This is a genomic window from Streptomyces gamaensis, assembly GCF_042656465.1.
Taxonomy (GTDB): Bacteria; Actinomycetota; Actinomycetes; order Streptomycetales; family Streptomycetaceae; genus Streptomyces; species Streptomyces gamaensis.
In genome coordinates this window covers 55,738-156,339 of record NZ_JBHSPB010000017.1, presented here as the reverse complement: position 1 = coordinate 156,339, position 100,602 = coordinate 55,738, and the positions used below count along the sequence as shown (strand labels likewise).

91 protein-coding genes, 2 pseudogenes and 1 riboswitch (1 of these 94 only partly in view) are annotated in these 100,602 nt (G+C 72.7%); of the genes and pseudogenes, 45 read left to right on the top strand and 48 right to left on the bottom strand.

What is annotated here, in order from left to right; genetic code table 11:
- Both ACFP1Z_RS25245 and ACFP1Z_RS25240 read left to right on the top strand, forming a co-directional pair.
- Nucleotides 1–194: pseudogene (locus tag ACFP1Z_RS25245) on the top strand (ABC transporter ATP-binding protein); the annotation flags it as partial.
- Between the two features lie 157 nt (nt 195–351).
- On the top strand, nt 352–1,602 hold the full coding sequence (locus ACFP1Z_RS25240; RefSeq protein ID WP_390319716.1) for a serine hydrolase domain-containing protein: 1,251 nt from the start codon (nt 352–354) through the stop codon (nt 1,600–1,602).
- A 51-nt stretch (nt 1,603–1,653) separates the two neighbouring features.
- On the opposite strand, the gene ACFP1Z_RS25235 is transcribed toward ACFP1Z_RS25240, so the two are convergent.
- Complete coding sequence (locus ACFP1Z_RS25235) at nt 1,654–3,279, bottom strand: phospholipase D-like domain-containing protein (RefSeq protein WP_390319715.1); 1,626 nt, start codon at nt 3,277–3,279, stop codon at nt 1,654–1,656.
- Nucleotides 3,280–3,674: 395 nt separating this feature from the next.
- Between ACFP1Z_RS25235 and ACFP1Z_RS25230 the strand changes: the two genes are divergently transcribed.
- Nucleotides 3,675–4,715, top strand: coding sequence for a tetratricopeptide repeat protein (locus ACFP1Z_RS25230; protein WP_390319714.1), 1,041 nt, complete (start codon nt 3,675–3,677; stop codon nt 4,713–4,715).
- 32 nt (nt 4,716–4,747) lie between these two features.
- On the opposite strand, the gene ACFP1Z_RS25225 is transcribed toward ACFP1Z_RS25230, so the two are convergent.
- Nucleotides 4,748–6,328, bottom strand: a complete 1,581-nt coding sequence (locus ACFP1Z_RS25225; RefSeq protein ID WP_390319712.1) for an alpha/beta hydrolase — start codon at nt 6,326–6,328, stop codon at nt 4,748–4,750.
- A 225-nt stretch (nt 6,329–6,553) separates the two neighbouring features.
- Nucleotides 6,554–6,991, bottom strand: coding sequence for a cupin domain-containing protein (locus ACFP1Z_RS25220; RefSeq protein WP_390319710.1), 438 nt, complete (start codon nt 6,989–6,991; stop codon nt 6,554–6,556).
- A 272-nt stretch (nt 6,992–7,263) separates the two neighbouring features.
- Between ACFP1Z_RS25220 and ACFP1Z_RS25215 the strand changes: the two genes are divergently transcribed.
- Together ACFP1Z_RS25215 and ACFP1Z_RS25210 are read left to right on the top strand one after the other, a co-directional pair.
- Nucleotides 7,264–9,522: a PIG-L family deacetylase gene (locus ACFP1Z_RS25215; protein ID WP_390319709.1), complete on the top strand. Its 2,259-nt coding sequence runs from the start codon at nt 7,264–7,266 to the stop codon at nt 9,520–9,522.
- A gap of 163 nt (nt 9,523–9,685) precedes the next feature.
- A complete protein-coding gene (locus tag ACFP1Z_RS25210; protein WP_390319707.1) occupies nt 9,686–11,926 on the top strand; it encodes a PIG-L family deacetylase in 2,241 nt (746 codons plus the stop codon).
- Between the two features lie 70 nt (nt 11,927–11,996).
- Here ACFP1Z_RS25210 and ACFP1Z_RS25205 read toward each other — a convergent pair whose 3' ends face one another.
- The 7 genes from ACFP1Z_RS25205 to ACFP1Z_RS25175 all read right to left on the bottom strand — a co-directional run bounded on the left by ACFP1Z_RS25205 (nt 11,997) and on the right by ACFP1Z_RS25175 (nt 25,690).
- Complete coding sequence (locus tag ACFP1Z_RS25205) at nt 11,997–12,767, bottom strand: thioesterase II family protein (RefSeq protein ID WP_390319705.1); 771 nt, start codon at nt 12,765–12,767, stop codon at nt 11,997–11,999.
- A complete protein-coding gene (locus tag ACFP1Z_RS25200) occupies nt 12,764–14,257 on the bottom strand; it encodes a beta-ketoacyl synthase N-terminal-like domain-containing protein (protein ID WP_390319703.1) in 1,494 nt (497 codons plus the stop codon). The genes ACFP1Z_RS25205 and ACFP1Z_RS25200 overlap by 4 nt, the downstream gene beginning before the upstream one ends.
- Nucleotides 14,211–15,548 carry a beta-ketoacyl [acyl carrier protein] synthase domain-containing protein gene (locus ACFP1Z_RS25195; RefSeq protein WP_390319701.1) on the bottom strand — a complete coding sequence of 446 codons (1,338 nt, stop codon included), beginning with the start codon at nt 15,546–15,548 and terminating at the stop codon, nt 14,211–14,213. The genes ACFP1Z_RS25200 and ACFP1Z_RS25195 overlap by 47 nt, the downstream gene beginning before the upstream one ends.
- An 81-nt stretch (nt 15,549–15,629) precedes the next feature.
- Entirely contained in the window at nt 15,630–17,273 is a 1,644-nt protein-coding gene (locus ACFP1Z_RS25190) for a GMC oxidoreductase (RefSeq protein ID WP_390319698.1), read from the bottom strand.
- A gap of 216 nt (nt 17,274–17,489) precedes the next feature.
- Complete coding sequence (locus tag ACFP1Z_RS25185) at nt 17,490–20,279, bottom strand: AAA family ATPase (protein WP_390319695.1); 2,790 nt, start codon at nt 20,277–20,279, stop codon at nt 17,490–17,492.
- Nucleotides 20,227–22,893, bottom strand: coding sequence for an AAA family ATPase (locus ACFP1Z_RS25180; protein WP_390319693.1), 2,667 nt, complete (start codon nt 22,891–22,893; stop codon nt 20,227–20,229). The genes ACFP1Z_RS25185 and ACFP1Z_RS25180 overlap by 53 nt, the downstream gene beginning before the upstream one ends.
- A 13-nt stretch (nt 22,894–22,906) precedes the next feature.
- Entirely contained in the window at nt 22,907–25,690 is a 2,784-nt protein-coding gene (locus tag ACFP1Z_RS25175; RefSeq protein WP_390319691.1) for a helix-turn-helix transcriptional regulator, read from the bottom strand.
- Between the two features lie 455 nt (nt 25,691–26,145).
- On the opposite strand from ACFP1Z_RS25175, the gene ACFP1Z_RS25170 reads away from it, so the two are divergent.
- Nucleotides 26,146–26,325: a hypothetical protein gene (locus ACFP1Z_RS25170; RefSeq protein WP_390319689.1), complete on the top strand. Its 180-nt coding sequence runs from the start codon at nt 26,146–26,148 to the stop codon at nt 26,323–26,325.
- A gap of 52 nt (nt 26,326–26,377) precedes the next feature.
- Here the strand turns inward: ACFP1Z_RS25170 and ACFP1Z_RS25165 are convergent, their stop codons facing one another.
- Entirely contained in the window at nt 26,378–26,773 is a 396-nt protein-coding gene (locus ACFP1Z_RS25165) for a rodlin (protein ID WP_390319688.1), read from the bottom strand.
- Nucleotides 26,774–26,905: 132 nt separating this feature from the next.
- On the bottom strand, nt 26,906–28,138 hold the full coding sequence (locus tag ACFP1Z_RS25160; RefSeq protein ID WP_390319686.1) for an acyl-CoA dehydrogenase family protein: 1,233 nt from the start codon (nt 28,136–28,138) through the stop codon (nt 26,906–26,908).
- A 150-nt stretch (nt 28,139–28,288) separates the two neighbouring features.
- On the opposite strand from ACFP1Z_RS25160, the gene ACFP1Z_RS25155 reads away from it, so the two are divergent.
- Nucleotides 28,289–28,936 carry a TetR/AcrR family transcriptional regulator gene (locus ACFP1Z_RS25155; RefSeq protein ID WP_390319685.1) on the top strand — a complete coding sequence of 216 codons (648 nt, stop codon included), beginning with the start codon at nt 28,289–28,291 and terminating at the stop codon, nt 28,934–28,936.
- A gap of 101 nt (nt 28,937–29,037) precedes the next feature.
- Here ACFP1Z_RS25155 and def read toward each other — a convergent pair whose 3' ends face one another.
- Complete coding sequence (gene def / locus ACFP1Z_RS25150) at nt 29,038–29,628, bottom strand: peptide deformylase (protein WP_390319682.1); 591 nt, start codon at nt 29,626–29,628, stop codon at nt 29,038–29,040.
- Nucleotides 29,629–29,795: 167 nt separating this feature from the next.
- Here def and ACFP1Z_RS25145 point away from each other — a divergent pair, with 167 nt between their 5' ends.
- The 5 genes from ACFP1Z_RS25145 (at nt 29,796) to ACFP1Z_RS25125 (ending at nt 34,299) form a co-directional block, all read left to right on the top strand.
- On the top strand, nt 29,796–31,034 hold the full coding sequence (locus ACFP1Z_RS25145) for a MurT ligase domain-containing protein (protein ID WP_390319680.1): 1,239 nt from the start codon (nt 29,796–29,798) through the stop codon (nt 31,032–31,034).
- Nucleotides 31,035–31,063: 29 nt separating this feature from the next.
- Nucleotides 31,064–31,801: a type 1 glutamine amidotransferase gene (locus tag ACFP1Z_RS25140; protein ID WP_390319679.1), complete on the top strand. Its 738-nt coding sequence runs from the start codon at nt 31,064–31,066 to the stop codon at nt 31,799–31,801.
- Between the two features lie 115 nt (nt 31,802–31,916).
- Nucleotides 31,917–32,942, top strand: coding sequence for a 6-phosphofructokinase (locus tag ACFP1Z_RS25135; protein ID WP_390319678.1), 1,026 nt, complete (start codon nt 31,917–31,919; stop codon nt 32,940–32,942).
- A gap of 106 nt (nt 32,943–33,048) precedes the next feature.
- The gene (locus ACFP1Z_RS25130) at nt 33,049–34,011 is read left to right on the top strand and encodes a cytochrome c oxidase assembly protein (RefSeq protein ID WP_390319676.1); all 963 of its coding nucleotides are present in this window, start codon (nt 33,049–33,051) and stop codon (nt 34,009–34,011) included.
- 120 nt (nt 34,012–34,131) lie between these two features.
- Nucleotides 34,132–34,299: a hypothetical protein gene (locus ACFP1Z_RS25125; RefSeq protein ID WP_390319674.1), complete on the top strand. Its 168-nt coding sequence runs from the start codon at nt 34,132–34,134 to the stop codon at nt 34,297–34,299.
- Nucleotides 34,300–34,329: 30 nt separating this feature from the next.
- Here ACFP1Z_RS25125 and ACFP1Z_RS25120 read toward each other — a convergent pair whose 3' ends face one another.
- Nucleotides 34,330–34,734, bottom strand: a complete 405-nt coding sequence (locus ACFP1Z_RS25120) for an SSI family serine proteinase inhibitor (RefSeq protein ID WP_390319672.1) — start codon at nt 34,732–34,734, stop codon at nt 34,330–34,332.
- Between the two features lie 135 nt (nt 34,735–34,869).
- Nucleotides 34,870–35,733, bottom strand: a complete 864-nt coding sequence (locus tag ACFP1Z_RS25115) for a hypothetical protein (RefSeq protein WP_390319670.1) — start codon at nt 35,731–35,733, stop codon at nt 34,870–34,872.
- A 147-nt stretch (nt 35,734–35,880) separates the two neighbouring features.
- Between ACFP1Z_RS25115 and ACFP1Z_RS25110 the strand changes: the two genes are divergently transcribed.
- Nucleotides 35,881–36,279, top strand: a complete 399-nt coding sequence (locus tag ACFP1Z_RS25110; RefSeq protein WP_390319669.1) for an ACT domain-containing protein — start codon at nt 35,881–35,883, stop codon at nt 36,277–36,279.
- Between the two features lie 58 nt (nt 36,280–36,337).
- Here the strand turns inward: ACFP1Z_RS25110 and ACFP1Z_RS25105 are convergent, their stop codons facing one another.
- Nucleotides 36,338–36,799, bottom strand: coding sequence for a spore-associated protein A (locus tag ACFP1Z_RS25105; RefSeq protein ID WP_390319668.1), 462 nt, complete (start codon nt 36,797–36,799; stop codon nt 36,338–36,340).
- A 289-nt stretch (nt 36,800–37,088) separates the two neighbouring features.
- Between ACFP1Z_RS25105 and ACFP1Z_RS25100 the strand changes: the two genes are divergently transcribed.
- Nucleotides 37,089–37,712 carry a hypothetical protein gene (locus ACFP1Z_RS25100; RefSeq protein ID WP_390319667.1) on the top strand — a complete coding sequence of 208 codons (624 nt, stop codon included), beginning with the start codon at nt 37,089–37,091 and terminating at the stop codon, nt 37,710–37,712.
- 67 nt (nt 37,713–37,779) lie between these two features.
- Here the strand turns inward: ACFP1Z_RS25100 and ACFP1Z_RS25095 are convergent, their stop codons facing one another.
- Nucleotides 37,780–38,586 (bottom strand): hypothetical protein, encoded by an 807-nt coding sequence (locus ACFP1Z_RS25095; protein ID WP_390319666.1) that lies wholly within the window; start codon nt 38,584–38,586, stop codon nt 37,780–37,782.
- A gap of 287 nt (nt 38,587–38,873) precedes the next feature.
- Between ACFP1Z_RS25095 and ACFP1Z_RS25090 the strand changes: the two genes are divergently transcribed.
- A complete protein-coding gene (locus ACFP1Z_RS25090; protein ID WP_390319665.1) occupies nt 38,874–39,224 on the top strand; it encodes a hypothetical protein in 351 nt (116 codons plus the stop codon).
- Nucleotides 39,225–39,302: 78 nt separating this feature from the next.
- Here the strand turns inward: ACFP1Z_RS25090 and ACFP1Z_RS25085 are convergent, their stop codons facing one another.
- The 8 genes from ACFP1Z_RS25085 to ACFP1Z_RS25050 form a co-directional block, all read right to left on the bottom strand.
- Nucleotides 39,303–40,901 (bottom strand): alpha/beta hydrolase, encoded by a 1,599-nt coding sequence (locus ACFP1Z_RS25085; protein ID WP_390319663.1) that lies wholly within the window; start codon nt 40,899–40,901, stop codon nt 39,303–39,305.
- A 174-nt stretch (nt 40,902–41,075) separates the two neighbouring features.
- The gene (locus ACFP1Z_RS25080; protein ID WP_390319662.1) at nt 41,076–41,900 is read right to left on the bottom strand and encodes an urease accessory protein UreD; all 825 of its coding nucleotides are present in this window, start codon (nt 41,898–41,900) and stop codon (nt 41,076–41,078) included.
- Nucleotides 41,897–42,595, bottom strand: a complete 699-nt coding sequence (ureG, locus tag ACFP1Z_RS25075) for an urease accessory protein UreG (RefSeq protein ID WP_390319661.1) — start codon at nt 42,593–42,595, stop codon at nt 41,897–41,899. Before ureG ends, ACFP1Z_RS25080 begins: the two co-directional genes overlap by 4 nt.
- A gap of 46 nt (nt 42,596–42,641) precedes the next feature.
- Nucleotides 42,642–43,406 (bottom strand): urease accessory protein UreF, encoded by a 765-nt coding sequence (locus ACFP1Z_RS25070; RefSeq protein WP_390319660.1) that lies wholly within the window; start codon nt 43,404–43,406, stop codon nt 42,642–42,644.
- Nucleotides 43,406–45,127, bottom strand: a complete 1,722-nt coding sequence (locus tag ACFP1Z_RS25065; RefSeq protein ID WP_390319659.1) for an urease subunit alpha — start codon at nt 45,125–45,127, stop codon at nt 43,406–43,408. Before ACFP1Z_RS25065 ends, ACFP1Z_RS25070 begins: the two co-directional genes overlap by 1 nt.
- Nucleotides 45,120–45,431 carry an urease subunit beta gene (locus ACFP1Z_RS25060; RefSeq protein WP_390319658.1) on the bottom strand — a complete coding sequence of 104 codons (312 nt, stop codon included), beginning with the start codon at nt 45,429–45,431 and terminating at the stop codon, nt 45,120–45,122. The genes ACFP1Z_RS25065 and ACFP1Z_RS25060 overlap by 8 nt, the downstream gene beginning before the upstream one ends.
- A 13-nt stretch (nt 45,432–45,444) precedes the next feature.
- Nucleotides 45,445–45,747, bottom strand: coding sequence for an urease subunit gamma (locus ACFP1Z_RS25055; RefSeq protein WP_390319657.1), 303 nt, complete (start codon nt 45,745–45,747; stop codon nt 45,445–45,447).
- Between the two features lie 193 nt (nt 45,748–45,940).
- Nucleotides 45,941–46,237 (bottom strand): type II toxin-antitoxin system Phd/YefM family antitoxin, encoded by a 297-nt coding sequence (locus tag ACFP1Z_RS25050; protein WP_390319656.1) that lies wholly within the window; start codon nt 46,235–46,237, stop codon nt 45,941–45,943.
- A 90-nt stretch (nt 46,238–46,327) separates the two neighbouring features.
- Here ACFP1Z_RS25050 and ACFP1Z_RS25045 point away from each other — a divergent pair, with 90 nt between their 5' ends.
- The 3 genes from ACFP1Z_RS25045 (at nt 46,328) to ACFP1Z_RS25035 (ending at nt 48,223) form a co-directional block, all read left to right on the top strand.
- A complete protein-coding gene (locus ACFP1Z_RS25045; RefSeq protein WP_390319655.1) occupies nt 46,328–46,960 on the top strand; it encodes an ATP-dependent Clp protease proteolytic subunit in 633 nt (210 codons plus the stop codon).
- A 2-nt stretch (nt 46,961–46,962) separates the two neighbouring features.
- A complete protein-coding gene (locus tag ACFP1Z_RS25040; protein ID WP_390319721.1) occupies nt 46,963–47,280 on the top strand; it encodes a hypothetical protein in 318 nt (105 codons plus the stop codon).
- A 297-nt stretch (nt 47,281–47,577) separates the two neighbouring features.
- A riboswitch (cyclic di-AMP (ydaO/yuaA leader) is annotated at nt 47,578–47,746 on the top strand.
- Nucleotides 47,747–47,749: 3 nt separating this feature from the next.
- Entirely contained in the window at nt 47,750–48,223 is a 474-nt protein-coding gene (locus ACFP1Z_RS25035) for a C40 family peptidase (protein WP_390319654.1), read from the top strand.
- A gap of 94 nt (nt 48,224–48,317) precedes the next feature.
- Here the strand turns inward: ACFP1Z_RS25035 and ACFP1Z_RS25030 are convergent, their stop codons facing one another.
- On the bottom strand, nt 48,318–48,773 hold the full coding sequence (locus ACFP1Z_RS25030; RefSeq protein WP_390319653.1) for an ATP-binding protein: 456 nt from the start codon (nt 48,771–48,773) through the stop codon (nt 48,318–48,320).
- 240 nt (nt 48,774–49,013) lie between these two features.
- Between ACFP1Z_RS25030 and ACFP1Z_RS25025 the strand changes: the two genes are divergently transcribed.
- A complete protein-coding gene (locus ACFP1Z_RS25025; protein ID WP_390319652.1) occupies nt 49,014–49,883 on the top strand; it encodes a helix-turn-helix domain-containing protein in 870 nt (289 codons plus the stop codon).
- A gap of 9 nt (nt 49,884–49,892) precedes the next feature.
- Nucleotides 49,893–50,180, top strand: a complete 288-nt coding sequence (locus ACFP1Z_RS25020) for a DUF397 domain-containing protein (protein WP_390319651.1) — start codon at nt 49,893–49,895, stop codon at nt 50,178–50,180.
- Here the strand turns inward: ACFP1Z_RS25020 and ACFP1Z_RS25015 are convergent.
- Complete coding sequence (locus tag ACFP1Z_RS25015) at nt 50,092–51,285, bottom strand: 8-amino-7-oxononanoate synthase (RefSeq protein WP_390319650.1); 1,194 nt, start codon at nt 51,283–51,285, stop codon at nt 50,092–50,094. The two genes, ACFP1Z_RS25020 and ACFP1Z_RS25015, sit on opposite strands and share 89 nt — an antisense overlap.
- A gap of 173 nt (nt 51,286–51,458) precedes the next feature.
- Here ACFP1Z_RS25015 and bioB point away from each other — a divergent pair, with 173 nt between their 5' ends.
- The 9 genes from bioB (at nt 51,459) to ACFP1Z_RS24970 (ending at nt 61,622) form a co-directional block, all read left to right on the top strand.
- On the top strand, nt 51,459–52,610 hold the full coding sequence (bioB, locus tag ACFP1Z_RS25010; RefSeq protein WP_390319649.1) for a biotin synthase BioB: 1,152 nt from the start codon (nt 51,459–51,461) through the stop codon (nt 52,608–52,610).
- Nucleotides 52,603–53,907 carry an adenosylmethionine--8-amino-7-oxononanoate transaminase gene (locus ACFP1Z_RS25005; RefSeq protein ID WP_390319648.1) on the top strand — a complete coding sequence of 435 codons (1,305 nt, stop codon included), beginning with the start codon at nt 52,603–52,605 and terminating at the stop codon, nt 53,905–53,907. The genes bioB and ACFP1Z_RS25005 overlap by 8 nt, the downstream gene beginning before the upstream one ends.
- A 68-nt stretch (nt 53,908–53,975) precedes the next feature.
- Nucleotides 53,976–54,692 (top strand): dethiobiotin synthase, encoded by a 717-nt coding sequence (bioD, locus tag ACFP1Z_RS25000; RefSeq protein WP_390319647.1) that lies wholly within the window; start codon nt 53,976–53,978, stop codon nt 54,690–54,692.
- 236 nt (nt 54,693–54,928) lie between these two features.
- Complete coding sequence (locus ACFP1Z_RS24995; protein ID WP_390319646.1) at nt 54,929–55,630, top strand: class I SAM-dependent methyltransferase; 702 nt, start codon at nt 54,929–54,931, stop codon at nt 55,628–55,630.
- Between the two features lie 236 nt (nt 55,631–55,866).
- A complete protein-coding gene (locus tag ACFP1Z_RS24990) occupies nt 55,867–57,216 on the top strand; it encodes a hemolysin family protein (protein WP_390319645.1) in 1,350 nt (449 codons plus the stop codon).
- Nucleotides 57,213–58,229, top strand: a complete 1,017-nt coding sequence (locus ACFP1Z_RS24985; RefSeq protein ID WP_390319643.1) for a hemolysin family protein — start codon at nt 57,213–57,215, stop codon at nt 58,227–58,229. The genes ACFP1Z_RS24990 and ACFP1Z_RS24985 overlap by 4 nt, the downstream gene beginning before the upstream one ends.
- A 117-nt stretch (nt 58,230–58,346) precedes the next feature.
- Complete coding sequence (gene purB / locus ACFP1Z_RS24980; protein ID WP_390319642.1) at nt 58,347–59,789, top strand: adenylosuccinate lyase; 1,443 nt, start codon at nt 58,347–58,349, stop codon at nt 59,787–59,789.
- A 1-nt stretch (nt 59,790) separates the two neighbouring features.
- Nucleotides 59,791–60,330, top strand: a complete 540-nt coding sequence (mug, locus tag ACFP1Z_RS24975; RefSeq protein WP_390319641.1) for a G/U mismatch-specific DNA glycosylase — start codon at nt 59,791–59,793, stop codon at nt 60,328–60,330.
- Between the two features lie 101 nt (nt 60,331–60,431).
- Nucleotides 60,432–61,622 (top strand): ROK family protein, encoded by a 1,191-nt coding sequence (locus tag ACFP1Z_RS24970; RefSeq protein WP_390319640.1) that lies wholly within the window; start codon nt 60,432–60,434, stop codon nt 61,620–61,622.
- Between the two features lie 18 nt (nt 61,623–61,640).
- On the opposite strand, the gene ACFP1Z_RS24965 is transcribed toward ACFP1Z_RS24970, so the two are convergent.
- Nucleotides 61,641–62,390 carry a GntR family transcriptional regulator gene (locus ACFP1Z_RS24965; RefSeq protein WP_390319639.1) on the bottom strand — a complete coding sequence of 250 codons (750 nt, stop codon included), beginning with the start codon at nt 62,388–62,390 and terminating at the stop codon, nt 61,641–61,643.
- 167 nt (nt 62,391–62,557) lie between these two features.
- On the opposite strand from ACFP1Z_RS24965, the gene ACFP1Z_RS24960 reads away from it, so the two are divergent.
- Complete coding sequence (locus ACFP1Z_RS24960; protein ID WP_390319638.1) at nt 62,558–63,313, top strand: SDR family oxidoreductase; 756 nt, start codon at nt 62,558–62,560, stop codon at nt 63,311–63,313.
- Between the two features lie 10 nt (nt 63,314–63,323).
- On the opposite strand, the gene ACFP1Z_RS24955 is transcribed toward ACFP1Z_RS24960, so the two are convergent.
- Nucleotides 63,324–64,253, bottom strand: coding sequence for an RNA polymerase sigma-70 factor (locus ACFP1Z_RS24955; RefSeq protein ID WP_390319637.1), 930 nt, complete (start codon nt 64,251–64,253; stop codon nt 63,324–63,326).
- Between the two features lie 162 nt (nt 64,254–64,415).
- Here ACFP1Z_RS24955 and ACFP1Z_RS24950 point away from each other — a divergent pair, with 162 nt between their 5' ends.
- The 4 genes from ACFP1Z_RS24950 to ACFP1Z_RS24935 all read left to right on the top strand — a co-directional run bounded on the left by ACFP1Z_RS24950 (nt 64,416) and on the right by ACFP1Z_RS24935 (nt 70,037).
- Nucleotides 64,416–65,264 (top strand): alpha/beta fold hydrolase, encoded by an 849-nt coding sequence (locus tag ACFP1Z_RS24950; protein WP_390319636.1) that lies wholly within the window; start codon nt 64,416–64,418, stop codon nt 65,262–65,264.
- A 114-nt stretch (nt 65,265–65,378) separates the two neighbouring features.
- Nucleotides 65,379–66,788, top strand: coding sequence for a dihydrolipoyl dehydrogenase family protein (locus ACFP1Z_RS24945; protein WP_390319634.1), 1,410 nt, complete (start codon nt 65,379–65,381; stop codon nt 66,786–66,788).
- A 147-nt stretch (nt 66,789–66,935) separates the two neighbouring features.
- On the top strand, nt 66,936–68,276 hold the full coding sequence (locus ACFP1Z_RS24940; RefSeq protein WP_390319633.1) for a GNAT family N-acetyltransferase: 1,341 nt from the start codon (nt 66,936–66,938) through the stop codon (nt 68,274–68,276).
- Nucleotides 68,277–68,351: 75 nt separating this feature from the next.
- Complete coding sequence (locus ACFP1Z_RS24935; protein WP_390319632.1) at nt 68,352–70,037, top strand: DUF885 domain-containing protein; 1,686 nt, start codon at nt 68,352–68,354, stop codon at nt 70,035–70,037.
- A gap of 52 nt (nt 70,038–70,089) precedes the next feature.
- Here ACFP1Z_RS24935 and ACFP1Z_RS24930 read toward each other — a convergent pair whose 3' ends face one another.
- The 3 genes from ACFP1Z_RS24930 to ACFP1Z_RS24920 all read right to left on the bottom strand — a co-directional run bounded on the left by ACFP1Z_RS24930 (nt 70,090) and on the right by ACFP1Z_RS24920 (nt 75,103).
- On the bottom strand, nt 70,090–73,161 hold the full coding sequence (locus ACFP1Z_RS24930) for an AAA family ATPase (protein WP_390319630.1): 3,072 nt from the start codon (nt 73,159–73,161) through the stop codon (nt 70,090–70,092).
- Nucleotides 73,158–74,318 (bottom strand): exonuclease SbcCD subunit D, encoded by a 1,161-nt coding sequence (locus ACFP1Z_RS24925; RefSeq protein WP_390319629.1) that lies wholly within the window; start codon nt 74,316–74,318, stop codon nt 73,158–73,160. Before ACFP1Z_RS24925 ends, ACFP1Z_RS24930 begins: the two co-directional genes overlap by 4 nt.
- A gap of 176 nt (nt 74,319–74,494) precedes the next feature.
- Nucleotides 74,495–75,103 carry a LuxR C-terminal-related transcriptional regulator gene (locus ACFP1Z_RS24920; protein WP_390319627.1) on the bottom strand — a complete coding sequence of 203 codons (609 nt, stop codon included), beginning with the start codon at nt 75,101–75,103 and terminating at the stop codon, nt 74,495–74,497.
- A gap of 499 nt (nt 75,104–75,602) precedes the next feature.
- On the opposite strand from ACFP1Z_RS24920, the gene ACFP1Z_RS24915 reads away from it, so the two are divergent.
- Nucleotides 75,603–76,496 (top strand): polysaccharide deacetylase family protein, encoded by an 894-nt coding sequence (locus tag ACFP1Z_RS24915; RefSeq protein ID WP_390319625.1) that lies wholly within the window; start codon nt 75,603–75,605, stop codon nt 76,494–76,496.
- Nucleotides 76,497–76,522: 26 nt separating this feature from the next.
- Here the strand turns inward: ACFP1Z_RS24915 and ACFP1Z_RS24910 are convergent, their stop codons facing one another.
- Complete coding sequence (locus ACFP1Z_RS24910; protein WP_390319623.1) at nt 76,523–77,143, bottom strand: YigZ family protein; 621 nt, start codon at nt 77,141–77,143, stop codon at nt 76,523–76,525.
- A gap of 74 nt (nt 77,144–77,217) precedes the next feature.
- On the opposite strand from ACFP1Z_RS24910, the gene ACFP1Z_RS24905 reads away from it, so the two are divergent.
- The gene (locus tag ACFP1Z_RS24905) at nt 77,218–77,649 is read left to right on the top strand and encodes a CoA-binding protein (protein WP_390319621.1); all 432 of its coding nucleotides are present in this window, start codon (nt 77,218–77,220) and stop codon (nt 77,647–77,649) included.
- Nucleotides 77,646–78,197: a gamma carbonic anhydrase family protein gene (locus ACFP1Z_RS24900; protein WP_390319619.1), complete on the top strand. Its 552-nt coding sequence runs from the start codon at nt 77,646–77,648 to the stop codon at nt 78,195–78,197. The genes ACFP1Z_RS24905 and ACFP1Z_RS24900 overlap by 4 nt, the downstream gene beginning before the upstream one ends.
- A gap of 141 nt (nt 78,198–78,338) precedes the next feature.
- Here the strand turns inward: ACFP1Z_RS24900 and ACFP1Z_RS24895 are convergent, their stop codons facing one another.
- From ACFP1Z_RS24895 to ACFP1Z_RS24880, 4 genes are all read right to left on the bottom strand, one after another.
- Nucleotides 78,339–78,998 (bottom strand): DedA family protein, encoded by a 660-nt coding sequence (locus ACFP1Z_RS24895; RefSeq protein ID WP_390319617.1) that lies wholly within the window; start codon nt 78,996–78,998, stop codon nt 78,339–78,341.
- 163 nt (nt 78,999–79,161) lie between these two features.
- Complete coding sequence (locus tag ACFP1Z_RS24890; protein ID WP_390319616.1) at nt 79,162–79,620, bottom strand: type II toxin-antitoxin system VapC family toxin; 459 nt, start codon at nt 79,618–79,620, stop codon at nt 79,162–79,164.
- Nucleotides 79,617–79,820 (bottom strand): hypothetical protein, encoded by a 204-nt coding sequence (locus tag ACFP1Z_RS24885; protein ID WP_390319615.1) that lies wholly within the window; start codon nt 79,818–79,820, stop codon nt 79,617–79,619. Before ACFP1Z_RS24885 ends, ACFP1Z_RS24890 begins: the two co-directional genes overlap by 4 nt.
- Nucleotides 79,821–80,084: 264 nt before the next feature.
- Nucleotides 80,085–80,537, bottom strand: a complete 453-nt coding sequence (locus ACFP1Z_RS24880) for a DUF4442 domain-containing protein (RefSeq protein ID WP_390319614.1) — start codon at nt 80,535–80,537, stop codon at nt 80,085–80,087.
- 343 nt (nt 80,538–80,880) lie between these two features.
- On the opposite strand from ACFP1Z_RS24880, the gene ACFP1Z_RS24875 reads away from it, so the two are divergent.
- On the top strand, nt 80,881–81,762 hold the full coding sequence (locus ACFP1Z_RS24875; protein WP_390319612.1) for a DUF8017 domain-containing protein: 882 nt from the start codon (nt 80,881–80,883) through the stop codon (nt 81,760–81,762).
- A 651-nt stretch (nt 81,763–82,413) separates the two neighbouring features.
- On the opposite strand, the gene ACFP1Z_RS24870 is transcribed toward ACFP1Z_RS24875, so the two are convergent.
- Complete coding sequence (locus ACFP1Z_RS24870) at nt 82,414–82,665, bottom strand: YrhB domain-containing protein (protein ID WP_390319610.1); 252 nt, start codon at nt 82,663–82,665, stop codon at nt 82,414–82,416.
- A complete protein-coding gene (locus ACFP1Z_RS24865; protein ID WP_390319609.1) occupies nt 82,665–86,186 on the bottom strand; it encodes a toxin glutamine deamidase domain-containing protein in 3,522 nt (1,173 codons plus the stop codon). Before ACFP1Z_RS24865 ends, ACFP1Z_RS24870 begins: the two co-directional genes overlap by 1 nt.
- A gap of 499 nt (nt 86,187–86,685) precedes the next feature.
- Here ACFP1Z_RS24865 and ACFP1Z_RS24860 point away from each other — a divergent pair, with 499 nt between their 5' ends.
- Together ACFP1Z_RS24860 and ACFP1Z_RS24855 are read left to right on the top strand one after the other, a co-directional pair.
- Nucleotides 86,686–87,177: a hypothetical protein gene (locus tag ACFP1Z_RS24860; protein WP_390319608.1), complete on the top strand. Its 492-nt coding sequence runs from the start codon at nt 86,686–86,688 to the stop codon at nt 87,175–87,177.
- Between the two features lie 32 nt (nt 87,178–87,209).
- Nucleotides 87,210–88,793 (top strand): S1 family peptidase, encoded by a 1,584-nt coding sequence (locus ACFP1Z_RS24855; protein WP_390319607.1) that lies wholly within the window; start codon nt 87,210–87,212, stop codon nt 88,791–88,793.
- Nucleotides 88,794–88,841: 48 nt separating this feature from the next.
- Here the strand turns inward: ACFP1Z_RS24855 and ACFP1Z_RS24850 are convergent, their stop codons facing one another.
- Nucleotides 88,842–89,066, bottom strand: coding sequence for a DUF397 domain-containing protein (locus ACFP1Z_RS24850; RefSeq protein WP_390319605.1), 225 nt, complete (start codon nt 89,064–89,066; stop codon nt 88,842–88,844).
- Nucleotides 89,036–89,845 (bottom strand): helix-turn-helix domain-containing protein, encoded by an 810-nt coding sequence (locus ACFP1Z_RS24845; protein ID WP_390319604.1) that lies wholly within the window; start codon nt 89,843–89,845, stop codon nt 89,036–89,038. The genes ACFP1Z_RS24850 and ACFP1Z_RS24845 overlap by 31 nt, the downstream gene beginning before the upstream one ends.
- A 238-nt stretch (nt 89,846–90,083) precedes the next feature.
- Here ACFP1Z_RS24845 and ACFP1Z_RS24840 point away from each other — a divergent pair, with 238 nt between their 5' ends.
- Nucleotides 90,084–90,623, top strand: coding sequence for an NUDIX hydrolase (locus ACFP1Z_RS24840; RefSeq protein WP_390319602.1), 540 nt, complete (start codon nt 90,084–90,086; stop codon nt 90,621–90,623).
- Nucleotides 90,624–90,666: 43 nt separating this feature from the next.
- Here the strand turns inward: ACFP1Z_RS24840 and ACFP1Z_RS24835 are convergent, their stop codons facing one another.
- From ACFP1Z_RS24835 to ACFP1Z_RS24825, 3 genes and pseudogenes are all read right to left on the bottom strand, one after another.
- Nucleotides 90,667–91,512 carry a spermidine synthase gene (locus ACFP1Z_RS24835; RefSeq protein WP_390319600.1) on the bottom strand — a complete coding sequence of 282 codons (846 nt, stop codon included), beginning with the start codon at nt 91,510–91,512 and terminating at the stop codon, nt 90,667–90,669.
- Between the two features lie 30 nt (nt 91,513–91,542).
- Nucleotides 91,543–92,034: pseudogene (locus tag ACFP1Z_RS24830) on the bottom strand (GTP-binding protein); the annotation flags it as partial.
- A gap of 98 nt (nt 92,035–92,132) precedes the next feature.
- Complete coding sequence (locus ACFP1Z_RS24825; protein WP_390319599.1) at nt 92,133–92,282, bottom strand: hypothetical protein; 150 nt, start codon at nt 92,280–92,282, stop codon at nt 92,133–92,135.
- Nucleotides 92,283–92,436: 154 nt separating this feature from the next.
- Here ACFP1Z_RS24825 and ACFP1Z_RS24820 point away from each other — a divergent pair, with 154 nt between their 5' ends.
- From ACFP1Z_RS24820 to ACFP1Z_RS24805, 4 genes are all read left to right on the top strand, one after another.
- Nucleotides 92,437–93,183: a TVP38/TMEM64 family protein gene (locus ACFP1Z_RS24820; RefSeq protein WP_390319598.1), complete on the top strand. Its 747-nt coding sequence runs from the start codon at nt 92,437–92,439 to the stop codon at nt 93,181–93,183.
- 189 nt (nt 93,184–93,372) lie between these two features.
- On the top strand, nt 93,373–93,693 hold the full coding sequence (locus ACFP1Z_RS24815) for a nuclear transport factor 2-like protein (RefSeq protein ID WP_390319596.1): 321 nt from the start codon (nt 93,373–93,375) through the stop codon (nt 93,691–93,693).
- Between the two features lie 127 nt (nt 93,694–93,820).
- Nucleotides 93,821–94,093, top strand: a complete 273-nt coding sequence (locus ACFP1Z_RS24810; RefSeq protein WP_390319594.1) for a hypothetical protein — start codon at nt 93,821–93,823, stop codon at nt 94,091–94,093.
- 134 nt (nt 94,094–94,227) lie between these two features.
- Nucleotides 94,228–94,845, top strand: coding sequence for a hypothetical protein (locus ACFP1Z_RS24805; RefSeq protein ID WP_390319592.1), 618 nt, complete (start codon nt 94,228–94,230; stop codon nt 94,843–94,845).
- A 34-nt stretch (nt 94,846–94,879) separates the two neighbouring features.
- Here the strand turns inward: ACFP1Z_RS24805 and meaB are convergent, their stop codons facing one another.
- From meaB to ACFP1Z_RS24785, 4 genes are all read right to left on the bottom strand, one after another.
- Entirely contained in the window at nt 94,880–95,869 is a 990-nt protein-coding gene (gene meaB / locus ACFP1Z_RS24800) for a methylmalonyl Co-A mutase-associated GTPase MeaB (RefSeq protein ID WP_390319591.1), read from the bottom strand.
- A gap of 13 nt (nt 95,870–95,882) precedes the next feature.
- A complete protein-coding gene (gene scpA, locus ACFP1Z_RS24795) occupies nt 95,883–98,108 on the bottom strand; it encodes a methylmalonyl-CoA mutase (protein WP_390319589.1) in 2,226 nt (741 codons plus the stop codon).
- Nucleotides 98,108–99,994, bottom strand: coding sequence for a methylmalonyl-CoA mutase family protein (locus ACFP1Z_RS24790; RefSeq protein WP_390319587.1), 1,887 nt, complete (start codon nt 99,992–99,994; stop codon nt 98,108–98,110). Before ACFP1Z_RS24790 ends, scpA begins: the two co-directional genes overlap by 1 nt.
- A gap of 108 nt (nt 99,995–100,102) precedes the next feature.
- A protein-coding gene (locus ACFP1Z_RS24785; protein ID WP_390319586.1) for a CinY protein crosses the window boundary here: on the bottom strand, nt 100,103–100,602 show its 3' end. Its footprint extends 517 nt past the window's final position; 500 of the gene's 1,017 nt are visible here — the last part of the coding sequence; its start codon lies beyond the right edge, outside the window — the gene reads right to left on this strand; its stop codon occupies nt 100,103–100,105.

Genomic DNA, 100,602 nt, shown 5'->3' with positions numbered 1-100,602 from the left:
CGACGCACCTGATCGCGATGCGGGACGGACGCGTCGTGGCGGAGGGCGCGCCCGGGGACATCGTGACGGCCGAACTCGTCGAGGACGTCTTCCAGTTGAAGTGCCGCGTCATCGACGACCCGGAGACCGGCACACCACTCGTGGTACCGATGGCACGCGAGAGAACGGGCCGGGAGGCGGCTGTGGCCCGCTGACCAGCCACTCACGTGCCCGGGCCGCCGGCCGGTGCCGCGCTGGTCCGGGGGCGCCGACGGTGGCCGATTTCCGTCCCTCGCTGCCGGGTCCGCTCAACTGTCGCGCACTGGACGGAGTCTCCCCGCGTGTACATGTCCGTTCAACGGAGGGGGAACCATGCAGACACGCACCGCCGGCAGAGCCGTCCTCACCACGCTGACCACGGCCGCCGTCACCGCCGCGGTCACCGCGGCGACGCTCACGGTGCCCGCCGCGGCCGCCACCGGCGGCGGGGACGGCCGCCACGCCGCGACCCGCGCCGCGATGGAGGCCCAGGTCACAGCGGGCGCGGTCGGCGTCCTGGGGCAGGCCCGGGACGGGGACGGGAGCTGGAACGCCTCGGCGGGCGTCGCGGACCTGCGCACCCACCGTCCGCGCATCGCCCAGGACCACTTCCGCGTCGGCAGCATCAGCAAGGCGTTCACCTCGGTCGTCCTGCTCCAGCTGGAGGCCGAGGGCAAGGTGGGCCTGGACGACAGCGTCGAGCGCTGGCTGCCCGGTGTGGTCCACGGCAACGGCCACGACGGCAGCGCCGTGACCATCCGTCAACTCCTCAACCACACCAGCGGAATCTTCAACTACACCGAGGACGAGGGCTTCATCTCCCTCCTCAGCAAGGACTTCCCGGAGCACCGCTTCGACTCCTTCACGCCCGAGGAGCTCGTGGCGACCGCCATGAAGCACGCCCCGTCCTTCAAGCCGGGGACGGACTGGCACTACTCCAACACCAACTACATCCTCGCCGGAATGATCGTCGAGAAGGTATCCGGCAACTCCTACGCCGACGAGATCGAGCGGCGGATCACCGGCCCGCTGCACCTGCGCCACACCAGCCTGCCGGGCACGGACCCGACCGTACCGGGCCCGCACGGCCGGGCCTACAGCAAGCTCACCGACCCGGCCCCGGACGCGAAGATCCACGACGTCACCGAGCTCAACCCCTCGTGGGGCGGCGCGGCCGGCGAGATCATCTCCACGACCGGCGATCTCAACACGTTCTACAGCGCGTTGCTGGGCGGCAAACTGCTCCCCGAGCGGCAGCAGAAGGAGCTGCTGACCACGGTTTCGACCGGCAAGCAGATCCCGGGCGGGCGGTACGGGCTGGGCGTGATGGCCGCCACGCTCCCGTGCGGCACCACGATCTGGATGCACGGCGGCGGTATCCACGGCTCGATGTCGATGGCCAGTGGCACGGCCGACGGCCGGCACACGGCGTCCTTCAACTTCAACGATGACTGGGCCGGTGACAGCACTCCCCTGCTGCTGGCCGAGTACTGCGGTACGGACCGGCCCGCGCCCCGCAGCGGCGTGGCGGCCTCTCCCTCGGACGTCACGGCGACCCTGAAGGCGCTCGCGGCACTGCGCTGAACCGTCGGTGCCCCCGTGGCCGTCCACGGGGGCACCGGATCAACGGGGCGCTCAGCCCTGGCAGATGCCGCGCTCGTAGTCGAACGTGGCCGTGGCCTTCGAGGTGTTCCACTGCGGGGCGAGCAGCTTGGCGTCCAGCTGGCGGGCCGCGTCGGGGCTCTCGACGATGTAGCCGAAGTCCTGCAGCCAGGCCGGGTAGAGGTTCTTGGAGCCGATGTAGAAGGCGGAGCCGTCCACCGAGACGAGCTTGTGGTGCTGTGCGTAGGGCTTGCCGTCGGCCCAGGTGGGGCTGTCGGCGACGCGGGCGCTCGCGAGCTGGAGGTTGCTGCACATCGTGGCCTGGGCGCCCTGCTTGCCGCCGGTGATCAGGGCGAGCCGTCCGCGCAGGGCGTCACTGATCTCGTCGAGGGACTTGATCTGCGAGTAGCCTCCGCTGCCGACGGCGCCCCGGTTGGCGGGGTCGCTGACGACGATGCGGACCTTCACCCCGGCGGCGAGCTTTTTGGCGAGGGCGTCGTAGAGCCGGATGTCGTAGCGGGGCAGCGGCGGGCAGGTGGCGGTGAGGTCCTGCTGGGAGATCTCGATGTGGTCGGTGGCGCTGTCGACGAGGGAACGCAGCGCGCTCTCCTCGGGGTTGACCGTGTCGTAGTCGCGGTCGGCGTTGGTGTTGTCGTGCAGGCCCACCACGCACTTGGTGTCCGGGGCGGTCGGCAGCTCGGGGCTGAAGGCGGAGGAGGCGTCGCGGTCCTTGATGCCCACGCCGAGGCCGCCGACGGCGATGACCTGGAGGTCGCCGGTGGCCGGGGCGGGTGTGGGGTTGGCCTCCTTCTCCATGGCGGCCATGCACGAGGCTCCGGGGGACGCCGCGAACCAGACGCTGGCGATGTTGTTCTTGTTCCCGCAGGTGAAGCCCCACAGCTCGTCGAGGTAGCGGCCGGCCGAACCGGCGGCGGGCCCGGTCAGCGCGAGGTCGACGTCCGAGACCGGGTGGCCGGTCTCCAGGTAGTCGCCCTTCCAGCTGTTGATGCCGCCGGTGATCGCCGACTCGCCGTCGACGACGAGGAGTTTGGAGTGGTTCCAGGAGAACGCGGTCTTCGACGTGGTCATCGACGCGACGTTGAGCGTGATGCTGTCGGCGGCCTTGCCGAGCTTCTTGCGCAGGTCGTCGCGGTAGGAGGAGGGCAGCACGTTGAGGTGGTAGACGGGGGCGGCGCCGACGAGGACCCGCACGCGCAGCTTGTTCCCGCCCTCCACGGACTTCTTCAGACCCGCCACGATCGCGTCCTGGAACGCGCCGTCGGGGAACGGCGCGAGGGAGGATATGTCGACGGTGCGGCGGGCCTTGGAGATGTTCTCGGTCATCTTCGCCAGCAGCCGCTCGCTGCCGGGGCGCTGCGCGCAGGAGGCGTCGCCCCAGCAACCGGGGGTCTGCAGCAGCCAGTCGGTGGGGTCGGCGGCGGAGGCGTCGAGCCGGTTGCCGGCGGTGCGTTCCCACACACTGCCCTCAAGTCCGGGTGAGACCTCGCGCAGGGACTTCTCGACGGCGTCGAGGTGCGGGGTGCCGGCGGCGGGGCCGGCGGCGGCCGCGGGGGTCGCGGGCAGGACGGCGAGGGCGAACGCCGAGGCCGCCGCGCAGCCGGCGAGCCGCAGCGCGGGGCGGGGACGGTTGCGAACCATGGTGGATCCTTGTCGGAAATCTCGGGGGTGGCCGCCGCGGGGACGCGCGACGCGCGCCCATGGCGGTACGCGCGTGCCGGAGCGGCCGCGCTGAAGATCGACAACGCTGAAACTACCAGCGATTCAGCGGAATTTGATCACCCGTCGTCAGGGATCCGTCAGAGAAGCTCACGGAAGAGGAACGCCGCCGTCCACCCCAAGGATGACCCGGAGCGCCGACCCCCGCCCGTGGAGGGACGGGAAGACCCCCTCACGGACGGATACCGCCCCCAGGGTTCAGGCCATAGCTTCTTGATCACCGCCGCTGACGTGATGCCCCGTCAGTAGTGCGCGCTCCGGGTGACGTATCGAGAAGATCGAGAAGATCGCGAAGATCGAGAAGTGAGGCAACCACCATGTACGGCAAGGCATTCGCTCCCGAGTACCAGGGCTCGCTGGACGGCCTGTCGGTCAACGCCTCGCTCGACGCCGTCCTCGCCACGGCCCTGGAGCGGCAGCGCGAGGCCGAACGCGCCGGCTGCCCGCGGGAGTCGGCCCACGCGCGGCTCGCGGTGGCCGAGGCGTGCCGCAGGCTGGGCCGGGTGACCGAGGCGGACCGGGCCTGGAAGGGCAGTTACCGGGCCGCCCGGAGCACGGGCGATCCGGCGGCCATGGCGTGGGCGCTGTGGAGCGGCGGCACCCTCGCCCGGCAGCGGGGCGCCCTGCCGCTGGCCCGTCGGCTGCTGGCCCTGGCCGCCGGACTCGCCGACGGCTCCGGGGACTTCCTGGCCCGCGGCTACGCGCTGGCCGGCCTCGCCGAGACGGGCCGGATCCAGGGCGACTACGAGGCCGTCCACGCGCTGCACGAGCGGCTGCTGGCGGAGGCCCGCGAACGCGGCGAGGCCCGGCACATGGTGTGGGCGCTGTCCGGCATCGCGCAGATGCGCCGCAACACCGGTGACCACGAGGCCGCCCTGGCCATGTTCGAGGAGGCGGCCGGGATAGCCGGGGCGGCCGAGGACGCCCGGGGGCTGGCCTGGTCGCTGCGCGGCGTCGCCGATGTGCGCTCGCTGCGCGGCGAGACGGAGGCGGCCCTGGAGCTGCTGTCGCGGGCCGAGGGGACCTGCCGTCGGATGCGGCTGCTCAGCGCGCTCGGCTACAACCTGAAGATGCGCGGCAACGTCCTCTTCCGCGCGGGCCGTTACCCCGAGGCCCGGGAGTGCTACCGCGAGGCGCTCGCCGAGTTCGAGGCCATGCAGGAGCCCCGGGGGGCGGCCCTCGCCCGGCTCGGCCTGGTCAAGACCCGGGCCCGGCTGGGCCGCGAGGCCTCCCGGACCGCGGCCGACCTCGACGAACTGCACCGCACCCTCGGCGGGTTCGGACTGCGGCACGCCCGCGCGATGGTCGACCGGGCCCGCACCGAACTCGGCCTCACCCCGGCCCCGGCCGCCCCCTGACCGGCCCCTGGCCGGGCTGTGGTGACAGCCCGTCAGTGGCCGTCGCCGGATATCGCGGTCGCCCCGGGCAGCGGCGCCCCGGCGCAGGTGAGGTCGCGCTCCGGGACCTTGCCCTCCAGCAGATAGTCGTTGACGACGCGCTCCACGCAGGCGCTGCCCCTGCGGTAGACGCCGTGGTCGCCGCCGGTGACGGTGACCAGGCGCGAGCCGCGCAGCGCGCGGTGGGCGCGGACGGCGCCCTCGTAGTAGGTCGCGGGATCGTGCAGGGAGTTGAGCATGAGCACGGGCGGCAGGCCCTTGCCGGTGACCTTGATCTGCGGGGCCGAGGACTGCGGCCAGGCGGCGCAGGCCGCCCCGAAGGCGAGCACACGGGCCCCGACGAGCGGGTATCGCGCGGCCAGTCGCCCGCTCTGCCGCTTCCAGTGGTCGGCATCCCGGTTCCAGGGAGTGTCGTTGCACGTGACGGAGAGGAAGTCGGAGAGGAACGCCGAGGACAGATAGCCGCCGTAGACCTTCGCCACGAGCCCCTTCTCGGCCGCCGTCGCGCTGTCCCAGTGCTCGACGGCGGCGAGGGCCTGCGCCAGGCCGGGGAATCCTTCCTTGGCGCTGTATATCGCGTTGCTCGCGCCGAAGTCGAAGTGGTTGGGGTCGAGGACCTTGCCGCCCCCGAGGTCGAGGGGGTGCTCGCGCAGCGCGGCCCGGCGCCGCTCCCAGGTGGCCTTGGCCTCGGCGGGGGTGCGTCCGTAGTGGTAGACGTCGTCGTGCTGGGCGAGCCAGGGCAGGAAGTCCTCCTCGAAGCGGCGCTGGAAGCTGCGCGGCTGCCCCTCCTCCCAGGTCTGCCAGTCGTCGGCGAAGGCGATATTGCTGTCCAGGACGGCGCGTTCGAGGCGCTCGGGGAACTCGGTCGCGTAGTAGGCGCCGAGCATGGTGGCGTAGGAGGCCCCGTAGTAGGTGATCTTCTGCTCGCCGAGGAGGGCGCGGTAGAGGTCCATGTCGCGCGCGGCCTGGTCGGTGGTGAGGTGACGGACCAGCTCCCCCTGCCGGTCACGGCAGTTGCCGGCGAGCGCGCGGGCGTTGTCGACGACGCGCCCCACGGCCGCCGGGGAGCGGTCGCGGAAGTCGCCCGCCCAGTACGCCTGGGACTCCTGCGCGGTCTGGCAGTCGACGGGCGTGCTCTTCCCGACGCCGCGCTGGTCGAAGCTCACCACGTCGTAGACGGCGCCGACCTCGGGCTCGTCCTTGACCAGGCCGGCGATCCGCAGCAGCCCGGAGGCCCCCGGCCCGCCGGCGGCCGTCATCAGCACGCCGCGCCGCCGGGAGGGGTCGGCGGCCGCCTTGCGGGAGACCACGACCGTGATGTCCCGCCCGGAGTCCGGGTGGTGCCAGTCCAGGGGCACGGTCATGTCCGCGCACTGCAGGGAGGGATCCCCCTCGCAGGGCTGCCACCGCAGCTCCTGCGCGGCGTACCGGGCCGGTACGGGCGGCACTGCGGCCGGGGCGCGGTCGTCGGCGACGGCGGCGCCCGTCGGCAGCAGGGTGGCCACAACGGCTGCCGTGGCCAGGGCACTTGCCGCGAGGGTGGTGGCGCGGCGCGGTCCGGCGGTCCGGAACATCGGTCCTCCTGTGAGGTGGTGCGGGATCACCAGTGATGTTCTGGCCTGCGAGATCCATGATCAACCCCTGCGGCGCCCGGATCGGGGTGATGCCAGTGCCACCCCTGAGACCGGTCTCCGGGACTTCCCCGGGATCGCCCCGTACTCCAGGGCCCGCAGACCACAGACCACGACACGGCCTGCGGACCACAGTCGCAGACCGCGGACCGCGGACCGGACCGCCGCTCACTCCATCTCGAAGTCCGCGAAGTCGAAGCCCGGCGCCACCACGCAGCTCACCAGCACCGGCTCGTCACCGGCCGGCTCCGCCGACTGCCACACGCCGCCCGGGACGAGGAACTGCGGCCGCTCCCCGCTCTCGACCCCGGGGCCGAGGACCGTCTCCGTGGCACCGGCCTCGTCCGGGGCGCCGCCGCTGCCGCCGAGCCGCATCCGCAGGGGCCCGCCCCGGTGCCACAGCCACAGCTCGTCCGAGCGCACCCGGTGCCAGCGCGAGATCTCTCCGGGGTGCAGCAGGAAGTAGATGCCGGTCGCGTACGCGCGGGGCCCGTCGTATCCGTCGGGCCGTGCCACGACGGGCGTCTTCCACGTCTCCTTGAACCATCCGCCCTCGACGTGGGGTTCAAGGCCGAGCAGGGTGACCAGTGCCGAGATGTTCGCCATGGGCACCCATCCTGGCGCGGCGGCGATCACCGGGGAAGGCCCGTCGAGCACTTTCCTCACGACCGCGCGTAATCAGTCGCATACGGAGCGGCACGACCATCCAGAACGGGCGCGAATTCCGCGAGGTCGAGATGCGGCTGTTACACGACGGATGGGAAACAGCAGGCTGCGAATCATATGATCGAACTCTTGAACCACGGGCGATTAGCGTAATTCGCCCGTTTTTGCATGGCCGCCGCGTCTCGGGGCGCGGAAATCGAAGGAGACCATCCGTGCCTGGGCACATATCACGCCGTCGCGCCCTCCAGATCGCCGGCGGCGGTCTCGTCGTGGGAGCGGGCGCAGCCGTGGGAACCTGGCAGTGGCTGGCTCCCGATGCCGAGGACTCCGGCGCGAAGAACGGCGTCCTCGCGCGGGCGAAGGGCTCCGGCGACGAGTCGTTCCTGCACATCATGGCGCACCAGGACGACAACCTGTACTTCATGAACCCCGAGCTGGAACAGTCCCTGCTCAGCGGGGCCGCCTCGGTGACGGTGTGCATGACGGGCGGCGAGTCCGACGGCAGGAACGCCAACGGCCACAAGCTGAGCGGCGCCGATTACAGGAAACTCCCGGAGAAGCAGCCGGAGTTCGTGCGTGCCCGCACCAACGGCCTGCGCCGCGCGACCGCGCAAATGGCCACCGGCAACGCCGAAAGCCCCTGGGAGATCGAGGCGCTGCGCCTCATACCCGGCTTCGAGGTCGAACTGCACACGCTGAAGGCCGCTCCCCAGATCCAGCTGATCTTCATGGAGCTCGTCGAAGCGGGGGCCATCAAGAACCCGAAGGAGCGCAGCATGCGCGGCCTGTGGCTGGGCGCCGCTCGCTCACTGACGACGCTCCCGCCCGCCGGCGGTCCGGTGAAGAGGACGTACCAGTACGCGCACGGGCAGGTCGTCGACACGCTCACCGCCGTCATGGAGCGCTACCAGCCCTCCGTGGTCCGCACCCTGGACCCCAACCCCAGCCACCGCGCCTACTGGGACAAGGACCGGCTCAACCAGCCCTCGACGCCCGAGAAGCTGCGGGGCATCGTCAGCTACGACCACCAGGACCACACCGCCTCCGCGCTGTACACGCAGGCGGCCCTGGCCCAGTACTGGACCAAGGAACACAGCCGCCCCACGGCCGTGGAGAGCTACCTCGGCTACGAGGTCTCGGACCTGAAGCTGCCGCCCAACCTCGACGGCACCGCGATCGACCGCAAGCTGGAGTTCCTCGACACCTACGGCTGGGTCGACGGCGCGGACTGCGGCGACAAGTCCGGCTGCGGTGACCGCAAGGTCGACGACCGCTCCAAGGACACCCGTTGGACGCAGAACTGCCGCACCCGCACGCCGGGCACGTCCCGCTGGGTGACGACCCTGCCCGACGGCCGGCTCGTGGCGTTCGCCGTCCTGAACGGCGCCGCGCAGTGCTGGACGGAGACCACGGCCGGCAGCGGCACCTGGAACAGCCCCGCCAAGGCGGGCGGCGAGATGCTGGAGGGCCAGATACAGGTGGCGCGCCACCCGGACGGCAAGCTCCAGCTGTTCGCCGTCCGCAGGATCGTGCCGTCGGCCCCCGGCAGGACGCACAAGCGTGAGGTCGTCACCGCGCTGCAGACCGGTACGGGCTCGGGCGGCACCCCCGTGTTCGACTCCTGGGAGAGCCTCGACTCCCCCGAGAGCGACCCGGCCCGCTCCCTGGAGGTCGGCCAGCCCGTCACCGTCGTGGACGACAAGGGCACCGTCACGGTGTTCGTCCGCCACTGGGACGAGAACATCAGCTTCCGTACCGCTGCCGGCGGCAGGAACTGGTCGCGGTGGCAGCAGTTGGAGACCCCGAACGGCAGGCGCGTCGAGGACGGTCTGGACGCCGCCTTCGACGAGGCGGGCCGGATGCACCTGGTCGCCTACTCCTACGCCTACGGCTACACCACCACCAAGGACAAGGAAGGCAACGACGAGTACCACGTCCAGGTCTCCGGCGGGACCGTCACCCACTGGATGTCGCCGAGCGCCGGCGAGACCCCGCGGCTCATGGACCCGACGGGCCTGCCCGCCGTCACCGGCGAACTCAGCCTGGCCCCGCTGCCCGGCGGCGGCATGCGCGCGGTCGCGCGCCACGGCGGCACCGCCCGCGTAGTGGTCTACGACCGCCCGGCGGACGGCAGTTGGAAGCAGACCGCCCTCACCGACGCCATCGGCGGCTTCGGCCGCGCCGCGGTCTCCGTCGAGAAGGACGGCACCACCGTCCTGGCCGCCCGTGACGCCAAGGGCCGCGTCCGCCTCGCCAAGGGCGCGGGGCGCCCGGACACCGCGTGGTTCGACGGCGGCATCGGTCACCGTGCCACGCCCGGCGTGACGCAGGACGCCCAGGGCCGTACGGTCGTCGTCGTCATCGGCCCGGACGGCAAGATCAGCAGCGCCCGCCGCACCGGCACGGGCCGCAGCGGCTTCACCGACTGGATCGGGCAGGACGGCAAGGCGCAGACCAGCACGATGTCGTAACGGACTGCTTGGCGAACAGCGGCGGTGGGCCCCTCGGTACCGAGGGGCCCACCGCCGCTGTTCTGCATCATATGATCACCTCTTGAACCGCGCGGGCGATCGGAGCAGTTCGCCCGTTTTTGCATGCTGCGCCGCAGGGCGCAGAGATCGAAGGAGACCATCCGTGCCTGGGCACATATCGCGCCGTCGCGCCCTCCAGATCGCCGGCGGCGGCCTCGCCGTGGGAGCGGGCGCCGCCGGAACCTGGCAGTGGCTGGCCCCCGCGCCCGAGGCGACGGAGTCCGGCGCGAGGAGGTTCGTCCAGGCGCGGGCGAAGGGTTCGGGCAATGAGTCGTTCCTGCACATCATGGCGCACGAGGACGACAACCTGTTCTTCATGAACCCGGAGCTGGAGCAGTCCATTCTGAGTGGGGCTCCGTCGGTGACGGTGTGCATGACGGGTGGCGAGTCGAACGGCAACAATTCGCAGGACGGTCCGGAGCTCCCCGAAAAGCGTCCCGAGTTTGTCCGCGCTCGCACCAACGGCCTGCGTCGGGCGACCGCCCAGATGGCCACCGGCGATCCCGAAAGTCCGTGGGAGCTTGAGGCGTTGAGCCTCATACCCGGCTTCCAGGTCGAACTGCACACGCTCACGGCCGCCCCTCAGGTCCAGCTCATCTTCATGGGCCTGTGCGAAGCGCGGACCATCCAATACGCGCCCCCGAACTGCATGCGCGGCCTGTGGCTGGGGGCAGTTCCCACACTGTCCACGCTCCTGCCCACCAGGAGCCCGCTGAAGAAGACCTACCAGTACAAGCACGGGGATGTCATCGACACCCTCACCGCTGTCCTGGAGCGCTACCAGCCCTCCGTGGTGCGCACCTTGGACCCCAACCCCTCCCACCTTCCCTACTGGGAGAGGTCGCCGTTCAACACGGCCCCGGGGGTACTGAAGGGCATTGCCAGCCACGACCACCAGGACCACACCGCCTCGGCGCTCTACACACAGATGGCCCTGACCCGGTACTGGTCCAAGGAGCACGCCCGCCCCACCGCGGTGGAGACCTACCTCGGCTACGAGACCACGAGCCTGAGCCTGCCGTGGAACCTCGACACGAACGCCATCGACCGCAAGGTCGACTACCTCTTGACCTACGGCTGGGCGGACAAGGCGGACTGCGGCGACGCGGCGGGCTGCGGTGACCTCAAGGTCGGCAAGCGCCCCGCGACCGGCCAGCGATGGAGCCACCACTGCCGTACGCGTGCGACGGGCACGGCGCGCTGGATCGCGACGCTGCCCGACGGCCGGCTCACGGCCTTCTCCCTGCTGAACGGCGCCGCGCAGTGCTGGACGGAAACCACGGCCGGCAGCGGGCAGTGGACCGGTCCCGCCTCGGTGGGCGGCGACCTTCCGAAGGACCAGGTACTGGAGGGCCAGATCCAGGTGGTGCGCCGCCCGGACGGCAAACTCCAGCTGTTCGCCGTCCGCAGGACCGTGCCGTCGACCGCGGGCAAGTATCAGCAGCAAGAGGTCGTCACTGCCCTGCAGACCAATCCGGGCTCGGGCGGTGCGCCGGCGTTCGGCCCCTGGGACAGTCTCGGCTCACCCGAGAGCGACGCGGCCCGGTCCCTGGAGGTCGGCTACCCGGTCGCGGTCGTGGACGAGAAGGGCAACTTCTCCGTCTTCGTCCGCAACTGGGACGAGAAGATCAGCTTCCGTACCAGCTCCGACGGCAAGAACTGGTCGCGGTGGCAGCAGTTGGCCTCGCCGAACGGGAGGCGGATCGAGGACGGTCTGGACGCCGCCGTCGACGCGAAGGGCCGGATGCATCTGGTCGCCTACTCCTACGCCTACGGCTACACCGTCACCAAGGACGACAAGGGCAAGGACAAGTTCGAGATCCAGGTCTCCGACAAGACCGTCACCCACTGGATGTCGCCGAGCGCCGGTGAGACCCCGCGGCTCATGGACCCGACTGGCCTGCCCCTGGTCACCGGCGAACTGACCCTGGTCCCCCTCTCCGACGGCGGCATGCGCATGGTCTCGCGTCAGGCCGACACGGCCCGCGTGATGGTCTGCGACCGCCCGGCGGACGGCAGTTGGAAGCAGACCGCCCTCACCGACGCCATCGGCGGCTTCGGCCGCGCCGCGGTCTCCGTCGAGAAGGACGGCACCACCGTCCTGGCCGCCCGCGACGCCAAGGGCCGCGTCCGCCTCTCCGTCGGCCAGGGCCGCCCCGGCACCTGGCTGGACGGCGGCATCAACCACCGCGCCACGCCCGGCGTCACGCAGGACGCCCAGGGCCGTACGGTCGTCGTCGTCATCGGCCCCGACGGCAAGATCAGCAGCGCCCGCCACACGGGCACCGGCTTCACCGGCTGGATCGGCCAGGACGGCACGAACCAGACCAACGCGATGGCGTAGCAACCGCCCCCGCAGCAGGGGGTGGTTGGCCCCTGGGGACATCCCCAGGGGCCAACCGCCGTTCCCCCGTCTACACGGCCCCCGCCCCCACCATCCGATCGGCGATCAACTTGTTGATCACCCGCTGGTGGTGCGCGAGGAAGAAGTGCCCCCCGGGGAAGACATGGAAGTCGAAGTCCCCCGTGGTGTGCTGCTCCCACGCCCTGGCCTCCGCGACCGTGACCTTGGGGTCGTCGTCGCCGACGAGGACGGTCAGGGGGGTGCGCAGCGGGTGGCCGGGGGTGTGGACGTACGTCTCGACGGCGCGGTAGTCGGCGCGGATCGCGGGCAGCACCATGCGCAGTACCTCCTCGTCGCCCAGGAGCTGGGAGTCGGTGCCCGAGAGTTCCTTGAGTTCGGCGATGATGCCGTTGTCGTCGCGCAGGTGCACGGTCTCGGTGCGGTGGGTGGAGGGGGCCCGGCGGCCGGAGGCGAAGACGGCGGCCGGGGGGGTGCCGGCCTTCTCGAAGCGGCGGGCGACCTCGTAGGCGAGGGTGGCGCCCATGCTGTGGCCGAACAGGCCGAGCGGGCGGTCGGCCCAGGGCCGCAGGGCCTCGAAGACCCGGTCGGCGAGTTCGGGGAGGGTGTCGACGAGGGGTTCGAGCCTGCGGTCCTGGCGGCCGGGGTACTGCACGCACAGGACGTCGACGCCGTCCGGCATGGCCTGCGAGACGGGGAAGAAGAAGCTCGCCGAGCCGCCCGCGTGCGGCAGGCACACCAGGCGGACGTCGCTGTCGGGGCGCGGGTGGAATCTGCGGATCCACAGGCCGTTGTCGTCGGTCTTGGCGCTCGCGGAGGTCACGGGGACGTTCGTTCCTTCCAACAGGGTTTCGGTACAAGGGATTCAAGGGATTCGAGGAGGGCCACGGGAAGGGCCGGGGCGCCGTGCGCGGGGCCGTGTGCCCGGGAGTGCCTCTCCGGTCGCCGGGGTCCGGGCCGGCGGCGGTGCGGGGCGACGGCGGGGGCGAGCGGGGCGGCCGGTACGTACGCGCTGCCGGCGGTGCTGTCCTCGGTGACGCCGAGGACGTGCGCGAGCAGTCGCTCCGCCTGCTCGCGCAGTGCCGTCGCGCTGCGCGCGGAGACCGTCCGCACGGCGGGCACGCGGCTCGCGGCGGGCGCGGCGGGGGCCCGTTCGACGACGACGTGGGCGCGTGTGCCGCCGGTCCCGTGGGAGGAGACACGGGCCCGGTCCGGGCGGTCGTCCTCCGGCCTCGGGTCCGGTCCGTCCAGCAGCCGCACCGCGCCCGAGGCCCGGTCCACCCGCAGCTCTCCCGGGGACAGCCCATGCCGCAGGGCCTCCACCATCACGATCACACCGCCCACACCGGCGGCGGACCGGACGTGCCCGAGGACGGACTGCAGCGGCCCCGGCCGCAGCGGATGCCTCACCGTCCCGCCCGGCCCGCCGGGTCCGTGCTGTCCGTACGCCGTCGCGGCGCGTTCCTCGCCGGCCCGGCCGGTGTGTGCCAACGTCTGCCGGATCACGTGCCGTTGGAACGGTTCCTCCGGCGCGTCGTCCCGGCCGGAGGCCGAACCGGAGACGACCGCGAGGACCGGGTGTCCGTTGCGCCGGGCGTCCGAGAGCCGTTCCAGGAGCAGCAGGCCCGCGCCCACGCCCCGGCGGGGCACCGCGTGCCCCCGGCGGTCGCCGGAGACGGGGGACGGCACGGTGGCCGCGTCGACCGTCGCGCCGCCTGCCAGGGCGAGCGCGCACGTGCCGTCGCGCAGCGCCCGGACCGCCAGGTGCACGGCCACCAGCGAGCACGCGGGGCCGGCGGCCGGCGCCGGCCCTTCGGGGCCGGAGGAGCCGGAGGAGCCGGCGCCGCCGGTGGCGCGGCCCGGGGCGAGGCCGGAGACGGTTCCGGTGACAAGCCGGCCGTGCGCCTCTTCCGTCCGGCCCTCCCCCGCCCGGTGTGCGAGGCCGGCGAAGACGACGGCCCCGGAGCCGGGGGCCGACAGCGGGTCGATGCCCGCGCGTGCGAAGGTCTCCTGGGCGAGTTCCAGCAGCAGCTGTCGCGTGCCGGCGGCGAGCGCCGCGCGCGAGGGCAGACGCAACACCCCGTTCAGGAAGGGGTCGTTGACGCCGCTGTGCCGGTCGGCCAGGGGGTCGGGGTCCGGGCCGGCGCCGTTCTCGACGAGGCGCCACAGGGCCTCGGGGCTGTCGGCGCCCCCCGGATAGCGACAGCCCATCGCGACGACGGCGACCGGCTCCCGCTCCCCCGTCCCTGGCTCCCCCGTCCCTCGCTCACGCGTCGGGTGTCCGGTCCGCTCGTTGTGCGTGTTCTCCGTCATGGGTCCACCCGCCGGGAAGAGAGGTGTGAGCCGAAGTGCCGTGCGTTTCCTGTCCGTTCGGGCCGACGGGGCCGCCCTCGGCGGGCGGGGCCTCCTCGATGACGACGTGGGCGCTGGCGCCACCGGTGCCGAAGGCGCCGACGGCGGCCCTGCGGGGTCGCCCGCCGCGCGGCCAGCGGGCCGGGCCGGCCGGCGGCCGTACTCCGCCCGCGGTCCCGGCCCCGGGCGGGGCGGGACCGGTCGCGGCCGGGGCGCCGGGCAGCAGCCCGTGCCGCAGGGCCTGCACCATCGCGATCACCCCGCACACTCCGGCGCCGCCCCACCCGTATCCGAGGACGGACGGGAGCGAGCCCAGCCACAGCGGACGGTCCCGGTGCCGGTCCCGGCCGTAGACGGCCGTCAGGGCCCGGAGTCCGGCGGAGTCGTCGAGGGCGGCTCCGGCGCCGTGCGCCTCCACGGCGTCGATGTCCGAGGGGGTGAGCCCGGCGCTGCCCAACGCCTGCCGGATGACGCGCTGTTGGCGGCCTCCCCCGGGGTCGGCGGGTGCTTCCTCGCCGTCGTCCCGGCCGAAGGCGCTGCCGCGGACGACAGCGAGGACGGGCCGGCCGGCCCGCCGGGCGGCCGGGAGCCGCTCGACGAGCAGGGTGCCGACCCCCGTGGACCACACCGGTCCGTCCGACGGGACGGCGCAGGCGCGTACGGCGCTGACACCGCCCGCCAGTGCCATGGCGCACTCGCCCTGACGGACGGCCTCGACGGCCAGGTGCAGGGCGGTCAACGACGAGGAGCAGGCGGCGTCGACGGTGACGGCGGGGCCTTCGAGGCCCAGGCCGCCCGCGATACGGCCGGAGACGACGCCGACCGTGCCGCGGCCGGCCCCCGGCGCGCCGGTGCGGTCGTGGTACACCGCGCCCGCGAAGACTCCGACGCTGCCGCCCGTCCCCGGGACCGGGTCGATGCCGGCGCGTTCCAGGGTCTGCCGGCAGGAGGCGAGCAGCAGGCGCTGCCCGGGGTCCCCGGTGACGGGCCCGCCGCCCCGGTCGTCGGGGCCGTCGGGCAGTGCGCGCCCCTCGGCCAGCAGGCGCCACAGGTCCTCGGGGGAGTCGATGCCGCCGGGGAAGCGGCAGCCCGCCGCGGTGATCGCGATCGGCTCCCGGCCGTCCCCGCCGGTGCGCGGCGGGCGTTCGCGGGCCCCGCGCAGGTCCGCCATCACGTGCCGGAGGAAGCCGCGCAGCCTTTCCTCGTCGTCTTCCCCATCGTTTTCCCCGTCGGTCAGCTGCGGGTCGTTCACGAAGTCACCTCTTGCGGAAGGCCCGCGGAGCCGGAAGCCGGGGGGCGTGCCGTGCAGGCCCCCCGCAGGGGGCCGGAGTTGCTACCGGGCGGTGATGTCCTGCGCGATGACGCGCTCGATGTTGCGCTCGGCCAGTGCCGTGATCGTCACGAAGGGGTTGACGCCGACGGAACCGGGGATGAGCGCGCCGTCGGTGACGTAGAGGTTCTTGTGTCCCTGGACGCGGCCGTAGAGGTCGGTGGCCTTGCCGAGGACGGCGCCGCCGAGCGGGTGGTAGGAGAAGTCGTCGGCGAACGCCTTGAGCTGGGCGCCGAACAGGTCGTACCGGTACATGGTGGTGTTGGCCTTGTTGATCCGGTCGAAGAGCGACTTCGCGGCGGCGACGGCGGGCGCGTTCTGCTCGCGGGTCCACTGCAGCTTGGCCCGGTCGGTGGCGCGGTCGTAGACGAAGGTGCCGCGCTCGGGGTTCTTGGTGATGGCGAGGTAGAGGCTGACCCAGGTCTCCACGCCGGCGGGCATGGGCGCGATCTCGGCGAAGACGGGGGCGGCCGCGTTGTCCCAGTCGTCGATGCCGAGCGCCGGGATCGAGGACTGCTTGGATCCGGTGGGGTTCCACATGTGGTTGGCGCGCGCGGTCATGATGTTGCCGTTGGGGCCCCAGCCGCGGCCGACCTCGTCGTTGAGGCCGGGCAGGGCGCCGGTGTCGCGGGCGCGGACGAGGAGTTCGCTGGAGCCGAGGCTGCCGGCGCCGAGGAAGAGGTAGCGGCAGGAGATCTCCTTGCGGGCCAGCTGCCGGCCGTCGGCGTCGATCCGGTCGACGGTGAGCACGTAGGTGCCGTCGGGCTGCTGGCGTACCGCCTTGACCTGGTGGAGGGTCTCGATGGTGACCTTGCCGGTGCCCAGGGCGGCGGCGAGGTAGGTCTTGTCCAGGCTCTGCTTGCCGTGGTTGTTGCCGTAGATGACCTCGGTGCCCAGTGCGGACTTGGGGACCTCGCCGGCGGCCTCGCGGCGCATGTAGTCGAAGTCGTAGACGTTGGGGACGAAGGTGGTGCTCAGGCCCGCCTTGCCGGCCTGCTCGCGGGAGACGCGCGCGAACTGGTACCAGTCGGTCTTCTCGAACCAGTCCGGGGCGATGTGGTTGACCTTGAGCATGGCGTTGGCGCGCGGGAAGTAGCGGTCGTACATCTCGCCCGCGTCGACCTGCGGCAGGATCTCCTCGAAGTACGAGCGCTTGGGCTGTACGGCCATGCCGCCGTTGACGAGGGAGCCGCCGCCGACGCCGCGCCCGACGTAGACCGACATCTGGTCGAAGTTGACGCGGTCCAGCACGCCCGCGTAAGGCTCGATGTCGCGGTTGACGACATCGAACCACAGGAAGGAGCCCAGCGGTGCCTCGGTGCGCTTCTTGAACCAGCTGGAGCGCTTGTCGGGCTTGAGCATGTTGCAGAAGACGTTGCCGTCCGGGCCGGGCTGGTTCCACAGCTGGCCCATCTCCAGCATCAGCGTGGACACCCCCGCCTCGCCGAGCCGCAGCGCGGAGACGGCCGCGCCGTAGCCGGTGCCGATGACGACGGCGGGCACGAACGAGCCGTCGTCGGCGGCCCTGGTGGCGGCGGCCGCGCGGGGGGCGGCGGTGATGGTGGTCACCCCGGCCGCCGCGGCGGCGCCGAGGGCCGCCAGGCCGAAGAGACGACGCCGCGACAGGTGCTGCTGGTTGTCTACCACGCTGGAGTTACCTGGCCTTCCGACACTACGGGCCCGCGACGGGCCGCGAAGAGGAGTGAACTACGGGGGATTCAGCGGGACGTTATGGAGGCGGCCGGAGCACTGTCAACGGAATCGGTGCCCTGCCGCGCTAACCCTGTGGGGAGGGCGGGAAGGTTCGGTCGGGCTGCGACCGAAGTGGCTCGCGGTTCGGTACGGTCCGCCGCGCGGTGGCGCTCACCCGGTGGTGCTCTGGGGCAGGAGGTGGGCCAGGCCGGAGAGTTCGGTCCGGCCGGTGATGGCGAGCTTGCGGTAGCTGCGGGTGAGGTGTTTCTCCACGGCCCGCGAACTGACCCGCAGGCGTTCGGCGATGTCCTTGTTGGGCACCCCGTGGGCGGCGAGGGAGGCGACGCGGCGTTCGGCGGGGGTGAGGGAGCCGACGGCCGTGACGGCGGTGCCGCGGTCCATGGCGGCCAGTTCGCGGGCGGCGCGGGCGGCCAGCCAGGGCGCCCCGCAGTCCAGGGCCTCCTGCCGGCCCCGGCGCAGATGGCCCTCCGCCTCGGGCCGGCCGGCGTCGCGCAGTCTGCTGCCGAGGAGGACCGAAGTACGGGCGCGTTCCATGCCGTTGACGGCCTCGCGCAGGGTCTCCAGGGACTCCCGCAGCAGGGCCAGGCCCGCCTCCCCCTCGGTGAGGGCGCCCTTCATGCGCTGGGCGCGGCCGACGGCCACGGCGCTGCCCCACTGGTGGGCGCGCGCGTACTCCTCCTCCATGAGCCGTTCCGCCTGCACGGTGCGGCCCATGCGCTGGTGGATTCCGGCGGCGCGGGCGCGCCAGGGGTAGAGGGCGGGGTTGTGCCATTCGGCGCGCTCGGCGGCGCGCCCCCAGTCGAGGAAGTACTCCAGGGCGGTGGGCAGATCGCCGGCGGCGGCGGCCGTGGAGCCGCGCAGGAGTTGCAGCGGGGAGGGGCGTACTCCGTGGTGGGCGCCCTCGCGGTAGCAGGCCAGGAGGCGGCCGGTGAGTTCGGCGTCGCGGCTCTCGATGGCCGTCATCACCAGGGGCATCAGCGAGTGCAGGGTGGTCCAGTCGGCGATGCCGAGGTCCAGGGCCTCGGCGGCCCGCGCGCGGGCCTCGGTCAAGCGTCCCTGGGCGAGGAGGACTTGGGTGAGCTCGACGGCGATCACGGCCCGCGGTACGGGGGTTCCGGTGGCGTGGGCGCGTTCGGCGGCGGTGCGCAGCCAGGGTTCGACGGTGGTGACGGAGTCGGCGGCGGACAGGACGTGGACGAGGAGGGTCAGGGCGGTGTGGACGTGGGCCGGGGAGGCGGGCTCGTGGGCGAGGACGCGCTCGGCGAGCGGGACGGCCTCGGCGGCGGAGACGTCCTGGGTGAGGGTGGCGCCGGCGAGGAGCACGGTGACGAGTTCGCGTTCGGCGGCGGTGTGCAGGGCGGGCCGGGGGCCGAGCGCGCGCAGCCGGGCGGCGCAGGAGGCGAGCAGGCCGGGGCGGGCCATGGCGGGGTGGCGCAGCCGGGCCTCCAGGCGCAGCGCGGACTCGCGGTCCTCGCCGGCGATGCGGTCCGGTGGGCCGAGTTCCTCGGCGAGTTCGCGGACGGCCTCGACGGTGGGCGGCGGGCAGCCGCCGATGAGGACGGGGGCGATCCGGGCGGCGGCCATGGCGCGCCGGGTGGTGTCGGGTATGAGCAGCATGGCCTGGGAGATGTGCCGGACGGCGGCCGGGGGGTCGAGGTCGCGCTCGACGGTGGCGAGGTCGACGAGGAGGGCGGCGCGGTCGGCGCCGGCGGGTGAACTGCACAGCAGGGCGCGGCGCAGATAGCGGCCGGCGGTCTCGTGGGCGCCGCGGCCGAGGGCGGACCTGGCGGCGGCGCGCATGACCTCGGTGGCCCAGCCGTCCTGGCAGGAGGTGGCGTCCAGGAGCTGGGCGGCGGCCTGTTCGGCGGGGTGGCCGCCGCTGTGCAGCAGGAGGGCGGCGTGGATGCGGCTGTCCTCCGTCTCGGCGGGGGTCATGATGTCCTCGACGGCGTCGCGGACGGCCCGGTGCAGGTAGCGGGGCGGGTCCTGGGGGGCGAGGAGGCCGAGGCGGCGCAGGGTCCGCAGGGCCTCGGCGCAGCCGGTGGCGTCCAGTCCGGCGAGGCGGCCGACGAGTTCGGTGTCGGGGTGGCCGTCGAGGACGGCGAGGGCCTTGGCGAGGGCCTGGACGGGCGCGGCCTGGGCGCGCAGGGCGCGGCCGAGGCGTTCGCGCAGGGCGGGCAGGCGTATCTCCCGTGCGGCGTCGGTGTGTTCGGCGGTCGGGGCGCCGGTGGCGGCGAGGGCTTCCAGGAGCGCGGTCAGCAGCAGCGGGTTGCCGCCGGTGGCCGTGTGGCAGGCGGTGGTGAAGGCGTCCTCGGCAGGGCGGCCGAAGACGTGCTCGGCGAGGGCCGCCGTGCCGCGCCGGGACAGCGGGGCCGGGCGCAGGACGTGCCGGGCGCGGTCGGTGATCTCCTGGACGAGGGGGTCGTCGGTGCGGGGGTCGCCCTCGCGCACGGAGGCGACGACGGTGATGCGCAGCCGGTCGAGGCGTTTGACGATGCGGGCGAGCAGGCGCAGGGAGGGCACGTCGGCCCAGTGCAGGTCGTCGACGAGGAGGAGCAGGGGGCGGGTGGCGCTGCGGTCGGCGGCGAGGGCGAGGAGTTCGTCGTAGGGTTCGGCGTCGTCGGCCGCGCCGGGCAGGGTGCCGTCCGGGCCGGTGAACGGGCCCGGGGCCAGCAGGGGTTCGAGGAGCTGGCAGGCCACGGCGAAGGCGAAGTCGCTCTCCTGGGGGGCGGCGCTCGCGCGCAGGACGCGGTGTCCGCGGGGTGCGGCGAGCGCGGGCAGGGCCCGCAGCAGGGCGGTCCGGCCCGAGCCGAGGCCGCCGGAGACCACGAGCAGCCTGCCGCTGCCGGCTCCGGCCGCGTCGAGGGCCTCGGTGACCAGGTCGAGTTCATGGTGCCGGTCGAGCAGACGGCCGAGAGTGCGGCCGGGCAGGGGGATCATCGGCTGACTCCTTGAGGGGCCCCAGCGCGGCGGTCAGCCCCGCACGTCCTGGAATGCCCAGTTTTCTATAGGTCTTGGTGAGGTGGAGTTCGACGGTGCGCAGGGTGACGGCCAGTTCGGCGGCGATGGCCCGGTTGGCCAGTCCCCGGGCGGCCAGGCGTGCGACGCGCAGTTCGGCGTCGGTCAGCTCGCCGGGGGTGGCGCCGCGGGCGGGGGGCTCGGCGGGTGCGGGCCGGGGCCCGCGGCGCCGGGGTCCCGCCGGGCGTACGGGCGCGGGGGGCCGGCCCGCGTCCGCTCCCCCGTGCCGGTGGCCGGGGGCGGCGCCCCAGGCGCGGGTGAGCCGGCCCTCCTCGGCGGTGAGGTGCTCGGCCGCTTCCGTGTCCCCGAGCCGGTGCAGGGCTTCGGCGGCGGCCGAACGCCAGGGCAGCAGCGCCGGGTTGAGGACCTGCCGGGCGAGCAGCAGCCGGCCGCACTCCTGGAGGTCGGCGAGGGCCGCGGCGTCCTCCCGGCGGGCGAGGAGGACCCGGCCGCGCGCGTACAGCCAGAAAGCGCGGGCCAGTCCGGTCTCCTGGCCGGCGCCGCGTTCCGCGAGCACCGCCGCGGCCGCGTCCACGGCGCCGGAGGCGAGGTGGACCAGGGCCCGCAGGGCGGCGAACGCGGGGGCCAGGAGCGGGTGCCACAGGTGCTCCGGCATGGCCCGCCGGCTGTGTTCGAGCGCGTGGGCGGCGGCCTCGGCCCGGCCCTCGTGCAGGTGGGCGAGGGCGAGGACGACGTGCGCGAGCCCGGCGAGCGGGCGGGCCCCGTCCGCCTCGGCCCGCAGCAGCACGGCCTCGGCGCCGTCCCGGGCCTCGCGGGTGTCGCCGCACAGCACCAGGGCGTGGCAGGCGGCCAGTTGGGCGGTCGGCGGCGCGGTGTCGCCGGGAAGTCCGGTGAGCGCGGTGCGGGCGAGCCGCCGGGTGCGGTCGACGGCGTCCCCGAGCAGGGCGGCGCGCCAGGCGGCGGCGCCGGCCTGCGCGGGGTCGGCGGGTTCGGCGGGCAGTCCGGCGGTGTCGGGGCGGTCCAGTTCGTGGGCCGTGCCCTGCTGGCTGTGCTCGGCCAGCCAGTACAGGGCCCGCAGCGCGGCCCGGTCGGCCGGGGCGGGTGTCGAGCGGTCCAGCAGCAGGGCGATCAGGGGCTGTGCGGAGACGGCGTCGCCGCGGACGACGAGGAGTTCGGCGGCGCGCACCCAGGCGGGTCCGGCGCTCGCGCCCGCGTGGGTGCGCAGGGCGCGCCGCAGGTGGCGGTCGGCGGCCTCGGGGTCGGCGGGCAGCGCGACCGCGCCGAGTTCGACGAGTACGCGCACGCGCCGGGCGGGCGGCATGGGTTCGCGCAGGGCCCGCTGCAACAGCCGCTCCGCGTCCCGGGCTTCGCCGGCGGCGCGGCGGCGGGCGGCCTCGGCGCGCAGCACGGCGACGGCCCAGGCGCTGCCGACGGCACGGGAGGCGAGCAGCAGCCGGGCGACCGTCTGGTCCGGGGCGCCGCGGCGGTGGGCGTACTCGGCGGCGCGGGCGCACAGTTCCTCGCGGCGCTCGGTGCTCAGCCCGGCGAGTACGACGCCGGCGGCGGCCGGATCGCGGAATGCCTGCTGTTCGCCGCCGGTCAACAGGCCGGTCCCGGCGAGGAGTTCCAGGGCGCGGCGGGCGCCGGTGGTGCGGAGCTCGGCCAGGTAGCGGACGGTGTCCTCGGTGCAGTCGGGCCCGCAGGCGGCGACGACGCGCAGGACGTCGAGGAGTTCGACGGGCAGCACGGCGACGGTGCGCAGGGTCCGCTCGCGGACGGCGTCGGCCGCGTACGCGGCCAGGTGCTCCCGCGCTCCGGCGGCCGGGGGTCTGCGGGCGCGGGCGCAGCGGGCGACGAGGGCGGCGAGCACGGCGGGGTTGCCGCCGGTCGCCTCGGCGGCGGCCGCCGCGAAACCGGCGTCCACGGGCTGCCCGTAGCGGTGGGAGAGGGCCTCGGCCACGCCGGCCGGGGACAGCGGGCCGAGGGTGAGGGTGTGCTCGGTGACGCGGTCCTCGTCGACGAGCGGGGAGAGTTCCAGACGCTGCGCGGGACCCGGGGGGACGGCGTCGTTGCGGGTGGCCAGCAGGAGTACGGGCGCGTCGGTGAGCCGGCGGGCCAGGGCGCGCAGCCACTGCCAGGAGTGCTCGTCGGCCCACTGGATGTCGTCGACGGCGATCAGCAGGGGCCGGCGCCGCGCGGAGGCGAGGAAGAGCCGGGCGAGTTCCAGGGGTGTACCGGAGCGGACGGTGCCGGTGGTGAGCGGGCCGACGGCGGCGTGGAGCTGTGCGACGACGCCGTGCGGCAGGTCTCTTTCCCCGTAGGAGGCGTGTGCGGCCGCGACCCGGATCCCGGCGGTGTCGGCGAGCGCGCACGCCTTGTCCAGGAGGGTGCTGCGGCCGGTGCCGGGGGTGCCGTGGATCCGGACGAGCGCCGAGCGCCCGTCGGCCAGTTGCCCGAGCAGGCGGTCCAACAGGGCGGTCTCCCGCTCGCGTTCGGCGAACGGGGCCCGCGCGCCGGGGCGGCCGGTGTCCGGCGGCCACTGTCCGGCGTCCTCGCCGGCCGTGCCGTTGGGCATCTGACGCCCCGGCCTAGTGGCCCGCCGCGTGGGCGGCGACGGCGGTACGGGCGAGGTCGGCGAGGGCGGCGGGCAGCTCGGCGCGGCCGCGGACGCCGAGCTTGCGGTAGACGTTGGTCAGGTGCATCTCGACGGTGCGGGAGGTGATGAACAGGGCTTCGGCGATCTCCCGGTTGCTCGCGCCGTCGCGTGCGAGGAGGGCGACGCGGCGTTCGCCGTCGGTGAGGCAGTCCGCCGGGCCGGCGGTGAGCTGCCGCATGCGGCCGCCGGCAGCGACGAGGACGGTGCGGGCCAGGGAAGAGAGCGTGTGGTAGCCGCAGCGCGTGGCCAGTTCGATCGCGGAGCGCAGGTGGCGGCGGGCGGCGGGGGCGTCGTCGTAGCGCAGCAGTTCACAGCCCAGCTGGTACTCGGCCTTGGCCCGGTCGAGGCGGGCCGGGCAGGCGGCGAGCGCGTCGACGGACTGGGACAGCAGCTCCAGCCGGGCGCGGCCCTCGGCGGTGACGCCGGCGGCGAGCAGGCCGAGGCCGATGGCGCGCGGGGTGCCCCAGCGCTGGGCCCGCTCCCGGGCCGTGGCGACCAGTTCGGCGGCCTCCCGCGTCCTGCCCCGGCCGGCGAGCGTGGTGGTCGCCGGCAGCCACCAGGGGGCGAGTACGGGGTTGGTGACGCCCGCCTCGTCCAGGGAGCGGCCGCAGCGCAGCCAGAGTTCCAGGGCTCCGTCCAGGTCGCCGAGCGCGCGGCGGACGCGGCCCTTGGCGTACAGGTAGTGGTGCCACTCCCAGATGTGCTCGCGGAGGTCCGGGCGCAGGGCCCGGTCCAGGACGGTGTCGGCGAGTTCGGCGCGGCCCTGGGCCAGCAGGGCGGTGCCGAGGGCGATGTGGGGCATGGCCTGGGCGGGGACGTGCTCCTGGCCGAGGAGTCCGACGGCTTCGCGGGCCGCTTCGGCGGCGGCCGCGACCTCGCCGGTCTCGTGCAGCACCTGCGAGCGTCCGGCGAGCGCGGCGACGCGCATCCACGGCTCGAAGCGGGCCCGGCTCGCCGACAGCGCGCGCCCCAGCCCGGCGAGGGCCTCGTCCGTCTCGTCGGCGAGGGCCAGGACCAGGGAGGCGCCCAGCACCCACCAGCCGGCGGGTGAGGGGTCCTCGACCTTCAGCGCCCGCCGGGCCAGGGCCGCGGCCTGCCGGGCGGGCCGGCCGTCGAGGGCGGCCAAGGAGCTCTGGACGGACAGCAGTTGGCGCTCGGCGGGGCTGTCCCCGCGCGGTACGGGCCAGGCGTCGGCCCATTCCCGGGCGGCCGCCATGGTGCCTTTCTCGTTGACGGCGGTCACCAGCAGCGCGGACCGCAGCGAGGTGCGCAGCTCCGCGTCGGCGGGTGCCGGGTCCTCGCCGAGTTCGCCGTGCAGCGCGTCGAGGGCCTCGTGGAGGGCCCGGGTGGCGTCGGGGGCGTTGCGGGTGCCGAACGCGGTCATCCCGTACTCGACGGCGACCGTGGCCCGCTGCCGGGCGCCGGGGGTCTCGGCGAGGGCCTTGCGCAGGTGCCACAGCGCGGTGGCGGGCGCCACCCGGGCCGCGGTGCGGGCCAGTTCGAGGCGGACGCCGGTGCGCTGGGCGCCGGTGATCCCGGCGGCGAGGACGCGGCGCAGATAGCGCACCGCCGCCCGCGTGGTGGCGGGTCCGGGGGCCTCGGCGGCGGCCTCGCGGAGCACGGCGAGCATCCACGGCTCGCGCAGTTCCCGCAGCAGTACGAGCTGGTCGGCGACCTCGGCGGCGGGCCGCCCGGCGTCGTTGAGGACCCGGGCGGCGCGGGCCCGCAGCTGCTGCAGCCGGTCCGGGCCCGATTCGGCGAGCACGGCCGAGCGCACGGGGCCGGGCATCGTGTACCGGGGGCCGTGCCGGGCCGTGCCGAAGGCGACGGTCACGGCCCCGCCCCGGCGCAGCGTCTCCAGGGCCGCGTCGAGCCGGCTGCCGGTGACCCCGGAGAGGGCGCCCAGCACGTCGGGGCCCGCGTGTCCCAGGACGGCGAGGGCGCGGGCGAGTTGCCGCACGTGGCCGGGGCGTCCGGCGAGGAAGGCGGTGGCGGAGGCGGCGAGCAGGACCTCGCCGTGCGCGCCCCGGGCGGTCAGGCGGGTGAGCAGCCGCGGGTTGCCGCCGCTGGCTTCGGCCGCGCGCAGGACGCGTTCCCGCGGTGCGCCGGGGCCGAGCCGGTCGCGGGCCACGCGAGCGGCGTCCTCGCGGGTCAGCGGGGGAAGGTCGAGGGCCGCGCAGCGGTCCTGGGCCAGCAGTTCCTCCAGCACGGGGAGGGCGGGGCCGGCGCACTCGGTGCGCTGGGCGAGGAGGATGTACAGCGGCAGCGTGTCGGCCCGGCGCAGGACGAAGTCGAGGGCGCGCAGCGTCCGTTCGTCGCACCACTGGGCGTCGTCGACGGCGAGCACGAGGGGGGCCGCGGTGGCCGATTCCCGACGGATACGCGCGTAGAGGGCCCGGTGGAAGCCGTGGACGGTGCCGGCGTCCCCGTCAGGGGTCTCCGGCAGGTCCGTGCCGAAGAGTTCGCGCATCCGCGTGCGGGCGCCGTCGCCCTCCCGGCCCGAGCAGCGCCGCACCGCGGCTCCGCGCCCGGCCATCCGCTCGACGGCGGCGTCCAGCAGGGCACTCCGGCCGATTCCGGCGGGTCCCCGGAGGACGACGGCCTGCCCCGTACCGGTGCGGGCCCGGTCGAAACACCGCGACAGACAGGCCAGTTCCTCGGCACGGCCGATCAGGCGCCGCGCGCTGTCCCGGTCTTTGTCGTTGGTGACTGACACGGCGATGCCTTCTCTCCCGAAGCCGCACAAGTACCCCCGTAGACCGGCGCGCGGTCGCGTCCCGGGGGCCGCCGCACACAGCCAAGATCAGAAGCGAAGATAACAGCAGGTGGGAGGGGGGACCGTCGTGATCCGGCCAGCTTGGCCGCTCAGTTGGGGACGAGGACCGCAGCTCCGCGCCCGCCGGGCGCCGCACCGGAGTCCCAGAACAGACGAACGAGCAGCGCGCGGATGCCCCTGTTCCGAATGAGCCGAAAATGCATCGGAGATCGGGACATGACGCTTTCTTGACACAAAACTGCTGTAGACTGCACCGTTCTGCCCGGACCCGGTTCCGTCCGGCACCGTCCCGGAACCCGGCGGTCCGCCCTCGCCTTGATGAGCGTTTGATGAGCATTGTGCCAACTCGGCCGCTGCGGCGCCCGCCGGGCCGCCGCGCTTCGTAGTGTGTGCTCATGCCACGCAGCCCACAGCTCGATCACCGGTCCCTTGAGGAGACCAACGCCGCCATCCGCTCCTTCCTGGCCGAACGCCGCGACCGCGTCCTGACCCGTACCGAACGGGAGGCCTACGAGCGGTTGCGCTCGCAATGGCTCGCGGCCCAGCGCAGGCGTCCGGGCGGCGAAGCCCGGTGACCACGGCGCCAGGCCGTCACCGCATCCGGTGACTGCCTGGCATGCCCGGCGCTCAACCCTCGTTGCCGGCGCCGTTGCCGGCCGCGACCGGGATCTGGTCGGCGAGGTGCGAGACCGGGTCGTCGCCGTCGCCGGTCGTGGAGTTCTCCGTGCACTGCTGCTGCTGTTGCGACGTGAGCACCGGCACGTCCTGGACACCGACGTTGATCAGCAGGAGCAGGGACTGCACACCGAGTTTGCCGACGCCGAGGCAGAGCCTGTTGAGCGTGTCCCCGACCAGGTTCATGGGTGGGCTGCCGTGGCCTCCGCTGATCGTGTTGCCGTAACTGGTCGTCGCCCCGTTGGCGTTGGAGACGGTGCGGCTGTCACCGGCCGCCGCCGCGGGAGCGACCACGCAGCCGAGCGCCGAGGCGGTCAGGGCAGTGGTCGCGCAAGCCTTCTTGAGCACGTCCGGGCCTTTCACTGGGGGGCTGTCGTCGCGGCGCGCCGCCGCGGGAGGTGCCCCGGACAACCGCGGCCCGGCCGGGGAGGTTGCGCGCACTGCTCCGTTCGGGCCGCCCGTGCGCCGCCCCGGCGCACGTCAGCGGATCGGCACCCCGGAGACCGCCCGCGCGATCACCAGCCGCTGGATCTCGCTCGTGCCCTCGAAGACCGTGTAGATCGCCGCGTCGCGGTGCATCCGCTCGACCGGGTACTCGCGGGTGAAGCCGTTGCCGCCGAGGATCTGCATGGCCTGGGCGGTCACCGTCTTCGCGGTCTCGCCGGCGAAGAGCTTGGACATCGAACCCTCGGCGGAGGTGAAGGGCCTGCCGGTGGTGGCCATCCAGGAGGCGCGCCAGACCAGCAGGCGGGCGGCGTCGATACGGGTGCGCATGTCGGCGAGCTGGAAGGCGACGCCCTGGTTGTCGATGATCGGGCGGCCGAACTGCACGCGGGTGCGGGCGTAGTCCAGGGCGGTCTCGTACGCGGCGCGGGCGATGCCGACGGCCTGGGCGCCGACGGCCGGACGGGAGGCCTCGAAGGTGGCCATGGCGGCGTTGGAGGAGTTGGCCGTGCCGCCGGCGCCCCTCGCCCGCTCCCGGGCGCGGGCGAGGCGTTCGTCGAGCTTCTCCTTGCCGCCGAGCAGGCACGAGCCGGGGACGCGCACCTGGTCCAGGACGACCTCGGCGGTGTGCGAGGCGCGGATGCCGTGCTTCTTGAACTTCTGCCCCTGGGACAGGCCGGCGGTGCCCGGCGGGACGATGAACGAGGCATGCCCGCGCGAGCCCAGTGAGGGGTCGACGACGGCGACCACCACGTGGACGTTCGCGATACCGCCGTTGGTGGCCCAGGTCTTCGTGCCGTTGATGACCCACTCGTCCCTGGCCTCGTCGTACACGGCGCGGGTGCGCATGGCGGAGACGTCCGAGCCGGCGTCGGGCTCGGAGGAGCAGAAGGCCGCGACCTTCACGTCGCCCGCGTCCCCGTACATCTGCGGCAGCCAGGTGCCGATCTGTTCGTCGGTGCCGCTGGTGAGCACGCCGATGGCGGCGAGTCCCGTGCCGGCGATGGCCAGTCCCAGGCCCGCGTCGCCCCAGAACAGCTCCTCCAGGGTCATCGGGATGCCGAGCCCGGTGGGGTCGAAGAACTGCTGGGCGTAGAAGTCCAGGGAGTACAGGCCGATCTTGGCGGCCTCCTGGACGACCGGCCAGGGGAACTCCTCGCGCTCGTCCCACTCGGCGGCCGCCGGGCGCATCACATCGGCGGCGAAGCCGTGGATCCAGTCGCGCACACCCCGCTGGTCCTCGTCGAGCTCCATCACAAACTCCGGCATGGTCCCTCCCGGTTGCCCCTTACGCGCGGTAACGCGAGTCTGTTACCGGTGAGTAGCGCTGTCAACGGCGCCCGCCCGTCGGATTCGCTGAGTGGAACGGGTGTTACGTTGCGCAGGCATCACGAATACCGAGGGGCGGGGAGGACGGAGATGGAGACCACTGCGCGGGACGACCAGCGCACAGCGGCCGAACGCCGGCGCAAGGAGCTGCTGGAGGCCGCGGACCGGGTGGTGCTGCGGGACGGTCCGGGGGCGTCGATGAACGCGATCGCGGCGGAGGCGGGCATCACCAAGCCGATCCTCTACCGGCACTTCGGCGACAAGGGCGGGCTGTACCGGGCGCTGGCCGCGCGGCACACGGACGCGCTGCTGGCCGGGCTGCGCGCGGCGCTCGACGCCCCGGCGCCCGCGCGCCGCGACCGGGTCGAGGCGACCTTGGACACCTACCTCACGGCCATCGAGGCGCGCCCCCAGGTGTACCGGTTCCTGATGCACCCCGCCGAGGAGCAGCAGCCCGCCGAGACGGGCTTCGACGTGGGACGGCACTCCGCGCCGCTGCTGCGCCGGCTCGGCGAGGAGCTCGCGAAGGTCATCGCCGAGCGGGTCGACCTGGGCCCGGGCGGCGAGGAGCCGGCCCGCGCGTGGGGGCACGGAATCGTCGGGATGATGCACGCGGCCGGCGACTGGTGGCTGCGCGAGCGCCCCTTCCCGCGCGAGCACCTCGTCCGGCATCTGGCGGACCTGCTGTGGGGCCGCCTCGCGACAGCGGGCGACCTGGCGGACGGACCGGCTTTCTGACGGACGGTCCGGCCGGGGCGCCGGGCAACCGGCCCGCCCCGGCGGACTCCTGACGGCCCGCCCGCGACGACGCACCCTGGGCCGCGGGGCCCCGGCGCCGCTCACGCCCGTACGGGCGCCTCCGCGGCCGGCGGGACCGGCATCCGTTCCGTGCTGCCCGCCCAGGGCGCCTTGCGAGCGGCGCGCAGGGCGCGGCGGCGGTGCCGGTCCGTCAAGCGGTCGAGGTACAGGCCGCCCTCCAGGTGGTCGCACTCGTGCTGCAGGCAGCGCGCGAAGAACCCGGTGCCGCTCACACGCACCGGTGCGCCGTCCGCCGTGAAGCCCTCGACGACGGCCCGGTCCCAGCGCGGTGTCGGGGCCTCGACACCGGGCACCGACAGACAGCCCTCGTCCCCGCGCACGACGACGCCGTCGGCCGCCACGAGCCGGGGGTTGACGAGATGGCCCAGGTGACGGCGGTCCTCGTCGTCGGGGCAGTCGTAGACGAAGACGCGCAGCGGCACCCCGATCTGGTTGGCCGCCAGCCCCACGCCCTGGGCCGCGTACATCGTCGCGAACATCGACTCGACCAGCTCGGCGAGGGCGGGGCCGAAGTCGGTGACCTCCGCGCAGGGTGCCGCCAGACCCTCATCGCCCAGCAGCCGCATCGGCCGTACGCGTCCGGAACTGCCGGGGATGGTGCGTTTTCGCATGTGACCAAGGGTACGTTCCGCGGGCAGCGGGTTCGGGCCCGCGGCCGGATCTCGATAGGCTGAGCCCGACCGAGGCCTCCTGGACGGCGAATTCGGCACGGAGGGGGCGTTCCACCGGCGGACCAGGGATGAAGGCGTCGGCCCGAATGCAAGGAGGATCTAGGACGATGGCAGGCAACACGGGGCCGCTGTCGGCGCGGGCCAAGCTGGCCGTGACGGCGGGCAAGGCCGCGGCGGCGGTGTCGCGGGCCGCGGGCCGCGGCAGCGGATCGGTGATCGGCGGCAAGGTCGCCCTCAGGCTCGACCCCGATCTGCTGGCCCGGCTGGCGACCCACCTGGACGTGGTCCTGGTGTCCGCCACCAACGGCAAGACGACCACGACGCGGCTGATCGCGGAGGCGCTGCGGGCCAGCGGCCCGGTGGTCTCCAACGCGCTGGGCGCGAACATGCCCGCCGGTATCACCTCGGCCCTCGCGGGCGGCTCGGACGCGCGCTACGGCGTGATCGAGGTGGACGAGAAGTACCTGGCGGGCGTCGCCCGGGACGTCTCGCCGAAGGCGATAGCGCTGCTGAACCTCTCGCGCGACCAGCTCGACCGGGCCGCCGAGACCCGCATGCTGGCGGAGAAGTGGCGCGAGGGCCTGGCGGGCACGAAGGCCGTGATCATCGCCAACGCCGACGACCCGCTGATCGTGTGGGCCGCCTCGTCCTCGCCGAACGTGGTGTGGGTCGCGGCGGGCCAGGAGTGGAAGGACGACGCCTGGTCGTGCCCGTCGTGCGGCGGAGTGATGCAGCGCCCCGGCGACGACTGGTTCTGCGCCGAGTGCGGCTTCCGCCGGCCCACCCCGAGCTGGGCGCTCTCCGGTGACTACGTGCTGGACCCGCACGGCTCCGCGTGGCCGATCCGGCTGCAGCTGCCGGGCCGCGCCAACAAGGCGAACGCCACGACCTCCGCGGCCGTCGCGGCCACCTTCGGGGTGCCGCCGCAGGTGGCGCTGGAGCGGATGTACCAGGTGCAGGCGGTCGCCGGCCGCTTCGACGTGGTCTCGTTCCTGGGCCGGGACGTCCGGCTGCTGCTGGCGAAGAACCCGGCCGGCTGGCTGGAGACCTTCTCCCTGATCGACGGCCCGCCGACCCCGGTGATCCTGGGTGTGAACGCGCGCGGCGCGGACGGCACCGACACCTCCTGGCTGTGGGACGTGGACTACACGCGGCTCGCCGGGCACCCGGTCTTCGTCATCGGTGACCGCAAGCTCGACCTCGCGGTGCGCCTGGAGGTCGCCGGGGTGGACTTCCGGGTCTGCGAGAGCGTGGACGAGGCCGTGCAGTCGGCCCCGCCCGGCCGGATCGAGCTGATCGCCAACTACACGGCGTTCCAGGACGTCCGCCGCCGGGTCGGCAACTGACCCCGCCAACGCTTGATGGGATTGCGAGCATGAGCCAGAACAGTCTGCGTGTGGTGTGGGTCTACCCCGACCTGCTCAGCACCTACGGGGACCAGGGCAACACCCTGGTCCTGGAGCGGCGGGCGCGGCAGCGCCGGCTGGAGGTCCAGCGCCTGGACGTCCGCTCCGACCAGCAGATCCCCACCTCCGGGGACATCTATCTGATCGGCGGCGGCGAGGACCGGCCGCAGCGGCTGGCCGCCGAGCGGCTGCGCCGCGACGGCGGTCTGAGCCGGGCCGCCGCCAACGGCGCCATCATCTTCTCGGTGTGCGCCGGCTACCAGATCCTGGGTCACGAGTTCATCAACGACCTGGGGCAGCGGGAGCAGGGCCTGGGGCTGCTGGATGTCATCAGCACCCGCGGCGAGGGCGAGCGGTGCGTCGGTGACGTGCTGGCCGACATCGACGAGCGGCTGGGGCTGCCCCCGCTGACGGGCTTCGAGAACCACCAGGGCGTCACCCACCTCGGCCCGACGGCGCGGCCCTTCGCCCGGGTGCGGTTCGGCCGGGGCAACGGCACGGGCGACGGCTTCGAGGGCGCGTACAACGACACCGTCTTCGGTACGTACATGCACGGCCCCGTCCTCGCCCGCAACCCGCAGATCGCCGACCTGCTGATCAAGCTGGCGCTGGACGTCAACGCGCTGCCGCCGGTGGACGACCGCTGGTACGAGGCGCTGCGCAACGAGCGGATCGAGGCGGCGACCCAGGCGGCCAAGGCGTCCTGACGCGTCAGCGCTCGCGATCCCCGCCGCCCCCGCACTAGGGTGGCGGGGATCCAGCCGGACGACGGGGTCCGGTCCTCCTCACAGGCGACCGGCCTCGATCGGAAGGCTCTCCCCCATGCGCATCGGTGTCCTCACCTCCGGCGGCGACTGCCCCGGTCTCAACGCCGTCATCAGATCCGTCGTGCACCGTGCCGTCGCCGACCACGGCGATACGGTCATCGGCTTCCACGACGGCTGGCGCGGCCTGCTGGAGGGCGACCACCGCCCCCTCACCCTCGACGCCGTGGCCGGCATCCTGGCCACCGGCGGCACCGTGCTGGGTTCCTCGCGGGTCCGGCCCGGCCAGCTGCGCGACGGCGTCGAGCGGGCCCGCGGCCACGTCGCCGAGCTCGGCCTCGACGCGATCGTCCCGATCGGCGGCGAGGGCACCCTGAAGGCGGCCCGGCTGCTCTCCGACGCCGGACTGCCGATCGTGGGCGTGCCCAAGACCATCGACAACGACATCGCCTCGACCGATGTCACCTTCGGTTTCGACACGGCGGTGGGGGTCGCCACCGAGGCCCTGGACCGGCTGAAGACCACGGCCGAGTCGCACCAGCGCGTGCTCATCGTCGAGGTGATGGGCCGGCACACCGGCTGGATCGCCCTGCACTCCGGGATGGCCGCGGGCGCGCACGCGATCGTCGTGCCGGAGCGGCCCTTCGCCGTCGACGAGCTGACCAAGGTGGTCGGCGCCCGCTTCGACGCCGGCGAGCGCTTCGCGATCGTCGTGGTCGCCGAGGGCGCCAAGCCGCGCGAGGGCTCCATGGCCTTCGAGACCGGCGGTACGGACGTCTACGGGCACGAGCGCTTCGCCGGGGTCGCCCGGCAGCTCGCCGGTGAGCTGGAGCGGCGGCTGGGCAAGGAGGCGCGGCCGGTGATCCTCGGCCATGTGCAGCGGGGCGGCACCCCGACCGCCTACGACCGGGTGCTGGCCACCCGCTTCGGCTGGCACGCCGTCGAGGCCGTGCACCGGGGCGCGTTCGGCATGATGACCGCGCTGCGCGGCAACGACATCACGCTGGTCCCGCTGGCCGAGGCCGTCGAGCACCTCAAGACGGTGCCGGCCGACCGCTATGCCGAGGTCGACTGCGTGCTCTGAGCCCGCCCGTTCCCGGTGGCCGACGACAGGCGCCCCCGGCCGGTCCTCCGGCCGGGGGCGCCTCTAGTCTTGTTCCGGCGCATCGGTACGTAATGGGAGAGAGCGGATGGATCACAGCGGGCACCACGGCATGATGGACATGCCGATGGACATGCCGCCGTTCACGCTGGGACGGGGGCTGGAGTTCAGCGGCGAGCCCTTCTTCATGACCGGCTGTCTGCTGGCGCTGGCGCTGTACGGCTGGGGCGTGGTGCGGCTGCTGCGGCGCGGGGACAAGTGGCCCGTGGGCCGAACCGTCGCCTGGGTGCTGGGCGTGCTGACCATCGCGCTGGTGATGTGCACCAAGCTCAACGACTACGGCATGGTCATGTTTAGCGTGCACATGGTGCAGCACATGGTGATCAGCATGCTCTCGCCGATCCTGCTGCTGCTGGGCGCGCCGATGACGCTGACGCTGCGGGCCCTGCCGACGGCCGGGCGCGGCCGCAAGGGCCCGCGCGAGTATCTGGTGGCCCTGCTGCACAGCCGCTACATGCGTGTCATCACGCACCCGGGCTTCACGATCCCGATGTTCATCGCGAGCCTGTACGCGCTGTACTTCACCCCGCTGTTCGACTTCCTGATGGAGACGAAAACCGGGCACATCGCGATGATGGTGCACTTCCTCGCGGTCGGCCTGGTCTTCTTCTGGCCGATCATGGGCGTGGACCCGGGCCCGCACCGGCCCGGCTATGTCATGCGGATGCTGGAGCTGTTCGCGGGCATGCCCTTCCACGCGTTCTTCGGCATCGCGCTGATGATGGCCTCGGAGCCGATGATCGGCACCTACATGCACCCGGCGGCCTCGCTGGGCATCGACGCGCTGGACGACCAGAAGGCGGGCGGCGGCATCGCCTGGGCCTTCAGCGAGATCCCCTCGGTGGTGGTGCTGCTCGCGCTGGCCTACCAGTGGTACCGCTCCGAGCAGCGGCAGGCCCGGCGCAAGGACCGGGCGGCGCAGCGGGACGGCGACAAGGAGCTGGAGGCGTACAACGCGTATCTCGCCTCGCTGCAGGCGCGCGGGCGCTGACCCAGCGCACGGCAGGGCCGGTATGGCGGCAGGGGCCGCGGTCAGGGGACGATGGTCCCAGGCCGCGGCCCCTTTCGCGTGCGGGCGCGTACGGGGCCGCCGTTTTCAGGAGGTGCGGGCATGCCCGGATCGACGAAGGCGATGGCGGCGCTCACGGTGGGCGGTCTCGTCCTCGTGACCGCCTACTCCGTGACGATCGGCAGCAGTGGCTGGCTGTGGTTCGCGTGGGTGGTGCTGATGCTGGTGACCATAGGGGCACTCATAGCCCGGGGCACCGAGGAGGGGTGAGAGCGGTGGGCTCCCCCGTCCTGGGTCCGCTCAGAACAGGAAGACCGGGCCCATCGCGGCGACGAGCGCGCAGCCGTTGGGGAAGGTGTGGCGCCAGGAGACATGGTGGCCGCCCCAGTCCCCCTCGGCGGTCGCGGTGACGGGATCGTACTCGCGGGTGCACATGCGCTCCTCGCCGCGCACCTGGTCCAGCTCCCCGTGGGCGTCGGCCAGCCGCTCGCACGCCTCGGTCCGGTGCGGGTGATGGCCTTCGCCGCCGGGGCAGTTGAGCTGGATGCCGCGGATCCAGGTGTTCTGGGAGCCGGACACGGTCAGGAACAGCCGGCCGTGTTCGGCGCCGCCCGTGGCCGCCACGGGCGGCGCCGGGCCGAGCAGGACGACGGCAACGGCGGCCGCCACGGCGGCAGTACGTGCGGTAGCTGTGGGTACGGACATGGGTGTGCCTCCCGGGACACGAGGGTGCGCCGGTAGGCCACCGCGCACGGCCGTACCGGGCAAGCGTCCGCACCCTGCGGGTCGCCCGGGTGGCGGCGGGGGCTCACCCGGGCGGCCCGCGCTCCGGCGGGCGGGTCAGACCTTTTCGCGGCCACGCGTGGGGGTGCCGGCGGTGCCGCCGCCGGCCAGCTTCCCGAGTTTGGAGACATCGATGGACTCGGACTCGGCGGGGGCCGTCACCGTGACCGGCTTGTCCCAGTCGGTGAACGTCATCGTCCCGGCTTCCTCGCCGGTCTTGCTCATCTTGAGCAGGTACGGCTTGCCCGTGGCGGCCACGTGGACGGTCTTCCCCTCGTTGTTGGCCAGCGGCAGAGCCGACTGCCCGTCGAGCGTCGTGAGCTCGCCCTTGGTCCAGCGTCCCCCGCTGCCGGCTTCCTCGGTGAACTGCTTCCGGACCACGGCGAGATTGCACATCTCGGCGAACTCCTTGAGGTCGCCGTCCTCCACGGTGCCGTGCAGGTAACGACCCTTGAACAGCTCGCCCACGGCTTCGCCTTCCGGGCCCATGTTCTTGAAGTAGGCCTCGTCCGGCTTCATCCAGAACTTCTCGCCCATGCCGATGACCTGGAGCTGGGCGCCCTCGGCGCTGATCGTTCCGGTGCAGTTGCCCTTGGTGTCCAGCGCGAGGTCCATCTTCATGGCCTGCGGCTTGCCGTTCTCCTCCATCGTGATGTCGGCCTTCATCCGGACCGACGAGGCGGACAGCATCGCCTGCTTGGCCTTCTCGGATATCTCCTTCGCCGACAGCCCCTGCAACTCATTGCGCGGCTTCGCCGGCTGCGAAGGGCTCGCGCCGGCACCGCTCTTCGCGCCCGTCGTGTCGGCGCCCTTCTCCACGGCCTTCGTGGCGCCGCCGCCCCCACCGCACGCCGTGACCCCCACCATCGCCGCGACGCTCGCGCATGCCGCTGCCACCACGACGCCGTACTTCCGTGCCATACCGGCGGACCCACCCTCGTTGTGTGTATCAGTGCCTTATTCCGGCCTTATCCCGCACACCCTACGTCGGGGGTCCGACACTCCGTCACGGAGCCTCCCCGTGCGGCCTGTCCGGACAGAACACCCCCCTCGCATAGTCTTGCGGCCATGAGCGGCGAGAAAGACCTTCAGAAACTGCTGACCGGCATGCGCCCCGAACTCAACCCGGGCCGGTATGTCTTCACCACCGTCGAGGGCGACGTCCCCTCCGGTATCACGCCCGTCGTGACGGTCGACGAGCCGGAGGGCATGACGCTGGTCGCCCCGCTGCACGAGGCCGACGCGGCGGGGCTGGGCTACGACTACGTGGCGGGCTGGATCACGCTGCGCGTGCACTCGGCGCTGGACGCCGTCGGCCTGACCGCCGCCGTGGCCCAGGCCCTCGCCCAGGCGGGCCTGAGCTGCAACGTGGTCGCGGGCTTCCACCACGACCACCTCTTCGTCCCCTACGACCGGGCCCAGGAGGCGGTCGACCTGCTGCAGACCCTCGCCCGGCAGTCGGGCTGAGCCGGGGGACGACGCGAGGGTGCCCCGGCCCGCGGCGGGCCGGGGCACCTCAGCGGGCCTATCGCCCGGTCTGGGCCAGGGTGCCGCAGTTTGTCTTGTAACGGGCCACGACGTAGCCGTCGATCTCGCCGCCCCAGTCGACGCACTTGCCCTTGGCGTCCAGGTAGACCGGCCCCGAGTACGCTCTGTAGAAGCCGTACTGTTCCTGCTTCGACTTCAGGTCGTTGTTGCGCTGGAGCCAGGAGCCCACCCACAGCGGCGAGGCGGTCGAGCTGTTCCGCTTGGTGACCACGCAGTTCTTGCCGGTGGCGGAGTTGTAGGCCAGGTAGACCGTCCCGCGGCCGGGGATCGGGATCTGGTTGACCTGCGCGTATCCGGTGCCGCACTCCTTGTTGTACGTGGCGGTGGCACCGGCCGGAGCGGCGGCGGCCGTCCCGGTCCCCGCCACCAGCGCGGTGGCGGTCGTAGCTGCGGCGAGCAGCGCGGCTCCCGCAACGCGGGCACGTACAGCACGCTTCACTGTGTCCTCCGTGGAAGTCTCAAGTCGCAGTGCCGGTTGGTGGATGTACGCGGGACGGCCGTCTCCGTACCCACCCAGACACTCCACACTCCCAAGAGGTTGCGCACCTCTTCATCCCCACCACGCAGAACCGGCCACCATCCGCGGGACCAAGGGCCCTAGTCATGATGGGTCGTCATCTGATGGCTTTTGTCCATGACTGAAGATCTGCTTCATTGCCGTCACGGAAGCGACACACGCATGGAAAGGCCTCGCACGGAGAAGGACTCGGCTCAGGAACGGATGTCTCATGTTCGGTGATCTCGTCCGCTCCGCCGCCCAGAAGCCGTCGCAGCCGACGACCGCGCCTCCGTCGCCGCAGCCGGCGGCGACCCCCTCGTACAACACCGGCGTCGGCGCGCTCACGAGTGCGCTCATGCGTAACCTGCCGAACTTCGTCCGCATTCGCTCGGCCCCCGCGCCGGCCGACGGCAGCCGGCCGCGGGACGCCATCGTGGACGGTATCCAGGACTTCCTCCACGCGGCGCGCGCGGACGGCACGATCGGCCCCGAACCGGTCGTCGGCGACTCCGTCGCGTCCTCCGTCTCCGCGTTCCGCATGCTGTGCGGGGAACACGGCGCGGGAGCCGTGGACGCCGAACTCGATGTCCGCAAGAACCCGGCACTGAAAAGCCTGCTGCTCCGACCGGGGACGAATCCCGAGGCCCAGGCCGACTTCTCCGCACACGAGCTGGCCGCCTGGAACAAGATCCACACGCAGAACCCGACGGTGGCCACAAGCGTCGCCACAGGACTGGGCCTTGCCGACCGCGTGACGCTCCAGAGCTGGGCGCACCAGCTCAACCGACTACCGCGCACCCGGGAGGAAATTCCGGACCTGAAGCGCAATACGGACGCACCGCCGTGGATGTGAGCGGAGTCGGAGGCCGGCGCGCGGTGCGTCTTCCGGCCCTGGTGGCGGCGACGTTTGCGGCTGGCTGTCAGGCCGCCAGGGAGTCGCGGATCGCCTGGGCGAGTTGGTGCGGGTGCGCGGTTGCCAGTCTCACGGGGAGCTCGGCCCAGATGTCGTAGGAGACAGTGCCGTGCTTCGTCGGCCTGCCGTCGGACAGACGGATCATGGTCCAGCAGCAGTCGCCGCGGTGGAAGTTGTACTTCTCGCCCTCGTGCAGGATGTCGATGTCGCAGCCGCAGCCGAACCCGTCCTCGTCGTCCGGGTCGTACGCGCCCGGCTCGTGGTGCACGTTCAGCGTCGCGTCCTCGCCCAGCAGCCCGGCCAGGGCGACGAAGGCCTCGTGCACGTCCTGCGGCAGCGTGACGTTCGACGGCGTCGCCTGCAGGGCGTGCACGCTGCTGTGCGCATGGCCGGTGACGACAGCTTCGAGTTGGCGCGCTGCTTCTCCCAGGTGTCCGACCGCATCGGCGAGCGCACCGGCCGGTGCGGCCCCGGCTGTCGTGCTGTCGTCAGTACGGCCCGCGTCCCCGCGGTCGGCCATGGCGCCGAGGACGCGCTGCATGCCGCGCAAAGAGTCGGCTGTGGCGGACAGTTGGGCGAAGAGGGCCGAGGCGACCGTGGCCGCCTGCTGCGGTGTGTACAGCGCCCATGGGTGGTCCAGGGCCCGGGTGACGGCTTCGGACGCCTCCGCTGCCGCGCACGCCATCTCGATGGTGAGCGTGGGGTCGGTCAGATAACCGCCCTCGACCACTGAGCGGATGTCGGTGACGAACTCGTTGTCCTCCCCGGCGGTCGTGACATACGGAGCACGCCAGTCCGGCAACGCGTCGCTCACAGGTGCTCTCCTTTGCCGTCAGATGCAGTTCAAGCACCGTACCGGACTGCTCTGTTGCGACGAGCCCACGTCAGTGGGCCGGGCCGGACGCAGACTCCGGCGGCCAGGCCGTGGGACCTCGTGCTTGAGATCCTGACCGGCCACGACGCCCGCAGCCCCGCGTCCGGCCGGCCGGCCTGCCGCAGTCGCCTCCCACCCCTGTGAGTGATTGCGGCAACTGTCCCCGCCATCAGAGGATTTCCGACAGATCACGCATACCACGGCAGCGACCGCACCTGGAGGCCACCTTGCCGTCCCAGCCCTGGCTCGCCCGCATCAGCAGCGTCATCGGGTCACTGGGCCTGGCGCTCCTCCTGTCGACAACGGCCTCGGCGGGGGTCCTGAGCCCGTGCACGTTGCAGATCACGCACAGCGACGGCGGTGTCAGCACACGCCAGGTCACCGCCGGGCAATGCGCCAACAACTCGATCCCCCAGGGCGTCACCCAGATCGCCGTGGGGAACGGCACGGGCCAGGGCAGGCTGACCGCCTTCCAGTCCCGCAACTGCACGGGCAGCGTCGTCGGGCAGGGCCCGAGCCCCGTCTTCTTCAGCCCGCCCGCCAGCGTCGGCTCGGTCCGCATCGACTCCTGCCCCTGACCCACGGATCCACACGCGGCGGCGCCCCGGAGTCCCCACTCCGGGGCGCCGCCGCCGATATCCGCCCTGGCCGCAGGCCTACTTCGCGGCCTTCGCCGGCTCCGGTGTCGCGTGCGGGGCGCACACGACGTCCCGGTCGTCGACCTTGCCGGTCAGCAGGTAGGTGTCGACGCGGGAGTTGATGCAGGGGTTGACCAGGCCGGTGACGCCGTGGGAGCCGGCGTCCTTCTCCGTGATCAGGCGGGAGCCCCGGAAGCGCTGGTGGAGTTCGACGGCGCCGGCGTAGGGGGTGGCGGCGTCGCGGGTGGACTGGACGATGAGGGTCTGCGGGAGGCCCTTGTGGGTGGTGACCTCGACGGGGTTCTGCTGCGGTGCCCGCCAGGTGGCGCAGGGCAGGTTCATCCAGGCGTTGGCCCACGTCATGAAGGGGGCCTTGCGGGCGACGCGGGTGTTGTCGCGGTCCCACTTGGCCCAGCTGGTGGGCCACTTGGCGTCGGCGCACTCGACGGCGGTGTAGACGGCGTTGCTGTTCTCCGCCGCGATGTTGCCCGCGGTGTTGGTGAGGTCCGGGCCCGCGGCCTGGATCAGCGGCTTCTCGTCACCGGCGACGTACTTGCTCCAGGTCTCGGCGACCGGCACCCAGGAGGAGTCGTAGTAGGCCGCGCTCTGGAAGTAGTTGACGAGCTCGGCCGGGCCGACGACGCCGCCGATGGGCTTCTTCTTGGCGGTGGCGCGGATCTTCTCCCAGCCGCGCTGGACGGCGGCCTGAGTCGTGCCGAGGTGGAAGACGTCGTCGTGCTGGGCGACCCAGTTCTCCCAGTCCTTGAAGCGGCCCTCGAAGGCGATGTCCTGCTCCAGGTTGGCCTGGTACCAGATGTTGTCCTGGGCCGGGTTGACGACGCTGTCGACGACCATGCGGCGGACGTGGCCGGGGAAGAGGGTGCCGTAGACGGCGCCGAGGTAGGTGCCGTAGGAGACGCCGAGGTAGTTGAGCTTCTTCTCGCCGAGGGCGGCGCGGACGACGTCGATGTCGCGGGCGGTGTTGGGCGTGGTGAGGTACGGCAGGAGGTCTCCGCTGCGCTGGGCGCAGCCGTCCGCGTAGGCGCGGGCGAGCCGGCGCTGGGCGCGCTTGTCGGCCTCGCTGTCCGGCACCGGGTCGGGCTTGGGGGCCTTGACGAACTGCTGCGGGTCGACGCAGGAGATGGGCGCGGAGTGGCCCACGCCGCGCGGGTCGAAGCCGACGAAGTCGTACGCCTTGGCGGTGTTGGCCCACAGCGGGCTCTTGGCGGTGATGCGGCGCGGGAACTTCATCCCGGAGCCGCCGGGGCCGCCGGGGTTGTAGACCAGTGAGCCCTGGCGCTCGCTCGCGGTGCCGGTGGAGCGGGCGCGGTCGACGGCGATCTTGATGGTGCGGCCGTAGGGCCTGGCGTAGTCGACCGGGACGGTGACGAACCCGCACTGGATGGGCTTCTCCAGGCCCCAGTCGGCGGGGCAGTCCTGCCAGTCGATGCCCGCTTTGGCAGCCCGCTCGGCGGCGATCCGCACGCCCCGCGCCTCGGCGGCGCCGCCCGGCACCCGCTGCTCGTCGGCGCCGGCCGTCGGGGCGGTCAGCAGCCCGGCGACCAGCGCGCCGGTCACCACGGTGCCGGCCGCGCCGAGTATGGAAGTTGGTCTCACGTGGGAATCCCCCTGCTGGGTGCGCCGCTCGACGCGGCGGTGATCGCGTTGTTGCAGGTCGGATCCTCCCGTCTTCCCCGACACCAAGGACAGGCCGCACGGGTGTTTCTTTACTAATCCGTAAGGATGACGACACACGGCACGCCTCGCGTGCCGCACTTCGCCACAGCCGCATCAATTCCCCTGTATCGCGGCATCTGTTGCGAAGAAGTACGTTTCGAGTAGCCGGAGGTCGAGTGCCGTGCGCAGCCGGAGCGCGTCGGGGGCCACCGCGCTCACCACGGCCGCCGGTCCGGCGAGCGGGGAGAGCACGGCGCCCGGTCCGAGGACGCGCGGGGCGCGGGGCCGCTCCTCGAAGGCCGGGTCGACGACGAGGAGTTGGCCCACCGCGCGGTGCCCGCCGAGGACGGCGCCGCCGTCCCAGCCGGCCTCCCCGGGCCCGTAGCCGAGCTCCTGGTCGTAGAGCACCCGGCCCGCGCGGCGGACGGTGAGGCGGGCCCGCAGCCGGCCGGGCGGCTCCCCGGTCCGGCCGAGGACCTGTTCCTCGCGGAGCACCAGGCGGGCGGTGGGGGCGAGTTCGACCCGGGTGGTCGTGCGCAGGTCGCTGCCGCGGGCGGAGATCAGCGGTTCGGGCAGCCAGTGCAGGGTGGCGCCGTCGCCGACCCGCAGGTGTGTGTCGTACGTGGCGGGTGCGCCGGTGCGGCCGGGCAGGGCGAGGGTGGCGGCCGTGGTGGTGAAGGCGAGTGCCGCCCCGTCCCGCACCTCGGCGGTCAGGGCGAGGAGGTCGCCGCCGAGGGGGGCGCTCATGGCGCCGACGAGGGCGACGCGGGCGCCGGGCCCCGGCGCGCGCAGCCGGCGCAGCGCGAAGGGGCCCGCGCCGTCGAGCACGGGCAGTGCCGTGCCGCCCCGCCCGTCGGGGGCGGCGACGATCCGGGCGGCGGCGCGCAGGCCGGAGGGCGCGTGCGGCGCGGCGGCGGGCGCCTGGGGGGCGGTGGTCACCGGTCGGCGGCGGTCCAGGCCGCGAGCCGCTCGCGGACCCAGTCGCGGACGGGCGCCACGCCGTCCTCGTCCTTGAGCGAGGTGAACACGACCGGCAGGCCGCCGCGTTGGGCCTTGGCGTCGCGGGCCATGCCCTGAAGGTCGACGCCCACGTACGGCGCGAGGTCGGTCTTGTTCACCACGAGGAGGTCGGCGGTGGTGATGCCGGGGCCGCCCTTGCGCGGGATGTCGTCGCCGCCCGCGACGTCGATGACGAAGATCTGCGCGTCGACGAGGCCCTTGGAGAAGGTGGCGGTGAGGTTGTCGCCGCCGGACTCGACGAGCACGAGGTCGAGGGGGCCCACGCTCTCCTCCAGGTCCTCGACGGCTTCGAGGTTGGCGGATATGTCGTCGCGGATCGCGGTGTGCGGGCAGGCGCCGGTCTCGACGGCGGTGATGCGCTCGGGCGGCAGCACGGCGTTGCGCAGCAGGAATTCGGCGTCCTCGCGGGTGTAGATGTCGTTGGTGACGACGGCGAGGGACAGCTCCTCGCGCAGCACCCGGCACAGCGCGGCCACGGTCGCGGTCTTGCCGGATCCGACGGGTCCGCCGAGGCCGATCCGCAGGGCGCGCCGGCTGCCGTCGGGCCGGTACGGCTCCGGGGCGCTGTGGGTGTGGCGGTGCGGGAACGTGCCGTCGGAGTGGTCGAGATGCATGGGGTCTGCCTTCCGGGAAGCGGTCGGGGCGGGCGGGGTCGCGCCCCTAGGTGGCGAAGAGGCGTACGGGCCAGGCCGCGTGCTCCTCCGCGGTGATGTCGAGCAGCGGGGCGGAGCGGGCGGGCAGGACCTCCACGCCCTCATGGACGGCCCGTGCCGCGGCTTCGGCGGCCTGCGCGGCGACCAGGTCCGATTCCCCGGCCAGGCGGGCGAGGACGCCGGTCGCGGCGAAGGGGTCGAGGCCCAGCAGCCGGACCACGGCCGTGGCCGGTCCGCTCACACAGTCGTGGGCGGCGGCCTGGGTGGCGTCGAGCGGCGTCAGTCCCGCGGCGCGGGCGGCGAGGCCGAGCACGACCGGCTGGTGGGCGCCCCGGGGCCGGGCGGCCGCGAGGGCGTCGAGTTCGGGGGCGGGCCACGCGGCCCGTACGGCCCGTACCAGTTGCCGGCCCAGGCGGCGGGACGCCGCGCGCAGGGCCGGTGAGGGGGTACGCGCGTCGGCGGCCGCGTCCAGTTCCAGGGGGTCGAGGCCGGCGGCCGCGGCGGCCGCGAGGGCGGCGGCGGTCAGCCCGGCGGTGTGCAACCGCCCCCGGCAGAAGGCTTCCAGGGTGTCCGCGTCGTGGATCCGCCCGGCCTTGACGGCGGCCTCGGCGCCGCCGGAGTGCGCGTGTCCCCCGGCGGGGAACCGCCCGTCGGCGAGCACGAGGAGGGCGGCACGCAGCCCGGCGAGCGGTACGGGCGCGGGGAGCGGCGGCACCTCCGGCGCGCGAGCGCCCGCCGCGCGGCCGGCTGCGGCATCCGTCGTGACACTCATCAGAACAGGAAGTACCGCTGGGCCATGGGCAGTTCCTCCGCGGGCCGCGCCTCCACTGTCTCCCCGTCGATGGTCACGGTGAAGGTGTCCGGGTCGACCTCCACGCGCGGCCGGGCGTCGTTGTTGCGCATGTCCGCCTTGGTCACGCCGCGCGTGGAGCGGATGGGGACGAAGCGCTTGCCGAGGTCGAGGCGTTCGGGGAGGCCGTCGTCCATGGCCCACTGGGTCACGAAGTTCAGCGAGCCGGCCGCCGGAGCGCGGCCCGTCGCGCCGAACATGGGCCGGGCGAGGACGGGTTGCGGGGTGGGGATGGAGGCGTTGGCGTCGCCCATCTGCGCGTACGCGATCTGGCCGCCCTTGACGACCAGGTACGGCTTGACGCCGAAGAACGCCGGTTCCCACAGGACCAGGTCGGCGAGTTTGCCGGTCTCGACGGAGCCGATCTCGTGGTCGAGGCCCTGGGCGACGGCGGGGTTGATCGTGTACTTGGCGACGTAGCGGCGCGCGCGCCGGTTGTCGGCCGCGCCGTCGCCGGGCAGGGCGCCGCGCCGCCGCTTCATGACGTGGGCGGTCTGCCAGGTGCGCAGCACGACCTCGCCGATGCGGCCCATGGCCTGGGAGTCGGAGGAGATGATCGAGATGGCGCCGAGGTCGTGCAGGACGTCCTCGGCGGCGATGGTGCCGGGCCGGATGCGGGACTCGGCGAAGGCGAGGTCCTCGGGGACGGCCGGGTTGAGGTGGTGGCAGACCATCAGCATGTCGAGGTGCTCGTCGACGGTGTTGACGGTGTGCGGGCGGGTGGGGTTGGTGGAGCTGGGCAGGACGTTGGGCTGGGAGACGACGGTGATGATGTCGGGTGCGTGTCCGCCGCCGGCGCCCTCGGTGTGGTAGGCGTGGACGGACCGCCCGGCGACGGCGGCGAGGGTGTCGGCGACGAAGCCCGCCTCGTTGAGGGTGTCGGTGTGGATGGCGAGCTGGGCGCCGCTCTCCTCGCACACGTCCAGGCAGGTGCCGATGACGGCGGGGGTGGCCCCCCAGTCCTCGTGGATCTTGAATCCGACGGCGCCGCCGCGCAGTTGGGCGCGCAGCGCGTCGTAGGAGACGGTGTTGCCCTTGCCGAGCAGGCCGATGTTGACGGGGTGGCCCTCCAGTGCCTCGAACATCCGGGCAAGGTGCCAGGAGCCGGGGGTGACGGTGGTGGCCTTGCTGCCCTCGGCGGGGCCGGTGCCGCCGCCGAGGAGGGTGGTGACTCCGGAGGCGAGGGCCTCGTCGGCGGCCTGGGGGCACAGGAAGTGGACGTGGGCGTCGATCGCGCCGGCGGTCAGGATCCGTCCGTTGCCGGCGATGATCTCGGTCTCGGGGCCGATGACGAGGTCGGGGTGGACGCCGTCCATGATGTCGGGGTTGCCGGCCTTGCCGATGCCGGTGATCCGGCCGTCGCGGATGCCGATGTCGGCCTTGACCACGCCCCAGTGGTCGAGGACGACGGCGCCGGTGATCACGGTGTCGGGGGCGCCCTCGGCGCGGGTGAGGCGGGACTGGCCCATGGACTCGCGGATGACCTTGCCGCCGCCGAAGACCGCCTCGTCCCCGGCGTGGCCGGGGCCGCCGCTGCGGTCCTCCTCGATCTCGATCAGCAGGTCGGTGTCGGCGAGGCGGACGCGGTCGCCGGCGGTGGGGCCGTAGAGGTCCGCGTAGGCGGCGCGGCCGAGTTCACGCATCGAGGAGTCCTCCGCACGCGCCGCGCAGTCCTTCGACGACGCGTTTGCCGGCGAGGGGCACGAGCTCGACCTCGACGGGGATGCCGGGTTCGAAGCGCACGGCTGTGCCCGCGGGCACGGCGAGCCGCTTGCCGTGGGCGGCGGCGCGGTCGAAGTCGAGTCCGGGGTTGGCCTCGGCGAAGTGGTAGTGGGAGCCGACCTGGACGGGCCGGTCGGCGGCGTTGAGGACGGTGAGCCGGGTGTGCGGCAGTCCCTCGTTGAGGCGGACGGGCGCGGCGGCGTGCAGGATCTCTCCGGGAATCATGGCGGGAACCCCCTCAGGCGATGGGCTCGTGGACGGTGACGAGCTTGGTGCCGTCGGGGAACGTGGCCTCGACCTGCACGTCGTGGAGCATTTCGGGGATGCCCTCCATGACCTCGTCGCGGGTGAGCACCTTGCGTCCGGAGGACATGAGCTCGGCGACGGTGCGGCCGTCGCGGGCGCCTTCGAGGACGTGGGCGGTGATGAGCGCGACGGCTTCGGGGTGGTTGAGACGAAGGCCGCGGGCGCGGCGTCGTCCGGCGACGTCGGCGGCCACGTGGATGAGCAGTTTCTCCTGCTCGTGCGGGGAAAGTTGCATGCGTCCCACCTCTTTCGATTCGCCGCAGCGGGACCCTATATGAGTTCAACACCCTGTTGACCTGCGGGTCTTGTGCCGGACGCCAGGGATTGCAGATTAGAGCGCAAGCTTTTCCACCGCGTTAACTGACGCTTTGCGAGGCCGTGGTTGATCGGGCGCGGCACCGCGTGCCGCGCCCTTCCGGCCGGGTGCTTCAGGAGGGGGACGGCCCCGTGCCGCCCCGGTGTTCGGCCGTGATGCCGTAGCGGCCCTGTTCGCCGGGAGCGGACGCGAGGGAGCGCACGGCGGAGACGGTGCTGATCACCTCGTCCGGCGAGACGCCCTCGCCCTCGCGCTCCTCCTCCAGTCGCCGCAGGTCGGCGGCGGAGACGAGGGCGACGAGGGGCTTCCCGTGACGCGTGACGACGACCCGCTCGCCGCCGTAGACGACGCGGTTGATCAGGTCCGCCAGTTCGGCTCGCGCTTGCGTCACCGGAATTTCGTAGGCCATGCCCCCATTCTAACGGGACGTACGTCCTGTACATTTTTTACAGAGAGGGTGCGGCACAAGGAGAGGTGCGGCACGGAAAGGGGTGCGGTCATGACGAGGGGCGAAGGCGTGAACACCATCAGCGACGCGCTCGTGGACCCGGCGGGGATCACGACGGACCCGTACGGGAAGCTGCTGTCCGAGCGGATCGTCGTGATCGGCACGGCGATCGACGACACCTGTGCGGGCGACGTGATCGCCCAGCTCATGTACCTGGAGCACGCGGCGCCGGAGCGGGACGTCTCGCTGTACATCAACTCGCCGGGCGGCTCGGTCGAGGCGATGACCGCGATCCACGACACGATGGCGTACGTGTGCTGCGACGTGGAGACCGTCTGCCTCGGGCAGGCCGCCTCCGCCGCCGCGGTGCTGCTGGCGGCCGGCGCTCCGGGCAAGCGGCTCGCGCTGCCCCACGCGCGGTTCGTGCTGCGCCAGCCGTCGCTCGACGGGCCGGTCCGGGGCACGCCCACCGATCTCGGCATCCACGCCGGGGAGTTGGAGCGCGCCCGCGGGACGGTCGAGGCGCTGCTCGCGCGGTACACCGGGCACGGTCCGCAGCGGATCCGGCGGGACACCGAGCGCGAGACCGTGCTCGACGCGGCGGCGGCGAGGGCCTACGGGCTGGTGGACCACGTGGTCACCGGCCGCCGCGAGCAGGCCGCCCGGTTCGGGGCGGGGCGGTGACCGTGCTGCCTCCCGAGCTGCCGCCGCTGCCCGCGCTGACCCGGGCCGAGGGCGAAGTGATCGATTGCTATCTGCACGTACTGGATCTTCTGGGCCGGATCAACCCCGCACGCGCGCACGGCACGTACAGCGGGCTACGGGCGGCGCAGACCCTCGTCGTCGCGGCCGGCCGGCTCCGCGAGGCCTTCGAAGTCATGCACGAAAGGGGCGAACGGGAGTTGCATACGGGCACCTTGGCGCGAGCGATGCGGGTCCTGGACGGCGAACGGCGGGCCGCGCGGGTGACGTTGCCGCCGAGCGAGGGCCCCGGGCACACGTAGCCACACCTAGTACCACTGACGGAGCCGGCCTGGACACCGTGCGGGGGCCGGTCGCTCGCGGGCACGCACAGCCTTCCGGAGTGCCGTACAAGCTCCCAGGCCAGGGGCTCAGCAGGGCCGGGCGAGGAGGGTCAAATCGCCCCGCGTCCACCCGAATTGCCTGGAAGTGATCAACGTCACATACCCCCGGTTCCGGTCGGAATCCGTACCCGGGCTGGGCAAGATCCCGTCGACGACAAGACCCCGCCACCGCGGCGGGGCGGTCCAGGCGGACGCCGAACCCTGCCGCCGCCGGGATGCCGGGTCGAGCGAACTCATCGGCAGGGATGGAGGACCCGAGCACGGCGGGACGACCAAGCGTAGTGCCGGTCGGCCCTTGGGGTGAAGCCGTCTGCACACGGCCGGGCATTCTTCGCCTGCCCGAACCCGACAGGTCATCCTTCACAGGCGGCTGACGAAGGGTAGACGCATGGGCGCGCACAAACGTCCGTCACTGCTGTCCAGGGCCGGGGCTGCCTCGGCCCTCACACTCGCCGCCGTCGGCGCCTCGGTCGTGGTACCGGGCGCGGCGAGCGGCGCCGAGGCCTCCCCGCTGTCCGACCGGGCCCTTGAGATCGCGGCCTCGAAACAGGGCTCCCCGTACCAGTGGGGCGCCACCGGCCCGTACCGCTTCGACTGCTCGGGGCTGACCCTGTACTCCTTCAAGAAGGCCGGCAAGCGGCTGCCGCGCACCGCGGCCCAGCAGTACAACAGCACGCGGCACATCTCCCGGGCCGCGCGCGAACGCGGTGACCTGGTCTTCTTCTTCTCCCACGGGCGCGGTGTCTACCACGTGGGGATATACGCGGGGGACGGCAAGATCTGGCACGCGCCGAAGACCGGGGCGGTGGTCCGCCTGGAGCGGATCTGGACCAACAGCGTCTGGTACGGCCGGGTGGACTGACCACCCGTCGCGCGGCGGCGCCCCGCACGCCGCCGCGCTCCCGTTCCCGGAAGATCCCGAGGACCCCGAAGATCCTTGGATCCTTGGGACTTTGTCAGGCCCCGGTCCGCACCGGAACGCTCCAGGGCAGCCGGATCCACACGGTCTTGCCGCCGTCCTCGGCCGGGGTGAAGAACAGCCTGCCGCCGCGCTCGGCGGCCAGCCAGCGGACGATCACCAGCCCCCGGCCGTTGTCCTGCTGGACCGCGGCGGGCAGCCGCCGGGGGTAGCGGGGGTGGCTGTCGGTGACCCCGACGTACAGCTGGAGACCGTCGTCGACGAGGACGTCGACGGTGAAGGTCGGCGAGTCGCCCCGGGTGTGCAGCACGGCGTTGGTGGCGAGTTCGGAGACGACGAGCCGGACGGTCTCGACGGTGTCCGTGCGGTCCGGCCCGTCCGGCCCCTCGGCACGCGCCCACTCGGCGAGCACCCCCGTGACATAGCGGCGCGCGCGGGACACCGAGGCCGGGGTGCTCGCCAGCGTGACGGTGGCTTCCTGGCGGTCCGCCATGACAGTGTCCCCATTCCGGCGTTTCTCCTCGCGACAGAGTGCCACTGAAATCACCCGGGACGGCGGCGATCGCCAGGATATGCATATATCTGTCGCTCGAAGCGGTGAAGTCTGCGACGGCAGACCGGATTTGGACGGCAGACTGTCCCTCGGCACCGGCCCGGTGGATTCGGCCGGTGCATTCACCGGTGACGGCGACCGGGATTCGATGCCACACGCCCGGTCGGTGAGGAGGGGCCGATGCGGTACGGACCGGCGGTGCGCCGCCGCAAACTCGGGGCGGAGCTGCGCCGTCAGCGCGAACTCGCCGGAATGACGAGCGCGGAGGCGGCGCGCCGGGTCGGCTGGCACCAGTCGAAGGTGAGCCGGATCGAGACGGGCAGCAGTGGCGTGAAGCCCGCGGACGTGGCACTGCTGCTGGACGCCTACGGGGTCGGTGACCCCGAACTGCGGGCGCTGCTGGGGGCGCTGTGCGGCGCGGGGTCGCAGGGCCCGCAGGGGGCGCGGCGCGGCTGGTGGTACGCCTACCGCGATCTGCTGCCGTCCGCGTATCTGGACTTCATCAGCCTGGAGTCGGAGGCCTCGCGGTTACGCACCCTGGAGACGACGGTCGTGCCGGGGCTGCTGCAGACCCCGGCCTACGCCCGCGCCGTGACCCGCGCGGCGCTCGGCGACCCGCCGCCGGAGCAGGTGGAGGAGCTGGTGCGGGTGCGCATGGCACGGCAGTCGGTGCTGCGGGGCCGGCGTCCGCTGGAGCTGTGCGCGGTGCTGGACGAGGCGGTGCTGCGCCATCAGGTCGGCGGGCCGGAGGTCATGGCCGGGCAGCTGGCGCATTTGATGGAGACGGCGTCGCTGCGCCATGTGCGGCTGCATGTCCTGCCGTTCTCCAGCGGCACCCATATCGGCGTCACCGGCCCTTTCGTTATCTTCTCTTTCCCGCGCATTGCTGATCTGGACGTGGTTGTCCTCGACCACTTGACGAGTAGCCTCTACTTGGAGCGGAAAGAAGACCTCCGGGCGTACAGCGAGGCTTTCACCGCGCTGCGCGCGCAGGCCCTCTCGCACGAGAACTCGTTGGATTTCATCGCCGGGATCAACGACGGTCCGTAAGGAGGCACCATGCCCGCGACGCCCCGGTGCTCCCCGTCCCGTCCGGCGCCGCACGGCATCCCCTGGCGGCGCAGCAGTTACAGCACAGGAATGAACAACTGTGTCGAAACGGCTCCGGAGTTGTCCGCTTGGCTGCTCGCCGTGCGCGATTCGAAGAGCGCGTCCGGTCCCGTGCTGCTGTTCCCCCCGGCCGCCTGGTCCTCGTTCGTCACCCACCTGTGCGACAGCCGCTTGCGTCCCGCTCCTCCCCTCGGGCGCCGGGAGCGGTACGGACCACTGTGCCGACGGCTGCCCTGACCTGATCGTCCGTCAGATCGGCGCGGGCGGTGAGGCGCAGCCGGGAGATCCCGTCGGGCACGGACGGCGGACGGAAGCAGCCGACGGCCACGCCCGCCGCCCGGCAGTCGGCGGCCCAGCGCACGGCGGCCGGGGGCGAGGGCGCGTGGACGGCGACCACGGCGGCGTCGGGCCGGGCCGCCGTCAGCCCGGCGTCCGTCACCCGGCGGTGCAGTCCGGCGGCCACGGACCGTACGCGCGCGGCGCGTTCGGGTTCGCGGCGCAGCACCCCGAGGGCGGCCAGGGCGGCCCCGGCCGCGGCGGGGGCGAGCCCGGTGTCGAAGACGAAGGTACGGGCGCTGTTCACGAGCTGGGCGATGACGCGGGCGGGGCCGAGCACCGCACCGCCCTGGGCGCCCAGGGACTTGGAGAGGGTGACGGTGGCGACCACGTCGGGGGCGCCCGCGAGCCCGGCCGCGTGCACCGCTCCCCGGCCGCCCTCGCCCAGGACGCCGAGCCCGTGCGCGTCGTCGACGAGCAGCGCCGCGCCGTACTCCCGGCACACGGCGGCGAGCCCGGGCAGCGGGGCGGCGTCGCCGTCCACGGAGAAGACGGAGTCGGTGACGGCGAGCGCGGGCCCGCCGTGCTCGGCGAGCGTCTTGCGGACCAGGTCGGGAGCGCGGTGCGGGACGACGGCCGTACGGGCGCGGGCGAGCCGGCAGCCGTCGATCAGCGAGGCGTGGTTGCCGGCGTCGGAGACCAGCAGGGCGCCCGCGTGGGCGGGACCGCTCAGCGCGGTGACGGCGGCCAGGTTGGCGGCGTAGCCGGAGGAGAGGACGAGGGCGGCCTCGAAGCCGCAGAACGCGGCGAGTTCCGCCTCCAGTTCGGCGTGCAGCTCGGTGCTGCCGGTGACCAGCCGGGAGCCGGTGGCGCCCGCGCCCCAGCGGCGGGCGGCCGCGGCGGCGGCCTCGGTGACCTCGGGGTGGCGGGCCAGGCCCAGATAGTCGTTGCCGGCCAGATCGGTCACCCGCTCCTGGGCCGGGCGCGGCCGCAGGGTGCGGACGAGACCCGCGGCCCGGCGCCGCTCGTGCTGCTCGTCGATCCAGTCGAACGGGTCCTGGGGCATGGGCCGTCCCTCGTGTGCGCTCCCCGGGAGCGGGCCCGGGTTCTGTGGGGTGTGCATAGAACGTAACGGCCGGTACCCCGGGGCAGGGTGTGGCGATCCACACACCTTTCACCACTGCCGTTGTGCGGTCCCCACCTATGCCGCGGCCCCCGGCGTGCGTAAGGATCTCCGCCATGGACCTGCTGAACACGCTGGTGGACAAGGGGTTGCGCGGCGAGTCGCCGACCCGCGAAGAGGCGCTCGCGGTGCTGGCGACCTCCGACGAGGAGCTGCTCGACGTGGTGGCCGCGGCGGGGAAGGTGCGCCGCAAGTGGTTCGGGCGGCGGGTGAAGCTCAACTACCTCGTCAATCTCAAGTCCGGGCTGTGCCCCGAGGACTGCTCGTACTGCTCGCAGCGGCTGGGCTCGGAGGCGGGCATCCTCAAGTACACCTGGCTCAAACCCGACGAGGCCTCGAAGGCCGCGGCCGCGGGGGTCGCCGGCGGCGCGAAGCGGGTCTGCCTGGTCGCCAGCGGACGCGGGCCGACCGACCGGGACATCGACCGCGTCTCGAAGACCATCGAGGCGATCAAGGAGGAGAACGAGCACGTCGAGGTGTGCGCGTGCCTCGGGCTGCTGTCCGAGGGGCAGGCGGAGCGGCTGCGCGCGGCCGGCGCCGACGCCTACAACCACAACCTCAACACCTCCGAGAACACCTACGGCACCATCACCACCACGCACACCTACGCCGACCGCGTCGAGACCGTGCACCAGGCGCAGGCGGCGGGCCTGTCGGCCTGCTCCGGGCTGATCGCGGGCATGGGCGAGAGCGACGAGGACCTCGTCGACGTGGTCCTCGCGCTGCGCGCCCTGGACCCGGACTCGGTTCCGGTCAACTTCCTCATCCCCTTCGAGGGCACCCCGCTGGCCGAGGAGTGGAATCTCACCCCGCAGCGGGCCCTGCGCATCCTGGCGATGGTGCGCTTCGCCTGCCCGGACGTGGAGGTACGGCTCGCGGGCGGACGCGAGGTGCACCTGCGCTCGCTGCAGCCGCTCGCCCTGCACCTGGCCAACTCCATTTTCCTCGGGGACTACTTGACCAGCGAGGGCCAGGAGGGCAAGGCCGACCTCGCGATGATCGCGGACGCGGGCTTCGAGGTGGAGGGCACCGGCACCACGACCCTGCCGGCCCATCGCGCGGCCGGGGCGGGAACCGGGTGCGGCAGCGCGTGCGGCGACGCTCCGGAGGAGGCCGCGCACGCGGCGGAGGCGGACGGCCGGGCGCGTACGGACCTGGTGGCCGTACGGCGGCGCGGCGCGGGCACGGATCTGCCGCCCAATGCGTGAGCCCCTCTCCCCCGCCGCGCTGCGCGCCCTGGACCGGCAGCACGTCTGGCACCCCTACGGTCCGATGCCCGGCCGCCAGAAGCCGCTGGTCGTCGAGTCCGCCTCCGGGGTACGGCTGCGCCTCGCGGAACCCGCCTTCGGGCAGCGCGAGTTGGTGGACGGGATGTCCTCGTGGTGGTCGGCCGTCCACGGCTACAACCACCCCGTCCTCAACGCGGCCGCCACGGAGCAGCTGGGGCGGATGAGCCATGTGATGTTCGGCGGGCTCACCCACGAGCCCGCCGTGCGGCTCGCCGCCCGGCTGGTGGAGATCACCCCCGAGGGCCTGGAACACGTCTTCCTCGCCGACTCCGGCTCGGTCGCGGTCGAGGTCGCGGTGAAGATGTGCCTGCAGTACTGGCGTTCCACCGGCCGGAGCGGCAAGCGCCGGCTGATGACCTGGCGGGGCGGCTACCACGGGGACACCTGGCAGCCGATGGCCGTGTGCGATCCCGACGGCGGGATGCACGAGCTGTGGTCGGGGCTGCTGCCCCGGCACGTCTTCGCCGACGCGCCCCCGGACGCGCGCGATACGGCGGCGCTGCCCGGGTACGAGGCGCATCTGCGGGAGACGGTCGCCCGGCACGCCCACGAGCTGGCCGCCGTGATCGTCGAGCCCGTGGTGCAGGGCGCGGGCGGCATGCGCTTCCACGACCCGCGGCTGCTGCGGGTGCTGCGGGAGGTCTGCGACGAGCACGACGTGCTGCTCGTCCTCGACGAGATCGCCACCGGATTCGGGCGCACGGGCGCGCTCTTCGCGGCCGACCACGCCGGGATCACCCCCGATGTGCTGTGTCTGGGCAAGGCGCTGACCGGCGGCTATCTGACGATGGCGGCGACGCTGTGCACGCCGCGCGTGGCCGACGGCATCTCCTCGGGCGAGGTGCCGGTGCTCGCGCACGGCCCCACCTTCATGGCCAACCCCCTCGCCGCCGCGGTCTCCTGTGCCTCGGTCGACCTGCTGCTGGGCCAGGACTGGCAGACGGAGGTCAAGCGCGTCGAGGCCGGGCTGCGCGAGGGGCTGGCCGCCGCCGGGCCGCTGCCGGGGGTACGGGACGTGCGGGTGCTCGGCGCGATCGGCGTGGTCCAGCTCGACCACGAGGTCGACGTGGCGGCCGCGACCCGGGCGGCGGTCCGCGCGGGCGTGTGGCTGCGCCCGTTCCGGGACCTGGTGTACACGATGCCGCCGTATGTGACGGGTGACGAGGACGTGGCCCGGATCTGCGCGGCGGTGTGCGCGGCCGCCCGCGAAGGGTGACCGGCCGGGCCCCGGCAGCGACAGAAAGCCGCGACAGAAAGAAAGAAAAGAAAGAAGGGCAACAGTCCATGTCGGTCCTGATGGTGACCGGAACCGGCACCGGTGTCGGCAAGACGGTGGTCACCGCCGCGCTCGCGGCGGCGGCGCTCGCCGCAGGCCGCAGCGTGGCGGTGCTCAAGCCCGCGCAGACGGGAGTCACGGCGGACGAGCCGGGGGACGTCGCCGAGGTGCGGCGGCTGGCCGGCGGGATCACGGGCGAGGAACTCGCCCGCTACCCCGAGCCGTTGGCACCGGACACGGCCGCCCGCCGGGCGGGCCGCGCGGCGGTGCGGCCGCGCGGGATCGAGCGCGCGGCGGCCCGGCTCGCGGCGGGGCACGACCTGGTCCTGGTCGAGGGCGCGGGCGGACTGCTCGTGCGCTTCGACGAGGAGGGCGCGACGCTGGCGGACGCCGCGCGGCTGCTGGGCGCGCCCGTCCTGCTGGTCGCCCGGGCCGGTCTGGGCACGCTCAACGACACGGCGCTGACCGCCGAGGCGCTGCGCTCGCGGGGACTGCGCTGCCCGGGCGTGGTGATCGGCAGCTGGCCGGACGCCCCGGACCTGGCGGCCCGTTGCAACCTCGCCGATCTCCCGGGGGCGGCGGGCGTCCCCCTGCTCGGCGCGCTTCCGCAGGGTGCGGGCGCCCTGTCCCCGGACGGTTTCCGCGCGGCGGCGGGCGGCTGGCTGGCCCCGGAGCTGGGGGGCGGCTGGGCCGCGGCGCGCTTCGCGGCGCGGCACCGGGCGTGAGGCGCGTACCGGGCCTTGAGCCGTACGGGCCTTACGGGCCGTAAGGGGCAGGGCAGTTGCGGGCGGCGGAGCGGAGACGGACGAGTGCGCGGACACCCCCGCGATCACCCGGCGCCACGGCCGCGCTCCGCCCAACTGCCTCCGGCTCCGCCGGAACTCCGCGTGCCGACGGTGCGAGGTGTTGCGGGCGGGGGAACAATCGCGGTAGCCGTCCGATCCCCGGGAAGGGGTGTGCCATGCCGCTCCGGAGCACCGCGACACCGCACGACGCCGTGCACCATCCTCTCTTCGCGCGGTTCTACGCGAAGTGCGCCCCTGCCTGGGACGAGCGGGCCGGAATCGTCGCGCACCGGCGGGAGTTGCTGGCCGGGCTGTCGGGCCGGGTGATCGAGATCGGTGCCGGGACCGGGCTGAACTTCCCGTACTACCCGGGGACGGTCTCGGAGATCGTGGCGATCGAGCCCGAACGGCTCCTGCGCAGACTCGCGGTGGAGGCCGCGGTGCGTACGGGCGTTCCCGTGGACGTGGTGCCGGGGGCGGCGGAGGCGCTGCCCGTGAAGAGCGAGGCGTTCGACGCGGCGGTGGTCTCGCTCGTGCTGTGCTCGGTGCGGGACGTGCGGCGGGCGCTCACGGAGTTGCGGCGGGTGCTCAGACCGGGCGGGGAGCTGCGGTTCTTCGAGCACGGCCGGGCCCCGGGGCGGGCGCACGCCGCGGTGCAGGAGGTGCTGGACGCCACGGTGTGGCCCCTGCTGTTCGGTGGCTGCCACACGGCGCGGGACCCCCTGGCCGCGATCACGGCGGCCGGTTTCGAGCCCGTCACGTACCGCCGGATCAAGGTGCCGTGGACGCCGGTCGCCTCACCGGCGTCGCCGTGCGTGCTGGGGGTGGCCCGGCGGCCGTCCGCCCCGGGTGCGGGCGAGCGGCCCGGACCCTCCTGAGGGGCGGGGCACCCGGCGGCGCCGGCCGGTCCCGTCGGCGGATCCTCACCCACCGAGAACGCTTTGCCCGTCCTTTACCATGGTGGCGTACGTTCCCTATCTCCATCCGCATATGCATCCGCACGACGTGAAAGGTGTGAGCGTCCGCCCATGGGCGAGCCTCCCAGTAGTCCCCGCAGTCGACATCGCGCGCGCCTCCGCGCGGCCCTGGCCGATCATGGGACGGAGGTGACCCGATGACCGAAGTGCTCCTGCTGGTGGCCGCTCTCGCGCTCACCCTCGCCTGTGCCGTCTTCGTCGCGGCGGAGTTCTCGCTGACGACCGTCGAGCGCGGCGAGCTGGAGCGGGCCGTCGAGCGCGGCGAGCGCGGGGCGACGAGCGCCCTCAAGGCCGTGCGCAGCCTGACCTTCCAGCTCTCCGGCGCGCAGCTCGGCATCACGGTCACGGGCCTGATCATCGGCATGATCTCCAAGCCGTCCGTCGCGGCGCTGCTCACCGGCCCGCTGCGGGCGCTGGGGCTGTCGGCCTCGGTGGCCTCCTCGGCGGCGCTGCTGCTGGGCACCGTGCTCTCCACCGTGGTGCTGATGGTGCTCGGCGAGCTCGTGCCCAAGAACTGGGCGATCTCCCGGCCGCTGCCCGTCGCCCGGCACGTCGCGGGCGCGCAGAACGCTTTCAGCACCGCCTTCCGCCCGCTGATCCGGCATCTGAACAACACCGCGAACCGCATGCTGCGCCGGATGGGCCTGGAGCCCGCCGAGGAGCTGGCCTCCGCGCGCAGTCCGCAGGAACTGGCCGCGCTCGCCCGGCACTCGGCGAAGGAGGGCGCGCTGGAGGCGGACACCGCCGAGTTGTTCGTGCGTACCCTGGGCCTGGCCGAGCTGACGACGGAGAACGTGATGACCCCGCGCGTGCAGGTCACCGCGCTGGAGGCGACGGCCACCGCCGAGGATGTCGCCGAGGCGACCCGCGCCACCGGCCTGTCCCGCTTCCCCGTCCACCAGGGCGGTCTGGACACGGTCGTCGGTGTCGCCCACATCAAGGACGTCCTGGCGATACCGGCCGAGCGCCGGCCCCTGCACCCGGTGACCGCACTGATGCGCGACCCGCTGCTGGTGCCGGAGTCGCTGACCGTGGACCGGCTGCTGGACCGGCTGTCGGCCAAGCGCAGCATGGCCGTCGTCATCGACGAGTACGGCGGCACGGCCGGTGTGGTGACCCTGGAGGACATCGTCGAGGAGGTCGTCGGCGAGGTCCGCGACGAGCACGACCCCGACGAGCTGCCCGATCTGGCCCCGGCCGGTACGGACGCCGAGGGCCGCGCGGTGTACGACGCGGACGGCTCGGCCCGCACCGACCAGCTGGAGATCATCGGGCTGCGGGCGCCCGACGGCCCGTACGAGACGGTGGCCGGGCTGGTCGCCACCGCGCTGGGGCGTATCCCGGCCGCCGGGGACACCGTGGAGGTGGCCGGCTGGCGCGTCGAGGTCGTCGACGCGGCCGGGCACCGCGCGGCGCGCGTCCGGCTGACCGCGCCCCCCGACGGCGGCGGGCACAGCCCGGCCGCGGACCGGGAGGCGGACCGATGACCGTCGTCGTCCAGTTGCTCATCGGGCTGGCGACCCTGGTCGTCAACGCCTTCTTCGTGGGCGCCGAGTTCGCGCTGATCTCCGTGCGCCGCAGTCAGGTCGAGCCGCTCGCCGAGCACGGCGACCGGCGGGCCCGCGCCGTCCTGTGGGGGCTGCGGCACGTCTCGGCGCTGCTGGCCGCCGCCCAGCTCGGCATCACGCTGTGCACGCTGGTGCTCGGTGTGGTCGCCGAGCCGGCCATCGCGGATCTGCTCTCGCCGCTCTTCGACCTCGCCGGGGTGCCGGACCAGCTGATCCACGTGTTCTCGTTCGTGATCGCGCTGGCCGCGGCGACGTACGCGCACATGCTCCTCGGCGAGATGGTGCCGAAGAACGTCGCGCTCGCCGACCCGGTGCGTTCCGCGCTGCTGCTGGGACCGCCGCTGGTGGCCGTGGCCCGCGCGCTGCGCCCGCTGGTGTTCGCCGTCAACTCGCTGGCGAACGGCCTGCTGAAGCTGTTGCGGGTGGAGCCCAAGGACGAGGTCGCGGCGACCTTCTCCGACGACCAGCTCGTCCGGATCGTCGGTGACGCCGGTGCGGCCGGGCTGCTCGACGAGCGCGCCGCGGGACGGCTGCGGGACGCCCTGGAGCTGGGCCGCCGCCCGGTGCAGGACGTGGTGCTGCCCGTCGAGCGCGTCGTGGCCGCCCGGCTCGGCGTCACCCCCGAGGAGCTGGAGCGGCTCTCGGCGAGCTCGGGCTTCTCCCGCTTCCCGGTCGTCGATCCCTCCGGCCGCATCCTGGGCTATCTGCATGTGAAGGACGCCCTCGACGCGGGCCCGCGCGACGTGCCCTTCCCGCTGCGGCGGATGCGTCCGATCGCGAGTGTGAAGGCGGCGACCCCGCTGGACGACGTGATCACCGCGATGAGCGGCTCGGGCAGCCACATCGCGGCCGTCATCGGCGACGACGGCCGCCTCGCGGGCCTGGTCACGCTGGAGGACGTGCTGCGGCAGCTGGTGGGCCGGCGGATCTGAGCGGTGCGGGGGGTGTCCGGGAGCGGTTCCGGACACCCCCCGCACCGCCGTCCTGGCGTTTCGCACAACTCCGGCGCCGCGCTGGCCTGCGGGAACGACCAAGTAGACTCCTCGACTGTGACTGCTGCGCCTGCAAAACCCCGTATCCCCAATGTCCTCGCCGGCCGCTACGCCTCGGCGGAGCTGGCCGTCCTGTGGTCCCCCGAGTACAAGGTGACGCTGGAGCGCCGCCTGTGGCTGGCCGTCCTGCGCGCGCAGAAGGACCTGGGGATCGAGGTGCCGGACGCCGCCCTCGCCGACTACGAGCGGGTCCTGGACCAGGTCGACCTGGCCTCGATCGCCGAGCGCGAGAAGGTCACGCGGCACGACGTGAAGGCCCGTATCGAGGAGTTCAACGCCCTCGCCGGCCATGAGCACGTCCACAAGGGCATGACGTCCCGGGACCTGACCGAGAACGTCGAGCAGCTGCAGATCCGGCTGTCCCTGGAGCTCGTCCGGGACCGCGCCGTCGCCGTCCTGGCCCGCCTCGGCCGGCTCGCCGCCGAGCACGCGGAGCTGGTCGTGGCCGGCCGCTCCCACAATGTGGCCGCGCAGGCCACGACGCTGGGCAAGCGCTTCGCGACCACCGCCGACGAGCTGCTGGTGGCCTTCGCCCGCGTCGAGGAGCTGCTCGGCCGCTACCCGCTGCGCGGCATCAAGGGCCCCGTCGGCACCGCGCAGGACATGCTGGACCTGCTGGGCGGTGACGCGGACAAGCTCGCCGAGCTGGAGCGCCGCATCGCCCACCACCTGGGCTTCGCGCACGCCTTCACCTCCGTAGGCCAGGTCTACCCGCGCTCGCTGGACTACGAGGTGGTCACCTCCCTCGTGCAGCTGGCCGCCGCCCCCTCCTCGCTGGCGAAGACGGTCCGGCTGATGGCCGGGCACGAGCTGGTGACCGAGGGCTTCAAGCCGGGCCAGGTCGGTTCCTCGGCGATGCCGCACAAGATGAACACCCGCTCCTGCGAGCGCGTCAACGGTCTGATGGTGATCCTGCGCGGCTACGCCTCCATGGCCGGTGAGCTGGCGGGCGACCAGTGGAACGAGGGCGATGTCTCCTGCTCCGTGGTGCGCCGGGTCGCGCTGCCGGACGCGTTCTTCGCCCTCGACGGGCTGCTGGAGACCTTCCTGACGGTCCTCGACGAGTTCGGCGCGTTCCCCGCGGTCGTCGCCCGCGAGCTGGACCGCTACCTGCCGTTCCTCGCCACGACCAAGGTGCTGATGGCGGCCGTGCGGGCCGGGGTCGGCCGGGAGGTCGCGCACGAGGTCATCAAGGAGCACGCGGTGGCCTCCGCGCTGGCGATGCGCGAGCAGGGCGCCGAGCGCAACGAGCTCCTCGACAAGCTGGCCGCCGACGAGCGCATCCCGCTGGACCGCGCGGGCCTGGACGCGCTCATGGCCGACAAGCTGTCCTTCACCGGTGCCGCGGCGGACCAGGTCGCCTCGCTCGTGGCCCGCATCGAGGAGATCGCCGGCAAGCACCCCGAGGCCGCGGCCTACGTGCCGGGCGCGATCCTCTGACATGACGCCCGCCGAACTGCGGGCAGCCCGCGACCGTCTGGTGCCCGATGTCGTGGCGGACGGTCTGCGGGTGCTGTTCTGCGGCATCAACCCGGGGCTGATGTCGGCCGCGACCGGGCACCACTTCGCGCGCCCCGGCAACCGGTTCTGGCCCGTGCTGCACGCGTCGGGGTTCACGCCCCGGCAGCTGCGGCCGGCCGAGCAGGAGGAGCTCCTCGGGTACGGGCTGGGCATCACCAATGTCGTGGCGCGGGCGTCGGCGCGGGCCGACGAGATATCCGCCGAGGAGTTCCGCGAGGGCGGCCGGATCCTGACCGCCAAGGTGGAGCGGCTGCGGCCGCGCGTGCTCGCGGTGGTCGGCGTCACCGCCTACCGCACCGCCTTCGGCGAGAAGAAGGCCGTGATCGGCCCGCAGGAGCGGACGATCGGCGCGACCCGGATCTGGGCGCTGCCCAACCCCAGTGGTCTGAACGCCTCGTGGACGCTGCCGCGCATGGCCGAGGAGTACGGGCGGCTGCGCGCGGCCGCCGAGGCCGGCTGAGCACGGCGGGTGCGGGCCCGCCCGGGAAGGCTCGCCACCCTGCCCGGCAGCGGCTACCATCCGCCGGGCAGGCAAAGGACACGCAAAGCAGGAGGCGGCACGTGGGGCGGCTCACCGGTGGGGACCCGTCTCTGCTGCGGCGCATCAACTCGGCCGTGGTCCTGCGGGCGTTGCGTGCCGCCGCCTCCCCGGTGCCCGGTACCGCCCCCACCCTCACGCATCTGGTGCGGGTCACCGGGCTGTCCCGGCCGACCGTGGAGGGCGTGGTCGAGGGGCTGGTCGAGTCCGGTCTGGTCGCGGAGGTGCCCGCCGAGGAGGGCGAGGCCCGGCGGCAGGGCCGTCCGGCGCGCCGGTTCCGGTTCCGGACGGAGGCCGGGCATCTGCTGGGCATCGAGATCGGGGCGCACCGGGTCGCCGTGCTGCTGGCGGATCTCGGCGGGCAGGTCGTCGGCGCCGAGTCGGCCGCGGTGACCGAGACGGCGTCCGCCGACGAACGGCTGGCGTGCGTCCGCCGCACCGTCGAGAGCCTGCTGGAGCGTACGGGCGTGCCGTCGGCCTCGCTGTGGGCGGTCGGGGTGGCCGGCCCGGGCATCGTCGAGGCGGACGGCACGGTGCGGCTGGGCACCGCGCTGCCCGGCTGGACGGGGCTGCCGCTCGGGGAGCGGCTGCGCGCCCGTTTCCACTGCCCGGTGCTGGTGGAGAACGACGCGAACGCGGCGGCCGTGGCCGAGCACTGGAAGGGCGCGGCCACCGGCTCGCAGGACGTCGTCTTCGTCCTCGCCGGGCTGAGCCCGGGCGCCGGCTCGCTCATCGGCGGCCGGCTGCACCGGGGCTTCGGCGGCGCCGCCGGGGAGATCGGCGCGCTGCACCTGCTGGGCCGCGAGGCCACCCCGGAGGAGGTCCTGTCGACGACGGGCGAGCCGCTGCACCCGCTGGACGAGGGGCAGGTGGCGCGCGTGTTCGCGCTGGCGCGCTCGGGCGACGAGCGGGCCGGGGCGGCCGTGGAGCGCTTCATGCGCCGCCTGGTGCACGACGTGGCCGCCCTGGTCCTGGCACTCGACCCGGAGCTCGTCGTGGTGGGCGGCTGGGCCGCGGGGCTGGACGGTCTCCTGCCGCCGCTGCGCGCCGAGTTGGCCCGCTACTGTCTGCGCCCGCCCCGGGTGGTGCAGTCGCTCCTGGGGGAGGCGGCGGTGGCGACGGGGGCGTTGCGGCTGGCTCTGGACCAGGTGGAGGAGAAGCTGTTCGCGGTGGAGGGGCGCCAGGACCTGTCCGTCGGCCCAGGTGCCCCGTAACGCGCGCGTCGAACCGTTTCAGCCCGCCAGCAGCTGCATGCCGGGCCCGCCCGTGTCCCCGAACGTCAGCCTGCAGGTGTCGGCCCGGTACGTGGCCACGGACACCGCCGCCGTGCCGCCTCCGGCGAAGTAGCGCGTGGTGACCAGGAGTACGGGCGCGCCCGGCAGCCGGTCGAGCTTCTTGGCGTCGTCGGCGCGGGCCGAGCCGAGCTCGACGGACCGGTCCTGCCCGTCGAGCGGGAGGCGCTGCAGTTCGCGCAGGACGGCGCGGGCGCGGGCGGCTCCGGCGAGCGTGCCGAGGGCGGCCGTCGCGGGCAGGGTCGCGGCCGGGACGTAGAGCAACTCGGCGGCCACGGGCTGCCCGTGGCTCCTGCGGATGCGGCGGACGACGTGCACCGGGTCGTCGGAGGGCACGCCGAGCGCGCGGGCGACCGCGTGCGGCGGCTGTGCCTCGGCGGAGTCGACGGGCTGCCAGATCTCGGGGCCGCCGCCGGGCCAGGAGCGCTCGCCGTCGCCGACGGCGACGACCGTGCGGGGCGGGGCGACGGTCGTGCCGACGCCCCGGCGGCGCTGCAACCGGCCCTCCAGCTCCAGTTGTTCGAGCGCCTGGCGGAGCGTGGCGCGGGCCACGCCGAAACGGGCGGCGAGCTCACGCTCGTTGGGCAGGATCTCCCCCACCGCGAACTCCGAGTCGAGCGCCTCGCTCAGGACGGTCTTCAGGTGCCAGTACTTCGGCTCCGGCACCGTTTCCGGCTGTGTGATCCCCACCCTGATCCTCCGCCAGCTTTTCGCGCTCTTCTTTATGAAAGGTTGTTGCAGTATGCCTGCGACCATAGGGCGGCGCACAGGCTTGGTCAAGACCAATGCCGTGATGCTCCGCGGCTTCCGTTACGGTGATCGATCATCGGTGTACATCTCGGGGGAAGGCGGCGGGAATGTCCGTGACGGACAAGGTCACTGTGGTCACCGGCGGCGGCAGGGGCATCGGCGCGGCCGTCGCGCTCCGCCTGGCGCGCGCGGGCCACCGCGTCGGCATCGGCTACGCACGCGACCGGCAGGCTGCGGAGGAGACGGCGGCGGCCGTGCGCGCGGAAGGCGTCGCGTGTGTGGCGGTGCGGGCCGACACCAGCGACGAGAGCGCGGTGGACGAGCTCTTCGCGACGGTGCGCGAGCGGCTGGGACCGGTGACGGGTCTGGTCAACAACGCGGGGATCACGGGGCTGTTGGGCCGCTTCACCGAGACACCGGTGGAGCGGATACGCCGCGTCGTGGACGTGAACGTCACGGGCGCACTGCTCTGCGCACGGCGGGCGGCGCTGGAGATGTCCACGCGGCACGGCGGCACCGGCGGGGCGGTCGTGAACATCTCCTCGGCGGCCGCGACCCTGGGCGCCCCCGGTGAGTACGTGCACTACGCGGCGAGCAAGGCGGCCGTGGACGCGATGACGGTGGGGCTGGCCAAGGAGCTCGCCGAGGAGGGCGTCCGCGTCAACTGCGTGCAGCCGGGCATGATCGCGACCGGTATCCACGCGGCCATGGGCGACCCGGAACGGCCGTGGAAGAAGGCCTCGGCCGTGCCGATGGGCCGCCCCGGCGAGCCGGAGGAGATCGCGGGGGCGGTGGCCTGGCTGCTGTCGGCGGAGGCGTCGTACACGACGGGCGCGGTGCTGCGGGTGGCGGGCGGGCTGTGACCGCCCGGTCTCAACCCCCCGCGAGCGCGCCCAGTTTGTCCGGGTTGCGCTGGAGGTAGACGGCCGTGATCCGGCCGTCGACGACGTCCAGGGCCAGCGCGGTGTCCGGGCGTCCGCCGTCCAGCAGGAGCACCGCCGGGCCGCCGTTGAGCTCCAGGAAGCGCAACTCGGCGCCGGCGGGGGTGTTCGGGGCGACGGCGAGCAGGAAGCGGGCGACCTTGTCGGCGGACTCGATGACGCGCAGCGGCGCCTTGCTCCTGCCGCCGCTGTCGCCGACGAGACGGACGTCGGGGGCGAGGAGCTCCAGCATGCGCTCGAAGCTGCCGCCACCGGCGGCGGCGAGGAACTGCTCGGTGAGCTCGCGGCGTTGGACGGGGTCGACGGCGAACCGGGGTCTGCGCTCGTCGACATGGCGGCGGGCGCGCCCCGCCAGCTGGCGCACGGCCGCCTCGGAGCGCTCCAGTACCTCGGCGATCTCCCGGTAGGGGAAGCCGAAGGCCTCACGGAGCACGAAGACGGCGCGCTCCAGCGGGGAGAGGGATTCGAGGACGACGAGCACGGCCAGGGAGACGGAGTCGGCGAGGACCGCCTGCTCGGCGGTGTCGGGCACGGCGGGCCCGTAGTCGGTGACCAGCGGTTCGGGCAGCCACGGCCCGACGTACGCCTCGCGGCGGGCGCGGTCCTGGCGCAGCCGGTCGAGGGCGAGCCGGGTGGTGACGCGTACGAGATAGCCGCGGGCGTCGCGCACGTCCCCGTGTTCGGCGCGGGACCAGCGCAGCCACGCCTCCTGCACGATGTCCTCGGCGTCCCCGACGCGGCCCAGCATGCGGTAGGCCACGCCGGTCAGGACGGGCCGTTGTTCCTCGAACGCCGTCAGCGCGCGTTCCCTCGTCGTCGTCACCGCTCCATCCCAGCCGCCCGCGCCGCGACTTGTCCACATGAGGTGGCTCTCATCGCGCTCTCATCCGTTCGGCCCGTCCGGCTGCGGGTCCGCGGGGCGGGGCGCCCATACTGACCGCACAGGGTCTACCCAGGAGTAACCGTTGCTGACATCCTGTCTCGGTACATCGGCTGCCGCCCGCGGACGACGAGGAGCCACCCCATGACCGACACAGTCGCCTTCAGTGTCACGACCCCCGCCGGAGCACGGACCGTCGAGATGTCCTACGAACGCCTCGGCGGCGGTGAACCGTTGGTCCTGCTGCACGGCATAGGGCATCACTTGCAGGCCTGGGACCCGGTCACCGGGATCCTCGCCGCCGAGCGCGACGTGATCGCCGTCGACCTGCCGGGCTTCGGGTCCTCCCCCGCGCTGCCCGGCGACATCAGCTACGACCTGCAGGGCGTGACCCCGGTGCTCGGGGCGTTCTTCGAGACCCTGGGCCTGGACCGGCCGCACGTCGTGGGGAACTCGCTCGGCGGGCTGCTGGCCCTGCAACTGGGCCACGACAAGCTGGTGCGCAGCGTCACCGCGCTCTCCCCCGCCGGATTCTGGACGGAGGCCGAGCGCCGTTACGCCTTCGCGGTGCTGACGGGCATGCGGCGCGGCGCGCTCTCGCTCTCCCCGCAGGCCGTCGCCCGGCTGGCGCGGACGGCGGCGGGGCGGGCGGCCCTGGTGAGCCCCATCTACGCGCGGCCGGGCCGCCGTTCGCCGGACGCGGTGATCGCCGAGACGCGGGCCATGCGCGAGGCGACCGGTTTCGAGGCCACGCTCGCGGCGGGCCGGGGCGGCGTGCTGTTCACGCACGACGTGCCGGACGTGCCGGTGACGGTCGGCTGGGGCACCCGTGACCGGATCCTGCCGCGCCGTCAGGGGGCGCGGCTGAAGCGGCTGATCCCCGGCGCGCGGCTGGTGCGGCTGCCCGGCTGCGGGCACGTCCCGATGAACGACGATCCGGCGCTCGTCGCCCGCGTCATCCTCGACGCCACCCGCCCCCGCTCCGCCGGCTGATCCTCCCGGCCCGCGCGCCCCGGGCCGCGGCAGTGGCGCGTCGGCCCGCCGGGGCACGCCCGCGATGGCATGGTGGGCCCGTCCCGCGCGGTGCGAGCGAGAGGTCGGTGCGCGATGAGCAACAGGGCTGCCGAGGAGGTCGATGTCGTCGACGTCGTCGTCATCGGGCTGGGTCCGGGCGGCGAGTACGTGGCGGGCCGGCTGGCCGAGGCCGGGCTCGCCGTGGTGGGCGTCGAGGCGGAGCTGGTGGGCGGCGAGTGCCCGTACTGGGGCTGTGTGCCCAGCAAGATGATGATCCGGGCCGGGAACCTGCTCGCGGAGGCCCGGCGCGTCCCCGGCATGGCGGGCGCGGCGCGCGTCGAGCCGGACTGGACGCCGGTGGCCGCGCCGATCCGCGACGAGGCCACCGACGACTGGGACGACCGGGTCGCCGCCGAGCGCCTCACCGGCAAGGGCGGACGCCTGGTGCGCGGCCGCGGCCGGCTCGCCGGGCCGGGGCGGGTGAGCGTGGCGGCACAGTCCGCCGGGGAGGCCGCGCGGGAGTTCACGGCCCGGCGCGGGGTCGTGCTCGCCACCGGCTCCCGCCCGCAGATCCCGCCGGTGCCGGGCCTGGCCGGTGCGCCGTACTGGACGAACCGGGAAGCGGTCTCCGCGAAGGAGGCGCCCGCCTCGCTGCTGGTGCTCGGCGGCGGCTCGATCGGGGTGGAACTCGCCCAGGTCTACGCGCGCTTCGGCACCCGCGTCACCGTCGTCGAGGCCCTGGAACGGCTGGTGCCGGCCGAGGAGCCGGAGGCGGCCGAGCTGCTCGCCGGGATCCTGCGCAAGGAGGGGATGGAGCTGCGTACGGGCGCGAGGGCGGCCGAAGTGCGCCACGACGGCGGGGAGTTCACGCTCGTCCTCGCGGACGGCACGCGACTGACGGGCGAGCGGCTGCTGGTGGCCACGGGCCGCCGCCCGGACCTCGGTGAGCTGGGCCTGGAGACCGTGGGGCTCGATCCGGCCGCGCGGGCGCTGCCCGTCGACGGCCGGATGCGGGCGGCGCCGGGTCTGTGGGGCGTGGGCGATATGACCGGGCACGGGGCGTTCACCCACGTCGCGATCCACGAGGCGGAGATCGCCGTCCGGGACGTGCTCGGCCGGGGCGGGCCGGATGCCGACTACCGGGCGCTGCCGCGCGTGACGTTCACCGACCCGGAGATCGGCGCGGTGGGCCTGACCGAGGAGCAGGCCCGCGAGCGGGGGCTGCGGGTGCGCACGGCCCTGTCGCGGGTGCCGTCCTCCTCGCGCGGCTGGATCCACAAGGCGGGCAACGAGGGCCTGGTCAAGCTCGTCGAGGATGCCGACCGCGGGGTCCTGGTGGGGGCGTGTTCCATGGGGCCGATGGGCGGCGAGGTGCTCTACGGGCTGGCGGTGGCCGTGCAGGCGGAGGTGCCGGTGGAGACGCTGCTGCACATGATCTACGCGTACCCCACGTTCCATCGGGGCGTGCAGGACGCGCTCATGGCCCTGCGGCAGCGGGCCTGAGACACAGAACCCCAGAGAAGAACGCCAGAGAAAAACGCAGAGAAAAACCGCTGAGAAAACCGGACAGTTACCGACAAGGAGTGCCCTTTACCCACTGGTCACAGACCGTTCTCGATCACGCAACACCGCTCGGTCAGGGTGGGCCCCATGACCGACGAGCCCACCGCCCACCCGCAGCGGACCGGCGCCTGGCGGCACGACGCCGTCGAGCTGGCGGCCCTGTTCACGGCGGTCGCGGCCGCCGACGCCGTGGCCAACACGGTCGCGCACGGCCCCGACGGGCCGACCCTGCTGTTCGGCTCGGCCGGGGCGCTGCTGGCCACGGCCGGCTTCCACACCTGGTGGGGCAGGCGCCGCCGGGAGCGCGCCCGGCGGCACCTGCCGGCCGTCCCGCCCGCGCCGGCCTCCGGCGACGAGGGCCCGACCGCGCTGTGGCGGATGCGGACGACCGTCCGCGACGAGCCGGGCAGCCTGGCCACCCTGTGCCTGGCACTGGCCCGCCACCGCGTGGACATCCTGAGCCTGCAGACGCACCCGCTGGCCGACGGCACCGTCGACGAACTGCTGCTGCGCGCCCCGGCCGTGCTCCCCCGCGCCGAGCTGGCCGCGGCGGCCGCGGCCGGCGGGGGCCGCGACACCTGGCTGGAGCGCGCGGACGCCCACGACCTCGTCGACGCCCCGACCCGGGCCCTGAACCTCGCCACCCGCACCGCCCTGGACACGGCGGAACTCCCCCTGGCCCTCCGCAAGTTGTTCGGCCGCTGCACCATCCGCCACACCCCGGCCCGCGGCCCGCGCAAGGGCCGGCCCCTGCCGGCGGAGGGCTCGTGGGAGGGCACGGTCATGCGGCTGCGGGACCCGGCCGGGGGGACGATCACGGTCGAGCGCCCGTATCTGCCGTTCACCCCCACCGAGTTCGCCCGGGCCCGCGCGCTCGTGGAGCTCGACGCGCGGCTCGGCCCCCGGCTGCCCCGCCACGGGGACGTGCTGGAGCTCCCCGAGGGCGGCGGGATCACCGTGCGCCGTGCGGACTCCGGCGACCTGGCCGCGGCGCACGAGATGCACGAGCGCTGCTCGCCCGCGACGCTGGCCGCGCGCTACCACGGTCCCGCCGGGGACGCCGACCGCTATCTGCGGCACCTGCTCGGCCCGCGCTTCGGCCGCACCCTGGCCGCCTGGAACGGCTCCGGGCAACTGGTGGCCCTGGGGCATCTGCTGTGGGACGGCGAGGAGACCGAGATCGCGCTGCTGGTGGAGGACGAGTGGCAGCAGCGCGGCGTGGGGCGCCAACTGCTGCGCCGGCTGACGGAGATGGCGCGCGCGGCCGGCTGTGAGAGCGTCTACGCCGTCACCCAGGCGTCCAACACCGGCATGGTCGCGGCGATGCGCTCGCTGGACCTGCCCCTGGACTACCAGATGGAGGAAGGCACGCTCGTCGTCACGGCCCGGCTCGCGCAGACCCCCGAGGCGGCGCGCCGGCAACCGTAGCCGCCCCGGTCGTGCGTCCGGCGCGGACGCGATACCCCGTGGCGTGCACGCGCGTCGCGTACGAGGATGTGCCGCATGCCCAACCACACCAGTGACGCGCTGCCCCGTCGGATCGCCGACGCCCACGTCGACGCGTACACCGCGCTCGACCCGATCACCGGCACGTATCTGGGGGTGCCGGAGTCCTCCCGGCACCTGCCGGACTTCTCGCCCTCCGGACAGGAGGCCGTGGCCTCCCTGACGCGCACGACCCTCGACCGGCTCGCCGAAGCGGAGAAGCGGCCGGGTGCCGAGGACGAGCGCGAGCGGCGCTGCGCGCGGCTGCTGCGGGAGCGGCTGACCGCCGAACTCGCGGTGCACGAGGCGGACGAACCGCTGCGCACCGTCAGCAATCTGCACTCTCCGCTGCACGCCGTCCGGGACGTCTTCACGATCACCCCCACGGACACCGACGAGGACTGGGCGGCCGTCGCCGCGCGGCTGCGGGCCGTGCCCGCCGCCCTGGAGGGCTACCGCGCTTCCCTCGCCGAGGGCCTCGCCCGCAAGCTGCCGGGCGGTCCGCGGCAAGTCGCCACGGTCGTCGGGCAGTTGGCGGAGTGGATCGGGACGGACGGCGGCTGGTTCCGGGAGTTCACCGCGCCCGGGCCCGAGGCACTGCGCACGGAGCTGGACGAGGGGGCGGCCGCCGCGACCGGCGCCCTGGCCGCGCTGCGCGACTGGCTGCGCGAGGTGTACGCCCCCGCCGTGGAGGGCGCGCCCGACGTGGTGGGCCGCGAGCGCTACACCCGTTTCGCACGCCTGTGGAACGGTACCGACCTCGACCTGGACGAGGCGTACGCGTACGGCTGGGGGGAGTTCCACCGTCTGCTGGGCGAGATGCGCACGGAGGCGGAGAAGATCCTGCCGGGCGCGGCCACCCCCTGGCAGGCGCTGGCCCATCTCGATACGCACGGCGCGCACATCGAGGGCGTGGAGGAGGTGCGCCGCTGGCTGCAGCAGTTGATGGACGAGGCGATCGAGGCGCTGGACGGCACGCACTTCGACCTGGCGGAGCGGGTCAAGCGCGTCGAGTCGCGCATCGCGCCGCCCGGCACCGCCGCGGCCCCGTACTACTCACCGCCGTCGGAGGACTTCTCCCGTCCGGGCCGCACCTGGCTGCCGACGATGGGCCGTACCCGTTTCCCGGTCTACGACCTGGTCTCCACCTGGTACCACGAGGGCGTGCCCGGCCACCATCTGCAGCTGGCGCAGTGGACGCACGTCGCCGGCCGGCTCTCGCGCTACCAGGCCACGCTCGGCCAGGTCAGCGCCAACGCCGAGGGCTGGGCGCTGTACGCGGAGCGCCTGATGGACGAGTTGGGCTTCCTCGCCGACCCCGAGCGCCGCCTGGGCTATCTCGACTGCCAGATGATGCGGGCCGTCCGCGTGATCATCGACATCGGTATGCACCTGGAGCTGGAGATCCCCGCCCACTCCCCCTTCCACCCGGGCGAGCGCTGGACGCCCGCGCTGGCACAGGAGTTCTTCGCCCGGCACTCCTCGCACCCGGCGCCGTACGTCGAGAGCGAGCTGGTGCGCTATCTGGGCATGCCGGGCCAGGCCATCGGCTACAAGCTGGGCGAGCGGGCCTGGTTGACGGGCCGGGCGGCGGCGCGCAGGGCGCACGGTGCCGCGTTCGACCTGAAGGCGTGGCACATGGCGGCGCTCTCGCAGGGTTCGCTGGGGCTGGACGACCTGGTGGCGGAGCTGTCGGTGCTGTGAGCCGGGCCCGTGGGGGCGGCTCCGACGGGCCGCCCCCTCGGGTGGGTCCGGCTCAGGCGCCGGCGGTGCGGTGCCGGATCGTGGAGCCGGTGCGGCCCTTGAGGACCTGGAGCTGGGCGGGGATGCGGCGGCGCAGGTCGGCGACGTGGCTGACGATGCCGACGGCGCGGTCGCGTTCGCGCAGGGTGTCGAGGACGTCGAGGACCTCGTCGAGGGTCTGCTCGTCGAGGCTGCCGAAGCCCTCGTCGATGAAGAGGGTGTCCAGGCGGACGCCGCCGGCTTCCTCGGTGACGACGTCGGCGAGACCGAGGGCGAGGGAGAGGGAGACGAAGAAGGTCTCGCCTCCGGAGAGGGTGGAGGTGTCGCGTTCGCGTCCGGTCCAGGCGTCGACGACGTGCAGGCCGAGGCCCGAACGGCGGGTTCCGGAGCGGGCGTCGGAGTGGACGAGGGTGTAGCGGCCGTCGGACAGGTGCCGCAGGCGGACGGTCGCGGCGGCGGCGACCTGCTCCAGGCGGGCTGCCAGGACGTAGGACTCCAGGCGCATCTTGCGTTCGTTGTGCGCGGAGGTGCCGGCGGCGAGGTTGGCGAGAGCGGTGACGCGCCGGTGTTCCGTACGGAGGGGGGCCAGCGCGCGGACGTCGGCGAGGGCCTCGGCGGAGAGCCGGTCGAGGTCGGCGCAGCGGGTACGGGCCGCGTGGTCCCGGGTGCGGGCCTGTTGAAGCCGTGCGTCGGCGGCGGCGAACCGCGCGTCGGCGGCGGCGGGGTCGGCCGGGGGCCTGCGGGCGGCCTCGGCGGTCCGGGCGTCGGCGAGGCGCGCGGCGGTGGCGCTCTCCTCGCGCTGCCAGGCGTCGAACCGTTCCTGCAGCGCCTGTTGCCCGCTGTCCGGGAGCGCGGCCTCGGCGGCGTCCCGGGGGGTGGCGAATCCGGCGTGGCGGGCGGCTTCGGCGAGGTGGGTGCCGGCCGTGCGCAGGGCGTCGGCCGTGTCGGTGGCGGCCCGCGCCGCCTCGGTGGCGGCGGCGACGAGGGCCGCGCGCCGTTCCAGCAGTGCCGCGCGGGCGGCGACACTGCCGGCTCCGCCGCGGGCCCGCGTCAACTCCGTTGCGAGCTCGCGCAGTTCGTCGTCGACGGCGGTAAGGCGGCGGTCCCGGGCGGCGGTACGGACCCGGGCGGCCTGCCGGGCGTCGTGATGCCCGGCACGGTCCTGCTCGGCACGGGCGAGGGCCTCGCGGGCGGCGGGGGCGTCGGCGGCGGCCGCGCGGGCCTGCCGCAGGGCGCGGTCGGTCTCCTCGGCGGCGTCGGCGAGTTCGGCGGTGGTGGCGTCCCCGGCTTCGGCACGGGCGCGGGCGAGGTCGTCGCGCAGAGCGTCCAGGGCGCGCTCGGCCCGCTGCCGGGCGTCGTCGGCGCGCTGGACGTCCTCGAAGGCGCGGTCCTCGTCGGCGGCTTCGACGTGGCCGGGCTCGGGGCGGGCCGGGGCGGGGTGTCCGGTGGCACCGCACACGGGGCACGGCGCGCCGTCGGCCAGCGCGTCGGCGAGTTCGGCGGCGACCCCGCGCAGGCGGCGTTCGCGCAGGCCGAGCCAGTGTTCGCGGGCGGTGGCGGCGGCTTCGCGGGCGGCGAGCAGGGCGGCCTCGGCGGCCGAGAGTCCGCCGGTGAGGCGGTCGCGTTCGCGGGCGGCGGCCAGGCGCCGCCGGGCGGGCTCGGTCTCGCCTTCGAGGCGGGCGGCGCGGGTGGCGGCCGCGTGGGCGGCCTCGACGCGCTGTTCGGCGGCGGCCCGGCGCTCGTCCCAGCCGGCGAGCCAGTCCTCGGCGGCGGCGAGGGCGGCCGCGTCGGCGGCGGCCTCGCTGCTCAGGGCGGCGCGTTCGGCGGTGAGGGCGGCGGCGCGTTCCTCGGTGCGGCGGGCGGCGGCCAGTTCGCCGAGTTCCTCGCGCAGGGACCGTTCCAGGGCGGCGAGTTGCGCGGTGGTGGCGGTGGCGTGCTCGGGGGGCAGCGGGCGGCGGGCGTCCTGCTCGGCGGCGAGGGCCTCCTGGTGGGCGTGCGCGGCGCTGTCGCGCAGGCCGAGCGCGAGGGTCACGGGGGCGGCGGCGCGGGCGCGTTCCAGGCGCGTGCGCACGCGGTCGTGTTCGGGGCGCTGTGCTTCCAGGGTGGCGGCGCGCTGCCGGGCCTCGGCGAACTGCTGCTGCAGTCCGGCGAGTTCGTGGACGTCCTGGGCGTGCTGCTGGGCGGCCCGGCTTGCCTGGTCGGCGGTCTCCAGGGCGACGGCGGCGATGTCCCGCTGCTCGCGGGCGACCGTGCGGGCCACGGCGGCCCAGGAGAGCACGGCCTCGGCGAGGTCGTCCCCGGCGGGGGCCTGCTGCCGGTCGGCGGTACGGGCCGTACGGGCACCGGCGCGCTGCCGCGGTACGGGCGTGCCCGTACCGGCGGGCAGCGGCAGCGCGTCGGCGTCCGGGCCCCGGCCCGCGGCCTGCGCCATGCGGTGGGCGAGCCCGGTGAGTTGCGCATCGGCGGCCGCGACCTGTTTCTCGCTTGCGCGGCGCAGTTCGGCCAGGTGCTCCTCGACGGCGGCGAAGCGGCCGGTGTCGAAGAGTTTGCCGAGGAGCTTGCCGCGCGCGGAGTCCTCGGCGCGCAGGAAGCGCGCGAACTCGCCCTGCGGCAGCAGGACGACCTGGCAGAACTGGTCCCGGCTCATGCCGATCAGCTGGAGGATCTCCTCGCCGATCTCCTGGTGGGAGCGGCTGAGCCCGTCCCACCGGTCGCTGCCCGGCCGCCACTCGCGCAGTTCGCTGACGGCCCGCTCGCGGGTCAGGCCCTCGCCGCGCTTCTTGGGCCGGTAGTGCTCGGGCCGCCGGGTGATCTCCAGGCGGCGGCCGCCGGCGGTGAACTCCAGGCGCACCTCGGTGGCGGTGCCGGGGGCGGCGTGGTCGCTGCGCAGGGTGGGGCCGCTCTCGCGGGCGCCGGGCACCGCTCCGTAGAGGGCGTAGCACACGGCGTCGAGGACGGAGGTCTTGCCGGCGCCGGTGGGCCCGTGCAGCAGGAAGAGGCCGGCGGCGGAGAGCGTGTCGAAGTCGACGTGCTGAGTGGCGCCGAAGGGGCCGAAGGCGGTGACGGTGAGCCGGTGGAGTCTCATCGGCGGGCCTCGCTGTCGTCGGCGCGCACGGCGTCGAAGGCGTCGGCGAGCAGGGCGCGTTCGGCGGTGTCGGGGCCGTGGCCGCCGCGTACGTGGGCCACGAAGTCCTCGGCGATCTGCTGGTCGGTGCGGCCGCGCAGCCGCCGGGCGTAGGAGGCGAGCGGGTCCTCGTCCGGCCGTTCGGGCTCGAAGGCGAGGCTGACGATGTGCGGGAAGCGCTTGGCGAGGCGGGCCATGGGTTCGTCGGGGCGCAGCGGGTCGGTGAGGACGGCCTCGACCCAGGCGTTCTCGTGCCGGGCGTGCGCGGGGTCGGCGAGCAGGTCCGCGAGGCGGCCGCGGAGCCGGGCCAGGGGGCGGGGCACGGGGGTGTCGAGGCGGTCGGCGGTGACGGTGCCGTCGGCGTCGAGGTCGACGAGCCACATGGTCTTGCGGTGGTGGGCCTCGGAGAAGGAGTAGGCGAGCGGGGAGCCGGAGTAGCGGACGCGTTCGGTGAGGGTCTGGGCGCCGTGGAGGTGGCCGAGGGCGGTGTAGTCGATGCCGTCGAAGAGTGCGGCGGGGACGGCGGCGACGCCGCCGACGGCGATGTCGCGTTCGCTGTCGCTGCTCACGCCGCCGGAGACGAAGGCGTGGGCGAGGACGACGGAGCGGGTGCCGGCGGGGCGGCCGGCGAGGTCGGCGCGGACGCGGTCCATGGCGGCTTCGAGGACGGCGGCGTGGCCCGGCCGCTCGGCGCCCAACTCGGCGCGTACCAGGGCGGGTTCGAGGTAGGGCAGTCCGTAGAAGGCGACGTCGCCGTGGGCGTCGGGGAGCACGACGGGCGTGCCGCACTCGGCGGGGGCGGTGCGCAGGTGGATGCCGGCCCGTTCGATGAGGCCGGCGCCGACGCCGAAGCGGCGCGGCGAGTCGTGGTTGCCGGAGATCATCACGGTGGGCACGCCGAGGCCGGCGAGGCGGTGCAGGGCGTCGTCGAAGAGTTCGACGGCGGCGAGCGGCGGTACGGCCCGGTCGTAGATGTCGCCCGCGACGAGGACGACGTCGACGTCGTGCTCGCGGACGGCGGTCACCAGGTGGTCGAGGAAGGCACGCTGGGCGTCGAGCAGGCTCGTGCGGTGGAAGCTGCGGCCCAGGTGCCAGTCGGAGGTGTGCAGAAACCTCACGGGGCGGCTCCGTCCGGCATGTTCCGCGCTCCTCCTCGTCGGGTCTGCACCAGCGCAGCAGACTACTGGACGCCGGATGCGGCCGTGTCGGCGGTGGCGGGAATCCGGCCAGCGGCGGGGGCGGGGCGATCCGGACCGTCCCGGGTCCGGTATCGCGCGGCACCGGCCGCTCCGGCTCACTTCACGAAGTCCTCCACGACCTTGGGCGGCCAGGTGCCGACCTTGAGCACGCCCATGGAGTAGGCGCGGGAGACCAGTGCGGCGCGGTTGGGCACCTTCAGCTTCCGCAGCAGGCAGGTGACGTGGTACTCGACGCCCTGCCGGCTCAGGTACAGGCGTGAGGCCAGGGGGATGGTGGAGACGCCGGCGGCGATGCCTTCGAGGATGCGGGCGTCCATCTCGGAGAGGATCTTCTTCTGGTGGGTGACGACGCGCGCGCCCTCGGTGTCCCGGGCGGCGGGCATCATCACCAGGATCGCGGTCGTGTCGGGCAGCCCGCCGCGCACCGTGACGGCGGTGAGGGGGACGGTGAAGGCCGACTCGGCGCCGGGGCCCACGGCGATGACGGGGGCGACGAAGCGCTGGTGCTTGCCTTCGAGCAGGTGGGAGAACTGGCGCATGAGCGGCTGCCGGACGCTCGGGTGCACCACGTCGTGGAAGCTGCGGCCGCATATCTCGGCGGACGAGCCGTTGAACTGCCGGAAGAACTCCTGGTTCGCCTGCTTGATGGTCAGGGCCGTATCGAGGGTCGCCATGCACAGACCCTGTTGTTCGGTCTGTTCCATGGGGGCGAGCGTTGCGTTCGACAAGAGAGGGTTTCCCTTTCGCGGAACTTCACACGGGGCACGGCGTGCACGGATCAGGGGAGGTCGATCGGGGAAGGTCAGGGAATTGATCGCGAGGCTAGTGAGACGCCGTGGCGGGGGTCAACGACCGCCGGGCCGGGGGTGCTTAACCCTGTGGTTCCGGCGCGGAGGTTCGGTAAGCGGTCCGGGGTTTCTTCGGTGTGCGGTACGGTCGCTCTCCCGCCAACTCCCCTGGTTCACGTCAGGAGATGGATTGCGCGGGACGGGTTCTCGCGGCTTCGGGTTGCCGTGTTGGCGCTAAAGATGCGTCGAGTTCTCCCGGCGCCCCGGTCCGGGGCCGGCCGCGGCTGCCCTTCGGTACGGGCGCGGCCGTACCGGGGCGGTGCGGGGCCGCCCGTACGCTCGCGGGGGCACTGCGCTGGTCCCGATGGCCGTACCGGGCGCGCGGCCCGGACACCCCACTGCCAGGATCCGGAATATGCGCCATATCCGACATGTGCCATCTCTGCCGTGGGGGCCCGGTCCGCGCCGGACCGCCGTCCGCGCCCTGGTCGTCCTGCTCGTCCTCGCGACCGGTGCCGCCTGCTCCACCCTGGGCGCCCCCGGGCCGGACCCCGGCGACGCCCGTGCCGTACAGGCGAAGGCGGCCCTGCAGCAGACCCCGGCGGAACGCGCGGCAGCCGCGAGGAAGTGGGGGGTCGAGCAGATACCCCTGCTCCCGCCGCTGCCCCCGGCCGTCAAGACCCATCCGGCGACGCCCGACTGGGCGTTCCAGGGCGCGGACCTCATCCCGGCGTTCGGGAGCGTGCCGACGACCGACAAGGTGGTCTTCCTGACCATCGACGACGGCGGCCACAAGGACCCCGAGTTCCTCCAGATGGTGCGCGACCTGCACGTGCCGTTCACGATGTTCCTCACGGACGAGAACGTGGGCGGCGACTACCACTACTTCAACGAGCTGCGCGCGCTGGGCAATTCGATCCAGAACCACACCCTCAAGCACCCGCAGCTCAACCACGAGTCCTACGAGCGGCAGCGCGAGGAGATCTGCGGCCAGCAGGACATCCTGGAGCGCGAGACCGGCACCCGCCCTCGGCTGTTCCGTCCGCCCTACGGCGACTTCGACCACGACACGCTGGCCATCGCCGAGGAGTGCGGGGTGCAGGCGGCCCCGCTGTGGGCCGAGGAGGCGTTCGCCGACCGCATCGACTACCGGGAGGACGACGCCCGTTTCCACCCCGGCGACATCATCCTCACCCACTTCAACGGGCCCGAGGAGTGGAACGGCTCCATGGGTGACATGCTGCGGCTGGTGCTGCGCAAGGCCACCGAGCAGGGGTACGCGCTGGCCCGCCTGGACGACTACGTGTGACGCCCCCCGGTGCCGCGCGGGCCGGATCAGCCGTAGGCCTCGCCGCCGAGCTCCAGCTCGGCCGTACCGGCCGTGGCATCGGCCAGCCAGGCCCGGAACGCCTCGACGTCCGCCTCGGGCAGCCCCACCTCGATCCGCACCCGCGCCCCGTAGCTCACCTCGCGCACGCTGCGCCCGGTGGCCCGCAGATCGTTCTCCAGCCGGCCCGCGCGCTGGTGGTCGACGGTGACGGCCGCGAGCCGGAACCGCTGCCGGGTCACCGTGCCCAGCACGTCCAGGGCCTCGCCGACCACGCCCCCGTACGCGCGGATCAGGCCGCCCGCGCCGAGCTTGACCCCACCGAAGTAGCGGGTGACGACGGCGACGACGTAGCGGACCTCGCGCCGCACCAGCATCTGGAGCATCGGCACTCCCGCCGTGCCGCCGGGCTCGCCGTCGTCACTGGCCTTCTGCACGGAGCCGTCGGCGCCGAGGACGTAGGCGAAGCAGTGGTGCCGGGCGGTCGGGTGCTCCTTGCGGACGCGGGCGATGAACGCCTGCGCCTCCTCCTCGGTCGCGGCGGGCGCGAGCGCGCAGATGAAGCGCGACCTGCTGATCTCGATCTCGTGCTCGCCCGCGCGGGCCACCGTCCGGTACTGCTCCTGCATCCCGCCACCCTATGCCCGGCCCCGGGCGGCCGACGAACCGGGAATGATCACAGGGGGCCGCACGTTGAGCGGGCATGTACGCAGAGTCGGGGATCATCCGGAAGATCATCGAGGAGACCGGCGACACCTGGGCGGTGGTCGGCCTCTCCGCGAACCAGCAGCGCGCGGCGTACGGCGTCGCGCGGGTGCTGCAGCGTCACGGCAAGCGGATCGTGCCCGTGCACCCGCGCGCGGAGACCGTGCACGGCGAGCGCGGGTACGCGAGCCTCGCCGAGATCCCCTTCCCCGTCGACGTGGTCGACGTCTTCGTGAACTCCGGGCGCGCGGGCACGGTCGCCGACGAGGCGGCCGCGATCGGCGCGCGGGCGGTCTGGTTCCAGCTGGGCGTGATCGACGAGGCGGCGTACGAGCGGACGCGGGCGGCCGGACTCCTCATGGTGATGGACCGCTGCCCGGCGATCGAGATCCCGCGGCTGGGCGCGCGGCGCGGCGGAGCGCTGCTGTGAAGGAGAACGCTGTGCCGGGAGGGCCGTTGATCGCCGGTGTGGGCGGCAAGGAACCGCGGATCTCCGAAGGGGCGTTCACGGCGCCGACGTCGGTCGTGGTCGGCGAGGTGACCCTCGCGGCCGGCGCGAGTGTCTGGTACCACGCGGTGCTGCGGGCCGACTGCGGCCCCGTCACCATCGGCGCCGGCAGCAACGTGCAGGACAACTGCACGGTGCATGTGGACCCCGGCTTCCCGGTGACGGTCGGCGAGCGCGTGACCGTGGGCCACAACGCGGTCCTGCACGGCTGCACCGTCGAGGACGACGTCCTCATCGGCATGGGCGCCACGGTCCTCAACGGCGCGCACATCGGGGCGGGTTCGCTCGTCGCGGCGCAGGCCCTGGTCCCGCAGGGCATGCGGGTGCCGCCGGGTTCGCTGGTCGCGGGCGTACCGGCGAAGGTGCGGCGCGAGCTGACGGCGGAGGAGCGGGAGCACATCCGCGTGAACGCGCAGATGTACGGGGAGCTGGCGCGGGCGCACCGGGACGTGGGGCGCGGCGGCCGCTGACGCGGCGGGGCGGCGGCCTGCCGGAGTGACCGCGACGGTCGGTCCGGCCCGCACGGCGGAACCGCACCGCGCAAAGCCTTCGGGCCCGCCCCGGACACTTCACGGGGCGGGCCCGAAGGCTTTCGCAACAAGCAGCCGGTCTCACTCGGCGGGGGTGGTGACCGCCTCCGCCCCGGCGGGCCGCGCGGCCTCCTTGGCCTCGGCCTTCTTCGCCCGCATCCGCATGACCACGAACGACCCGACACCGAAGAGCACGGCGGCCGCGAGCCCGATCCAGGAGAACCGGCCGATCCACTCCTCGGCGACCTTGCCGACGGTGTAGATCACAGCGACGGTACCGCCGGCCCAGACGATGGCGCCGAGCACGTTGGCGATGAGGAACTTCCAGTACGGCATCTTCAGCACGCCCGCGAGCGGCCCGGCGAAGATGCGCAGCAGGGCGATGAACCGGCCGACGAAGACGGCCCACATGCCCCACTTCTCGAAGGACTGCTCCGCCTTCGCGATGTGCGTCGGCCCGAAGTGCTTGGGGAACTTCCGGCCCAGCCACTCCAGCAGCGGCTTGCCGCCCTTGCGGCCGATGGAATAGCCGATCGAGTCACCGATGATCGCGCCCGCGATGGCACAGCCGGCCAGCACGTACGGGTTGATGTGGCTCTGCGTCGCCGCCATCAGCGTGGAGCTGACCAGGACGATCTCCCCGGGAAGCGGGATGCCCAGGCTCTCCAGCCCGATGACCCCGCCCACCACGAGGTAGACGGCGACCGCCGGCACCGATTCGAGCCACTCCTGGATGTGCAACGCCGGTTCCTCCCCGGTTGACGACCACTGCCGACCGCACGCCACTGCGGCGCACGGCGGGAAGCCTACTGGAGGGAAGGACTCGTTCTGGGGGCTGCGGGTTGCGAGGGTTGGGTTATTTGTTCGGTCGGCGACAGTGCCCTCCAGCACACACGCCGTACCGTCAGCCACTGTGCCCGGGTACGACCTCCAGCCGGCGCTCCGAAGGAGTGCGCGGGGCGATGGTGTGGGAGTAGTGCTGGTCGAAGGACAGAATGCGCGGCACGGGCAGACGCCAGGCCAGGCACGCGTTGACGGCGTCCGTCAGCCCGAGCGCACGGCCCTGATACCGGTCCAGCAGATCGCCCGCTTCGGTGAGGAGGCGACGGTCCACACCTGGAAGCCGAACCTGCCCCTGATTCTCCAGGGCGCAGATCGTCGCCACCGCGTGCCGCGCGGCCTTCTCGTTCAACCTCGTGATCAGCAGGTGATCGAGTTCGGCCAGGACCAGCGGCGAGACCACGAGGATGCGCGCGGTCGCGAGAGCAACCACGGCATCGTCGTGCCGGTCATCCTTACGGTTGAAGACCCCGAGCAGTACAGACGTGTCGGCCACAGCCACCAGCTGCGCCGGGGGAGTCAACGCCCGATCTCCTCTCGCAGGTACTCACCCGCGCGAGCGGAGAGATCCGGCGGACCGTCGAAGATGCCCCAGTCCCGGGCATCGATGGGCTCGGTGGGAATCGTGAGCGCTCCGGCGGCGTACTGAAGGGCGAGTTCCTCGGGTGTACGGCCCTCGACCGCGGCAAGTTCACGGAGTGCCGTCGCGACATCACCGGTCACGGTGACACTCGCCGTGATGGCGGGCTGCGTCTGTGACGATGGCGGTTCGGCAGGAGGCTGAGAGGGCACGTGATTCGCCCTTCTGGCAGTGGTCGGTTCTCGGCGGCCCCAGGGGGCTGCTTCCGAAGGGCAGGCCCGGGAGTGCGTACACGGTCCCAGGTTCGCCACTGTGGTGCAAACCTCACACCCGCCGCCAGGAGGCCGCGGGGGAGGAAACGGACCGGGCTGTGCGGCACCGGCCGGCCCGCCCCCTGCACGCCGGGGCTACTGGTTCAGCCGCAAGGTCCAGACGATCTCCATCTCCCCCGTGACCGCCCCGTCCTCCCGCGTGATCGCGACCCGTACCGGGAACTCCGGGCGGCCCCCCGCGTCCAGCTCGGCGACGACCTCGGCTGCCGGGCGGCCGAGTTCCGCGGTGGCGGTGACGGCGCCCTTGGCGACCTTCTTGTACTCGATCGCGGAACGCACGGCCAGGGGCACGGCCCGTGCGAGCTGCTCACCGAACGCGGCGAGCACGATCGCGCCACTCGCGGACTCGGCGAGCGTGAACATCGCGCCGGCGTGCGGGCCGCCGATGTGGTTGTGGAAGTCGGGCTGGTCGGGCAGGCGCAGCACCGCGCGTTCGGCGCTGACCTCCTCGAAGGCGAGGTTGAGGGTACGGACCATGGGCACGCTGGCCGCGAGGGCGTCGCCGATCGGGGACGAAGTCTTGGACATACCCCGAAAGTTACCAGCGGGTAGCAACTGGCGGAAGGGGCGCCCTGACGCTCTTCGGCCACTCCCCTTATCGTTGTCGGCCATGTGGCCAGGACAACAGCAGCCGCCCGGGGGCGAGCAGAACCCGAATCCGTATCAGCAGCCGGAAGCGGGAACACCAGGGGGATCAGGGGTTCCGGGGACGCCCGGGGGCGCGGGGGCTCCCGGGACGCCGGGGTACGGCCACCCGCAGCCGGGCGCACCGGGCACGCCTCCGCCCGCGCCGGGGTACGGCTACCCGCAGCACCCCAACCCGTACCAGCAGCCCGTCCCGGGCACCGCGCCGCAGCAGCCCAACCCGTATATGCAGCCGCCCACCGGACCCGGCGTCCCGCCGCCCCCTCAGGGCGCCCCGCAGTGGCCCTCCCCCACCCCGCCCGTGGACCTGGGCAAGCCCCCGCGCGGCGGCGGCAGCAAACGCACGACCGTGATCGCGATCGGCGCCGCCGTCGCGGTGGTCGCCGCGGCGGTGGTCACGGGTGTCGTCGTCCTCAAGGACCGCGACCAGAAGAACGACAGCAACCCGGCCCCGCAGGCAGCCGGTTCGTCCCCGGCCGCGCCGTCCTCACCCGCCGCGTCCGCCGGCCCGGACGCCCCGCTGGACAACCCGCGCACCGGCGGTGACGTCAAACCCGTCATCGACGGCTGGAAGGCCGTCATCAACCCCAAGCGGCACGACGCCTTCGACGTACCGGCCGACTGGACCGTCGAATCACCCACCCTGATGATCGGCTTCGAGGACGACAAGGGCAAGGGCCTCGTCGGCATGACCGGCCCCTCCCGCTTCAAGAAGGGCTACTGCCAGAAGAACGGCGAACTCGCCGCCGCCGGCACGAAGGGCGCCCAGGGCGCCAAGAGCGAGGCCGACGCCGCCGAAGTCGAAGCGCTCAACTGGGTGTTCGCGGGCTTCGACCAGAAGAAGACCGGCAAGTTCGACACGACGAAGTCCCAGCCCTTCAAGAGCGACTACGGCATCACGGGCTACTCGGCGTCCGCGACCGTCACAGGCGTGAAGAAGACCGACAAGTGCACGACCGACGGCAAGGCGTTCGCGGTGACCTACAAGGACACGCAAGGGGACTTGGCGACGTGGGTGCTGTACGCGGCGAAGGGCGTGAACGACGAGCTGCCCGACGAGACGATCAAGAAGATCATGTCGTCACTGCGGCCATTGCCGTCGTCCTGAGGCCGACTGCTCCGGCGGACAGCGCGTACGCCCCGCAACTAAAGACGACTCCGAACCATCGGACAAGCCGCACCCGACTTCGGCCAGAGACGCGAGATCCACCGTGATCGCACGGTTCTCACAACCTCGCAGGACGCAGCCCTCGCCCGTGGTACGGCTCAGCGCCGCGGGCAGAATGCCGACGGCGGTGATCTCCCAGTCCCTGCCCGCCGGTTCATGGGCCCTGTTCGCGAACGCCTCGCTCGTGAGCTGGACTGCGAGCGAGCGTCGGTCTGCGGTGCGCACGCGATGACACCCAGGCGTCAGGCGGGCTGCCGTATACGGATCCGCTTGCCACCCTGTTGGCACGCAAGTGGGATTCGCTTGACCTGGCGAAGTCCGGTCGTCGGCCGAGGGAAGACCTGCGGGCGCCAGTGTGGTGCGCCCGCAGGTCACGCAGCCAGGCATTTTGAACTGCCCGGATCCCAGCAAGATATGCCGTTAGCGGCGCCTTTCGGACGACGCCGCCAACGGGTATCGCATGGTGAATTGCCACCCCTAAACGGACTATCGGTTCCTTCTCACGGAGATTACCCGCGGCAGTAGTGGAACGATCCCGACAAGGCTAGCGTTTCGGTCCATGCCGTCTCCAACGGGGCGAATTTCGTTCCGTCAGAAAGGCCTGTCCTCCAGGCCCCCGAAACGGACCTCTCCGGATGTAAGGTTCACCAGCATGGGCCAGCACCCGAGAGCCATATCTGCTTCGTTGCGCGTTTGGAGATACTTGGCGGAGTTGTAGGGGACGACCAGGTTCTCTCCCTTTTCTCGGATTCGATCATAGTCGATTGCGAGCTCGGGTTCGCCCTCTTCGCGACTCTCTTCGAGGAACTTCTCCGCCCGCGAGACAGCCTCGGCATGGTTCATCAGTTTGTCCTTAGTAGTTTGTAGCCTGAAGGATCCCAGGTATCCACATGCGCGGCGCCGTCCACTTGCGCATCCAGGAATACCACTTTCCCCCGGGTGTTGACCACGTTGAACACGTGCCCGCCTTCTTTATCTGATCCGTAGACGATGCCGCGCGCGCCGGGTCCGGCTTCCTGGATAGTCTTCACTATCCAGTTTAGGCGCATCGATTTGAACTTACTACCCGGATAGTATTCCTCGATACTCTCCAGCGAGCCGCGCTTCATCATGGGGTCTACACCGTCGGCAGGCGGCTTACCGCCGCTAAGAATTCGATCGGTGGCCACGGCGCAGCCTCGACAGTTAGTTTTGCCTCCGTATTTATTTACTAGCGTCTTGAGTTCGAGGTTCTTGGGAGTATAGTAGGGCAGCCTTCCGCCCACTGTATATCGGGTAACCGCCCAGCGGAGGGCACCGCCAGCGGCCTCCTCTGCCGCCAAGGCCCTGGACGGGGGCCTCCCCTTCGATATCTGGACTTCCCCGTACGCTGCGAAGAGAGAGCCGACGGCCAAGTCCAGCACTTCCCACCAGTTTGTGGGCTCAGGCGCAGTCGTGTGGTTGATTTCTTCGTGTGACGAGCAAGTGGGGTCGAAGCTGCCCGAGTAACAGGGAACACCCGCATCGTTGACGTTGGCGGGGATTCTGTGATCTGCGGCCTCTTCCTCCTTTTTCCCTTGTTCGTCGGCTTCTTTTCTTGCTCGCTCCTTGGCGGCACGCACAGCATCGACATATTCGCGTCGCCGTTGTTCCGCAGCAGCGATAGCAGCCTGCTTGGCTTTTTCTGCTGAAGCAGCGTCCTTCCCGGCTGCGACAGCAGAGTCATAGGCGTCAGCGGCTGCGACTGCCGCACTGTCGGCTGACCAACTTGCAGCAGATTCTGACGCCTCTGCGCTGGATGCTGACGCCTCTGCACTCAGGGCAGCCGCATGGGCATCCGCCTCTGCTTGGCGGGCGGCTTTAGCGGACTGCGCGGCTCGCGCGGCAGATGCTTCAGCGTCCTTGGCCGATTTGGCTGCCTGGGCGGCATACCCCTTGGCGTCAGCAGCCGACTCCTGGGCCTGCCTGGCGTAGCCGTCGGCTTCTGCCGCTGATTTCCGGGCTATGGCTGCATATCGGCCGGCTTCCGCTGCGTTCTGTTGTGCATTGGCGGCCACGCCGGCCCCCTCGGCGATCAGCTGGGCGACCTCTGCCCTGTGCGTGGCAGCCAGTTGATCTAGGCGCTGGGCTTTGTACTGACCAACTTGGATGAACGCGTGGAGCAGTTGAGGAGTTCCTTCAAGTGCCACCTGAGCTGCGGATTTTACCTCGGGTCCACCACGGTCGACTAGTTGAACCGCCTGGACCCGTTCATCACCATATCGGGCAGTGAATTGCCCGCTGTTGAGAAAGTCTCTCAACTTGTCAATCGAGCCCGAGTCCAGGGCCGTTTCTCCGGCTTCCTTGACTTGGCGATCCCCAGCGCTGACCAGCTGAGTGGCTTTGATTCGATAGTCCGCGTAGGCTGCTGTATATTGGCCTTTAGCAAGGAAGTCGGCGATCTGTTCGCTGCTGCCCTTGAGTACTTCTGTGGCTGCTGCTCGCACGTTACCCAAGTCGGAGTCAGCCGCAAGGTGTTCCACCCAGGCGCGGTCGTCCTGCTCCCTGGCCTGCTTCCAGCCAGTACGCACGTAGTCAACGATGCCGCTGTCGGGGCCACCAAGTGCGACTTGGGCCGCTGTACGGCTCCAGGGGCCACCGAACCGCAGGGTGAGCAACGCGACTTGACGCCCCTCGCGGACGACGTCGTTCAGATCTGTGTGAGGCCGGGCGGCTTCGGCAGCAAGACGTGTCGCGTCATCAGTAAGGCTCTCGGCCTCGCCAGCAAACTTGGCTTCCCTGGCCTTGCGAGCTTCCTCTTCGGCCCTCTGAGCCTGGGCTTGTTGGATGCCTTCCACAGTCCGTGCATCCAGTTGCTCGGCCTCGATTTGCTGGGCCAGTTCGTGGGTTGCCTTGGCCTTGCTGACCGCGTCTGTTGCCCGGTCAGCTGCCTCCTTGGCCGACTTGGCATGGGCTGTGGATTCGGCAGCCGCAGTGGCTGCTTCCCCTGCGTGGGCAGCTGCTTCCTCAGCAGCCTTGGCAGCTGCCTCGGCGTGCTCAGCTGCTGAATTGGCAACGTCCCGCGCTGCCCTGGCAGCTCTTGCAGCCTTACGGGCAAGCCCTACAGCGGCGTTGGCGGCCCGCGTGGCTTCACTGGCGTGGCGTCGGGTTTCGGCTGCGGCGGCTCGGGCTATCTCGGCTGCTTCGGTCGCGACGTTGCGGTAACCGCTTGCTTCGTCAGCCGCATCAGCGGCCGTGGCCGCATTGGAAGCGGCGCTTACAGCGGCGTTCGCTGCATCAGCAGCGCGATCGGAGGCAATGCCAGCCTGGCTGGCAGCCTCGGCTGCCTCCCTGGTCCGCGTGGCCGCGATCTTGGCGTCCCAGGCAGCTTTGCGGGCCGTTGAAGCCTGGCCGGCGTCACTGGCAGCAGCAGCCGCAGCGCTCTGCGCACGTGATGCGGCTTCTGCAGCGCCAGCTGCCGCGGAAGCCGCCTGAGCTGCAGCATTTGCGGCGATACGCGCTGAGTTGTTGGCTGCACGAGCTGCATTGATGGCCTGCTGCGCTGCTGCCGCCGCCTGGTTGGCAGCTGTGGCGGCTTCCTTCGCCTTTGCGGTCGCCTTGTAGGCGTCATTCTTAGCTGCAGCGGTCTCTGCCGCAGCTTTCTGGGCGGCCTGTTTGGCGAGTGCGGCGGCAGCCACGGCCCGATCGGAGGTGTTCTCGGCAGCCTCCGTTTCTACTGCGGCCTGGCGACCTGCTTCACGAGCCTGTTGTACGAGTTGCTCTACTGTTGCCCGTTCCTGGTCACGAGCCCGGGCCGTGTACTGGCCAACTTGGAGAAACTCCCGGACGTCCTCAATGGAACCATCACTCGCGACTTTTGCGGCCTCTCTTACTGCAGGGCCGCCAGTGCTCAGAATCTGCACCAGCTGTACGCGATCATCGGCGTCACGCGCGGTGTACTGGCCGTCCTCCAGAAACTTGCGGACGTCCTCGCTCGTACCATCCAGGGCTGTTTGCGCTGCCCTCTTCACGTAATCGCGGCCAGAGCTCATAATCTGGACCGCTCTCACCCGCTGATCCTGCTGAAGGGGCTCCTGCCAGCCGCTCACCAGAAACGTGTTAAGTTCCTCAGGTGGACCGTCAAGTGCTTTCAGGGCGGCCTCACGTGTAGCCCGACCCCCAAAACTGAATACTTGCACCGCGCGGATGCGGTCGTCTTGGAGCTGGGCGGTCTTGACACCACTGTCCAGGAACCGCCGCACCTGATCATCGGTTCCAGTTAACACCGCTTCCGCAGCGGCCTTCACGCCGGGTGTGGCCACCTTCCAGAGCTCTAATACTTTACCCCGGTCCGTAGCCGGAATAGGACTTGCAATCTCGGGCAGTTCAGGCAGATCGTCGGCCATGGAGGGAGTGGGGCCAATGATGCCTAACGTTAAGGACAGAGGCAGCAGGGCAAGGCTGATAGCACGCACGGCGCGAAACGCTCTTCCCCCGCTTCCTACTTGATTGATTCGCCTCTTCAAGGCATTCCTCATCTCTGGTCGGCGACTCTTGGTTGACTATCTTTTCTGGTATCGAAGACCCAACTGCCCAGCTGCGTCGGGGCGTTGCGCATACTAATGACCGAGACGCCTCTGAACCAGCTGGCGTTAAGGCGAAGTCGGCGGCTTGAGAAGGGCAGGCGAGCCCTGCTGCGCGCCGGACGGGCAGTGTCCACCTTACCTAACTAGACTGTCAAAACACGGCAGTTGAGGGTATCGGCCACACGCAGCAGACAACCTCAGGGGGCGTGTGATGTGGATCTCGTTTGCGGCTGCCGCTTGCCCGGGTAGCCTTCAGCGAGCGTTTATTTAGAGTTTATTTTCGTGGATTCAGTGAACGTGCAGATTCATGGAGGTCGGCATGAAGTTTTCGCGAGCCCGCAAAGCAATGACTGCTGTTTTAATCGGCGGCCTTGCCGTTTTGATTAGCGCCCCCGCCTGGGCGTCTGGTTCGACTCCAACGGTGGAAGATCCAGGCGACGAGGCATTGCCATTCGCGATTGAAGAATTCCAGTATCCCAACGCGGAAAAGATCCTCAAGGAAAAGGGGATCATCCTACGTAAAGGCGACGGTCACATCATGCTTGTCGGTTGTGATTCGTCGACGAAGCAGATCAAGATCATGTCGGGCGCAGTGGACTACTGCTTCACGGCCACGTCTTCGGTTGGCTATCTCGATCTTGAGCTTCCAGGCGTTTTTGGTATTCGCTCTTACGATCACCCTCTTCAGGCTGACCTGATAGCGGAAGGGATGAAGAAGACGGTTACCGTCCCCAAAAACCAGCTTGTTGGCGCGGGTGAGGGAGTGCAACAACCTCAGACGACGCTGGTTGAGCTTCGTGTCACCGGTTGATCCACGCACTATTCCTGCAGCGAGGGAAGTTGATGTTTGCTAGAGGAAGACGTGCGGCACGGATTGCCGGAGTTCTTGTCTCTGCTGTCACGGTCGGCTTATTGGGTGTAGCTCCAGTAAGTGCTGTTGTGGGGGCGGCTGCCAATGACTCGTTTACTTTCACAGCCAAACTTGACATCGGCGGTCAACGGAGCTGCTCGGCTGCGCTCGTTGAGCAGCAGTGGCTCGTGACCGCCGCCAGTTGCTTTGCCGACAACCCGGCGCAGAGCCTGAAAGTCCCTGCCGGTGCGCCGAAGCTCCAGACCAGAGCCATCATCGGCCGTACCGACCTCTCCCGCGATCCCGGCACCGTCATGGATGTCGTGGAGCTTGTCCCGCGTGAGGACCGGGACTTGGTGATGGCCAAACTGCAGAAGCCCGTCACCGGGGTCAGCCCTGTCCCTCTCGGTTTCAACAAGCCGTTGCAGGGTGAGGACGTGTGGGTGTCCGGCTTCGGCCGCACCAAGGACGAGTGGGTGCCCGACCGCCTGCACTACGGGAAGTTCACCGTGGGCGCGGTGAAGGACACCACCGTCAGCATCACGAGCAAGTCCGGCGACTCGGCCGTCTGCCAGGGAGACACCGGAGGGCCGGCCTTCCGTGACATCGGCGGCCGGTACGAGCTCGTCGGTATCAACAGCAAGTCAGGACAAGCCGGTTGCTACGGCACCGACGAGTCCGAGACCCGCAAGGGCGCTGTCGAGACCCGGATCGATGACATCGCCGGCTGGATCCAGCAGACCTACTCCCGCGACCTGCTCCCCCGCAACGACTGGAGGTACGCCGAGCACCTGGCCTCCGGCTACTTCACCAGCGACCCGGCAAGCGGAAAGCGCCGCATGGACTTGTTCGTCGTGTGGAGGGACGGCTCGGCCAGCCTCTTCCAGGGTGCCGACCACAACGACCCCAAGCACCCCTTCTCGGCCGAGTACAAGCTGGCCGGTGAGGGCAGCTACTGGAAATGGGCCGAGACGGTCACCGGCGGCCGCTTCACCGACAGCGGTACCGACGGCATCACCGTGCGCTGGATGGGAGGCAAACTCTCCACGTACACGCATGTCGACCAATTCGGCTTCCACGACGAGAAGACGCTCGCCGAAAGCCAGTCCTGGGAAGCTGCCCGGCTCATCACCGCCGGCCGCTACAGCACCACCAACAACCTCCGCGACGACCTGCTTGTCCTCTGGGAGGACGGCTCGACGTCCATGTACACCGACATCGGCAGCAACGGCGTCAGCCGGGAAACCCAGCTGACGTACGCCAACGAGGGCTGGAAGAACGCGACCCAGATCAGCACGGGCGAGTTCACCGGGGGCAAGGCCGCCGACCTCATGGTCCAGTGGAACGACGGCCAGAACCAGATCTTCCCCGGCGGCGATCCCACCAGCCACAACCGGTTCGAGATCCGACCCGTGCACTCCGCCTGGGAATACAGCGCACAAATAGCCGTTGGCAACTTCACCTCCGCCGGTGGGAGTCTCAACGACGTCCTGATCCGTTGGAACTACGGCCCATTGAGCTATTATCCAGGCGTGAATGCCAGCGGTACCCACGGTGAGGTGCAGCTCGTCGGCTGAAGGCCCGAATCGTAGGAAACTGCATGAGCACGAGTGAAGCCCTCCAGTCTATGGCGTCTGGAGGGCTTCACCGCTGGCAGCAGTGACGGCAGTGACGAATCTTGACCAGGCTTCATTGCCAAATACCAGGTGGCCTCTGGCGGGGGCTTTGGAGTCACGGACAGGTACGGCACCGGGGTGCTGGTCCGCGACTTCCAAGCAGGTTGGGCCCTCGTTGCTGTAGGAACTCTTTCGCCAGGCGGCTATGGACCCGTCGGGGCAGACAGCAGGCACGGGTACGACTCCTCAAGTACTGTGCGGATGAGATCCCGTGACGCCTCTTGGTTGAGCGCCACGCCACGCATGTGATCGTAGAGGCGGCCGAAGTCGTCGACGTCCGCCTGCCTCGTGAGGTACGTGCCAGACCGAGCACCGATCCGATAGGCGACGTCTCGCCCCTTCGGTCGCTCCCAAAGGGTCACCGTTCCAACATCGGCAAAGAATCCGCTCCCCCGGAACGGGAGAACACGAAGATCGACGTTCGCCTGGTGCGACCTCTCCAACAAGTGCAGGAGCTGACGCCGCATAACTCCACTGCCGCCGGTGACGATGTGCAGTGCGGCCTCCCCCAACACAACGCGAAGGGTCGGTGCGTCCGGGGCTCGAAACGCCTCTCGTCGCGCTGCGCGATACTTGACCTTGTCTTCCAGCTCACCGCCCCAGACCGGGAGACCGGATTCAAGAGCAAGCCGGGTATGTTCGTCGGTCTCCAAGAGCGCCGGCACGAAGCCCGTGATCAGACGGATCGTACTTGCTTGCTTCTCCAACCTGGCGTACCGGCGCACCCGTTCTGCGTCCGGACTGTCATCAAGCTCGTCCCGCAGCATCCAAATGCTGCCACCCGCGTCCAGGGCCTCGTCGATCCGACGAGCAACATCGCGACGTGGAACATGCCTGCCGCTCTCGAAATGCGAAATCGCATACTTCGTCAGAGCGACCTCTTTGCCCAGCCGCGCCTGCGACCACTCTTTCCTGAGCCGATGCTCACAAATAGCCGCAGCCAGCTCGGCCACACGCTGCTCGTACGTCCTGAACGGCTTCTGGGCAGGCATACGCGGCGTCCCCCTGTTGACACTTGCAGCCCCTCAACGGTTCCGAAGGACTGAGCATAGGGGCCCTCACAGATACTGGTGGCAAGAACCGGAAACACCAACTCCGGCCGATTGACGCTGTGTTCGATCCACCACGTCTCATGCCCGCACAGCGGCCCCCCACACCCCGCACCCTCACCACATCGACAAGGAGTTCCCCATGTCCACTTCGGCGCGCCCCACCCCGCCGAGAGATGCGCTCGACGCGACGCCCGTACTGCCTGGAGGGTTCTGTTTCGTGGGGCTGGCCTGGATCCCTGCAACAAGCAAAAACGTGCAGGAGCCGGAGCGGGTGCTGCTGCTCCAGCTCACCGACGCATCCGTGCCGCAGGGCAGCCGGTATCAACTCCCCGGCGGGGAAGCGCAGTCGCCGGAGCCGGACTGGAAGTCGATGCAGTGGCATGTGTGGCGCACAACCGGGCTGGAGGTGACGCCGACGGCGATCCTCGGCCAGGACTGGCCGGTGCGTCCTCCGGCGCCCGGGCTCCCGATGGTGTACCGCACCATCTATCTGTGCGAGCCGGTGGCCGCCGGCACAAGGGTCACGCTGCCCGGCGGGGAGCCGGGCCTCGTGGCCCATCGCTGGGTCTCCCGTGACGAGGGGGCCGCGCTGATGCGGGGCGAGGGCGAGCGGGCCTGGTTCTACGGGCTGTGGGACGCCTGGGGGCGATCCGCGTCCGCTGTGCAGGCCGCGCCCTGAAAAGGAGTGGTGCCGTCAGGCGGGGCGCCGCCCCGCCCCGCCCTCACCCCACCCGGAACGCCCCGCCCGGCGGCTCCGGTGAGCCCACCGCGTCCGTGTCCCGGACCACCGGCGCCCCGGCGGCGAACCGCCGCAGCGCCTGCCCGTGCTCGACCCGCGCCGGGAACGCGTCCCCGGCCGCCTTCCGGGCGAGCACGTCCACGGGCAGCTCGGCGTCCGAAGCCACCAGTACCGCGTTCCCGAAGCGCCGCCCCCGCAGCATCGACGGCTCGGCGATGACGCACACCTCGTCGAACAGTGAGGCATACGTGGCCACTTGGGACTTCAGGAATGTCAGCGGCGCGCCGTCCGCCAGGTTCGCGGCGTAGACGCCGTTCCGCCGCAGCACTCGCGCCACCTCCCCCGCATACTCCACCGACGTCACATGCGCCGGCACCTGCGAGCCCCCGAAGACATCCCCGACGATGACATCCACCGAAGCGTCCGGTATCCGGGCCAGTTCCTCCCGCGCGTCCCCCACCCGCACCTCGATCCCCGCCGACGCGGGCAGCGGCAGACACTCCGCCACCAGCTCGGTCAGCCCCCGGTCCCCCTCCACCACACACTGCCGCGAGCCCGGGCGCGTCGCCGCCACATAGCGCGGCAGGGTCAGCGCTCCCCCGCCCAGGTGCAGGACGTCCAGCGGTTTGTCTTCTTCCGTCACCGCGTCCAGCACATGGGCGAGCCGCTGCGCGTACTCGAATTCCAGATATGTGGGGTCGTCCAGGTCGACGTACGACTGCGGGGAGTCGTTCATCGTCAGCAGCCAGGCGTGCGGGCGGTCCACGTCGGGGAGGAGTTTCGCGGTGCCCCAGTCGACGGTCCGGGTCACCGGTATCGCTTCGTTCACCTAGCCATTGTCCCGCTCCGGGGCGGGTCCCGGCGCCGGTACGTAGGTGTCCACGGCGTCGAGCAGTGCCTCGATCGTGCCGGTCCAGCGCGGATCGCCCTCCAGGGCGCGCAGTGCCGAGACCCGGACGACCGGCGTGTGCTCGCCGTCGTAGCCGTGCGCGGTCAGCAGCTCCCGCGTCTCCAGTTCCACGAGCTCGGTCAGTTCTTCCTGCGCGATGTCCGCTTTCGTCAGGGCCACGACCAGCTGGCGCACCCCCGCCCCACGGGCCAGCCGTACCTGCTCACGGGTCCGCTCCTGTACGCCCTCCGGCGCGGACACGGCGAGGATCGCCCCGTCGAGTTGGTGCGAGGACGGAAATCCCGCGCTCCCCGGCATGTCGACGTAGGCGAAGCGTCGTGCGTCGGTCGCGCACACCCTCCTGATCGCCTCCGTCAGCACCGTCTTCCCGTGGCCGGGGTGCCCCAGGGACCCGATGGTCGGGTGTGGCTCGACGCTGTGCGCGTACGCGTGCTCGTGCATGATTCCCTCTCCGGAGAAGAGACCGGTGCGCGGACCCCACGGGAAGAGGGAGAGGACCCCTCCCCGTGGGGTCCGCCGGATGTCCGGGAAGGGGCGGGTCAGCTCCAGGGGCCTGCGTACGCGCAGGCGCGCAGGGCGGCGCGGGCGCAGCGGCAGACGGTGGATTTGCGGAAAACGGCGGCGGCAGCCTCCGGCGCGCCCAGGGCCGGGGCCGCGGGCGTCGGCTTGAGGTCGGCGTGCCTGCTCATTGTGTTGATCCTCGCGCACGGCGCGTGACCCCGTCGAATGCTTTTCGCCGCACGGAACCGGCCTACGGCAGGTAGCCGATCCCCTCACCCGCGCGGGGCCGCCCGCCCCGCCCGGCGCGGAGCGGGCCGACGGACTGTCGGTTAGGCTCCAGCGATGCTCGAATCCGCTGTCTCCTCCCCCGGCCCCGCCGCCCGTTGCGCGCGCGTGCTGCGCTCGCCCTGGGCGCGGCTGGTGCTGCTCGTCGTGCTGCTGGCCGCCGCGGGGGCGGCGGTGCTGGCGTTCCGGCCGGAGCGGCTGCTGGCCGACGGGTGGCCGGCACGGCAGACCGGGGTCGTGGCGGTCGCCGTGTTCGCGGGTGCGTACGGGCTGTGCACCGCCGCGTTCGTGCCGCGCCCGATCCTCAACCTCGCGGCGGGCGCGCTGTTCGGGGCGCCGTTGGGCACGGTCACGGCGGTCGTGGGCACGGTGCTCGGGTCGGCGATCTCCTTCGGGCTGGGGCGGCTGCTGGGGCAGGACGCGCTGCGGCCGCTGCTGCGCGGGCGGTGGCTGCGGGCCGCCGACCGGCAGCTGAGCCGGCACGGCTTCCGCTCGATGCTCGCGCTGCGGCTCCTGCCCGGGGTGCCGTTCGCGGCGGTGAACTACTGCGCCGCGGTCTCCCGGATGGGCTGGCTGCCGTTCCTGCTGGCGACGGCGGCCGGGAGCGTGCCGAGTACGGGCGCCTACGTGATCGCGGGCAGTCACGCGGCGACCCCGACCTCGCCCGCGTTCGTCGCCGCCATGCTGTTCATCGGGGTGACCGGGCTCGGGGCGGTCGCGGTCGCCTGGCGCAAGCGGAGCCGGTTCGGCTGGCGGGTCCGGGCCGCCCGGGCGGGCGGCGAGAGCGGCGGCGCGGACGCGTGACCGGGGCACGGGGCCCGGCAGGTACGCGGCCCCGACGGCTCCCGGGACCGTCCCGCCCGGCTCGTACGGGCGACGGCCGCCCGTCCCCTGGGACACCGCGCCCCGGCCGGGTGAGTCCCGCGCGCGTGCCCGCGCCGTCGGTGGTCTCCTGGAACCCGCCCCGCGCACCCCACGCAGAGGAGCAGCCCCGTGATCCCCGACAGTGAGCTGTCCGACCCCGCCGTCCGCGCCCTGGTCGCCGCGATCAACGCCAACGACCACGACGCCTTCCGGGCCGCGCTGACCGACGACGCCACGATGTCCGACGACGGTTCGGACCGGAACCTCGACGACTGGAGCGAGCGGGAGATCTTCTCCTCCCACGGGCGCATGGACGTCGAGTCCGAGTCCGACGGCGGGCGCAGCCTCGTCGCGCGGTTCACGAACGACACGTGGGGCGCGATGCGCACCGCCTGGCGTTTCACCGTCACCGACGGCAGGATCAGCCGCTTCGACACCGGTCAGGCGTAGCAAGACGGCTGCCGGGCCGCCCACCTGACACAGTGTCGGATCCGCGGATTCCTCCGATCCGCTGGTCGGCACCGGGCGGCGCCCCGACGCGCCCGGCGTTGTCAGTGGCCTGCCCTAGCCTGTGGACATGCCTGCCTCCCCGGTGCCCCCGCCCCCTTCGGACGATCCGGATCCATCGCCCTGCCCGGCGCAGTCCCCGCCCGCGTCCGGGGCCGCGTCCCCGGCCAAGTCCCCCGATCCTCTGGCAGCGTTGGACGCCGAGACCGTCAACCAGCTGATACGCGCGTTCCTTTCGGCCCGCCGGGGCCGGGTGCTGACGCGGGCCGAGCGCGCGCAGTACGAGGCGCTGCGGGCGCGCTGGGTCGAGGCCGTGCGGGAGCGCTTCGGCAAGGCGGCGTGATGCCGCGCGCCGGGCCGGCCGGCGCCGCGACGCCCGTACGCAACGGCTGTACGCAACGCCCGTACGTGGCAGGCGTGCACGCGGCCGGCCGCGCCCGGGATGCGGTCCGCCGGCACCCGGCGCAGGCTGTGGTCATGGGCAGGAGACGGCCGCCACGGGTGGCGCGCGCCGGGCGGCGCCGGGGAGGCGGGAGACCCCGTGCGGCGCGCGCGGCGGCCGGGCCGGCCGTCACCGCCCTGTTGCTGACCGCCTCGCTGGCCCCCACGGCCGCGTGCGGGGGCGGAGCGGGCGGCGGGGCCGGGCACACCGTCTCGCCGTCCGGCCCGTCGGCCGCGGCGGTGCCGCGGGCGGTGGGCTTCGGGGACACCTACGCGTTCCCGGACGGGCTGAAGGTGAGGGTGTCGCAGCCCGCGCCGTTCACCCCGAGCGTCACTTCGGTCGGGCATCAACAGGGCCGTACGCCCGTGACGTTCACCGTGACCGTCACCAACGGCACGAAGGCGCCCTTCGACGCGTCGGGGCTGCTGGTGTCCATGACGGCGGGCGCGCAGGGCGCGCGCGTGGAGCAGGTCTTCGACAGCGCCCGGGGCGTGGGCAATCCGTTCCCCGGCCCGCTGGCCCCGGGCAGGGACGGCACCGGCGTGTACGCCTTCGACGTGCCGTCGGACGCGACGAAGGCCGTGGACGTGGCCGTGCGTCCCAACTACGGCGTCACGTACGGCACCGTGCACTGGACCGGCCGGGCCCGCTGACGGTCCTGTCCGCCCACCGGCTCCTACCGTTCCCCTACCGTTCCTCCCGGAACGTCTCCAGGATCCGCTGCGCCGCCAGGCTCGCCGGCACCAGGCCCTCGCGCACGTCCCGTTCCAGCCCGGGGGCCAGCCCCTGTACGCCCTGGTGCTCGCGCAGTTCGCCCAGCAGCCCTTCGCGCACCATGTCCCAGACCCACTCGACCTGTTGGTCCCGCCGCCGCCCGGCCAGTCCGCCCGTCGCGTCGAGGACCTTGCGGTGCTGTTCCAGCCGGTCCCACAGTTCGTCCAGGCCCGTGCCCTCGCGGGCGCTGCAGGTGAGGACCGGCGGGTTCCAGGCCGCGTCGGGAGCACGCATCAGCCGCAGGGCGCCCGCGAGTTCGCGCGCCGCGGACTTCGCGTCGCGCTCGTGCGGGCCGTCCGCCTTGTTGACGGCGATGACGTCCGCGAGTTCCAGGACGCCTTTCTTGATGCCCTGGAGCTGGTCGCCGGTGCGGGCGAGGGTGAGCATGAGGAAGGTGTCGACCATGCCGGCGACGGCGGTCTCGGACTGGCCGACGCCGACGGTCTCGACGAGCACGACGTCGTAGCCGGCGGCTTCCATCACGACGACGGTCTCGCGGGTGGCCCGCGCGACCCCGCCGAGGGTGCCGGCGGTCGGTGACGGCCGGACGAAGGCGGCCGGGTCGACGGCGAGGCGCTCCATCCGGGTCTTGTCGCCGAGGATGCTGCCGCCGGTGCGGCTGGAGGACGGGTCGACGGCGAGGACCGCGACCCGGTGGCCGCGCCCGGTCAGCAGGGTGCCGAGGGCGTCGATGAAGGTGGACTTGCCGACGCCGGGCACGCCGGTGATCCCGATGCGCCGGGCGCCGCCGGAGTGCGGCAGCAGCTCGGTGAGCATGCGCTGGGCGAGCGCGCGGTGGTCGGGGCGGGCGGACTCGACGAGGGTGATCGCGCGGGCGACCGTGGCCCGCCGGCCGTCGAGCACGCCCTTGACGTACGCGTCCACATCCACGGAACGTGCCATCAGTTCGCCGGCCTCACAGCTCGTGGCCGAGGACCCCCGCGAGGGTCGTCAGCAGGTCGTGGGCGGCGTCCGGGATGACGGTGCCGGGCAGGAAGACGGCCGCCGCGCCCGTCTCCCGCAGCGGGGCGACGTCCTGCGGGGGGATGACACCCCCGACGACGATCATGATGTCGTCGCGTCCCTGCTCGGCGAGCTGCTCGCGCAGCGCGGGGACGAGGGTGAGGTGGCCGGCGGCGAGCGAGGAGACGCCGACGATGTGCACGTCGGCCTCGACCGCCTGCCGGGCGACCTCCTCGGGGGTCTGGAACAGCGGGCCGACGTCGACGTCGAAGCCGAGGTCGGCGAAGGCGGTGGCGATGACCTTCTGGCCGCGGTCGTGGCCGTCCTGGCCCATCTTGGCGACGAGGATGCGCGGGCGGCGGCCCTCCTCGCGCTCGAAGGCGGCGACGGTGGCGCGGGTGCGTTCCACTCCGGCGGAGTTCCCCGCTTCTTCCCGGTACACGCCGGAGATGGTACGGATCTGGCCCGCGTGCCGGCCGTACACCTTCTCCAGGGCGTCGGAGATCTCGCCGACGGTGGCCTTGGCGCGGGCCGCGTCCACCGCGAGGGCGAGGAGGTTGCCCTCCAGGCCGCCGCCCGGTCCGTTCTCCGCGGCGCGGGTCAGCGCGTTCAGCGCGTCCTGGCAGACGGTCTCGTCGCGTTCGGCGCGCAGCCGCCGCAGCTTGTCGATCTGCTGGGCGCGGACGGCGGAGTTGTCGACCTTGAGGACGTCGATCTGCTCGTCGGAGTCGACGCGGTACTTGTTGACGCCGATGACGGGCTGCCGTCCGGAGTCGATACGGGCCTGGGTGCGGGCCGCGGCCTCCTCGACGCGCAGCTTGGGGATGCCGGCGTCGATGGCGCGGGCCATGCCGCCGGCGGCCTCGACCTCCTCGATGTGCCGCCAGGCGCGCCGGGCGAGGTCGTGGGTGAGCTTCTCCACGTACGCGCTGCCGCCCCACGGGTCGATGACGCGGCAGGTGCCGGACTCCTGCTGGAGCAGCAGCTGGGTGTTGCGGGCGATGCGGGCGGAGAAGTCGGTGGGCAGGGCGAGTGCCTCGTCGAGGGCGTTGGTGTGCAGGGACTGGGTGTGCCCCTGGGTGGCGGCCATGGCCTCGATGCAGGTGCGGGTGACGTTGTTGAAGACGTCCTGCGCGGTGAGCGACCAGCCGGAGGTCTGCGAATGGGTGCGCAGGGACAGCGACTTGGGGTTCTTGGGGTCGAAGCGCTTGACGAGGCGGGCCCACAGCAGCCGTGCGGCGCGCAGTTTGGCGATCTCCATGAAGAAGTTCATGCCGATCGCCCAGAAGAAGGACAGGCGGGGCGCGAAGGCGTCGACGTCGAGTCCGGCGTCGATGCCCGCCTTGAGGTACTCGACGCCGTCGGCGAGGGTGTAGGCGAGTTCGAGGTCGGCGGTGGCCCCGGCTTCCTGGATGTGGTAGCCGGAGATGGAGATGGAGTTGTAGCGCGGCATCCGCTGCGAGGTGTACGCGAAGATGTCGGAGATGATCCGCATCGAGGGCTGCGGCGGATAGATGTAGGTGTTGCGGACCATGAACTCCTTGAGGATGTCGTTCTGGATGGTCCCGGCCAGCTTCTCGGGCGGTACGCCCTGTTCCTCGGCGGCGACGATGTACAGGGCGAGGACGGGCAGGACGGCGCCGTTCATCGTCATCGACACGCTCATGCGGTCGAGGGGGATGCCGTCGAAGAGCTGCCGCATGTCGTAGATCGAGTCGATGGCGACGCCCGCCATGCCGACGTCGCCGGTCACCCGCGGGTGGTCGCTGTCGTAGCCGCGGTGGGTGGGCAGGTCGAAGGCGACGGACAGGCCTTTCTGGCCGGCCGCGAGGTTGCGGCGGTAGAAGGCGTTGGACTCCTCGGCGGTGGAGAAGCCGGCGTACTGGCGGATCGTCCAGGGCTGGTTGACGTACATCGTCGGGTAGGGGCCGCGCAGGTACGGGGCGATGCCCGGGTAGGTGCGCAGGAAGTCCAGGCCGCGCAGGTCCTCGTCGGTGTAGAGGGGTTTGACGCCGATGCCCTCGGGGGTCTCCCAGACGAGGTCCTCGGGGCTCTTGCCGCAGCTCTCCTTCAGGGCCGCGCGCCAGGCGCCGGGGTCGGCGGGGGCGCCGTCGGCGGGGCCGAGTCCGACGGCGGTGAAGTCCGGGACGGGGCCCGGCCGTCCGTCGCTGCCGTGCATCACGCCACTCCCATACGGTCGAGGACGGAGGTGAGGACGGCGACGGCGTCGCCGCCCGCGAAGACGAACTCGTCGATCCCGGCGCGCTCGTACGCCGCGCGCCGCTCGCCGGGGCGTCCGGCGAGGAACACCCATGATGCGCCCGCCGCCTTGAGCGCGGAAGCGACGGCCTCGGCCTGTTCCGCGTAGAGGGTGTCGCTGGAGCACAGGCAGGCGACGGCCGCGCCGCTGCGGGTGAACGCCTCGGCGGCGGTGGCGGGTTCGACGGTGACCGGGTCGTGGACGGGCTCGATGCCGCCGGCCTGGAAGAGGTTGGCGGCGAAGGTCGTGCGGGCCGTGTGGGCGGCGGCGGGGCCGAGGGCCGCGAGGAGGACGCGGGGGCGGGTGCCGGTGGCCGCGAGGTGGGCGTCGGAGCGGGCGCGCAGTGCCTCGTACGCCTCGTCGCGGCGGACCCGCGGCAGTCCGCCGGCAGGCGATGGAGGCGCGGGCTCGCGGCGTACGGGTTCCTCGCCCAGGTGGGGGAACTCGCTGACGCCGGTGACGGGTTCGCGGCGCGTGGCCAGGCGCCGGGAGCGTTCGCGCCAGGTCGCGGCGAGGCGTTCGCCGGCCAGGCCCGAGCGCAGGGCCGCCGCCATGCCGCCCTCCCGCTCGATCTCCTGGAAGAACGCCCACGCGGCGTGGGCGAGTTCGTCGGTGAGCCGTTCGACGTACCAGGAGCCGCCGGCCGGGTCGATGACGCGGGCGAGGTGGGACTCCTCCAGCAGGATCGCGGAGGTGTTGCGGGCGATGCGGCGGGCGAAGGCGTCGGGCAGGCCGAGGGCGTCGTCGAAGGGCAGGACGGTGACGGCGTCGGCGCCGCCGGCTCCCGCGCCCAGGCAGGCGACGGTGGTGCGCAGCATGTTCACCCACGGGTCGCGGCGGGTCATCATCACCGGGGAGGTCACGGCGTGCTGGCGCTGCGCGCGGGCCTCGGGGCGGGCGCCGCTGACCTCGGTGACGCGGTGCCACAGGCGGCGCGCGGCACGGTACTTGGCGATGGTCAGGAACTGGTCGGCGGTGGCGGCCAGGCGGAACTCCAGCTGTCCGCAGGCGGTGTCGATGTCCGTTCCGGCGGCGGTGAGGGCCCGCAGGTAGGCGACGCCGGTGGCCAGGGAGCAGCCGAGCTCCTGTATGGCGGAGGCGCCGGCACCGTGGTAGGGCAGGGCGTCGACGGTGAACGCCCGTACGCCGGGCCGGTCCTGGACGCAGCGGGCGGCGAGGGCGGTGGCCGTGGCGAGGGCTTCGGCGGGGTCGGCGGTGGTGCCGGTGCGGGCGAGGGTGCCGAGCGGGTCGGCGCCGAGGTTGCCGCGCGCGTCCGTACGGGCGGTGCCGCGCCGGTCGTACAGGTCGAGCAACGCGTGGGCGGCGGGCTCGAATTCCGCGCCCGCGTCGAGGACGACGGGGGCGAGGTCGAGGTAGACGCCGTCGAGGGCGGCCGCGATTCCGGCCGGGGGCAGCCCGTGGGCGCCGACGGTCAGCCACAGGGAGCTCGCGCCGTTCTCCAGGTCGGCGAGGACGGCCTCGTTGGTGCGCGCCGGGTCGGGGTGGGTGTGCCGCTGGCGTACGTCCCAGCCGGCGACGGCCGTTCCCTCCGTCCGTCCGCCGCGGACGAACGGAGGGAAGCCCGGGTGGCCGGGCAGCGGGCCGGTGTCGGCGGCGGTGTAGAGGGGGCGGGCGGCCAGCCCGTCCTCGATCGGGGTGGCCAGCGCGCTCTCGGCCGCCGGACCGGCGACGTCCGTCGCGCCCGCCTTGCGCAGCACTCCCTCCACGAGGTGCTGCCATTGCTCGCGGGACGCGTCCGGGAACTCGGCGGCCAGCGGGAAGCCTTCGTCGGGCAGGACCGTCATGGGGGGAAGGCTAGGGGAGGTCACGGGCCGTGCAGGAGTGGCAACGGCTGTGACCTTGGCCTCTTCTGTTGACGCCGGCTTCTGTTGACGCCCGGCCCCGGTTGACGCTCAGTGCCGTGGGGGCGTGGGCGCGCAGTCGCGGGCGGGCGTGTCGCGGGTGAGGACGCAGGCGATGCGCTCCCCGCGTTCCTTGCCGTAGCGCTGGTCCAGCGCGGTGCGGAAGTCGGCCCACTGGCGGCGGGTGTCGGTGACCGCGGCGCGTACGGCCCGCTCGAAGTTGCCGTCCGTACGGCCGCGGGGAGTTGCCGGGGCCGTGGTGGCGCCGGTGGCGGGGTCGACGGTGCCCTCGTCCTTGTTGAGGGCGGAGTGCTGGACGCGCTTGCCGCACAGCAGGACGAGCGAGAAGCAGCCCGTGGTCAGCCCCTCGGGTACGGCCGCCTGCTGCGGCGGGCGGCTGTCGGCGAGCGCGAACAGCGGGGAGGGGGCGGGGAGATCGAGGCCGGGCGGGTTGTCCTTGCCGACGGGGCGGCCGCTGTCGGGCCGGTCGCTCCAGTTGGAGTGCGAGTAGAAGTCCTGGACGCCGTGCAGGGCGCGGCCCAGGCCCTCGA

Bases quoted from the DNA above. Each gene is read 5' to 3' on its own strand.
- ACFP1Z_RS25240 (WP_390319716.1), top strand. From the start codon at position 352: ATGCAGACACGCACCGCCGGCAGAGCCGTCCTCACCACGCTGACCACG.
- ACFP1Z_RS25235 (WP_390319715.1), bottom strand. From the start codon at position 3,279: ATGGTTCGCAACCGTCCCCGCCCCGCGCTGCGGCTCGCCGGCTGCGCG.
- ACFP1Z_RS25230 (WP_390319714.1), top strand. From the start codon at position 3,675: ATGTACGGCAAGGCATTCGCTCCCGAGTACCAGGGCTCGCTGGACGGC.
- ACFP1Z_RS25225 (WP_390319712.1), bottom strand. From the start codon at position 6,328: ATGTTCCGGACCGCCGGACCGCGCCGCGCCACCACCCTCGCGGCAAGT.
- ACFP1Z_RS25220 (WP_390319710.1), bottom strand. From the start codon at position 6,991: ATGGCGAACATCTCGGCACTGGTCACCCTGCTCGGCCTTGAACCCCAC.
- ACFP1Z_RS25200 (WP_390319703.1), bottom strand. From the start codon at position 14,257: ATGACGGAGAACACGCACAACGAGCGGACCGGACACCCGACGCGTGAG.
- ACFP1Z_RS25185 (WP_390319695.1), bottom strand. From the start codon at position 20,279: ATGATCCCCCTGCCCGGCCGCACTCTCGGCCGTCTGCTCGACCGGCAC.
- ACFP1Z_RS25180 (WP_390319693.1), bottom strand. From the start codon at position 22,893: ATGCCCAACGGCACGGCCGGCGAGGACGCCGGACAGTGGCCGCCGGAC.
- ACFP1Z_RS25170 (WP_390319689.1), top strand. From the start codon at position 26,146: ATGCCACGCAGCCCACAGCTCGATCACCGGTCCCTTGAGGAGACCAAC.
- ACFP1Z_RS25160 (WP_390319686.1), bottom strand. From the start codon at position 28,138: ATGCCGGAGTTTGTGATGGAGCTCGACGAGGACCAGCGGGGTGTGCGC.
- ACFP1Z_RS25155 (WP_390319685.1), top strand. From the start codon at position 28,289: ATGGAGACCACTGCGCGGGACGACCAGCGCACAGCGGCCGAACGCCGG.
- def (WP_390319682.1), bottom strand. From the start codon at position 29,628: ATGCGAAAACGCACCATCCCCGGCAGTTCCGGACGCGTACGGCCGATG.
- ACFP1Z_RS25145 (WP_390319680.1), top strand. From the start codon at position 29,796: ATGGCAGGCAACACGGGGCCGCTGTCGGCGCGGGCCAAGCTGGCCGTG.
- ACFP1Z_RS25140 (WP_390319679.1), top strand. From the start codon at position 31,064: ATGAGCCAGAACAGTCTGCGTGTGGTGTGGGTCTACCCCGACCTGCTC.
- ACFP1Z_RS25135 (WP_390319678.1), top strand. From the start codon at position 31,917: ATGCGCATCGGTGTCCTCACCTCCGGCGGCGACTGCCCCGGTCTCAAC.
- ACFP1Z_RS25130 (WP_390319676.1), top strand. From the start codon at position 33,049: ATGGATCACAGCGGGCACCACGGCATGATGGACATGCCGATGGACATG.
- ACFP1Z_RS25125 (WP_390319674.1), top strand. From the start codon at position 34,132: ATGCCCGGATCGACGAAGGCGATGGCGGCGCTCACGGTGGGCGGTCTC.
- ACFP1Z_RS25120 (WP_390319672.1), bottom strand. From the start codon at position 34,734: ATGTCCGTACCCACAGCTACCGCACGTACTGCCGCCGTGGCGGCCGCC.
- ACFP1Z_RS25115 (WP_390319670.1), bottom strand. From the start codon at position 35,733: ATGGCACGGAAGTACGGCGTCGTGGTGGCAGCGGCATGCGCGAGCGTC.
- ACFP1Z_RS25110 (WP_390319669.1), top strand. From the start codon at position 35,881: ATGAGCGGCGAGAAAGACCTTCAGAAACTGCTGACCGGCATGCGCCCC.
- ACFP1Z_RS25100 (WP_390319667.1), top strand. From the start codon at position 37,089: ATGTTCGGTGATCTCGTCCGCTCCGCCGCCCAGAAGCCGTCGCAGCCG.
- ureG (WP_390319661.1), bottom strand. From the start codon at position 42,595: ATGCATCTCGACCACTCCGACGGCACGTTCCCGCACCGCCACACCCAC.
- ACFP1Z_RS25070 (WP_390319660.1), bottom strand. From the start codon at position 43,406: ATGAGTGTCACGACGGATGCCGCAGCCGGCCGCGCGGCGGGCGCTCGC.
- ACFP1Z_RS25065 (WP_390319659.1), bottom strand. From the start codon at position 45,127: ATGCGTGAACTCGGCCGCGCCGCCTACGCGGACCTCTACGGCCCCACC.
- ACFP1Z_RS25060 (WP_390319658.1), bottom strand. From the start codon at position 45,431: ATGATTCCCGGAGAGATCCTGCACGCCGCCGCGCCCGTCCGCCTCAAC.
- ACFP1Z_RS25055 (WP_390319657.1), bottom strand. From the start codon at position 45,747: ATGCAACTTTCCCCGCACGAGCAGGAGAAACTGCTCATCCACGTGGCC.
- ACFP1Z_RS25050 (WP_390319656.1), bottom strand. From the start codon at position 46,237: ATGGCCTACGAAATTCCGGTGACGCAAGCGCGAGCCGAACTGGCGGAC.
- ACFP1Z_RS25045 (WP_390319655.1), top strand. From the start codon at position 46,328: ATGACGAGGGGCGAAGGCGTGAACACCATCAGCGACGCGCTCGTGGAC.
- ACFP1Z_RS25035 (WP_390319654.1), top strand. From the start codon at position 47,750: ATGGGCGCGCACAAACGTCCGTCACTGCTGTCCAGGGCCGGGGCTGCC.
- ACFP1Z_RS25030 (WP_390319653.1), bottom strand. From the start codon at position 48,773: ATGGCGGACCGCCAGGAAGCCACCGTCACGCTGGCGAGCACCCCGGCC.
- ACFP1Z_RS25025 (WP_390319652.1), top strand. From the start codon at position 49,014: ATGCGGTACGGACCGGCGGTGCGCCGCCGCAAACTCGGGGCGGAGCTG.
- ACFP1Z_RS25020 (WP_390319651.1), top strand. From the start codon at position 49,893: ATGCCCGCGACGCCCCGGTGCTCCCCGTCCCGTCCGGCGCCGCACGGC.
- ACFP1Z_RS25015 (WP_390319650.1), bottom strand. From the start codon at position 51,285: ATGCCCCAGGACCCGTTCGACTGGATCGACGAGCAGCACGAGCGGCGC.
- bioB (WP_390319649.1), top strand. From the start codon at position 51,459: ATGGACCTGCTGAACACGCTGGTGGACAAGGGGTTGCGCGGCGAGTCG.
- ACFP1Z_RS25005 (WP_390319648.1), top strand. From the start codon at position 52,603: ATGCGTGAGCCCCTCTCCCCCGCCGCGCTGCGCGCCCTGGACCGGCAG.
- bioD (WP_390319647.1), top strand. From the start codon at position 53,976: ATGTCGGTCCTGATGGTGACCGGAACCGGCACCGGTGTCGGCAAGACG.
- ACFP1Z_RS24995 (WP_390319646.1), top strand. From the start codon at position 54,929: ATGCCGCTCCGGAGCACCGCGACACCGCACGACGCCGTGCACCATCCT.
- ACFP1Z_RS24990 (WP_390319645.1), top strand. From the start codon at position 55,867: ATGACCGAAGTGCTCCTGCTGGTGGCCGCTCTCGCGCTCACCCTCGCC.
- ACFP1Z_RS24985 (WP_390319643.1), top strand. From the start codon at position 57,213: ATGACCGTCGTCGTCCAGTTGCTCATCGGGCTGGCGACCCTGGTCGTC.
- mug (WP_390319641.1), top strand. From the start codon at position 59,791: ATGACGCCCGCCGAACTGCGGGCAGCCCGCGACCGTCTGGTGCCCGAT.
- ACFP1Z_RS24960 (WP_390319638.1), top strand. From the start codon at position 62,558: ATGTCCGTGACGGACAAGGTCACTGTGGTCACCGGCGGCGGCAGGGGC.
- ACFP1Z_RS24955 (WP_390319637.1), bottom strand. From the start codon at position 64,253: ATGTGGACAAGTCGCGGCGCGGGCGGCTGGGATGGAGCGGTGACGACG.
- ACFP1Z_RS24950 (WP_390319636.1), top strand. From the start codon at position 64,416: ATGACCGACACAGTCGCCTTCAGTGTCACGACCCCCGCCGGAGCACGG.
- ACFP1Z_RS24945 (WP_390319634.1), top strand. From the start codon at position 65,379: ATGAGCAACAGGGCTGCCGAGGAGGTCGATGTCGTCGACGTCGTCGTC.
- ACFP1Z_RS24940 (WP_390319633.1), top strand. From the start codon at position 66,936: ATGACCGACGAGCCCACCGCCCACCCGCAGCGGACCGGCGCCTGGCGG.
- ACFP1Z_RS24935 (WP_390319632.1), top strand. From the start codon at position 68,352: ATGCCCAACCACACCAGTGACGCGCTGCCCCGTCGGATCGCCGACGCC.
- ACFP1Z_RS24930 (WP_390319630.1), bottom strand. From the start codon at position 73,161: ATGAGACTCCACCGGCTCACCGTCACCGCCTTCGGCCCCTTCGGCGCC.
- ACFP1Z_RS24920 (WP_390319627.1), bottom strand. From the start codon at position 75,103: ATGGAACAGACCGAACAACAGGGTCTGTGCATGGCGACCCTCGATACG.
- ACFP1Z_RS24915 (WP_390319625.1), top strand. From the start codon at position 75,603: ATGCGCCATATCCGACATGTGCCATCTCTGCCGTGGGGGCCCGGTCCG.
- ACFP1Z_RS24910 (WP_390319623.1), bottom strand. From the start codon at position 77,143: ATGCAGGAGCAGTACCGGACGGTGGCCCGCGCGGGCGAGCACGAGATC.
- ACFP1Z_RS24905 (WP_390319621.1), top strand. From the start codon at position 77,218: ATGTACGCAGAGTCGGGGATCATCCGGAAGATCATCGAGGAGACCGGC.
- ACFP1Z_RS24880 (WP_390319614.1), bottom strand. From the start codon at position 80,537: ATGTCCAAGACTTCGTCCCCGATCGGCGACGCCCTCGCGGCCAGCGTG.
- ACFP1Z_RS24875 (WP_390319612.1), top strand. From the start codon at position 80,881: ATGCAGCCGCCCACCGGACCCGGCGTCCCGCCGCCCCCTCAGGGCGCC.
- ACFP1Z_RS24870 (WP_390319610.1), bottom strand. From the start codon at position 82,665: ATGAACCATGCCGAGGCTGTCTCGCGGGCGGAGAAGTTCCTCGAAGAG.
- ACFP1Z_RS24865 (WP_390319609.1), bottom strand. From the start codon at position 86,186: ATGGCCGACGATCTGCCTGAACTGCCCGAGATTGCAAGTCCTATTCCG.
- ACFP1Z_RS24860 (WP_390319608.1), top strand. From the start codon at position 86,686: ATGAAGTTTTCGCGAGCCCGCAAAGCAATGACTGCTGTTTTAATCGGC.
- ACFP1Z_RS24855 (WP_390319607.1), top strand. From the start codon at position 87,210: ATGTTTGCTAGAGGAAGACGTGCGGCACGGATTGCCGGAGTTCTTGTC.
- ACFP1Z_RS24840 (WP_390319602.1), top strand. From the start codon at position 90,084: ATGTCCACTTCGGCGCGCCCCACCCCGCCGAGAGATGCGCTCGACGCG.
- ACFP1Z_RS24825 (WP_390319599.1), bottom strand. From the start codon at position 92,282: ATGAGCAGGCACGCCGACCTCAAGCCGACGCCCGCGGCCCCGGCCCTG.
- ACFP1Z_RS24820 (WP_390319598.1), top strand. From the start codon at position 92,437: ATGCTCGAATCCGCTGTCTCCTCCCCCGGCCCCGCCGCCCGTTGCGCG.
- ACFP1Z_RS24810 (WP_390319594.1), top strand. From the start codon at position 93,821: ATGCCTGCCTCCCCGGTGCCCCCGCCCCCTTCGGACGATCCGGATCCA.
- ACFP1Z_RS24805 (WP_390319592.1), top strand. From the start codon at position 94,228: ATGGGCAGGAGACGGCCGCCACGGGTGGCGCGCGCCGGGCGGCGCCGG.
- meaB (WP_390319591.1), bottom strand. From the start codon at position 95,869: ATGGCACGTTCCGTGGATGTGGACGCGTACGTCAAGGGCGTGCTCGAC.
- scpA (WP_390319589.1), bottom strand. From the start codon at position 98,108: ATGCACGGCAGCGACGGACGGCCGGGCCCCGTCCCGGACTTCACCGCC.
- ACFP1Z_RS24790 (WP_390319587.1), bottom strand. From the start codon at position 99,994: ATGACGGTCCTGCCCGACGAAGGCTTCCCGCTGGCCGCCGAGTTCCCG.